Here is an 81976-nt window from a genome sequence, read left to right on the forward strand (position 1 = left end):
CGGCCTCGCTGCTGGCGGTGGGCCTGCTACACTCGCGCGACGCCCGGCGGGCGCTGTACCGCGAACGCGCCCCGGTCCTGCTCGCCGCGGTGACGGGGCGGCCCCGGGTGCCGCCGCCCCTGCCCGCCCCGCCCTGGGAGGTGGTGTGCCTGCGGGGTCCCTCCCCCGCCCGGCTGCTGGACCACGCGGCGGACGCGCTGACCGACGTGCTCGGCGACACCGACGCCGCGCGGAACGGCGGCCTGTGCGCCCTGGAGGACGTGCTGGTGGCCGTCCTGCCCGACAGCGGGAGCGCGCCCCGCCTGGGCAGGCGCCTGTTCGCGGCGCTGTCCGCCCCGGACGGGGGCCCGGTCGCGGCCGGGGCCTGCACCGCCCGGGGGCCCGACGACCTGTCCTCGGCCGTGGACCGGGCGCGCCAGGCCGCGACGCAGGGGTACCGGCACGTGGACGAGACCGACGCCTGGGCGCTGCTGCGCTCCGCGGTCCCGGCCGAGGGGCGCGCGCCTTCGACCAGGCCGTCCTGGGCAGGTTGCGCGCCCACGACGCCCGCAACGGCACGGAGCTGGCGCACACCCTGCGCCACTACCTGGACAACAGCGCCCAGGTGGAGGCGACCGCCCGGGACCTGGGGGTGCACCGCAACACCCTGCGCTCACGGCTGCGCGCGGCCGAGCGGGTCATGGGCCGCCGCCTGGACGAGCCCCGCACCCGCCTGGAGCTGTGGACCGCCCTGAGCCTGGAGCCGATGCGCTGCCGCGACGGCACCTGGCACACCTGAGGCGCCCCGCCCAGGGGGCCGGACGGGGACCGCGGGCAGGCGCACGCGGCCCCGGGGGCCGCCGGGGATCCGCCGCCCGCCGGGTCAGCGGCCCCCGGTGAGCACCGCCACCAGGTCGGCCGCGGTCGGGGAGGCGTCCAGCAGCGCTCCCACGTGCTCCCTGGTGCCCCGGCGCGGCTCCAGGGTCGGCACCCGCTGGAGCGAGTCGTAACCCGGCAGGTCGAAGATCACCGAGTCCCAGGAGGCGGCGGCCACCTCGTCGGCGTACTTGGCCAGGCAGCGCCCTCGGAAGTAGGCGCGCGTGTCCTCCGGCGGCTCGGTGACCGCCCGGTCCACCTGCGGCTCCTCCAGCAGGCGCTTCATCCGGCCGCGCGCCACCAGCCGGTTGTAGATGCCCTTGTCCGCCCGCACGTCGGAGTACTGGAGGTCCACCAGTTGCAGGCGCGGGTGCGACCACTCCAGGGAGTCCCGGGACCGGTAGCCCTCCAGCACCTTGAGCTTGGCCACCCAGTCCAGCTCGTCGGCCAGGCTCATCGGGTCGGCGCCCAGCCGGTTGAGCACCGACTCCCAGCGGTCCAGGACGTCGGCGGTGTCGGGGTCCACGTCGGTGCCGAAGCGGTCCTCCACGTACTTGCGGGCCTGGTCCAGGTACTCGCACTGGAGCTCCAGCGCGGTCATCCGCCGCCCGTCGCGCAGCCGCACCCGGTGGGTGAGGCCGGGGTCGTGCGAGACCTCCCGGAGGTCGGCCACCGGGGTCTCCAGGGACAGGTCCACGCTCAGGAACCCGTCCTCGATCATCGACAGCACCAGCGCCGTCGTCCCCAGCTTGAGGTAGGTGGAGACCTCGCTCATGTTGGCGTCGCCGATGATGACGTGCAGCCGCCGGTACTGGTCGGGGTCGGCGTGCGGCTCGTCCCTGGTGTTGATGATGGGGCGCTTGAGGGTGGTCTCCAGCCCCACCTCGACCTCGAAGAAGTCGGCGCGCTGGGAGATCTGGAACCCGCTGCCCTGCCCGTCGGAGCCGATGCCGACCTTGCCCGCCCCGCACACCACCTGGCGGGAGACGAAGAAGGGGATCAGGTGCCGGACGATGTCGCCGAACGGCGTCGACCGGTGCATCAGGTAGTTCTCGTGGCAGCCGTAGGAGGCGCCCTTGTTGTCGGTGTTGTTCTTGTACAGCTGGATCGGCTCGATGCCCGGGGTGGCCCCCGCCCGCGCGGCGGCGTCGGCCATCACCCGCTCCCCCGCCTTGTCCCACAGCACCGCGTCGCGCGGGTTGGTGACCTCGGGCGCCGAGTACTCGGGGTGGGCGTGGTCCACGTACAGGCGGGCACCGTTGGTGAGGATGACGTTGGCCAGGCCCAGGTCCTCGTCGGTGAGCTGCGTGGGATCGGCGACCTCACGTGCCAGGTCGAAGCCGCGCGCGTCGCGCAGCGGGTTCTCCTCCTCGAAGTCCCAGCGGGCACGCCGCGCCCGGGCCGCCGAGGCGGCCAGATAGGCGTTGACCACCTGGGTGGAGGTGACCATCGCGTTGGCCCCGGGGTTGCCTGGTACGGAGATCCCGTACTCGGTCTCGATACCCATAATCCGCCGCACACTCATGGTGAGAGGTTATCCACCGGGGCGCGGTCTTGAACGCTTCCGCGCCAATTGTGGCCCAAGTGCCGTGTTCGGCGGCGTTGCGCGGGACGGCGGCGCGCCGCCCCCTCGCGGGTCACGGCGCACGACGGCTTCCACGGCCCCCTGGAAGCACGGCGAAGAACGCCGGGGGCGCACGCCCCCTCCCCGAACGGCACCGGGGTCTGCGCGGGGCACGTCGCCTCGACCGGGCGGGCCGGGCGGCGGAACACGCCGAACCTCCCGAGAGGGCTTCGGAAGAGTTCACTCCGAACATAGATTGTCACTCCAAGCAATCACTCCACCACCCTCGGAGAGGCCGTGCCGTGGGACGGGGCCACGGACGACCGCGGAGGCGGACACCATGACCGGGAACGGGCAGACCGGGACCGCACCGGCCGCCGCCAAACTGAGCCTCCTGACCATGACCGCGATGGTCGTCGGTTCGATGGTGGGGGCCGGCGTCTTCTCGCTGCCCGCGAGGTTCGCCGGGGAGACCGGGGTCGTCGGCGCGCTGATCGCCTGGTCGATCGCCGGTACCGGCATGCTGATGCTCGCCTTCGTCTTCCAGATGCTGGCCGTGCGCCGCCCCGACCTGGACGCCGGCGTATACGCCTACGCCAAGGCGGGCTTCGGCGAGTACCTCGGCTTCTTCTCGGCGTTCGGCTACTGGGCCAGCGCCTGCGTCGGCAACGTGACCTACTGGGTGCTGATCATGTCGACGATCGGCGCCCTCGCACCACCCCTGGGCGACGGAGACACGGTCCTGGCGGTGGCACTGTCCTCGGTCGGCCTGTGGGCGTTCTTCCTCCTCGTACGACGGGGGATCAAGGAGGCCGCCTCGATCAACCGGATCGTGACGGTCGCCAAGATCGTCCCCATCCTCGTCTTCGTCCTCCTGGCGCTGTTCTACTTCGACCCGGGGGTCTTCGCGGAGAACCTCGGCGGCGCCGGCCACACCGGTTCACTGTTCGAACAGGTCCGAGGGACCATGCTGGTGACGGTGTTCGTGTTCCTGGGGGTCGAGGGCGCCAGCGTCTACTCCCGCCACGCCAGACGGCGCGAGGACGTGGGCCGCGCGACCGTCCTGGGCTTCCTCAGCGTCTTCGCCGTCTTCGCCTCGGTCACCGTCGTGTCGTACGGCATCATGCCGATGAGCGAGATCGCCGAGCTGCGCCAGCCCTCGATGGGCGGTGTCCTGGAGCGCGCGGTCGGCCCCTGGGGTGTGGCGTTCGTCAGCGTCGGCCTGATCGTCTCGGTGCTCGGCGCCTACCTGGCCTGGACCCTGATGGCGGCCGAGGTGCTGTTCGTCGCGGCCAAGGACGACGACATGCCGCGCTTCCTACGCCGTTCCAGCGCTTCCGACGTCCCGGTTCCCGCCCTGCTGATGACCACGTCCCTGTCCCAGGTCGTCCTGGTCGTCACCCTGTTCTCCGACGACGCGTTCGACTTCGCCCTCAACCTGACCAGCTCGCTCACCCTGATCCCCTTCCTGCTCGCGGCGGTGTTCGCGGTCAGGGTCGCGGCGGGAGCCGACCCGGAGGCCGTCCGCGGAGGAGGTCCCGTCCGCCTGGGCCTGGTGATCGCGGTGCTCGCCACGGTCTACACGGCGTTCCTGCTGTACGCGGCCGGGCCGAAGTACCTGCTGGTGTCCCTCATCATCTACGCGCCGGCCACGCTGCTGTTCGTCAAGGCCCGGAGGGAGCAGCGCAGACGACTCTTCTCCCCGGGTGAACTCGCCGTGTGCGCCCTCTCCGTCGTCGGGGCCGCGGCCGGCGTGACCGCCCTGGCGGCCGGCTGGATCAGTCTGTGACCCGCGGCCGCGCCAGGTCACCGGAAACAACTCACCAGGGGGAGAACCACCATGGCCGACACCACCGCGACCGCGCCCGTGCACGGCGTCCACTCCGAGGTCGGCAGACTACGCAGGGTCCTGGTCTGCGCCCCCGGGCTCGCCCACCGCCGCCTCACCCCGACCAACGCCGACGACCTGCTCTTCGACGACGTGATGTGGGTGGACAGCGCCCAGCGCCACCACGCCGGGTTCACGGACGTGTTGCGCTCCCGGGGCGTCGAGGTCGTCGAACTGCACGACCTCCTCGCCGAGACCATGGCGGTACCGGGCGCCCGCTCCTGGCTCCTGGACCACAAGATCACCGCCAACCAGGTCGGCACCGGACTGATGGACGACACGCGCGCGTTCCTGGAGACGCTCGCCCCCCGGCGCCTCGCCGAGTTCCTGATCGGCGGCCTGGCCTCCACCGACCTGCCGGAGGAGTTCCGGTCCGGCTACCTCGCGCTCGCCCGCGAGTCGACGGGGGCCCGCGAGTACCTCATGCCTCCCCTGCCGAACACCCTCTACACACGGGACACGACCTGTTGGCTGTACGGCGGGGTGACGCTCAACCCGCTGTACTGGCCCGCCCGCCACGACGAGACCCTGCTCATGCGGACCGTCTACCGGTTCCACCCCGACTTCGCCGGGGACACCGTGTGGTGGGGAGAGGCCGAACAGGACTGGGGCAGGGCGACCCTGGAGGGCGGCGACGTCATGCCGGTCGGCAACGGAGTCGTGCTCATGGGCATGAGCGAGCGCACCTCACGGCAGGCGATCACCCAGGTGGCGGCGGCGCTGTTCGAGAACGGCGCGGCTGAGCGGGTGATCGTCGCGGGCATGCCCAAGCTGAGGTCCGCGATGCACCTCGACACCGTCCTGACCTTCGTCGACCGCGACGCCGTCACCCTCTATCCGCGCATCATGGACGCCGTCCACACGCTGTCCCTGTGGCCGAGCGACCGCGCCCCGGGCATCGAGGTCGCCGACGAGGGGGGCCGCGCGTTCACGGACGTGGTCGCCGAGGCTCTGGGCCTGCGGGAGCTGCGGGTCATCGAGACCGGCGGCGACGCCTACGCCTCGGAGCGTCAGCAGTGGGACAGCGCCAACAACGCCGTCGCCCTGGAGCCGGGCGTGGTCGTCACCTACGACCGCAACACGCAGACCAACGCCCTGCTGCGCCGGGCCGGTGTCGAGGTCATTCCCATCGTCGGCGCCGAACTGGGCCGTGGGCGCGGTGGCGGGCACTGCATGACCTGCCCCCTCGTGCGCGACCCCGTGGACCTGTGAGCCGCCTTCGGCTCCACGGCCGTGGAGCCGTGGGGCACCGGCTCTCCCCGGTGTACCCGGACGGGTGGGACGCCGCCGGGGAGCCGGTCGGCACCGGTTCGCCCTCACCGCGCGGGAGCACCTTCCCGGCCCGTGGAACGGAGGGCCGGGGGGCCGCGCCGCCCCCGGCGTCCGCTCACCTGGTGTGCCCGGACCTCCTGGCCCTTCCCGCACCCCACCCGGCCAGGACGACGCCGAGGACCGCCATCGCCGCATAGCAGGCGAGCCACACCGCGAAGCCTCCGGGCACCTGGTGGAGGATCCCTGCCTCACCGTGGTCGACCAGCAGCCGGATCCCTCCCTGCGCCCCCAGGACCAGCATCACCAGGCCCGCGACCAGGCACGCCACATACGCCATCGTTGTTCCTCCCTCCGGCCCGCGCGGAGTCGGAACCGGGGCATCCCACGCGCGTCTCTTTATGGTTCGATCGAACCATAACACGGTTTTGGTACGATCGCACCACAAAAACGCGCCCGCTGTGGCCGCGACCCCGAGGAGACCCGCCATGCCCCGACAGGTGGACCACGACCTGCGCCGCCGACAGATCGCCCAGGCGGTGTGGCGCCTGGCCACCCGGGGCGGACTCGAACACGTCACGCTGCGCCAGGTCGCCACCGAGGCCGAGGTCTCCCCCCGGCTGTTGCAGTACTACTTCGGCACCCGCGACCGCTTGCTGCTGGGCGCGCTGGAGATCCTCAACGCCGAAGCCGAACAGCGGGCCGGGCAACGCCTGGCCGAGCTGGGCGAGGCCCCCGGTATGCGCGCGCTCGTGCGCGGGGTGCTGTGGGAGCTGCTCCCCCTGGACGAGGAGCGCCGCAACCGGCACCTGGTGTACGCCGCCTACTTCATCCCCTTCGTCACCGACCCCGCCCTGACGGCCGCGGCCCGCGACGCGCCCCGCGCCCTGGAGGGCCTCGTGGCCGGTCTGCTCGACCGGGGCCGACAGACCGGTGAGGTACCGCCGGAGGTCGACGCCGAGGCCGAGAGCGCCTTCCTGGTGGCCGGCGCCACGGGCCTACAGACCAGCGTCCTGCTCGGTCGGCACAGCCCCGAGCAGGCCGTGGAGCTGATCGAGCACCGACTCGACGGCGTGTTCGCGCCCGCACCCGACTGAACAGCACCCACGGGGACCGGAGACAACCGGCACGGGAAGGGGCCGACCGGAAAGTCCGGTCGGCCCCTCAAGGCGCTCTCAGAGTGGGTTGTTACAGGTACTGGCCGGTGTTGGGCACCGTGTCGATGCTCCGACCGGAGTCCGCGCCCTTCTTGCCCGTCACCAGGGTCCGGATGTAGACGATGCGCTCGCCCTTCTTTCCGGAGATGCGCGCCCAGTCGTCGGGGTTGGTGGTGTTGGGCAGGTCCTCGTTCTCGCTGAACTCGTCGACGCAGGCCTGCATCAGGTGCGAGACCCGGATGCCCTTGGACTGCTGGTCGATGAAGTCCTTGATGGCCATCTTCTTGGCCCGGGAGACGATGTTCTCGATCATCGCGCCGGAGTTGAAGTCCTTGAAGTACAGGACCTCCTTGTCACCGTTGGCGTAGGTGACCTCCAGGAAGCGGTTCTCCTCGCCCTCGGTGTACATGCGCTCCACGACCCGCTGGATCATGGCGTCCACCGTGGCCCTGGCCGAGCCGCCGTGCTCGACGAGGTCCTCGTCGTGCAGCGGCAGGTCCGTGGTGATGTACTTGCCGAAGATGTCGCGGGCCGCCTCGGCGTCGGGCCGCTCGATCTTGATCTTGACGTCCAGGCGGCCGGGCCGCAGGATCGCCGGGTCGATCATGTCCTCGCGGTTGGAGGCGCCGATGACGATGACGTTCTCCAGGCCCTCCACACCGTCGATCTCGCTCAGGAGCTGGGGCACGATCGTGTTCTCCACGTCGGAGGACACACCCGAGCCGCGGGTGCGGAAGATCGAGTCCATCTCGTCGAAGAAGACGATGACCGGGGTGCCCTCGGAGGCCTTCTCCCGTGCGCGCTGGAAGACCAGGCGGATGTGCCGCTCGGTCTCGCCCACGTACTTGTTGAGCAGCTCGGGGCCCTTGATGTTGAGGAAGAAGCTCTTGCCGACGTCGCGGCCGGTGCGCTCGGCGACCTGCTTGGCCAGCGAGTTGGCGACCGCCTTGGCGATGAGCGTCTTACCGCATCCGGGAGGGCCGTAGAGCAGCACGCCCTTGGGCGGGCGCAGCTGGTGCTCGTAGAAGAGCTCCTTGTACAGGTAGGGCAGCTCGACCGCGTCGCGGATCATCTCGATCTGCCCGGAGAGGCCGCCGATGTCGGTGTAGGAGATGTCGGGGACCTCTTCGAGGATGAGCTCCTCGACCTCGGACTTGGGGATGCGCTCGTAGACGTACCCCGACCGCGGCTCCAGCAGCAGCGAGTCGCCGGGGCGGATCGCCTCGTCGCGCAGCGGCTCGGCCAGGCGGACGATCCGTTCCTCGTCGTGGTGGGAGATCACCAGGGCGCGCTCGCCGTCCTCGAGGATCTCCTTGAGCATGACGACCTCGCCGACGGTCTCGAAGGACTCCACCTCGACGACGTTGAAGGCCTCGTTGAGCATGACCTCCTGGCCGGGGCGCAGGTTGTCCAGATCGACCGAGGGGCTGACGTTGACCCGCATCTTGCGGCCGTTGGTGAAGATCTCGACCGTTTCGTCCTCGCGTGAACCGAGGTAGACGCCGAAGCCCGACGGCGGCTGGGCCAGCCGGTCGACCTCCTCCTTGAGCGCCACGATCTGCTCGCGCGCCTCCTTCAAAGTGGAGACGAGCCGTTCGTTCTGGCCGTTGGCAGCGGCGAGACTGGCCTGTGCCTCCCTCAGCCGCTCCTCCAGCAGGCGTACATGCCGGGGCGAATCGGCGAGCTTGCGCCGAACCACGCTGAGTTCCTTTTCCATGTAGGAGACCTGGGCCGTGAGTTCTTCGACTTCACGGTCCCGGTCGCTCTGACGCTCGTCGTCGCGCTCAGCCACGTCCGCCACCTCCCTATGAGGAACTACATCGGAGCCTACCTACCCTCGCCCTATTCCTAACCTCCCAGGGCCGGAGAGTGTCGTAGGCCTCATTTCCAGGTCTTGCGTCATCACAGGTCAGAGTGCTACCGGATGACCCGACGTAATGAGAACGTAACCTCTGGGTCCGGGCGCGGGCAAGGAATCCGCCCCTCCTGGCGATCCCTCCCCACCCACGTCAGCGGGCCCTCCCCGGACACGCCGAAGCCCGCCCGGACGGGTCCCCGTGGGGACCGCGCCGAAGACGCACGGTGAGGAGATCAGGGGCGGCGTGCGGCGTGTGCGGGCGGGCTCGGGCGAGGGTCCGTGAATCAGTCGCGGGCGTCGTCCCCCGGAGCCTGCGGGCCGGAGGCGTCGACCGCCCCGCCGGTGTCCCCGTCACCGCGGGGCGCCTCGGGGACCGCCGCGTCGGTGGCCAGCGCCCTGACCTCCTCGGCCGGGGTGCCCTGCGCTTCGGCCGCGCGCCGGTCCTGCTCGCGCGCGGCGGTGAAGTCCTTGCCGTAGGCGCCCTTGGCCGGACGGCGGCGGCGCTCGGGGGCCTCGGCCCCGTCGGCCAGGCGGCGCGCGACCACCAGGAAGCCGGTGTGCCCGATCATGCGGTGGTCCGGACGAACAGCCAGGCCCTCCACGTGCCAGGTGCGCAGCATGGTCTCCCACGAGCGCGGCTCGTAGAAGCGCGGGTCCTCGCGCAGCTGCTCCACCACGCGCGACAGCTGGGTGGTGGTGGCGACGTAGCAGCACACCAGACCACCCGGGATGAGGGCGCCGGCGACCGCGTCCAGGCACTCCCAGGGCGCGAGCATGTCCAGGAAGACGCGGTCGACGTCGGTCTCGTCCAGCTCCTCCACCAGGTCGCCGACGGTGAGCTTCCAGGCCGGGTGCGGGCCGCCGTGGAACCTCTCCACGTTCTTGCGGGCGATCTCGGCGAAGTCGGCGCGGCGCTCGTAGGAGTGCACCATGCCGCCCTCACCGACCGCGCGCAGCAGCCAGTTGGACATGGCCCCCGAGCCCGCCCCGGCCTCCACCACGCGCGCGCCGGGGAAGATGTCAGCCTCCACGAGCACCTGGGCGGCGTCCTTGGGGTAGACGATGGTGGCGCCCCGCTTCATCGACAGGGTGTAGTCGATCAGCAGGGGGCGCAGCGCCACGTAGGCCGTGCCGGTGTTGGAGCGCACCACACTGCCCTCGGGCTGTCCGATGAGGTCGTCGTGGTCGACCTTGCCCTTGTGGGAGTGGAAGGCGGCGCCCTCTCGCAGAGTGATGGTGTGCATGCGACCCTTGGGGTCGGTCAACTGCACGGTGTCGCCGTCGGTGAAGGGGCCGCGGCGGCCATGGATACCGGTCAACGTCGCTCTCGTCTTCCCACGTCGCTATTGGTTGGCAGGGCGATCGCCCAGGGTATCGGCCCCCCGGTACCGCGGCGAACGGGCGCGGTGCGCCCGCACGTGCGAAAATCCCGCCCCCAGGGCAGTATTCAGCCTGACGGGCCCCTGACCGCGCCCGACCATCCACGAGGACCACGGGAGAAGACAACCCATGTCACAGCTGACCACGGGGCTGGGAATCGACATCGGCGGCAGCGGGATCAAGGGCGCGCCGGTCGACCTGACCACAGGCGAGTTCCTCAAGGAGCGGACGAAGGTCCTCACCCCCGACCGCTCCGACCCCGAGGCGGTGGTCGAGATCGTGCACGGGATCGCCGAGCACTTCCCCGAGGCCGCGGGGATGCCCCTGGGCGTGACCTTCCCGGGCGTGGTGCAGGGGGGCGTGGTGCGCACCGCGGCCAACCTGGACAAGAGCTGGATCGACACCGACGCGCGGGCGCTGTTCGCCGAGGCCACCGGCCGACCGGTGCGCGTGCTCAACGACGCCGACGCCGCCGCCGTGGCGGAGACCCGCTACGGCGCCGCCAAGGGCGTGCCGGGGGTGGTGCTGCTGACCACCCTGGGCACGGGGATCGGCACCGCCCTGGTGGTGGACGGGCGCCTGGTGCCCAACACCGAGTTCGGACACCTGGAGATCGACGGCCACGACGCCGAGACGCGGGCCTCCTCGGGTGCCAAGGAGCGCGAGGAGCTGTCCTACCGCGAGTGGGCGACCGAGCGGCTGCACCGCTACTACCGCGTCGTGGAGGACCTGCTGTGGCCGGACCTGATCGTGGTCGGCGGCGGGGTCAGCCGCAAGGCGGACAAGTTCCTGCCGCTGCTGGACATCCGCACGCCCGTCGTGGCCGCCTCGCTGCTCAACACGGCCGGGATCGTCGGCGCCGCCCTGGCCGCCGCCGAGTCCGAGGAGACCGGGCCCGAGGCTGTCTGAGGCGACCCGGGCGAGCGCTCCTAGGGGTGCGGCCGCAGCCCCCTGACCACCTTGTCCACGTCCGCTCTGGGCCCGTACACGGCCACACCCACCAGGTCCAGGTCCGCGGCGGCCACCCCGCGCACGGCGGCCCGGTTGTCGTCGTCGTTGCCGGTGGCGAACAGCTGCTCGGTGTACAGCGCGGTGGCCAGGCCCCGGGAGCGGGCGCGCTCCAGTGTGCGGGCCAGGGTGCGCGCGTCCGCCCCGTAGACCAGCACGGGTTCGCGGAACATCGCGAGGTAGGTGTTGCCCGAGGCGTCCTCGTAGGGCTTGCCGACGGAGTCGGGGCGCGCGTGCGCGACGCCGCTGCTGAGGAAGGCCGTCACGTTGAGCTTCTGCCAGGGGGCCAGGTCCTCGCGAACGGCCACGGCGATCTTGGTGTCGAAACGCATGGGTGTGAGGATGGCGCGGACGCGGCCCCGCCGTCTTGGACGCTGGTGCGCACGGGTACCGCCGGTTCTGGCGTCGTGGCCTCTCCGGGCGGTCGACCGGACGCCGGTGCGCGCGGGTACCGCCGGGAGCCGCGGGCGTCCGACAATGGAGGCGTGAGAGGGGACTGGGCCAGGTACTGGCGTTCGCCCGAGCGACCGCTGGAGGCGATGCACGCGCACTTCGAGCGGCACGCCTACCACCGGCACAGCCACGACGCGTACTCGTTCGGGGTGACGGAGTCGGGCGTGCAGGCGTTCAACTGCCGGGGCGGCGCGCACGCGAGCGTGTCCGGGATGGTGCTGGCGTTCAACCCGGACGACCCGCACGACGGGCACGCCGGGGCCGAGCCGGGGTTCACCTACCGGATCGTGCACATCGGGCCGGAACTGGTGCGGGAGGTACTCGCCGACGCCGCCGAGTGCCGGACCGGGCTGCCGCTGTTCGCCGACCCGGTGGTGGGGGACCCCCGGCTGGCCCGGGCGCTGCTGGGGCTGCACTCGGCGCTGTGGCGGGGAAGCCCCCGCTTGGCCGTGGACGAGGCCCTGCGCGGCGCGGTGGTGGCGATGACGGACCGCGGAGCGGTCGGGCGGCCGGCGGTGGCGCGGGTGTCGGACCCGGACGCGGCGCGTGTGGCGGCCCGGGTGGAGGCGGTGCTGCGCGAGCGGTTCACCGAGGACGTGGGAGCCGGGGAGCTGGCCGCGGCGGCGGGACGGAGCCGGTTCGCGGTCTACCGGGCCTTTCGCGCGGTGCGGGGGATGGCGCCCAGCGAGTACCAGCGGCAGCTGCGGCTGCGGCGGGCCCGGGACCTGATCGCGGCGGGGGCACCGCTGTCGGAGGCCTCCGCGCGGTCGGGTTTCGCCGACCAGAGCCACCTGACGCGGTGGTTCGGCCGCTCCTACGGCATCACGCCGGGGGCGTTCCGCGCGGCGGACCGCTCGTGCTCAGCCCTCGCTGACGGACATGGACAGGGCGACCACGATCCGCCGCGCGGCGGCGGCGGTGTGCGCGACCGGTGAGATGGGCACGCCCGCCAGTGCCGTGGGCAGCCCGTCCTGGAGCGGCCAGCGCATCCACCACCACAGGCCCCCGCGGTGGGGCCGCAGCAGGGCGCGCTGGGGCCGGGTGCTGGGACCGGCGTCCACCGCCCCGCACAACCCGTCCTCACGGACCTCCACCCCGCGTGAGCGCAGCTCGGCGGCCAGCCCGCGCAGGGCGAGCTCCGTCAGCTCCACGCGGTTCACCGGCTCGGCCGTGCCCGGGTCACGCCTCAGGCTCGGACTCCCCGTCGGCGGGGTCTCAACGGTCAACGGGACTCCCCTCCCTTCCCAGACACCTCTGGGACCAACGACTCTTGCACTCTGCCGTATCCGGAGGCGAAACGGCCGGTCCTATGCGGATCACGCATACGGACTTCTTTCTTACACATAGCCACCGGCTGCGCCCCGAGTCCCTAACCTAAGCTCATGCCCCAACCAGACGGCGTTCTTCCACCGGACCTGTGGACACGTCCCCGCATGGCGGGTGCCCTGGCCACCTGTGACATGGCGACGGTCATCGAGGGCGTGCGCGCGGCGCACGGCTGGTCCCAGGGTGACCTCGCCCGCGCGATCGACTACTCCCAGAGCTGGGTCTCGCGCGTGGTCAACGGCCAGCAGTCGCTGACCATCAGCCAGGTACACGACCTCGCCCGACGCCTGGGCATCCCGCTGCACCTGCTGCGCTTCGGCGGCGCCGCACCCCAGGCCCGTCCCGCCGAGAAGGGGGTGGACACCACGAGGCGCCGCGACTTCGGACGCGCGGTGGCCGCGGGAGCCCTACTCACCGCCACCACCGTCACCACAGGCGCCACGGGCGCCACGGGCGCCACCAGTGCGGCTCCGGCCCCGGTGGCGCCAGGCCCGTGCCCCGGCACCGTCAACGAGACGACCGCGCCCTCGCTGCGCGCCATCACCGGCGGCCAGCGCCGCATGGACGCCACCTCCCCCTCCCGCCACCTGCTGCCCAGCGCTGTGGCGCACGTGCATCTGGCCGAGCAGATGCGTGGGCACTCGCACGGGACACCGTTCCACGGCGAGCTGAGCGCCGCGGCCAGCGAGGCCTCCGGCTTCGCCGCCTGGCTGCACGCGGACCGGGGCGACATGGGATCGGCCAGGGCGCACTACCGCACCGCGGTCATGCGCGCTCGCCAGGCGGACATGCGCCTGCTCGACGTGTACATGCTGGGCTCCCTGGCGGCCTTCGAGACCGACACCGCCGAGGACCACCACCTGGGCCTGGGGCTGGTCCAGGAGGCCGAACACGTCCTGGGCCCCGCCGCCCACCCCACCGCGCGCGCCTGGCTCGCCTGCGTGGGTGCGCTCGCGCACGCCGGGAACGGGGACGGCGCGGCCGCCGCGCGCGCCCTGGGCCAGGCGGAGCGGGAGGTGGCCCGCTCCGCCAACACCGACCCGCCCTGGCCGTGGGTGTTCGCCTTCGACGAGGCCAAGGTCGCCGGCTACCGCGCCCGGGTGGGCGTGCGGCTGCGCCAGCCGAACGACGCCCGCCGGGCCTTCGCCGAGGCGTTCGCGCCCAACAGCGCCAACCCCAAGCAGTCCGCGGTCCTCCAGGTGGAACTGGCCTCGGCGCACGCCGAGGCGGGGGACGTGGACGAGGCCTTCCGCCTGGTCCACGAGGCACTGACCACGGGCGTCCGCTACGAGTCCGAGCGGGTCATCGGCCGGGTCCGGGCCTTTCGCCGCCAGCACTCGGGAACGCGGGCGCGCTGCGTGGCCGACCTGGACGACCGGCTTCTGTCCCTGGTGAGCGGCATCACCGCTTGAGGGTAGAAAAGCCGCGAAGCGATCATCAGGGAGGTTTCGTGATCCACATCGGAGTCACCGGTCACCGCGACCTGGCCCCCGACGTGCGACGCACCGTCACCGCGCTGCTCACCGCCCACCTGGAACCCTACGGCTGCGAGATGGTGGGCCTGTCCTGCCTGGCCGACGGCGCCGACGCCGTCTTCGCCGAGGCCGTCGTCGCGGCCGGAGCCCCGCTGGAGGCGGTCATTCCCGCATCCGGCTACCGCGAGGCGCTGCCCGAGGAACACCACCCCGTCTACGACCGCCTCCTGCGACAGGCCGTCCTCGTGCACACACTGCCCTACACCGAGTCCACGCCCGAGGCCCACCTGGAGGCCGGAAGGCTGCTCGTACGGCGCTGCGACCAGCTGGTGGCCGTCTGGGACGGCCAGCCCGCGCGCGGCCCCGGCGGCACCGCCGACGTGGTGGCCTACGCGCGCTCGCTCTTTCGCCCGGTCTCGGTGCTGTGGCCCGAGGGCGCCCGCCGCTGACCCCGGCGGCACCCGCCACCCACGCCGCACACCTTCCAACCGTGCCGCGAAGGAGAAGGTTGGCACCCGCGCACACCGCCCAGCGTTCCCGGTCCGGCGTCCGCCACCCGTGCGGCGCGCCCCCACCGCGAAGGAGAGAGCGGCCCCACCGGCACCGTCGGCCTCAGCCGGTTCAGCGTCCGCCCGAGACCACCGCGTTGACGTCCGCGGCCCTGAGCACCCCGCGCACCCCACCGCCCTCATCCACCACCACATACTCCGGCAGTGGATGACCCGTCAGCGCCCGCAGCAACTCCTCACCCTCCAGCCCCACCGGCACCAGAGAATGCTCGGTCACCGCCCGGGACACGCTCGACACCGGCACCCACGCACGGCGCTCCGGCTCGATCGCCCCGGCCGCCGCCGGGTGCACCACCGCCGAGGGAGCGCCCCGGGCGTCGGTCACCACGACCTCCACCGCCTCCGCCTCCCGGGCCCGGCGCTCGGCCTCGGCCAGCGGCGTGTCGGCCAGCACCGTCACCGAGGACCGGGCCAGATCGCGGGCACGCAGACGCGGGATGCGCTCGCGCACCCGGGCGGCGCGCAGCGCGTCGGAGGCGCCCATCCACATGAAACCGCCCAGGACGAAGCCCCACACCACGCTCCACGGGCTGAGCCGTCCGCCCGCCCACCACGTGATCAGGAACGGCAGCGCCACCACCAGCAGGGCCAGCACCCGGCCGCCCCAGGCGGCGGCCACACTCCCCGCGAAGGGCCTGCCCGTCACCTTCCACACCCCGGCGCGCAGCAGCCGCCCACCGTCCAGCGGAAGACCCGGCAGCAGGTTGAACGCGCCCACCAGAAGGTTGGCGATCCACAGCTGGAACAGCAGCTCACCCACCACGGTGCGCGGCTCGGTGAACAGGTACAGGCCGAACCCGCCCGCCGCCAGCAGCAGGGAGAACAGCGGCCCGGCGAACGCGATCCAGAACTCCCGGCCCGGTGTGGGCGCCTCGCGCTCGATCTCGGAGACCCCGCCCAGCACGTACAGCACGATGCGCCGGACCGGCAGGCCGTACATGCGCGCGACCACCGCGTGCGCCAGCTCGTGCACCAGCACGGAGGCGTAGAGCAGGACGGCGAAGACGAAGGCCAGCAGGTAGGCGGTGGGCCCCAGCGCCAGGCGGCCCTGGACGACACCGCCGTAGACCAGGGTGATCAGCGCCGCGACGATCAGCCAGGAGGAGGTCACGTACACGGGGATGCCGAAGGGGCGGCCGATCAGTAACCCCGGTCTGGCGGAACGGTCGCGGGGCTTGGGCGCGGATGGGTCACTACCGGTCGTCACACCCCCAGACTACGGCTCGCCCGCCGTGGCCGGACGGCGCCCACGACCCGGCCCCGCCGCTCCGGACCGCCCGGTTGTCCACAGGCCCGCTCCGCCCGTGGCGCGCCGCCGGGACGCCGGTGTTTCCTGGATACAGGGGGCCCACAGGGCCGGTCGGCACCGTGCTGCCCGGATTCGGGTCCGCCGCCCGCACCCGCTTCTCCACGGACCGCTTTCCACAGGCCGCCTTCCTCACCTCGCACCCTGTCGCGACCTTCTCATAGGCTCAAACCATGACCACCGCGCTCCTTCCGTCCGCCCTCTCCCCCTCCCGGGCCTCCGACTTCCTCCAGTGCCCGCTGCTGTTCCGCTTCCGCACCATCGACCGCCTGCCCGAGGCGCCCAGCGCGGCGGCCCTGCGCGGCACCCTCGTCCACGCCTGCCTGGAGCGCCTGTACGAGCTGCCCGCCGAGTCGCGCAACCCGCGCAACGCCGTCGGCCTCGTCGACCCCCAGTGGAAGAAGCTGCGCGAGAAGAAGCCCGAGCTGGACGAGCTGTTCGCCGACGACGCCGAGCGCGACACCTGGCTGGAGTCCGCCCGCGACCTGGTCCGCCGCTACTTCGACCTGGAGAACCCCACCGCCCTGGAGCCCCGCGACCGCGAGATGCGCATGGACGTGTCCCTGCCCACCGGCCTGCGGCTGCGCGGCTACGTGGACCGCATCGACGTCACCCCCTCCGGCCAGATCCGGATCGTGGACTACAAGACCGGCAAGTCGCCCGCCCCCCGCTTCGAGGACAAGGCCCGGTTCCAGATCTTCTTCTACGCGGTGATGATCTGGCGCGACCTCGGCGTCGTCCCCACCCGCCTCCAGCTCGTCTACCTGGGCGGCGACGGCGCGGTGCGCTGGTACGACCCCACCGAGGACGAACTGCGGGCCGCGGAGTCCGAGATCGCCGACATCTGGGCGCGGATCGAGGCGGCCGGACGCGCAGGGGTGTGGGAGCCCAAGAAGAGCAAACTCTGCGACTGGTGCGAGCACCAGGCGCTGTGCCCGGCGTTCGGCGGCACCCCGCCGCCCCTGCCCGCACCGGCGGACCGCCTACGCGGGTGACCCCGACCGCCCCGTCCCCCGGCTTCGGATCCGGCCGCCACCGGGATACGGCACAATTCCCCCTGTGCCCGTCTCAGTACTGCTGGTCGACGACCAGCCCCTCGTCCGCGCCGGTTTCCGCATGATCCTGGAGTCCGCCCCGCACCTCTCCGTGGTGGGGGAGGCCTCCGACGGCCGTGAGGCGGTCCGCTCGACCCGCAGCCTGCTGCCCGACGTGGTCCTCATGGACGTGCGCATGCCCGGCATGGGCGGGATCGAGGCCACCCGGCAGATCGTGTCGTGGGCGCGGCCCCTGGGCCACCGGGTGCGGGTCCTGGCACTGACCACCTTCGACCTGGACGAGTACGCCGTCGAGGTGCTGCGCGCGGGCGCCTCCGGGTTCCTGCTCAAGGACGCCCCGCCCGCCGAACTCGTGTCGGCCGTCGAGATGGTCGCGGACGGGGCGGCGGCCATCTCCCCCACGGTGCTCAACCGCCTGCTCGACCGCTTCGCCCCGCTCCTGCCCTCCGCCTCCCCCGGCACCGCACCCGCCGGGAACACCCTGACCACCCGCGAACACGAGGTCCTGCGCCTGCTCGCGCGCGGGTGGTCCAACGCCGAGATCGCCGCCCACCTGGTGCTGGGCGAGACGACCGTCAAGTCCCACGTCGGCAACATCCTCACCAAGCTGGAACTGCGCGACCGGGTCCAGGCCGTGGTCTACGCCTACGAGCACGGGCTGGTCCGGCCCGGTGAAAGCGACGGCGGCTCCGGCTGACGCCTCCGGCCCGCGCGCCGAGGAAACCGGGCCACCAGGTCCGCGGTCCCCTGCCCGCGGCACGCATACCAGGCCACCCGGTTCGCGGTCCCGCCCCCGCCGGCACGCGAACCCGGCGCGCGGCGTGAGGCCCGGGCCCGCCGGGGCCGCGGCCCGATCCGGCGCGACCCCCGACCTCCCGCACACGGGCCCCGGGCACGGCGCCGAAGACCCCGGCGCGTCGCTGTCGACGGGCCCCCGGCCTTGAAAGGATGATCCGGTGATCGAACTCACCGGCCACGAACCCCGTTCCGGGCGAACCCCACCCTCCGGGACCGCGTCCCCTCATGGGTTGTCCACAGCGCGCCGGTCACCACGGGTACAGGCGGGGAGGAGACGGAGACAGGGATGCCAAGCAAGCGGGAGCGCCCCGTGCCCCCGAGCGAGGACCGCCTGCTCAGCAGGATGCGGGACTGGCGGGAGGCGCACGAGCGGGAGCTGACCCCGGACGGCTTCGACGAGACCGAGGACGTCAACCTCCCCGACGCCCGAGCCATCGACCTGGTGCTGCGGGTGGGCGAGCTGATGCTCGCCAGCGGAGAGGGCACCGAGGCCGTCAGCGAGGCGATGCTCAGCCTCTCGGTCGCCTTCGACCTGCCCCGCTCGGAGGTCTCGGTCACCTTCACCACCATCACCCTGTCCACCCACCCCGGGGGCGAGCACCCCCCGATCACCGGCGAACGGGTGGTGCGCCGCCGCACCCTGGACTACTTCCGCGTCAACGAACTGCACACCCTGGTGCAGCAGTGCGCGCTCGGCCTGCTCGAACTGGAGGACGCCACCGCCCGGCTGACCCAGATCAGGCGCGCCCGCATGCCCTACCCCAACTGGCTCATCGCGATCGGGTTCGGCCTCATCGCCTCCAGCGCGAGCCTCATGGTGGGCGGCGGCCTGATCGTGGCGACCGCGGCCTTCCTGGCCACCGTCATGGGCGACCGCACGTCGGTGTTCCTGGCCAAGCGGGGCGTCGCGGAGTTCTACCAGATGGCGGGGGCCGCGGTGGTGGCCGCCACGATCGGCGTGGCGCTGCTGTGGGCCAGCACCACGCTGAACCTCGGCCTCCAGGCCGGGGCGATCATCACCGGCAACATCATGGCCCTGCTGCCCGGCCGCCCGCTGGTCTCCAGCCTCCAGGACGGCATCAGCGGCACCTACGTGTCGGCGGCGGCACGCCTGCTGGAGACCTTCTTCATCCTGGGCGCGATCGTGTCCGGCGTGGGCGCGGTCGCCTACACCGCGCAGCGCCTGGGCGTGAACATCGACCTGGAGGACCTCCCCTCCGCGGGCACCTCGATGGAGATCCCCGTGCTGATCGGCGCGGCGGGAATCGCGGTGGCCTTCGCGATCTCGCTCGCCGTGCCGCCCCGGATGCTGCCGATGATCGGCGTGCTCGGCGTGATGATCTGGGTGATCTACGCGAGCATGCGCGACCTGCTGTTCGTGCCCGCGGTGGTGGGCACGGTCGCGGGCGCGGTCGCGGTGGGCGTGGTGGGCCACTGGCTGGCGCGGCGCACGCGCAGACCGGTGCTGCCGTACCTGGTCCCGTCGATCGCCCCGCTGCTGCCGGGCAGCATCCTGTACCGGGGCCTGATCGAGATCACGCAGGGCGACCCCTCCGCCGGGCTGCTCAGCCTCGCGGAGGCGGTCACCGTGGGCCTGGCTCTGGGCGCGGGGGTCAACCTCGGCGGTGAGCTGGTCAGGGCCTTCCAGCACGGCGGACTGGCCGGTGCGGGGATGCGCAGCCGCCCGGCGGCACGCCGGACACGCGGCGGGTACTGAGTTCCTTGTGGCCGGGGCCGGACAGAACAGAACCATTGCTGGCCTGGGGGTATCTCACCCCCTGAGAGCGGACGGCAGCAGCAGGGCAAACACATCCGGACCAAACCGCAACAAGCATGTGATGTGAACCACTACTCTTGGCGTCAGCTCAACGACGAGCACCTCTGGACCGAAAGGCCTGTCCCATGTGCAGCCACGAACCTGCCTGCCCGTCCTTCGAGGACACCGACCGTGAGGCGGCCCGGGTCGTCTCCAGCCACCCCGAACAGGGCTGGAGCCTGCTCTGCAACGGCGTCGTCCTTTTCGACGACACCGGTGAGCTGCTCCCCGACGGGGTGGTCGTCGCCCCGCACCGGCCCCGCGTCGCCGCCTGACGCCCGGCCACACCCACGCACCGCGGCCGCGAGACCGACGCGTCCCGCCCGTCGAGGGATACACGACCCCGGGCGGTGACGTGTCCCCTGGCGGCCCCTGGTGACCGCGCGAGCAACCGGGGCCCGCCCCGGCCCTCACTCCCGCACCGAGTCGGGCCACCCCTCCGGCAGCACGTCCTGGCCGCCCATCGCCTCACTCAGCCGACGCCGGAAGTCGGCGTGCACACCGGGCCCCCACACCAGCTCGCTCGGTGTGCGCAGCGCCTGCTCCATGGCCGACCGCAGCGCGGCCGGGCGCGCCTCCCCCTCCGCCACCGGCAGCGCCAACAGGGCGTGCATCTGGGTGACCACGGCGAACAGCTCCCCCGCCAGCGCGGGAGCGCTCGCGGTCGCCGCCGCCTCCTCCAGGTAGGGGTCCCACCACGGCTCCCCTGCCCCGCCGTCCCCTTCCTCCCCAGGCCCGGCGAAGGCCCGGCGCAGCCGCCGACGCACCTCCCCCGCGGTGTCCGGGTCCCGGTCGCCCAGGCCCAGCCGCCAGACCCGCTCGGCCGCGGCGGGGTCTCCGCGCAGGGCCAGCAGCCCCGCGAGGAGTTCCACGGCGGCGGCGAAGGTGCCCGGCGCGGCCCCCGCCCCCGCCTCCCCCGCGTCATCGGAAGCCTCGTCCGGGTCCACGACCGCGCCGACGTCGGCGATGGCGTGCTCCAGGTGGGCGGCGGCGCGCAGCAGGCGCAGACCGGGATCGTCCGCGACCGACAGACCGCGTTCGACCGCGGCCGCTGCGGCGCCCGGCAGCCCCCGCCCCAACAGGCGTTCGGCCAGGTCGCGGGAGGCGTCCACGACGGTGGTGGCGTGCAGGCGACCGAGCGAACCGGGATCGGACGGCAGTGCCAGCGCCGCCTCCCAGTGCTCCTCGGCCCCACCGGTGTCGCCGCGCCCCTCGGCGGAGCGGGCCAGCCCGTAGTGCGCCACGGCCGTGTAGTCGGCCCCGCCCAGGTCGAGCAGGCGGCGCCAGACGCGGTCGGCCTCGGCGTGGTCGCCGTCCTGTTCGAGGGAGAGCGCGAGGTGGTAGGCGGCGCGCGGGGCGTACCGCGAGTCGCCGGTGGCCAGGGCGCGGCGGGCGGCCTCGCGGGCGGCGGCCAGGTCGCCCCGCTGGTCCTCGACCACGGCCAGGCCGAGCAGGGCGCGGGCCTGCACCCGCGGGTGGGGATTGGCGGCCACCGCCTGCTGGTAGAGCTTGGCGGCGCGCTTGAGGTGGCCGCTACCGGCGAGGTCCTGGGCCTGGTCGCACAGTTCGGCGGCGCCCTGCCCGGTCGGCGCCTCGGCCTCGTCGGTGTCCCGGGGGTCGGTGGCCGGGGGCGGGTCGGCGGGGCCAGAGCGCGCGGAGGGTCCGGACGTCGTGGTCATGTCTCCGCTTTCCATGGGGGTGGCGGGGTGGCGGTCCGCGTGGTGGGAACGCGATCCGTGTCGCCGCAACTCTAACGCCTGCGGTGGCCGGGGACCGGAGGTCCGCGCCGGAGCCCCGAAGCCGTGGAGGCTGCCCGGTTCTTCCCCTCTCCCGGTGAGCATGGAGAACAGACCGCACTTTTACGACGTAGATCTACACGCGGGACAAGGAAGGGGCGCCGGTCCCAGGACCGGCGCCCCTCACCGCGGCCTCGGCCGCCCTACAGCTCGAAGGCCTCCGGCGGCGGGCAGGAGCAGACCAGGTTGCGGTCCCCGTAGGCCTGGTCGATCCGGCCGACCGGCGGCCAGTACTTGTCCGTGCGCAGCGACGCCAGCGGGTAGGCCGCCTCGGCGCGCGTGTAGCCATGCGACCACTCGTCGGCGGTCACCGCCTCCGCGGTGTGCGGGGCGTTGCGCAGCGGGTTGTCCGCCGCGTCCCACTCCCCCGAGGCCACCTTGTCGATCTCGCCGCGGATCGCGACCATCGCCTCCACGAAGCGGTCCAGCTCGGCGAGGTTCTCGCTCTCGGTCGGCTCCACCATCAGGGTGCCGTTGACCGGGAACGACATCGTCGGCGCGTGGAAGCCGTAGTCCATGAGCCGCTTGGCGAGGTCCTCGTTGCTGATGCCGCTGGCCTTCTGGAGCGGGCGGATGTCCACGACGCACTCGTGCGCCACCAGGCCGCCCGCACCGGTGTAGAGCACCGGGAAGTACGGCTCCAGCCGCCTGGCCAGGTAGTTCGCCGACAGCACCGCGACCTCGGTGGCCGAGCGCAGCCCCTCCTCGCCCATCATGCGCACGTAGGCCCAGGAGATGGGCAGGATGCCCGCCGAACCGAACGGGGCCGCCGAGACCGGGCCCACGCCCGTGTGCGGGCCCGCCTCGGGCTGGCCGGGGTGGTTGGGCAGGAAACCGGCCAGGTGTGAGCGGACCGCGACCGGGCCCACGCCCGGACCGCCGCCGCCGTGCGGGATGCAGAAGGTCTTGTGCAGGTTGAGGTGGCTGACGTCGGCCCCGAACTCGCCCGGTTTGGCCCAGCCCAGCAGCGCGTTGAGATTGGCGCCGTCCACGTACACCTGGCCGCCCGCCTCGTGGACCAGGCGGCACACCTCGGTGACGGTGTCCTCGTACACGCCGTGCGTGGACGGGTAGGTGATCATGATGGCGGCCAGGTCGTCGGCGTGCTTGCCGGTCTTGGCGCGCAGGTCCTCCAGGTCGACGTTGCCGTTGTCGTCACAGGCCACCACTGCCACGCGCATACCGGCCATCACGGCGCTGGCGGCGTTGGTGCCGTGCGCGGAGCTGGGGATCAGGCACACGTCGCGGTGGGCCTCGCCGCGCGAGCGGTGGTAGCCGCGGATGGCCAGCAGCCCGGCGAACTCGCCCTGGGACCCGGCGTTGGGCTGGAGGGACACCGCGTCGTAACCGGTGACCTCGGCCAGCCAGGCCTCCAGCTGGCGGATCAGGGCCACGCTCCCGGCGGCCTGGTCCAGCGGAGCCAGCGGGTGCAGCCCGGCGAACTCGGGCCAGGTGACGGGCTCCATCTCCGCGGTGGCGTTGAGCTTCATGGTGCACGAGCCCAGCGGGATCATCGTGCGGTCCAGGGCCAGGTCGCGGTCGGAGAGGCGGCGCATGTAGCGCAGCAGCGAGGTCTCGCTGCGGTGGGTGCCGAACACCGGGTGGGTGAGGTAGTCCACCTGTCGGGCCAGCTCGACGGGCAGGCGGTCGGCGTCCTCGTCCACGCTCAGGCGCACGCGCGAGGAGCCGCGCTCGGCCTCGCCGAAGGCGGCCAGCACCTTCTCCAGGTCGACCTCGGTGGTGGTCTCGTCCACGCTCACGCCGACCGTGTACTCGTCGGCGGTGAGCAGGTTGTACCCGGCCTCCAGCGCGGACTCCACGACGCGGGCGGCGCTGGGCACGCGCACGCGCAGGGTGTCGAAGTAGGAGTGGTGCAGGACCTCGAAGCCGCGCTCGGCGAGGGCGTCGGCCAGGGCCGCGGTGCGGGTGTGCACCTGGCGGGCGATCGCGCGCAGGCCGTCGGGGCCGTGGTAGACGGCGTACATCCCGGCCATGACGGCGAGCAGGACCTGCGCGGTGCAGATGTTGCTGGTGGCCTTCTCGCGGCGGATGTGCTGCTCGCGGGTCTGGAGCGCCAGGCGGTAGGCGGGCTTGCCCGCGTTGTCCACCGAGACGCCGACCAGGCGGCCGGGAAGCTGGCGGCGCAGCTTCTCGCCCACGGCCATGTAACCGGCGTGCGGGCCGCCGAAGCCGAGTGGGACGCCGAAGCGCTGGGTGGAGCCGACGGCGATGTCGGCGCCCAGGTCGCCGGGGCTGCGCAGCAGGGTCAGGGCGAGGATGTCGGCGGCCACCACCGCGAGGGCGCCTCGTTCGTGGGCCTGGGCGATGACCTGGCCCGGGTCGCGCACGGCGCCGCTGGAGGCGGGGTACTGCACCAGGACGCCGAAGGCGTCGCCCTCGGGCAGGCCCTGGGCCAGGTCGGCGACCACGACCTCGATGCCGAGGGGTTCGGCGCGGGTGCGCAGCACGTGCAGGGTCTGGGGGAAGACGTCGGCGTCGACGACGAAGACGTCGGCCTTGCTCTTGGAGGCCCGGCGGGTCAGGGTCATGGCCTCGGCGGCGGCGGTGGCCTCGTCGAGCAGGGAGGAGCCCGAGACGGGCAGGCCGGTCAGGTCGGAGACCATGGTCTGGAAGTTGAGCAGGGCCTCCAGGCGGCCCTGGGAGATCTCGGGCTGGTAGGGCGTGTAGGCCGTGTACCAGGCGGGGTTCTCCATGATGTTGCGCAGGATGACCGGCGGGGTGAGGGTGCCGTAGTACCCCTGGCCGATCAGCGAGGTGCGCACCTGGTTGCGGGCGGCCAGGTCGCGCAGTTCGGCCAGGGCCTCGGCCTCGCCCAGCGCCGGGGGCAGGTCCAGCGGCGCGCTGCGTCCGGGGCCGGTGAGGATGGACTCGGGCACGGCGTCGGCCATGAGTTCGGCGGTGGAGCCGTAGCCGACCGCCTTGAGCATCTCCTGGACCTCGGCGGGCGTGGGGCCGATGTGGCGGTCGGCGAACACCCGGGCGGGCGCGCCCGGGGTGTGCACGGGCTGGTCTGGCACGGAGACCTCCTGGTGACAGGGCCGAGTCGGGTCGGCGGTGTTCCTCACGGTCTCCCCCTCTGTCACCGGGCACGGCGGTGCCCAGGCTTCAGAGCGGCCTCCTCCACGCGGTCCATGGTGCCTGAGAGGTTACTGGGGAGTATTGCCCCGTCGGCGCCCCGTTGCGGGGTCTCTCTCGCGCGGTGTCGACAGCCAGCTGACGATCTGTACGTGTGTACAAGCAGGGTGAATGTCGGTTTTCATCCCTGTTGTGACTACGACCGTACTCGATCGTCGCCCCGGGCAGCGCTTCCGGGCAGGCGTTTCGCCCAGATCACACCGCGAGCCTGGAGGTTCCTCCAGGCGGCTGCGCCAGCGCACGGGAACGGAACCGTGTCCGCCTCCGTCGCGGCCTCGGGCGGCAGCGGCCCCGGGGTGCCCGTCCAGCGGAACCGACCGCGGTCAGGGGGTGGTCGACACCCCGGGGCGGCAGGCGGCACGCTCATGGGCCGACCGAAGACGTTGCTGGCGTGGCGCAAGTGGCCCTGAACTGCGATGATCTTGTACTTGTAGCGTGTCTCGGCCGCCCAACCCCGCTACAAGTACAAGATCACGACGGAGAGAACGGGTCAGCGCACGAGAAGGCGCAGCCACACGGCGGTGTCCGGGGGCAGCCGGTCGCCCTCCAGTGGCCCGCTGGCCACCAGCACCTCCACGTGGGCGGGCAGCTCCGCGGCCTCCGATCCCAGGTTGACCACACACGCCACGTCCGGCTTCCGCACGAACGCCAGCACCTCCGGCCCCGACTCCAGCCACCGCATCCCGGAACCGCCCCCGGCAGGAGGCGAGCCCAGGGCGGGCTCGGCCCGGCGCACGGTCAGCGCCCGGCGGTACAGGTTGAGCATGCTGGCGGGGTCCGCCGCCTGGGCCCGGGCGGTGTGCGCGGCCCACCCGTCGGGCTGGGGCAGCCAGGGCCGCGCGCCGTCCTCGGGGCCGAACCCGAACGGCGCCCGCTCCCCGGACCACGGCAGCGGTACCCGGCACCCGTCCCGGCCCCGGTCCGCGCCGCCCGACCGGGCGAACACCGGGTCGTCGATCCACTCCTCGGGCACGTCCACCTCGCCCAGGCCCAGCTCCTCGCCCTGGTACACGTACACCCCGCCCGGCAGCGCCATGGCCAGCAGCGCCGCCGCCCGCGCACGCCGGGTGCCCAGCTCCGGGTCGCTGGGCGCCCCGTACTGGCGGTCGGCGAAGGAGAACCCGGTGTCGGCCCTGCCGTAGCGCGTGACGTGCCGGGTGACGTCGTGGTTGGACAGCACCCACGTGGCAGGGGCTCCCACCGGGGCGTGCGCGGCCAGGGTGCGGTCGATGACCCCGCGCAGCGCCGCGGGCTCCCACGGGCAGCTCAGGAAGTCGAAGTTGAAGGCGCTGTGCAGCTCGTCCGGGCGCAGGTAGCGGGCGAACCGCTCGGGGTCGGGCAGCCACATCTCCCCCACGAACACCCGGTCGGGGCCGTAGGACTCGGCGATCGCGCGCCAGCGGCGGTAGATCTCGTGCACCCCGTCGCGGTCGGAGAAGGCCCGCTCGTCGGGCGCCCCACCCTCCTCGGGCTCGCGCGCGTCGGGCAGGTCCGGATCCTTGACCAGCCCGTCGGCCACGTCCACGCGGAACCCGTCCACGCCCCGGTCGAACCAGAACCGCAGCACGTCGTCGAACTCCGCGCGCACCCGGGGGTGCTCCCAGTTCAGGTCGGGCTGCTCGGCCGAGTACAGGTGCAGGTACCACTCCCCCGGCTCGCCGTCCGCCTCGGTCACCCGGGTCCAGGCCGGTCCGCCGAACCGGGAGCGCCAGTTGTTGGGCGGCAGGGAGCCGTCCGCGCCCCGGCCGGGCCGGAACCAGAACATCTCCCGCTCGGGCGTCCCCGGCCCCGCGGCCAGCGCCGCGCGGAACCACGCGTGCTCGCTGGAGCAGTGGTTGGGCACGATGTCGATGATCACCCGGATGCCGCGCGCGTGCGCGGCCTCCACCAGCCGCTTCGCCTGGTCGAGGCCGCCGTAGACCGGCGCGACGTCGGTGTAGTCGCTCACGTCGTACCCGCCGTCGGCCAGCGGCGAGGGGTACCAGGGGCTCATCCACAGGGCGTCCACCCCCAGCGCGGCCAGGTGGTCGATCTCCCGCAGGACTCCGGCCAGGTCGCCGATCCCGTCGCCGTCGCCGTCGGCGAAGCTGCGCGGGTAGACCTGGTAGATGGCGGCTCCGCGCCACCAGGCCGGGTCCGCGGACGAGGCGGGGTCCTGCGCGGGCAGGTGGAGGGTGTGGGCCACGGTGCTGCGTCCTTTCGAGGGGGTCGGCGGGGACGGGTCAGCCCTTGAGGGCTCCGGCGGACAGACCGGCGATGATCTGGCGCTGGAAGAGCAGGAACAGGGCGACCACGGGCAGGCTGGAGATCACCATTCCGGCGATGAGGGTGTTGAGCGGCATGTCGGTGGAGATCCGGGCCAGGTAGACGGTGATGGTCTGCACCTGCGGGTCCTGGAGCACCACCAGCGGCCAGACGAAGTCCTTCCACGCGGCCACGACCGCCAGGATCGAGACCACGGCCAGGATCGGCCTCGACAGCGGCAGCACGATCCGCAGCATCACCTGCACGGGTCCGGCACCGTCGAGCCGGGCCGCCTCCAGCAGGTCGGCGGGGATCTGGTCGAAGAACCTCTTGAGCACGAAGACGTTGAAGGCGTTGGCGCCCAGCGGCAGCCAGATCGCCCACGGGGTGTTGAGCAGGTTCAACCCGAGCAGGGGCACGTCGGCCACGGTCAGGTAGGTGGGGATGAGCAGCGCGGCGGCGGGCAGCATGAGGGTGGCCAGCATCATGCCCAGAAGCGCACGGCCCAGGACGGGGCGGAGCTTGGAGAGCGAGTAGGCGGCGGGGACGGCCACACCGAGCTGGAACAGCCAGGCGCCGCCCACCACCACGAACGTGTTCCACATGAAGTGGCCCAGGTCGAGGATGCCCCAGGCCTCGGTGTAGGTGGAGAAGCGCCACTCCCGGGGCAGCAGGGTGGGCGGGGTGCGCACGAGCTCGGCGGGCGGTTTGAGGGCGCCGGTGACCGCCAGGAGCATCGGGCCCAGGAACACGACGGTGGCCGAGGCGACCACGGTGACCAGGACGAGCCGGTAGGTCAGGCGCCCGCGCGTCCCGGCCAGCGTCAGCGGAGAGACGAGCGTGCGTTCGGCAGGGCGCGGCGGGTTCGGGCGGCGGCGCGCGCGGGGCGGCGCAGGGCGTGTGGGGGTCATGGCTTCCTCGCAGGGGGACGCGGTCAGCGGGGTCGGGTCGCCCACAGGTACAGGGCGGAGAAGAGGGCCAGGACCACGAAGAGCATCAGGCTCAGGGCGCTGGCCGCGCCGAAGTCGCCGAAGGTGAAGGCGTAGCGGTAGATGAGCAGCAGGACCGTGGTGGTGGCGCCCTCGGGGCCGCCGCCGGTGAGGATGTAGGGCTCCACGAACACCTGCATGGTCGCCACGACCTGCATCAGCAGCATGACGAGGATGACGAAGCGCATGTGCGGGACGGTCACCGTCCGCACCCGCTGGAGCAGGCCCGCGCCGTCGAGCTCTGCCGCCTCGTACAGCTCGCCGGGGATGCCCTGGAGCCCGGCCAGGTAGATCAGGGTGGCGGTGCCCAGGTTCGCCCAGGTGGAGACGATGACCAGCGAGAGCAGTGCGGTGTCGGCGGAGTTGAGCCACTGGAGGCCGGGCAGCCCGACCGCCCGCAGCGCGCCGTTGACCAGGCCGGGACCGGGGTCGTAGAACCACTTCCACAGCAGGGCCGAGACGATCGGCGGCAGCATGACCGGCAGGTAGACCGCCAGGCGCAGGTAACCGCGCGCGTGGCGCAGCTCGTTGAGCACCAGGGCCATGCCGAAGGGGAGGGCGAAGCCCAGCACCAGCGCCAGCAGGGTGAAGTAGCCGGTGTTGGCCCACGCGGTGGCGAACAGCGGGTCCCCGAACAGGGTGCGGAAGTTCTCCAGCCCCACCCAGTCGGGGGCGGCGACGAAGTTGACCCGTTGGAAGGCCAGCGCGACGCCGCGCGTGATGGGATACCAGGAGAAGAACACGAAGCAGACGAGGGCTCCGGACAGGAAGGCGTAGGCGACGGCGTTGGCGCCCAGGCGGCGCGCTCCCGCGCGCCCGGGGGCTCGGCGGCGGGCGGCCGGGCGCTCCCGCGTCCGCGCGGTCGCGGTCCGCAGGGCGAGGTCGGGCATGGGTGCCTCCGGTCGGCTGGGCGGCGGCCCGGGAGGCGGGCCGCCGCGGTGGGGAGTGGGGCTGGTCGTGGGCCCGGCCGGGGAGCTCGGACGAAGCACCCGGATGGGAGAGCTGGCCGGAACGCCCGGCCGCGGGGCGGGTCGGGACAGCCGACCGGAACGCCTGGCCGCGGTGCCCGGCCGCTGGCCGGCCCGGCTCGGGCTCAGCCGCCGAGGACCGCGTCGATCTCCTCCTCGGCCGTGGCCAGCAGCGCGTCGACGTCGGCGTCCTCGCGGGTCAGCACGGCCTGCATCACGGTGTCGAGGACGGCGTAGACCTGCTGGGCCTGCGGCGGCTCGACGAATCCGGGGACGTCGGGCTGGGCGTCGACGAAGGACTGGTAGTTCTCCAGGGGCACGTTGGCGTTGGCCTCCTTGAGCTCCAGCTGGGCCTCGCGGACGTCGCCCGTCCAGATGTCGGGCGTCGGGGCCATGGGCAGGCCGACCGGGGAGTCCAGGGCCAGGGCGTCGTCGACGGCGTCCTGGAAGCGGTCGGGGTTCAGGTACTTCCAGCTCAGCCAGGCCAGGCCCGCCTCGATCTGCTCCGGAGCGGCCTGCGGGTTGAACATGTACCCCTCGCCGCCGATCAGGGTGCCCCTCTGCTCGGGCATGGGGGCCAGCCCGTAGTCGGCGAAGTCGCCCTCGAAGTTGTCCACGACGGGCTTGAGGTTGTCGGGCGCCCCGACGTACATGCCGAGCGTCCCGGCGCCCATCATCCGCTGCAGGTCCTCGAACTCCAGCAGCTGGCGCTCGCCCATGGACCCGTCCTCCCAGCGCATGGCGTGGAGGGTCTCCAGCACGCGGCGGCCCTCGGCGTTGTCCACGGAGGCGGTCATGGAGTCGCGGTCCACCACCTCGGCGCCCAGGGAGTTCATCCAGGCGTTGAAGTGCCAGCCGCCCTGGTTGGCGGTGCTCAGCTCCCCGAAGCCGACGTAGTCCTCGTCCAGTGCGCTGACGGCCTCGGCCGCCTCGCGGACCTCCTCCCAGGTGGCGGGCGGGTCGTCGGGGTCGAGTCCGGCCTCCTCGAACAGGGTCCGGTTGTAGACCAGCCCCATGGAGTAGTTGGCGGTGGGCAGGCCGTACAGGCGTCCCTCCCCGTCCCGGAACACGTCGAGCAGCCCCGGCTGGAGCTGGTCCACGACGCCGAGCGCCTCGGCCTGCTCGGTGATGTCGGCGGCTTGACCGCGCTCGATCAGCGTCGCCGGGTCGGTGAAGTAGACGTAGAAGACGTCCTCCAGCTGGCCGCCCGCGAGCTTGGCCTGGAAGGTCTCGGGGTCCATGAAGCCCTCGCGGGGTTCGATGTCGATGTCGGGGTGCAGCTCCTCGAACTCGGCGACGTCGGCGTCGAAGATCTCCCGCTCGACCTGGAGGGCCGCCTCGGGCTGGCCGTTGACGACGAGGGTCACCCGGCCGGAGCCGCCGCCGTCATCCGGGGCGCAGCCGCTGACAGCGACCAGCAGCGCCGCGGCCGCGGCCGGGAGCGCGGTGCGGGTGCGGAATCCGCGGGTGCGCCCGGGGAGTACGGCACGTGTTGTGTCCATGGCCTGGTCGTTCCTCTCCGGCTCCTCCCCCGAGTGAAGCCACGTGATGGTGCCGGAACTATAGAACCGATCGACACAGAATCGCAAGAAACCAACTAAGTTACGCAAATCGACGACACAAGCCAGAAATGCAGGGATAATGAGGCCTGCATCACCTTCCGAAGTCGCCCCAACCCGCCTAACGAAGGCATAACGAAGGGGTGCGGCGAGGATCGCCGCACCCCTTTTCCTCCGCACCGCCGTCCGGTGGCCTGACCTCCCGGGGCGCCGGACACACCGCCGGGCGGCCCCTCAGCCTCCCGTTCGCGCCGTCTGGGGGGCCGGGCCCGCCGAGGCCCGCACCACCAGCTCCGGTTCGAACATCAGCTCCGCCCGGGAGACCGGGCCGCCGTCGATCCACCGCGCCAGCAGTTCCACCGCCGAACGGCCCATGGCCTCGATCGGCTGGCGCACCGTGGTCAGCGGCGGATCGGTGCAGGCCATCAGCGGCGAGTCGTCGTAGCCCACCACGGACACGTCCCCGGGCACCGACAGCCCGCGTCGGCGGGCGGCGCGCACCGCGCCCAGCGCCATGACGTCACTCGCGCACAGGATGCCCGTGACGCCCCTCTCCAGCAGCCGGTCCGCGGCGGCCCGCCCGTTCTCCATCGAGTACAGGGCGTGTTCCACCACGGGCTCGGCGCCCGTCCCGTCCGCGCACGCGCGCAGGGCGGCCCGCTTGCGCCGGGAGGGCACGTGGTCGGGCGGGCCCGCCACCATGCCGATGCGCTCGTGGCCCAGGGCGCGCAGGTGGCCGACCACCTGCTCGACGGCCACCGCGTCGTCGCAGGCCACCCGGGGGAAGTCCAGGGAGTCGATGGCGGCGTTGATGAGCACCGTGGGCAGGTTGCGCTCGTGCAGGTGCTCGTAGTGGGCGTGCGCGGCGTCCTCCTGGGCGTACAGGCCGCCCGCGAAGACGATGCCCGAGACCTGCTGGGCGAGCAGCAGGTCGACGTAGTCCTCCTCCGAGACCCCTCCGGCGGTGCGCGTGCACAGCACCGGCGCGAACCCGCGCTGGGCCAGCGCCGTCGCCATGACCTCGGCCAGCGCGGGGAATATCGGGTTCCGGAGCTCGGGCAGGACCAGGCCCACCAGGCGCGCGCGCTCCCCCCTCAGCTGGGTGGGGCGCTCGTACCCGAGGACGTCCAGGGCGGTCAGGACCGCCTCGCGTGTGCTGGAGGAGACGCCGGGCTTGCCGTTGAGGACCCGGCTGACCGTGGCCTCGCTCACCCCGACCTTCTCGGCGACCTCCGCGAGTCGACGTTTCATGCCACCAAGGTACGGCATCGGACGCAAGCCGTTTGCATGCGCTTGCGCTGGCTGCCATTCGTTTGCGGATGCCGGCCCCCGGGATGCGAGGCCGTGTGGGAGGGGACCGCCGAGCCGCGGGGCGGCGCGTGACGGGACAACCGGGGACCGGCCCACGGGGGCCGGACACGGGGGTCCGCCCGCCTCAGCCGGTGCGGCGTTCCCTGCGGCGCCTGGCCAGCTCGTCCACGGGCTGGGGCGCCGCGGCGGGCAGGTCGGCCCGTTCCTCGGCCGGAACCACGCCCAGGGCCTCCTCCAGCTCGCGCCAGACGTTGCCCAGCGCCAGGCCGAACATGCCCTGCCCGCGCTGCATGAGGTCCACGACCTCCTCCGGGGAGGTGCACTCGTAGACGCTGACGCCGTCGCTCATGAGGGTGATGCGGGCGAGGTCGGGGGCGGGGCGGCCGCGCAGGTGGTCGACCGCGGTGCGGATCTGTTGGAGGGAGATCCCGGTGTCCAGGAGCCGTTTGGCGACCTTGAGCAACAGGATGTCGGGGAGGCTGTACAGGGGGGCGTTGTGGGCTCCGGTGCGCACACTCGGCTCCACCAGGCCGGTCCTGGCCCAGTAGTCGAGCTGGCGGTAGCTGATCCCGGCGGCCGTACACGCCGCGGGGCCCCGATACCCGGCGTCCATAGGCAGCGCCACCACGTCCTCTTCGCACAGTAGGCCCTGCTGCCCCGCTAGCCGCAGCGCGGACCGCCTGTCATGGGGATCCCGCTTGCCGCTCGCTACCGCCACGCCGACCTCCGGCTTCTCGTCCCACGGCGGTCTCGACAGGGGATGTCCACTCAGGGAACGGGTGCGCCGTGGGTTCCACTGCACTGAAGGTAGGACGGCCGACCGGCAGCGTCAACGACACCGCGCGGCGCGTCGCCAAGTGCGCGCGGCACCGGTGTGCCGGGGCCTCCCCGGTGGCGCCCGACGCGCACCCGGGGGTTTCGGCCCTGATCATTACGACCACTTCCGTTACCCAATCTATCACCGGCCCCGCGGATGAAGTCGCAGGTCGGGGTGTGTCCTCCCGGGGCACGCCACCGCCGTGGCGCGGGACCCGCGCGCGGGCGCGGGCCCCGGGGAGAGTACACGTTCGCCGCCGGACTACTCCGCGCGCCTGCCGAAGTCCTCGGGCGAGATGTTGTCCAGGAACTCCCGGAACGCCTCGACCTGGTCCTCCTGCTCGTCCGGAATCGGCATCCCGGCCTCGTCGATCACGTCCTCGTGCGCGTAGATGGGTGTGCCCGTCCGTAACGCCAGGGCGATCGAGTCGGAGGGGCGCGCGCTCACCTCCACACCGTTGCTGAAGACCAGCTGGGCGTAGAAGATGCCGTCGCTGAGGCCGGTGATGTTCACCGTCTTGAGCCCGGTGTCCAGTGCGTCGAGGACGTCCCGGAACAGGTCGTGGGTGAGCGGTCTGGCCGGTGCGACGCCCTGTTGGGCCAGCGCGATCGCGGTGGCCTCCACGCCGCCGATCCAGATCGGCAGGTAGCGGTCGCCTTCGGCTTCCTTGAGCAGGACAATCGGCTGGTTCGAGGGCATCTCAACACGGACGCCGACGACCTCCATGTGCTTCACAGCGTCTCCGTCCCACGGGTCGTGATGCCGGATGGGCGCTCGTCCCTGCTCCCGCTGCGGGTCAGGACCCGAGGGCGAAATCGGCACCCTTCGTTACAAAGCTCTCCGGCGGCGGGGGGCCGCAAACCTCATCGGCCCACCCGCCGCTCCCTCGGCCGTCCCCGCGCCGGTCAGCGGCGCGGTTTGGTCAGCAGGACCATCCGGAACTTGCCGATCTGGATCTCGTCCCCTCCCCCGAGCTGCGCCTCGTCGACCGGCTCGCGGTTGACGTAGGTGCCGTTGAGGCTGCCCACGTCGCGGACCCCGAACCCGTCGCCGCGGCGGAAGAACTCCACGTGGCGTCGGGAGACGGTGACGTCGTCCAGGAAGATGTCGCTGTTGGGGTGGCGGCCGGCGGTGGTCACGTCACTGTCCAGCAGGAAACGGCTCCCGGCGTTGGGGCCGCGCCTGACCACCAGCAGCGCCGTGCCCGGCGGCAGAGCGTCGGGGTTGGCGGGGTCGTCGCCGCCCAGCTCGTCGCCGGACTCCTCCTCTTCCAGGGCCTGTATGCCCGAGAGGGAGATCGTGGACGTGACGTCTCCGCCGGAGTCCCTGCCAGTGCCGGGTCGGGGGCCCTGCTGTTCGGCTCTGCGGATCGGAGTTCCGCAGTGGGAGCAGAAACGGGCATCATCCGCAACGGCGTGACCGCACTGCGTGCAGTAAACGCTCGACATAGGTCGGCTCGGCCTCCTACCGCACGGGGCGGTGCTTGATTGGGCTGATCGGTGGCACGCACCGGGCGTCGGGCGGGCACGTGGCCCGCACACCGTCCGGTACGCGGTGAGGCGGCCCGCTGTCGCGGCAGCGGTGCGCCTCACGCGGTCGGTCGCTAGGTCTCATCCCCCGTGTCGCACTCCTTGTCACCACCGGCGGGGGTGTCCGCCGTTGCCGGGATACCCGGTCCGGTGGGCGACGCGGCGCTTCGGGGAACACTCGACTTTAAACCATATCCCTGTCCAGGAAGGGTTTTGCTCCTCCCCGGCCCGCCGCGGACGACCCGCCGCGAACGGATCGGTGAGCGGGGTGTCCGGCGACGGTGGCGGGCCGGGGCGGGACAACAGACCTGTCCTGGTGCTGATGCCGTGTCGGCGGGTTTGGTTCTCCACGGATCCCCCCGGATTCGCACCGGCTTCACCGAACCGCCACGACCTGTCTGTATGTCGATTTTAACCCGCGGGGTCACTCACGGTAGGGCCCGCGCCCGCGCACGGGGCGTGATGCCGCGGGCACGCGCCGCGCGGGCGCGGACGGTCGTCCGTCCGCGCCCGCGCGGCCCGCCTCAGCCCTCGGCCCGTTCCACGACGGCCGCCCACTCGTCCAGCAGGCGGTGCGCTGTGTCGGGGTTGGGACCTTCGGCCCAAAGATGGGTCACGGCCTCCGCGGTGTCGGGCAGGACCAGGGCCCAGCTTCCGTCCGGCTCGATCGCCCGGACGCCGTCGGTGGTGTCGAGTTCGCGGCCGCCAGCCGCCTCCACGACGGCGCGCATCACGCTCCCCTTGACCGCCCACGGGGTGGGCACCGAACGGCGCAGGAGGTGCGCCTGGGGGATCGTGCGGTCGATCTGGCTCAGCGAGCGGCGCGTCCGGGCCACCAGTGCCAGCAGCCGCACGAAGGCGGCGATGGCGTCGCTGGTGGGGCTGAACCGCGGCACGATGAACCCGCCCCGGCCGTCGCCCGCGAAGATGACGTCGTCCTGTGCCTGGACCGCCTTGGTGAGCTCGTCGGTGGCGGTGGCCGTCCAGTGGACCTTGACCCCGTGCGAGGCGGCCACGGTCTCGGCGACGCGGGTGGTGGTGACGGGCAGGGCCACCGTGCCGGTCCCGTACTCGGCGCAGACCAGCTCCAGGACGACCAGCAGGGCCCGGTCGCTGTGGACCAGGTCGCCGCTCTCGTCCACGATGGACAGCCGTTCGGCCACGGGGTCGAACCGCACACCGAAGTCGGCGCCCGAGCCCGCGACCAGCTCGCCCAGCCGCGCCAGGTCGCGGTTCTGCTTGGCGACGGTGTCGGTGGGCGAGGACTCGTCCAGCCGGTTGTTGACGGTGAGCACGTCCACGCCGATCCGGCCCAGAAGGGAGGGCAGGATGAGCGAGCCGCTGCCCCCGGCGCAGTCCACGACGACCTTGAGCTCCGCCTCGGCCACGCCGGAGGTGTCCACCTTGCGCAGCAGCTCGTGGGAGTAGCTCTCCACGTTGCGCGAAGGGAAGGTCAGCTCGCCGATCTCGCCGGGGAAGGCCCGGCGGTACTCGGCGCGGGAGAAGACCCGGTCGAGCTTGCGCTGGGCACCGGGCGACAGGTCGGCGCCGTCGCCGTCCAGGAACAGGATGTCGACCGACTCGGGGTCGCCCGGCGTGGTGCGCACCGTGATGCCGCCGCTGACACCGCTCTGGGAGGTGTGGAAGCGGGCCACGGGCAGCGGCACCACCTCCAGGTCGCGCACCTCGATGGCGGCCGCGGTGAGCGCGCTGATGATCGCGCGCTTGAGCGTGCGGGCGGCGCGCGAGACGTCACGCGAGGTGGTGACGATCGCGCCCTTCTTCAGGGTGGTGGCGTAGGCGTTGGCCAGGCGCACCGCCAGTTCCGGGGTGATCTCGACGTTGATCAGGCCGGACACGCCCCGGGGGCCGAACAGCGAGCGCTGCCCGCGCGACTCCCAGATGACGTTGGTGCTGACCACCGCACCGGCCTCGATCGTCTTGAACGGGTAGACCTTGACGTCGTTGTGGAGGTAGGCCTCGGACTCGACGACGCAGTCCTCGCCCACGACCGCGCCCTCCTCGATCCGGGCGGCGGCCATGACGTCGGTGTTCTTGCCGATGACGGCGCCGCGCAGGTTGGCGCCGCGGCCGATGAACACGTTGTCGTGCAGGACCGTGCGGTGGGCGAAGGCCTCCGAGCGCACGACGGTGTTGCTGCCGACCACGGTGAACTCGCGCAGCTCGGCGCCCGCCTCGACCTTGGCGTAGTCGCCGATGTAGAGCGGGCCCTTGAGGACGGCCTCGGGGTGGACCTCGGCGCCCTCGCCGACCCACACGCCCGGGGAGACCTCGAAGCCGTCGATGTCCACGTCCACCTTGCCCGAGAGCACGTCGGCCTGGGCGCTGAGGTAGCTCTCGTGGGTGCCCACGTCCTCCCAGTAGCCGTCGGCGACGTAGCCGTAGAGGGGCTCGCCCTCCGCCAGCAACTGGGGGAAGACGTCCCCGGACCAGTCGACGACCTCGCCCTCGGCGACGCGTTCGAGGACCTCCGGCTCCATGATGTAGATGCCGGTGTTGACGGTGTCGGAGAAGACCTGGCCCCAGGTGGGCTTCTCCAGGAAGCGTTGGACGCGCCCCTGCTCGTCGACGATGATGATGCCGAACTCCAGCGGGTTCTCCACCCGCTTGAGGCCGATGGTGACCTTGGCGCCGCTCTCGCGGTGGAAGCGGACCATGTCGGTCAGGTCGATGTCGGTGAGCGCGTCGCCGGAGATGACGATGAAGGGCTCGCCGCGCAGGTGCTCCTCGGCGTTCTTGACGCTGCCCGCCGTGCCGAGCGGCACCTCCTCGGCGACGTAGCTGAGCTTCATGCCCAGTTCCTCGCCGTCGCCGAAGTAGTTGCGGATGAGGGTGGCCAGGAACTGCACGGTGACCACGGTCTCGGTGAAGCCGTGCTTGCGCAGCAGGCGCAGCACGTGCTCCATGATGGGCTTGTTGACCACCGGGAGGAGTGGTTTGGGCTGGTTCGCCGTCATGGGGCGCAGGCGGGTTCCCTCGCCGCCCGCCATCACGACGGCCTTCATCGGAGGTGCGGTGACCTCCGGGGTGGTGTCTTCGGCCTGGCTCATCGTCGGTACCTCCGTACCGCTGGGCCGTCGGTGCGCACCGAGGGGGGATGGTGTTCGGAGCGCACGCCGTTGCGGGCGGCGGGACATGTTCTCATGCGGAGACGACACTCCCTTTCGATCCGACAGGACTCGTGGTGAGCCGGTCCGCGTGCGGATCAGGGGCCGGTCCGCCCCTGGTCCGGGCGGCTCGGTCGGTCCGCGCCCCCGGCGGCCGCGCCGGGGTCGCCGTCAGCGGTCGCCGGTGCGGCTGGACCGGGTCGGTCCTGGGCGTGACCGCGCACGGGGTCGCTGTCGCCCACGGCCCTGGGGCCGTCGGTGCGATCAGCGCTTTCGTCGCGGCGGGTCTGGGCCATCAGGCGCAGTCCCTGTACGGCGTAGAGCAGTCCGGCCCACCAGTACAGAGCAGTTCCCCAGAGTGCGAAGGCCCAACCTATAATTCTCGCCACATCTGCGGCGATCGTGGCGTAACCAGCGAGGAACAGCAGCGGGAACGAGTACAGCAGGCACAGCGTGGCGGCCTTGCCGGCGAAGTTGACCGGGAGGGGCCCGTAGCCGAAGTGGCGCAGGAGCGGCAGGGCGCCCAGGATGAGGACGTCGCGCAGCACGAGGATGCCCATGAGCCACCAGGGCACGATGCCGCGGATGACCAGGCCGAGCAGGGCGGCGAAGATGTAGAGCCGGTCCGCGAGGGGGTCGAGCACGGTGCCCAGGCGCGAGGCCTGGTTCCAGGCGCGGGCGATCTTGCCGTCGAGCCAGTCGCTGAGGCCCGCCAGGGCCAGCACGAGCAGGGCCCACCAGTCGGCCTGGGGCACCAGCACGAGCCACAGGAACAGGGGCACGCCCAGCAGCCGGAGCATGCTCAGTAGGTTGGGAACCGTCCAGACGCGGTCACTGACCGCCGGGCTGACCACATCGCCCCCCGCCGTGTGTCTGCCTTCTTGCGCGGATCGCCCCATGGCGCCAACGATAACGGGCGGGAGGGTCGTTTCCCGCCACCGTGGGTCCACCCGCCCTGGTCGGAGGACGGCCGCACCCCGATCGTACCGTGTACGCTTTCCGGTTTCCCCGGCCGGAACCCCCCGTTCCGGAGCCCCTACCACCGTCCAACGCGGGGCGGTCCGGCGGGGTTCCCCGCCCGCGGGCCCGGCCGCCGTTCCCCGTCTCCGGACCCTCAGCGGGCGGTGAGCAGGGAGGCCAGGCGGCGCAGGTGTTCGGGGCCGGTGGGCTCGGCGTCCTGGAGGGGGACCTCCACCGTCCCCAGTCGGGCGAAGCGCTCGCGGGTGGCGGCCAGGGCCTCGGCGGTGTCGGGCCCCGCGGCGTCCCCGTGCGGGATCTGGTTGACGACCACGGGGGCGAGCCGGAACCCGGCCCCGGTGAGCTGTTCGACGGCGCGGGCGGTCTCGGCCAGCACCATGCGGCGGGGCAGGGTCACCAGGCGCACCTCGGCGTCCCGGCGCAGGCGTTCGGCGGCGCGCTCCAGGCGGTGGCGGCGGGCGTGCAGGCGCTCGGTGAGGGGGTCGGCCTCCTCCTCCGAGCCGCCGACGATGTCGGCGAAGGCCTCGGCGCGGCGAGCCCGCTCGCGCTGGCGTGTCAGGCCCACCACCCAGGGGGTCAGGAGCGCGGGCAGGTTGAGCAGGCGCAGCAGGTGCCCGGTGGGGGCGCTGTCCACGACCAGGGCGTCCCAGCGCCGCCCCACCTCCTCCATGCGGTCCACGAGCAGGTCGGCCAGGGCGGACTCGGCCATGCCGGGGCTGGCCCCCGCCTGCTCCAGGTGGCGGCGCACCGCGGGCATCACCTCGGGCGGGACGGCCCGCTCGGCGTCCCTGACCACCTGGGCGATCCGGCGGCGCACGGCGGCGTCGGCGTCGGGTTCGGCGGCCCACAGGTTGGGGGCGACCGGGACGGGCTCGTCCTTGAGCGGCGTCTCCAGGGCGTCGCCGAGCGAGTGGGCGGGATCGGTGGACATCACCAGCACCCGGTGCCCGGCGTCGGCCAGGGCCAGCGCGTGCGCGGCGGCCAGGGTGGTCTTGCCGACCCCGCCCTTGCCGCCGACGAAGGTGATCGGCGCGGCGGGGACCGCGGCGGGTCCGGTCTCGGTCAACAGCAGCCTCCGGGTGCTCCGAAGTCCCTGCGGCCCATCCTCTGGTGCCACTCGTGCAGGTCGGCGACCATGTACGGGATGAGGTCGAGGGTCTCGTAGGCGACGGGGTTGTCCACCCCCAGGCTCTCCAGCATGAGCAGGGCCCGCAGGGTGTCCTGCTGGGTGCGGGCCTCGCGTCGGCGCGCGTGCCCCCAGCGCGCCTCGAAGACCTGCTGGTGGAAGTCCTCGAAGCGGCGCCAGGCGGCGACGGCGCGGCGCCAGGCTCCCGGCGGGGGCCCGGCGCCGGTGCCCGGTTCGCTCACGGGGTGCCGCCCCGGGCGCGGCGGTTACCTGCCCTCACCCTCGTCCCTCCCGGCGGTGGTCTCCTCGGTCGCGGCCTCGGCGACCGGCGGGCTCTTGCGCGCCTTGTTCAGGGCGATGGCGGCCTCGACCATCATCCACAGGGCCAGCAGCAGAATGACGCCGTCCAGCGGCGCGAGCAGGAAGGTCTGCATCGCGTCGCCCGAGACCGCGAAGTCGCGGAGCTGGATGACCAGCGCCCAGACGGTCATGACGGCCAGGAACACCAGCGGGATGAGGATCATGACCGGGTTGCGGTGGCGCTTGGTGACCCACACGGCGATGACCGACAGGGCCAGGCCCGCGGTGAGCTGGTTGGTGGTGCCGAACAGCAGCCACAGGGTGCCCACGGCGAAGTCGCCCGGGACCAGGGTCAGCGCGAGGGGGATGAGCACCGCGATGAGCGTGGCGACGGTGATGTTGCGGGCCAGGAAGGACATCGCCCGGTGCGGTGCGCTGCCGGAGGAGAAGCGCTCGGCGGTGATCGTGGCGATCTCCTGGATGATGTAGCGCTTGAGCCGGACCGCGGTGTCCAGGGTGGTGACGGCGAAGCTGACGATCACCAGGGCGCCGAAGACCAGGGCGGTGCTCTCGGGGACGCCGATGTTGGAGGCGAAGCCCGCCACGCCCTGGACGAACATGCCCTGCGGGTCGGCGGAGGCGGCCTCCCAGTCGACGTAGAGGGTGCCCCACTCGACGCCGGAGTTGGCGGAGTAGACCATGACGCCCGCGGTACAGGCCAGGATCGAGCACAGCGCCAGCGTTCCCTCGCCCAGGGAGCTCAGGTAGCCGACGTAGCGCGCGTCGGTCTCCTTGTCGATCTGCTTGGAGGTGGTCCCGGAGGCGACCAGGCTGTGGAAGCCCGAGACCGCGCCGCAGGCGATGGTGATGAACAGCAGCGGGAAGATCGGCGGGGAGCCCGCCGGGGTGTCGCGGAAGAGCGGCGCCGCGATCGTGTCCATGCCCACGGTCACGCCGACCATGATGACCAGCAGTGCCACGATCATCTGCTGCTGGTTGATGTAGTCGCGGGGCTGGAGCAGCAGCCACACCGGCAGGCGGGAGGCCACGAACGCGTAGGCGAACACGATCACGATCCACAGCAGGTTCTCGGTGATCCCCGTGGCCTCGGCGACCGGCGCGAGGCTGACGGGCAGGAGCTGGCCCAGCGGGATGCAGGCGTAGACCAGGAGCAGCGCGATGATCGACGGGAGCAGCGCGGCGGTGCGGCGGCGGTAGACCACCTGCCCCACGGCGATGGCCAGCGGGATGGTGACCAGGGTGGGCAGCACCGACTCGGGCGTGCCCACGAACAGCCCGGCGATGACGATGGCGAACACCGCGTTCACCAGGGTCACCAGGAAGAAGATGATCAGCAGGAACAGGATGCGCGCCCGGGACCCGATGACGTCGCCCGCCAGGGTGCCGATGCTGCGGCCCTTGCTGCGCAGCGAGACCACGATCGACCCGAAGTCGTGGGCGCCCGATCCGAAGATGGTGCCCAGGATCACCCACAGCAGTGCCGGTCCCCAGCCCCAGAACACGCCGATCGCCGGGCCGACGATGGGTGCGGCGCCCGCCACGGAGATGAAGTGGTGCGCGAGGACGATGTGCTTGTTGGTGGGGACGTAGTCCACGCCGTCCTGGAGCGTGTGCGCGGGCGTGGTGAAGGACGGGTCCAGGGCGTAGACCCGTTTGGCCAGGTAGGCCGAGTAGAAGCGGTACGCCAGCGCGAAGATCGCCAGGGTGCCGAGCAGTACTGCTACAGCGGGCATGGGGGTCTTCCTTCTTCCGGTGTCAGGACCGGGTGGGCGGGGTCTGTGTGTGCTCTGTCCAGGCGGTTCGGGTACAGTCCCGAGAAATTAACATGAGTCACACATCACAGAAAAGGAAGTATGTGGAAGATTTCGCCACGGCCTGGCGGCGTTCGGCCGTCGGCGAGCTGTCCTGGGTGACTCCGCGGGGGCTGCCGGTGAGCGTCCCGGTGGTGCCGCTGACGGACGGGGAGACGCCGTGCGCGGCCCTTCCGCTGGCCCGCCTGGACCTGGTGGACGCGCTCGGCACGCGCGCCGCGTTCAGCCTGACCGCACCCGCCCCGGGGACGGACACCGGTCTGGTGGGGGTCGGGCCGGTGGAGGTGCGGCTGGACCCGGGGGGCCGCCTGTTCGGCCGCGACCTGGTGGAGCAGGAGGCGGCCAAGCACCCGCCGACCCGTTTGCGCGCGGGGAGCCTGATGGCGCGCAAGGAGAACTGGTGGTGGATGGCGCGCGCCCTGGTGACCCTGACCGGGGTGGACCGGGTGGAGACGGTGCGCAGGCGCGACCGCGCGCAGGACGCCCTGCTGGTACGGGAGTGGAGCGCGGGGGCCGACACGGACGCGGGCACGGGCACGAACGCTGGCACGGGCACGGGAGCGCCAGTCACCGCTGCCGGATCGCGTGCGGACGCGGACGCGCGTGCACACGCTGACGTCGGCATGGGTGCGGACGCGGGAGCGGGCCCCGGCGCGGACGTGCGCGTGGACGTGGTCACCGCGCGGGACTGGTCGGCCGGTCCGGGCCGGAGCGTGGAACTGTGGTCGCGCGACGGCGGCGACCTGTCCGGCCGGGGCGGCCGGGCCCTGGTGATGGGGCACCAGGCCAGCCCCGACTTCGAGCGCTGGGAGCGCTGGACGCGCGCCGGAACGCTGTCGGGGCAGGTCCTGGCGGTCACCGAGGCCGACGGCGGCCCCGACGCGGACCCGCGGCCCTTCCGCCTGCTGGAGCGGCTGCGCAACCACCGCGAGGTGGAACACGCCTGCCGCGCGGGGATCCGGACCGTGGAGAGCCGCCTGGGGCTCTGACCAACGCCCCCGCGGTGGCCCGGAGCACGGCGGGTTTCCGACGCGGAGCCGCCGCGCCGCACGCGCCCCCGCCGCCCCGGGTGTGGCCTCCGCCGGCCCGAGCGCCACTGCTCCGGCCACGGTCCCACCGGGCCGCACGCGGATCCGCGGTGGCGGGCTCACAACTCCAGGATGCGCTCGGCCTCCCTCCGGCCCGAGAGCAGGGCACCGTGCACGGTGGCCGTGTGCTCGGTCTCGGTCGCCTCTCCCCCGAAGAACAGCCGTTCGCCGACCGGCTCGCCCAGCGCCACCCGGTCCTCGTCCCCCGATCCCACGGCGGTGAAGGAGAAGCTGCCCCGGGCGAACGGGTCGTCCATCCAGTGGGTGAGGTGGTGGCCGACGGGTTCGGGCACCTTGCGGAACAGGCCGCGCAGCGAGTCCATCGCGTGCCCGACCACGTCGGCCTCGTCCTTCTCCTCCAGGAACCGGGCCGCGTTGCCGCCGTTGCGGCAGACCAGGATCGGCGCGCCCATGACCCGCTGACCCGCGTACCAGTGGAACCACGTCCCCTCCTCGGTCCCCAGGTGCACGAGGACCTCGGCGTCGCCCCAGAAGACGTCCTCGAAGCGCAGGAACAGCTTCTCCAGGCGGCCGCTGCCCAGGCGTTCGACGGCGCCGCTCTTGTCCTCGGGCAGCGCCGGGTCGAAGCCGACCCCCCCGGCCTTGAGCACGCCCAGGGGCAGGGTCACCAGGACCCGGTCGGCGGTCAGGGTCTCCTCCCCGCCGGACGTGTCCACGCGCACGCCCGCGCCGTCCTCGTCGTGGAAGACCGACAGCACCACGTGCTCCAGGCGCACGTCCAGCCCTCGTGCCAGGTGGTCGGTGACCTGGGCCATGCCGTCCGGGAAGACGACGTCGTCGCCGCTGAACTCGTGCAGGGCCGCCACCGCGGTGAAGGCGACCTCGTCGGCGTCGGCGCCGTGGTCGCCCTCCACGAGGCGGTGCACGATCTCGTTGGCGTCGCGGGCCCTGCCCCGCACCAGGTTGGCGTCGTAGAGGGCCTGTTTGATGCCCTCCTCCATCGACTCCTGCGGCGTGGCGCCGACGTTGTCCCAGTACATGTGCTCGTGCAGGAGGTTGACGTCCTCCATGTTGCGGCGGTGGCGGTCGAAGAGCAGCCTGCGGCCCTTGGGGTCGTAGGCGGTCTCGGTGGAGCGGTTGAACACGGTGGTGCGGACGCCGATCTCGCGGACCAGCCGCCCGAGGGGGTTGTTCTCCTCACCGCGTATCCAGGAGGCGCCCACGTCGAGCGTGGCCGACGTGCCGTCCCACGCGCGCAGGGAGTGGATGCGCCCTCCCAGGCGGTCGCGGGCCTCCACGACGGTGACGCGCTCGCCCTCCTCCGCGAGCCGGTCGGCGGCGGCCAGCCCGGCGATGCCCGCGCCCACGACGATGGTGTGCCCGCGCCCGGGCCCGGCCTCGCGCCCGCGCGGCGGGGACGTCGTGGGCTCCTCCTCCGCTCCCCCGTCCCCGATGGTCTCCTCGCTGACGTCCCCCGGCTCAGTCATGTACCTCCCCCTCCGTGTCGGCGCACGACAGCGGTGCGCACGCGTCGTCCCCGGACCGTGTGTCCGGGGACGACTCCAGCCCCGTCCAGGCCCGTCCGGGCGGCCGGGTCAGGCGTTGGCGGGCGGCTCCCCCTCGTCGTCCTCCAACTCGACCCGCTCGCGGCGGCGCTGGCCCTGGACGTGCTCGTCACGGGTCACGTCGCGCTTGCGGACGTGGACCTCCTCGACGGGGACCTGCTCCTTGGAGACGACCGGGCGCTCCTCGTAGAGCGTGAAAGTCTCCTCGTCCTCGCTCATCTCCCGGGGCTCGCGCACCGCGGAGGGGTCGTCCACCGGACGCCGCTCGACCTGGAGCTCGTCGTGGTGCAGCGGGACCGTCTCGTCGAACTGCTCGGTCTCCACGTACTTGTGCATGCGGGCGTGTCCGGCCTCGCGCCGCTCCACCCCGATGTCCACGCGCTCCTCCGAGCGCGTCATCGAGATGTCGTCGCGCTCGTCCGCCATGGCGGCGTCCCGGTCGCGCGTGGCGGCGTCACCGGCCATGCCCCCCGCCATGCCTCCGGCGGCTCCTCCGGCCATGTCCTCCCGGCCGGTGGTCTGCGGTCCGGGGCCCCGGCCCATCGCGGTCTCCTCACCCCGCATCGGGGGGCCGCCGTGCTGCGCGTAGTACTGGCGGACCGTCTGCTCCTCCTCGGGAGAGATGTGCCGGTCGGCGTCGACGTGCGGGGCGTCCTTGACGACGGACTTCTCGTAGGGGACCCGGATGTCCTCCTCCACGGGCTGGGAGCCCTGGAGCGGGACGAGGGTCTCGTGCCTGCCGAACAGACCGGTGTGCACGGACACCCAGCTCGGCTGGTCGGTGTTGTCGTCGAGGTAGACCTGGTTGATCTTGCCGACGTTCTGGCCCTCCCGATCGAGGACGTGGTGCCCGATCAGGTCTGCGGGTGTGCGATCGCGTGCCACGATGTCCCCCTAGTGGTTCGCGTGGTCGAGGGGCGGGTGCCCCAACGCTGTCCGCCCACCTCCTACCCGCCATGAGCTGCGCGGACTAACGGCTCACCCAAGCCGCTAACGAGTCCGGGGAGAGTGTTGGCCGTCCCCTTGCCCGGGGCGGCCGGGAATTGACGCACACGTGAGGTTGGGCCCCTCGGGGTCAAGCGTTTTTGGTGTGGGCGGTGGCCTCGGCTGGGACCGTTCCGGAGCGACGGGCTGTGGAGGGCGCGTGCGCGCCGGGGGCGCCCGGGTCGGGGGCGCCTTCCGCGGGGACGTCGGTGCGGGAGCGGCCCGTGTCGGGGGCCTCCGGGTCGCGGAGGCCGGGCACGGGACCGGCCAGGTACGCCTCCAGGACGGGTTGCGGGGGAAGCCGGTCCGCCAGCGCCCAGGCGAGCATGCGGTGCAGGCCGTCCAGGTGGGTCACCGCGTCGGTGCGTTCGAGCCGCTCGTAGAAGGGGTGGTCGAGGGCGCGCGAGCTCAGGAACAGCGGCGCGTGGGCCGCCTCGGTGTGCCAGTCCAGCTTGTTCCAGCACACCGGGTTGGTGGTGGGGTACTCCCGGCGCCAGGCGGTGAGCGTGCTCAGGGCCTCGGCGACGGTCGCCCCGTCCGGGGGGACCAGTTCGCGTTCCCCGTACTCGCCCGTGTGCCAGGGCAGGAGCACGGACAGGACGTCCGCGCGGTCCAGGGCGACCCGGTGCCACGTCCCGCCGAGCTGGCGGGTGGCCAGGGTCAGGGCGCTCTCGGCGTACCCGTTGGTGGCACGGGAGACCTCGTCCTCCGACGGGTGGGTGGCGCGGAAGCGCCGGAGGACGGCGTCGGGGGTGACGGGTTCGAGGATCTGCACGGGTTCGGTCCTCAGGTCGGCCCGCCGGGGAACGGGTGGCGGTCGCGGGGGTTCGGCGGTCGCCGGGGTCACGGGTCCCGGGGATGACCGCGGTCCGGCGGTCGTGAGGGTCGCCGCGGCCCACGTCCGTGGCGGCTACTGCTGCCCGGAGGATAGACGGCGAGAGCGCACCGGGAAAAGGGACCGCACACCGCGTCGGCACTCTTGGTGTTGGTGCGGGCGCACAGGGCTGGGATGCGGGGGTCCCGCCGTTCCCACCACCGCTCTTCGGTCCGCGCCTGCCCCCGGACCGCGCGCGGCGGGTCCGGGACGGGGCCGGAGGCGGAAGCTGGAGCGGGGCGACGGGAGGGCATGCCGCACGGTGCCGGGTAGGGAGCGACGCCGGGGCCCCAGGGGGTCGGGCCCCGGCGTCACGCGTGGTCAGGACGTGTTCCGGCCCTGGTCAGGCCGTGGTCAGCAGGTCTGGTCGCTGCTGTTCTGGAAGGTGACGTTGCGGACGGTCAGGTTCACCGAGCACGGGTTCTCCACGAGCGAGGTGTTGGCCAGGGTCAGGTTCTGGAACGTGATGTTCGAGGTGTTGGCGAACTCCGAGCGGGCCGCGATCCGGACGCTGCCCGGACCGGCGATCGTGCCCCCGGAGAAGGTGACGTTGTGGCAGTTCTCGACCAGCACCGCGTTGTTGCCGGTCTGGGCGATGTCCACGCGGTCGATGACCGCGCCGCCGCTCTCGGAGACGCAGAAGACCCCGCGGCCGCCGCCGCGGGCGCGGACCTCGCCGACCCGGATGTTGGTCGGGTAGCCGCCGTCGAGGCGCCCGTTGCGGTTGGCCATGCGAAAGGCCGCGTAACCGGTCCCGGTCCCCGCCCCCTCCGCGTCCACCAGGCCGACCGTGGCGTTGACGGTGTCGTTGAGCAGCAGGCCGGAGTAGGCGGTGTCGCGCGCCGTGACGGTGCCGATGGTCAGCCCGTCGACGCCGTAGGTCTCCACACCGTGGTTGCCGGTACCGGACACGTACACGTCGTCGATGCTGATGTCGCGTGCCTCGCGGACGGCGTCGTTGTCACGGCTGTCGATGCGCATGCCCAGTCCTCCGGACAGGCGCAGGTCGATCTGGCCGAAGTGCACGTTCTGGGACGTGCGGACGTAGACGCCGAAGTACGGGGAGCCGGTGACCGCCAGGTGCGGCACGGAGACGTTCTCGGCGTGCCTGACGCGCACGGCGGCGTTGCTCCCGGTCGCAGATCCGCTGACGTGGATCGTGCCGCACACCTCCAGCGAGGTGTGGCTGGGCAGGTCGAGCGAGGTGTTGGCGGGCATGGAGCCGGAGCCGCGCACGACGACGCTCTCCTGTGAGGTGCGGCCGGAACTGAGGCTGCCCACGGCCGCGCGCATGGCCGCGAGCATGTCGCCGCCGGTGTAGACGGTGCTGCCGCCGTTGCGGGCGGTCCAGGTGGATCCGTTCTGGACGGCCTCGGCGTCGTAGGAACCGCTGCCGCAGTCCCCGTTTCCCCCGCCGCCGTCACCGTCCACGCGGACCAGGTCCCAGACCTGGTTGGCGCCGCCGAGGGAGTCGTACTGCGACAGGCGGTCGCCCGGGGTGGTGCTCCACTCCCAGACCTCCAGGGCCCTGCCGCTGAGGCGGTTGATCAGCTGGACGCCGCCGCCGGTGTCGACCGGGCGCCACTGCTGGTTGGCGTTGCCGAGGTCGGTGAACTGGCGGATCTCGGCACCGTTGGCGGTGGAGTGCTCCCAGACGTCGATCGCCTTGCCGCTGTTGCGGTTGACGATGCGGTAGTAGCCGTCACCTGCGGAGACGAAGCGGAACTGCTGCCAGGACTCACCGAGGTCGTGCCACTGGATGATCTGGGCTCCGTCCGCGGTCGAGGCGTTCTCGACGTCGGCGACCAGGCCGCTGTGCTGGTTGCGCAGGACGTAGTAGGCGCCGGTGTCGATGTCGGCGGCCTGGGCGGGGGCGGTGGCGGCGATGGAGAGGCCGCTCGTGCAGAGCACGACGGCCAGGGCGGAGTACAGGAACCTCCGCAGGCGCGACAGGCGCGAGAGGGGTCTGCGGGAGGGTGGGGAGGACGGCGGCGCGGTCCGGAACGCGCCGGAGGAACTGGGGCGTGGGGGGTTGATGGGCACTGCTGCTCCTCTGTGCGAACTCCGGACGGCGGTGTCCGGAAGGAGTGAGGGGTGGGGAGCGCTCCCATGCAACAGGAAGTTAACACGAAAAACGTTTTTACGGTAGCCGCGTGACTACGGTCTGAAAGGGACGGGGTCCCGGAAAGGGACGGGGTTCCGGGAGTGGAGCAGCGGGACCGGCTGTGGCATCATCCCGGCATGACCATCAGCAGACGGGCCCGTGCCGCGTAGACGGCCGGGAAGCATCCGTGCCCGCGTTCCCCCGAGGAGAAGGCACCGGATGGGTGAACCGTTCGCACTGCCGGGGCTGTCCGGAGCGGCGAACGCCGAGGTCGCCCGATTGGAGCTTCAGCGTCCGGAGCTGTACCCGGGGCGCGTCCGCGAGGCCTTCGACTTCTGGGAGCGGTTCGTGCGCAACCCGTACCGGCGGCTGTGGGACCACGGGCAGGAGGAGGGGTGCGGCGCGCCGAGCTGTCGTAACCACCTCTGGGAAACGCGGGACCTGCTGGACGCGGTGGCGTACCGGATGACCCCGCACCGAGCCCGGGAACTGCGCGCTCTTCTCCGCGAACTGGATGACCTGTACTGAGAGCGCCCGCCAGCGGGTGCTGGGTGTGGACGGGCCGGAAACGTTGTTGGTGTGACGCAAGGGTCTTGACCTGCGATGATCTTGTACTTATAGCGAGGTTGGGACGTCCACTCTCGCTATAAGTACAAGATCACGGGGAAGAGGGACGCGGTCGCTGGGCGAGGGTGCGCGCATTGAACACATCGGCGGACGCCCTGAGGCCGCGAGGAAGCCGGGTACCACGAAGCCCCGGAAGCAGTGGTGCTTCCGGGGCTCGGCGTTGTGGGGGTACGTGAGGGGCGGGCGCCCTCAGCGAGGCTCCTCCCCGCTCTGCGGCGCTGACGGACGGGCGTGCGCGAGGGCCGAGGGCGTGCCGCGGCCGACGATCGCCGGGGCCTCGCGGACCAGCGCGTCGTCGGTGATCGCCTCGACCATGAACAGCGCGAAGTCGGTGCGCCGGGTGATGTTGCTGGCCAGCACCGGATCCCCGATGTGCCTGCTCCACACCGGCAGCCCCTGACTCTCCCCCTCCTCCAGGTCGCTGCCGCGTACGACCGTCCACCGGGTGTCGCTGTGGAAGATCCTGCGGCACGCCTCCACCTGGTCGTCGATGTCGACGGCGCGGACCAGCCGTGCCAGCACGGTCATGATCCGGACGGTGGCGAGGAACCGGCGCGAGTACACGTCCCGGCCGTCGCGGGTGATGTGCCAGCCGCAGGAGAACACCAACCGTGCGCCCTTCGGCGCCAGGTCGAGCACTGCCTGGGCGGTGCCCGAGGAGTAGCCGTGGACTCCCCACGGGACCAGGACCGTGAGCACCGCGTCGCATCCGGCGACCGCGCGGGCGACGACCTCCCGGTCGTCCGTCTGTCCCGGGACCACGGTGATGCGGTCCCCGAAGTCCGCCAGCTTCTCCACGCTCCGGGCCCGGCACACGGCCACGACCTCGTAGTCGCGGTCCAGGGCGTGCTGGACCATGTACCGCCCGAGCTTGCCCGAGGCCCCGATGACGCAAACCCGCAACCGGCGCCCGCCCTCCGGTCTCCCCTGTCCCGTGCCCATACCCGTCCCCTTCCGATCGTCCGGCGAACGTCCCGGGGAACCGGCACGGCCGCGAACCTCTCCCTTACACCCGTAAGGCTGTACTTGAAAGCTAGCCTTACACCAGTAAGGCCGTCAAGGAGAGACGGCGGAGCACCGACACAGTTCACGGAGATTCCACGTGGCACCGAGTCCCGAACGGCAACGCCCCTCCCTGAGCCGGGAGCGCATCTTCCAGGCGGCCGCGAGCGTGGCCGACGAGCGCGGTGTGGCCTCGGTGAGCATGCGCAAGGTAGCCGAGCACCTGGGAGTGGAGGCGATGTCGCTGTACCACCACGTGGCCAACAAGGACGAGATCCTGGACGGGGTCGTCGACCTGGTCTTCGGCGAGATCGAACTACCGGACGGAGCGGTCGGCTGGAGGGCCGCCATGCGCCTGCGCGCGCTCTCGGCCAGGGCGGTGCTCTCGCGCCACACGTGGGCGCTGGGACTGATGGACTCCCGCCGCAACCCCGGTCCGGCCACGCTGCGCCACCACGACTGGGTGATCGGGTGCCTGCGGGGGGCGGGGTTCTCCATCGCGATGGCGGCCCAGGCGTTCTCGACCCTGGACAGCTACGTCTACGGGTTCGTCCTCCAGGAGGCGAGCCTGCCGTTTCGGACGTCCGAGGAGCTGGAGGACGTGGCAGGGACGATCCGCCAGGGAATGCCCGCCGACCGCTACCCCCATCTGACCGAGATGATGACCGACCACGCCCCGCGGCCGGGCTACGCCTACGCCGACGAGTTCGCACTCGGTCTGGACCTGATCCTCGAAGGCCTGGCGGGAGCCCTCGCGGCCTCCGCCTCACCGTGACCACCCACCACGTCCGAAGGCGAACGCGGCCTCCGGCACACACGTGAGCCGCGAGGGCCGGGGTCCCCGGGTTCCGGGACCAGGCGGGGTGAAGGCAGGGAACGGAGGGCCGGGGCGCGGGGTGTGACGCTGACAGCGGACGACCGGACCCGACCTCAGAAGCCTGGTCTCAGAAGGCCGAGGCGCTCGCCCGCCGCGGCGGGCGCCTCACCGCTCCGCGTGTCACCGCTCCACGTGGGCAGCGAGGTTGGCCAGGGAGGAGGCGAGGGCCTCCTCGTGGACGGCGTGGTCGATGCCCCGGGGTACGTCGGCGGCCTCGACGGTGACCAGGGTGCCCTCCGGGTCCGCCGTGAGGGTCCAGGTCATCGTCATGGTCCCGGCGAAGTCGGGGTCCGGGGACTCGAAGTCGATCCGCTGCACGACCCGCTCCCCGGGCACCAGCTCGGCGAAGGCGACCTCGGTGACGTCCTCCGTCTGCGAGGTCTTGCCGTGCCCCGCCTCCGGGTCGAGGTAGGTCAGCACCATGCGGTACCCGCCCCCGGGCCACGGCTCGAAGCGGTCGACCCGGCCGGTCATGCCCTCCGGCGGCAGCCAGGCCGCGAGGGCGTCCGGTTCGGTCATCGCCGCGTAGACCGCCGCCGCGGAGGCGCGGACGGTCCTGCTGCCCCGGTCGGTGCGCGGTGACCTCGATGTCATGGTCGCCCTCCTCGAACACTGCCCTTGGTACACGGGCAACCTAGCCGACACCGCCGACAGACTCTCCCGAGCAGCCCCTTCCACGGTGATCTTGCTCCTGGTGTCACTGTCGGCGCCGACAGTGACACCAGGAGCAAGATCACCGCGAACGGACACGGCACCGGCAGCGCTCAGAGGGGACGACGGCCCTGGACCGAGTAGATCGCGCAGGAACAGGCCCGGAAGGAAGGGTCGGCCAGGAGCGCGCGCACCTCGGCGAGCCGTTCGTCGGTCATCCCCTCGTCCACGAAGGCGTCGCGCAGGTGGCGCGTGTGGTGCGCGATCAGGTGCACGCCGGGCGATCCGGCCTCCCACAGCTCCAGCCGGGGCCGGGGGTCGACGTCGACCAGACCCGCGCGGCGCATCGCCTCGGCGGCGTTGCGGCCCCAGGCCGGGTCAGCCCCGGCGCGGATCATCAGCCGGGTCTTGGCCTCCTGGAACTCCTCGTAGAGCTTCTGGGACTCGGCGTCGGGCATGAGCAGCGCCGGGCCGTAGGTGATGTCGAACTCGTCGAGCTGGAGCACGCCGCCGGGCTTGAGGGCGCGCACCAGGCGGTCCAGGACCGCGATCCGCTCCGGGATGTGCAGCAGCACCAGTCGTGAGTGGATGAGGTCGAAGGCGGTCTCGGGCAGCGGGTCGCGGACCACGTCGTGCCGGACGACCTCCAGGCCCCCGGTGGCGGGGATGCGCTCGGGCTTGATGTCGGTGGCCAGCACGCTCCCGCCCGGGGCGACCCGGTCGGCCAGCCAGAGTGCGACGCTGCCGCCCCCCGCGCCCACCTCCAGGCAGTTCCACCCCGGCCCGACACCGGTCTGTTCCAGGCGCTCGGTGGTCATCGGGTCGTAGGCGGCGGCCAGGAAGCGGTGCTGGTCGAAGGCGTGCTCGCTGTGGTTGTCGAAGACGTAACGCTGGTCCTCGGCGGCGGTGTCGGTCACCGGCTCCTCCTTCGGTGTCGAATCGGTCGGTCGGATCGTCGGGGCCGGCCGGGTCGGTCCGGCCGGTCGGCTCGGCGGGCGGCGCTCGGCGACGGCCTCGGCCGCGACGCGGGTCAGGGTGGCCGTGCACACCTTCCCGGTCGGGCCGAGCGGCAGTTCGGGCAGCACGACCACGTGTTCGGGAAGCGCACGGGTGTCCAGGCCGCGTTCGTCGCGCAGGAAGGCGAGCAACTCCTGCGGGGAGGGCGCGGCGGCTCCCCCTGCGGGGGACACGCAGGCGCACATGCGCTCGCCCAGGTCGGGATCGGGGACGGGGACGCAGTGGGCCTCGGCGAGGGCGGGGTGTGCGCCGAGTTCGCGTTCCACCTCGGCCGGAAAGATGTTGACGCCGCCCCGGATCACGGTCCGGCGCAGGCGGTCCACCACCCGCAGCGCGCCGTCGGGGTCCAGTCGGCCCAGGTCGCCGGTGCGCACCCACCCGCCCGGGGCCCGCCGTTCGGCGTCCAGGCCGGGCGCGGCGACGTGGCACAGCGGTGTCATCGGGCCCAGGGCCCAGATCTCGCCGGTCTCCCCCTCCGGAACCGGGAGCCCCCGCGGATCGCGGACGCTCACCTCGGCCACGTCGGGGGCGGGATGCCCGGCCAGGCCGGGCTCCCACGCCTCGGGGCGGCGGCCGGTGTGGCAGTTGACCCCGTCTGTGGAGCCGTAGACGTTGACCACGGGCCGTTCGAAGCGGGCGGCGCAGGCGTCGCGGACCTCCTGGTGCAGCGGGGCGCCGCTGGCCACCACCGCGCGCAGGGACGAGGTGTCGGCCCGCTCGGGCAGCGCGGCGATCCGCCGCAGCATGGTGGGCACCCCGATCAGGTGGGTGGGGCGGTGCCGCTCGATCGCGCGCAGCGCGGCGGCCGGGTCGAAGCGGGGCAGGACCACCAGTGTCGCGCCGAGCCGGGCCAGGGTCACCGGCACCCCGCAGGAGCCGAAGGAGGAGGCCAGCGAGACCAGGACCAGGTTGCGCATGGAACCGGGTCCGGTGTGCAGCGCCGCCACGTAGTTGCCCCGGCCTCCCGCCATGGCGTTGTGGCTGTAGGCGACCATGCCGGGTTCGCCCTCCGAGCCGGAGGAGACCAGGATCCGGGCCGGGGACTCGGGGTCGGGCCGCGCGGGACGCCAGTCCCGGACCGTCCCGGCGTCGGGCCGGTCCAGGCTGCGCGTCCCGGGGCGGGCCGGGCCGAACGACCACACCCGGCGCAGGCGTGGCAGGTCCGTGCGGCGGATCCGTGCGGCCCGCTCCGGGGTGGTGACGAGGTCGGCGGCCCGGGAGCGGGCCAGCAGGCTGCGCACGTCGGCCGGGGAGCGGCCGTCGGGGACGGGCAGCGCGACCGCGCCGACGGCGGCGACGGCGAGTTCGGCCACGACGGCCTCGCGTCCGTTGGGCAGCAGGACGCCGACGACGTCCCGCTCCCCCGTTCCCCCGGCGGCCAGCGCGGCGGCGGCGCGGCGCACGGCGGCGTCCAGCCCGGCGTAGTCGAGCGTGCCGCGGTCGTCGATGACGGCGTCGCGTCCGGGATGCGCGAGCGCGTGCTCGTGGAAGAGGGTGTACAGGTCCCGGCCCGGGCACCAGCCGCGCGCGGTCCACCGGGCGCGCAGGTCGGCCGGGACGAGGTCGCACAGCTCCAGTCCGTTGGACGAGGTCCAGGTCATCGGTTCTCCGCAGGCGTGTGGGCGGCCACTGCGCCGTCCGGAGACGTTGACGGTGTGGCGCGTGGGGTCTCTTCGCCGGTGATCTTGCTGCTGGTGCCACTGTGGGCGCCGACAGTGACGCTGGGAGCAAGATCATCCCGGACGGGCGCGGCGCTCGGGGCGTCGGCGGCGGGCGCGAAACCCCACGGTGCCCGGACGCAGGACGCGCCGCCGACCGTGTCGAAGGCCGCCGCGAACGCCGGTGCGGCGGCCATCGCCGCCAGGTCCTCCACGGGGGCGGGACCGCCCCGCTCCCCGGACGCGGTGCCGCCTCGTCGCCCGGGTGTGGGGCCGCCCCACCGCTCGGGCCCCGTGCCGCTCCGTTCCCCGTGCTCGGTGCCGCGTCCGGCGCGGCGCAGCAGCCGGGCCGCGTCCGACAGGGCGGTCCGGGCCCGGACCCCGGCGCCGGTGCGGACGCGCAGCAGTAGCGCGGCCAACACCCCCTCGGCGGCGAGGATCCCGCCGAGCACGTCGGTGAGGGTGAGCAGGGACGGCGCGGGCTCCTGGCCGGGCCCGGCCAGGAGGTCGGCCACCCCGCCGTGCGCCTGGACCAGGTAGTCGGTGGCCAGCGCGCCGGGTTCGGGGGCCCGGCCGCCCCACCCGTCGGCGTGCACGTGGACCAGGCCGGGGGCGAGGTCGGCGAGGTCGTCGGGGCCCAGACCGAACCCCTCGGCGCGGCCGGGCGGCCAGTTGTAGAGCAGGACGTCGGCCGTGGCGGCCAGGTCCCGGGCGCTCCGGCGCCCTGCGGCGGTCTTGAGGTCGATCTCGACCGCGCCCTTGCCCCGGTTCAGGGCCAGGAACCGGGCGGAGCAGCCCCCCGCCATCGGCGCCACCCCGCGCATGGGGTCGCCGCCCGGGGGTTCGACCCGCACCACCTCGGCGCCGAGCATGGCGAGCAGCAGTCCGGCGAGCGGGCCCTGCACGCGGTTGGTGGCCTCCACCACACGCAGTCCGGCCAGGGGCGCGGTGGTGTCGGGACCGAGCGGTGCCAGGGCGGGAACCGGGACGCCGGTGTCACCCTGCACCCGCAGCCGCCACTCCGAGGCCGGGGCGGGTTCCTCGGCGGCCCGGACGTCGCGGATGAGGGCGATGCTCATGCCCGCGTGCCGGGCGGCCAGGCGGATCCGGGCGAGGTCCACGGCCGCGATCGCGGCGGGCAGTTCGGGCGGCAGCGGGCACACCGCGGTGGCGAAGCGCCGCTGGAAGGGCGGCCACCCGGCGGCGATCTCGGCCGGGACGGCACCCAGGTCGGTCCAGAACCGCAGCCAGACCTCGGCGTCCAGGGTCTCGATCTCGAAGCGCGCTCCGTCGGCGGAGCGGAACGGCGGGACGGTTCCGGGCAGGGACGCGCGCGCATCGGGGCCGGGGACCTCCCGGCCGAACGGCCCCGTACCGCCCGACGCGGCCCCCCGCTCCTGCGCGGTGGCCGCGGCGACGTAGGGTCCCGCCGCGAGCAGGGCGGCCTGGGCCGCGGAGACCGACGCGGACAGTGCCGGACCGCCGCGCGCCAGGGCCAGCGCGCAGGCCGCCACCGCCTGCGCGGCCAGCACCCCCGCGCACACCGACGCGTAGTCCACGCCCAGGAACCGGGGCGCCCCGCGGGCCCGGCCGTGCAGGTGCGCCAGTCCGCAGGCGGCCTGGACGTCGCGCTCCCCCGCCATGGGGGCCGCGACCGGCCCGGACCAGCCGACGGCGCAGCCGACCGGTACCGGCAGCACCCGGGCTCCCTCTCCGCCCGGGTCCTCCCCCCACCGGTTCTCTCCGCCGGAGCCGTCCCCGGCCAGGCCTGCCCCGCCGAGGCCGTTCCCGCCCGGACCCCGCCCGCCGGGGACGGCCACCAGGCCGATCCACCCGGCCGGTGCCTGCGGGGGCGGGGGCCCGCCGGTCCGGGAGACCGCGCAGCCGAGCGCCTCCAGGCGCGCCGCCGCGATCCGCAGCGCGGCCGAGTCGCCCACCGCCCGCGCGGCGGCCCCGGCCAGCGGAAGCACGGCCGCGTCCACCGGTGTCACGTCCACTTCCCCGTCCCGCAGGTGTCGGGGCGCAGGCCCAGGCGGTCGCGCAGCACGGAGCGGCGGACCTTGCCGGTGCCGGTACGCGGCAGCTCGTCCCAGGTCACCGCCACCGGGTCGGCGAGTTCGGGCAGGTCGGCGACGGCGCCGCGCCAGGCCACGATGTCCAGTCCCCCGCTCTCGGTGGCCACCACCGGCACCGGGGGCCCGTCCGGAACGCTCAGGACGACGCACTCCAGCACCTCGGGCAGGCGGTCGTCCACGACGTCCTCCACCTCCAGGCAGCCGCCCTCGCGCAGGGCGTCCACCTCGCGGTCCACCAGCCGCAGTGCGCCGGTACGGCTCAGGACGCCGATGTCGCCGGTGTTCCACCACTCGCCCACCAGCTTGGACCGCCACCGGCCCTCCTCGCCGACGTAGCCCAGGCACAGGGCCTCGGTGCGGCAGAAGATCAGGCCGGGCGTCCCGGCCGGGACGGGGCGCATGGTGCGCGGGTCGACCGCGCGCAGTCTGGTGCGGGTGGGGACGGGACGGCCCAGGTCGCGGGTGGTCGGGTGGCGCTCGTCCTCCGCGGCCAGCGCCCGCCGGGTGAGGAACCGGAAGGTCAGCGGCCCGGTCTCACTCTGGCCCCAGCCCTGCATCCAGACCGGGCGCCGGTGGCCGGTGGCGCCCAGGAAGGCGCGCACGGTGGGCGGGTGCACGGCGTCGAAGGTGCTGACGTAGAGCCGCACCCGGTCGAACGGGGCGCCCTCCCGCCCGGCCCGGCCCTGCCAGCGCGCGAAGACCGCGGGGGCGGCCTCCAGGGTGGTGGGGCGGTGCCGCTCCAGCAGCGGCCCGGCCTCGGCCCAGTCGGCTCCGGTGACGACGGACAGCGCGCCCGGGGACAGCCACAGCACGCTGGCCGTCCAGGCGAGCGCGCGCCCGTGCGCGAAGGAGTACGCGCCGGTCACCGTGTCGTCGGGGCGGCTGCCCAGCACGGGCCAGCGGTGCGCCTCGAACCCGGCCAGGCGGCGCATGATCGTGCGGGTGGAGTGCGGGACCAGTTTGGGCACGCCCGTGGTGCCGGAGGTGTGCATGATCGCCAGGGGCGCGTCCAGGTGCGGCCTGCGCGGCGGCGGGGCGTCGGTGCCGCGCACGTCGTCGAGGTGCAGGACGCTCCCGGCCGGGCCCCACCCCCCGACCGGGACCCTGTCCCCGACCGGGCCACCGCCACCGCCACCGACCGGGCCCTCGGCTCCCGCCGAGGCGTCGACGACCAGGGTGCGGGCCGCGTGCACGGCGGGGTCGGCCCCCGCGTCCCGGGACGCCGCCAGCAGGGCGGCGTCGGTGACCAGCAGCGCCGGGTCCAGCCGCTTGAGCAGGACCTCCAGCGCGTCCGGCTCCAGGTGCGCCGACAGCGAGGCGGGCACCGCGCCCAGCCGGGCCGCAGCGCAGTTCAGCAGTACGTAGTCCCAGTGGTTGCGCTTGGCGATCGCGACGCGGTCACCGGGCCGCACACCGGCTGCGGCGAGCCATCCGGCCGCCTCGCGCACCAGTTCGGCCACCCGGGGCACGTCCAGCTCGGTGCCCAGGCCGGGGGCGATGTCCAGCGGCCTGCTCAGGTGCACGGCGGTCGCGGAGCCGCGCGCGGCCAGGTCGTCGAAGAGGGTGCCCAGGTGGAGGGGTTTGGTGAACAGCGTCATCTGTGTCGCTCCTCGCTGGAGGTGGGAACGGGGGTCTGGGCCGTCGAGGCGAGGAAGGCCAGGACCCGCGCGGCGGCCGTGGCCGCGGAGGAGACCGCGCCCTCGCTGCACGGGCGCAGCGAGATCCAGTCCCCGGCGTAGTCCACGGCGGCGGGCGGGCGGACGGCGAAGGCGGCGCGCCCGCGCAGCGCAGGCGGCCCCGCGGCGGGCAGACCGTGGCGGAAGCGGTGCACGCGGACGGCCTCGACGTGCCGGGACAGGCCGGGCAGCAGGTGTTCGGCGCGGGCGGTGAGCCGCTCCGCCACCAGTGCGTCGGAGGCGTCGAGGAGTTCGGCGGCGCCGCGCGGCGAGGCGACCAGCGAGACCAGGCCCCGTCCGGCCGGAACCCGGCCCGGGTGCTTGTTGTGGTCGGCGGTGACCACGTTGAGCAGCGGGTCCTCCAGCGCGGGCACCAGGGTGGCGAAGCCGCCGCGCGCCCCGGCCGGTTCCATCGGGCGGTCCAGGACCAGGGAGACGCGGAGCATGGGCGCGTACTCGCAGGCCTCCAGGTAGGCGCGCTCGACGCCGGACGCGCCGGGGTGGAGTCCGGCCGCGACCGGGGCGGGCACGGCCAGCACGGCCGCGCGGGCGGTGACCGCGCCCGCCGGGGAGTCCAGCCTGACCCCGTCGGGGCCCGCGGACACACCGGTCACGGGGTGGCCGGTGACCACGTCGAGCCGGTCGGCCAGGACCCGTGTGAGGGTGTCCATGCCGTCGCGGTAGGTGCGCCAGCGGGCGCTGCTGCCCGCGGAGACCAGGTGCGCGGCGAAGGGCGCGGCGGCCGTGTGCTCGGGGTCCCAGCCGAAGAACCCGGCGGCCAGGGCGCCGAGCAGCCGGTAGCGCAGCTCGGGGTGGTAGGGGCGGAGCAGTTCGGCCAGGGTGCGCGCGCCCAGCGGGGAGCGCTCGGGGTGTTCGGGGTCCAGTCCGAGGCGGGCGAGCCGGGTCTGGAGGCGCAGCAGGTCGGCCCGCGCGCGCGGGGACAGCCCGGCGCCGGTGAGCAGGCCCAGGGGGCGGCCCACGTGCGGCCGGGCCCGACCCTCGCGCCAGGACGCCAGGGCGCCGCGGATGCGGGGCACCGCGCCGCGGTCGGCGTCCAGGCCGACCTCGCGGATCAGCCGCCAGGTGGCCGGGTAGGCCCTGGCCGGGGGCAGCATCTCGGCGCCGGTGTCGATGAGGCAGCCGTGCTCGCGCAGGGTGCGCATCCGCCCGCCCACGGCCTCGTCGGCCTCCAGGACGCGTACCGAGCGCCCCGCGCGGGCCAGTGCGTGGGCGGTGGCCAGTCCGGCGGGGCCCGCTCCGACCACGGCGACGTCGAGCCCCTCGCTCATACGGCGGCTCCCAGGAGCACGGGGGCCAGCAGGTGGGCAGCGATGAGCAGGACCACGGTGACCCGGTGGGTGTGGATGGCCAGGCGGCGCGCGCGCAGGATGTCGCCCTGGACGAACCCGATGAGCAGCTGGGCCACCCGCATCAGGAAGACGGGGGCCAAGGCGAGCGGGAACCACCACGGGGAGATCCCGGCCAGGGTGGAGCCGGTGATGAGCGCGCTCTCGGCCGCGGTCGCCGCGATGATGAAGGCGGCGTTGAGGCGCCTGGGCACCAGCGCGGCCACGGTGATCCGTCCGGCGGCGCGGTCGCCCGCGGCGTCGTTGGTGTTGGAGTACAGGCCGAAGAGCATCGGGCCGAAGCCGAACAGCAGGGCCTGGACCACGAGGAAGCCGTTCAGCTCCCCGGTGAGCAGTCCGTAGGGCACCAGGACCCAGCCCACGCCCAGGCCGATGAGGAAGACCTCCTGGAAGCCCCGGTAGCTGATCTTGAGGCCCCAGGAGTACTGGACCGAGGCGACCACGCACAGGGCGGCCAGGCCGACCGCCCAGGCGGGCTGGTGCGGGGCGACCAGCACGACCAGGCCCCAGAGCAGTGCGCTCGCCGCGGTCGCCGCCCAGGCGAAGCGCAGCGCCTGCGGTTCGGTGAGCGTCCCGGCGACGAGGGGTTTGCGGGCCAGTCGGCGGCGGGCCGCGTCCGAGCCGTAGTTGGCCGCGTCGCTGCCGTCCCGGTAGCCGGTGACGTCGTCGAAGGCGACCATGGCGGCCACCACGGCCACCTCGGCGAGCAGGATGAGCAGGAGCAGCCCCAGCGTGCCCGGCTCCCAGCGCAGTGCGGGCGCCAGCATGGCCAGTACCAGGGGCAGGCCGATGTAGTAGTCGTAGATGTCGAGCTTGGCCAGCCGCGCGTAGGCGGCCAGCGTGCCCCGGGGCGGCGCGGCTGCGGGCGCCGGTCCGGCGGCGGGGGGCGAGGCGGTGTGGTCGGTCATCTGGTTCTCCGGGAACGGTCGGCGAACGCGCACACGGTGTCGGCGATGTGCTCCACCTGGGCGTCGTCCAGGTGCGGGTACAGCGGCAGGGAGATGTTGCGCCGGGCCGCCGACTCCGCGTTGGGCCAGCGGGCACCGGCCCGGGCGTGCGGGGCGAACGCGGGCTGGGCGGGCAGGACGCGCGGGTAGTACACGTGGGTGTCGATCCCGTGCGCGGCCAGGTGGGTGCGCAGTTCGTCGCGCCGCTCGGTCAGGAGCGTGTAGACGTAGTGGCAGCGCCCGTCGCCGCCCGTGGGCGGCGCCGTGATCCCGGCTCCGGCCAGCTGCGCGAACCGGGTGGAGTAGTAGGTGGAGATCTCGGCCCGGCGTGCGAGCCGGGCCTCCAGCCCGTTCAGCCGGTGCAGCTGGAACCCCGCCATCACCTCGTCGAAGCGGCTGTTGTGGCCGATCCGGTGGTGCAGGAAGCGGTGCGTGCCGTCCTGGCCGTGGTTGCGCAGCATCCGCACACGTACGGCGAGTTCGGCGTCGCCGGTGACCACCACGCCGCCCTCGCCGGGCATGCCGAAGGTCTTGACCTGGACGAAGGAGTAGACCCCGGCGTCGCCCCACAGTCCGGCGGGGCGGCCGCCGAGGGTTCCGCCCTGGGCCAGCGCGGAGTCCTCGACCAGGCGCAGCCCGTACTGGTCGGCCAGCTCACGGAACCGGGGCATGGCGGCCATCATCGAGAACACGTGCGCGGGCATGAGCGCCCTGGTGCGCGCGGTGAGGGCGGTCTCGGCGGCGTCCGGGTCCAGGGTCAGGGAGACCGGGTCGACGTCGGCGAAGACCGGGCGCGCGCCGCGTTCGATGACGGTGCTGGCCAGCGGCGCGCAGCCGAAGGCCGGTACCACCACCTCGTCTCCGGGGCCGACCTCCATGGCGGCCAGGACCAGGGTGAGCGCGGAGGTGCCGCTGGAGCAGGCGACGACGTCGGCGGCGGCGAGGCGGTCGCGCAGCTGGCGTTCGAGGCGGGCGGTGCGCTCGCCGAGGATGAACTTCTGCGCGCTGCCGGTGCCGGTCGCGTGGACGGCCTCCAGCAGGACGTCGCGGTCGCCGTCGAACAGGTCGGGGGCGAAGAAGGGGATGCGCTGCGCGGTCGCCGTGGTCATCCGTGCCTCCGAACGCAGAAGTCCTCGATCTCCTCGCAGACCCGGTCCGCCTGGGCGTCGGTCAGGTCGGGGTAGAGCGGGAGGGCCACCGCCGCCTCGCAGGCCGCCTCGGCGTGCGGGAAGTCGCCCGGCGCGTGTCCCAGGCGGACGAAGCAGGGCTGGAGGTGCAGCGGTATCGGGTAGTAGGTCTCGGTGCCGATCCCGGCCTCGGCCAGGTGGGCGACCAGGGCGTCGCGGTCCCGGGCCTCGACGAGGTGGACGTAGACGACCCGGTTGCCGCCGGGGTGGGGCGTGACGGCGCCGGGCACGGCGCGTATCCCGGGCAGGTCGCGCAGGCGGGCGTCGTAGCGCGCGGACAGCTCGGCCCGGCGGGCGATGTCGGCGTCGAGCCGGGAGAGCTTGGCCAGCAGCACGGCGGCCTGGATGTCGTCCATCTTGCTGTTGCAGCCCGAGACGACCGTCGGGTTGGCGATGCCGGGGAAGTCGTCCAGGGTGCGCCCGGAGCGGCCGTGGTGGCGCAGCGCCCGCGCGGTCTCGGCGACGGCGTCGTCGTCGGTGAGCAGCGCGCCCGCGTCGCCGATGGCGCCGAGGGTCTTGGAGGGGAAGAAGGACAGCACGCCGCCGGTGCCGAGCAGTCCGGCGTGCACGCCGTGCAGCCGCATGCCGATGGCCTCGGCGCTGTCCTCCAGCACGGTCAGGCCGCGGCGCCGGGCGACCTCGCGCACGCCCTCCATGTCGGCCAGGCGGTCGAACAGGTGGACCGGCATGACCATCCGGGTGCGGTGGGTGGCCACCGCGTCCACCGAGGCCGGGTCGATGCCGTACCCGTGTTCCTCGATGTCGGCGAAGACCGGGACGCCTCCGGCGAGCACGACGGAGCTGGCGGTGGCGACGAAGGAGTAGGCGGGGACGATCACCTCGTCGCCGGGGCGCAGTCCGGCGGCGCGCAGCAGGATGACCAGGGCGTCGGTTCCGGAGTTGACGCCGACCACGTGCCGGGCTCCGGTCCAGCGGGCCAGCGCGTCCTCGAATTCGGCGACCATGGCCCCGTGCGAGAACTTTCCCCGGTCCATGACCCGGAGGCAGTTGTCACGGATGTTCGGCCACAGCTCTCCGAAGCTCTGGGACTGGTCGAAAAAAGGTACGGGAAATCGCGTTCTCCCCGGGGGCGCCGCTTCGGGGGGCGCGAGCGTTCTCTTCACTTCTCCACGTTTCTACGCTGCGGGAGGGGGCGGGGACGGCCGCCGGCCGCGGCGGTCGGCCACGGCCGGAGCGGGGGGTTCAGCTTCCGAGGAGGGGGATGTCGTTGCGACCGAGGTGGTAGTCGCGGACCGCGTCGACCAGCTCGGAGGCGGAGAGCGTGCCGCTGCCGTCGGTGTCCAGCTCGTCGAAGACCCGGGCGGAGTCCTGCGCGCTGACGCCGACGGCGTCGAGCCACTCGCGCATCTCGCTCCGGCTGATCTCGCCGTCACCGTCGGTGTCGAGCACGTCCATGGTGGCCTGGAGTGTGGGCCTGGCGACCTCGGCGAAGCCGTCCTCGCCGCTGATCATGTCCCGCGTGGCGACCTCGACGAACTGGTCGCGGGTCATCCGCTCGGTGCCCGCGCTCCGGGCCAGGCGGTCGAACATGGTCAGGTAGGCCTGCTTGAGTGCTTCACCCTGGGGGGTGCCCTCGGCGCCCAGCCGAGAGATGATGCCGTCGGCCTCGGCCGCGAGGTCCGAGCGCTCGATCACCCCGTTGCCGTTGACGTCCCAGAGGCGGAAACGCTCCTCAAGGCGGCTGGTGGTCTTGGTGACGGTCGTCATGGGTTTCCCTCACTTCGCCATGGAACAACAGATGCACGACGTCATACCTGTATTCGAAAAGGGCACCCGAACCCGGGCCCCGGACGCCCCACACACACCGAGGAGAGTCTTTCCCGAACCTCTCGAAGAAGAGAACGCGGGAGAAATGGGGCACTTCACTTTTCCGCGTTCTCGCACCGCGGAGGGGAGTGGCTCGGGGGGTGGTCCCCGGCCGCGGCGGTCGGCCGCGGCCGGGACGGGGGGCTCAGCTCCCGAGGAGGGGGATGTCGTTGCGGCCGAGGTGGTAGTCGCGGACCGCGTCGACCAGCTCGGTGATGGACAGCTTGCCGCTTCCGTCGACGTCGAGCTCGGAGAAGGCCCGGTCGGCCTCGGCGCCCTGGAGCCCGATGGCGGCGAACCACTTCTGCATCTCGGGCGGGCTGATCTCACCGTCACCGTCGACGTCGAGCACGTTGACGATGGCCTGGATGGTCGGCTGGACGACCGTGGCGAAACCGGCGTCGCCCTTGCTGATGATCTCCTGCTCAGCGGCCTGCACGAACTGCTCCTGGCTCATGCGCTGGGTGCCGGCGACGGAGGACAGGTGGTCGAACATGGCCAGGTAGGCGGCCTTGAGCTCGTTGCCCTGGGCGGTGCCCTCGGCTCCCAGGCTCGAGACGATACCGTTCGCCTCGGCCTCGAAGTCCGAGCGCTCGATGGCGCCGTTGCCGTTGGCGTCCCAGAGACGGAAACGCTCTTCGAGGCGGCTGTTGGCCTTGGTTGCGGTCGTCATTGATTTTCCCTCTCGCTCCATATGGAAAAACAGACGTACGATGCTCTCTTCGAGCAGAGGAAAGGACCCTCCGACCGAGTCCGGCCGAACCCTCCCCACACACAGAATATTAGCGCGAAAGCGAGCACCACAAAAGCGGTTCAGGAGAATATGGAGATGCTATTGATTTTTTATATCGGACATTTTTCTGCAAATGCCAGATTCTTCGGAAACCGATTCGGTGACCGGGTCCGCGGTGACCGGCGGCCCCTGGCGGAACACCAGCGCCTCCCCCGCGGCCAGCCCCAGGTCCCGCCCGGTCGGCAGCGGGTCGGTGCGGATGAGCACGTTGTAGTGGTTGGGCAGGTGGCAGCCGTCGAAGCCGAGCACCGTCCCCACCCGGCGCGGGCCGATCCACACCTCGTCGCCCCGGTCCACCACCCCGGCGCCGGTGATCTCGGCGAACCCGAGGAAGCCCACCCGGTCGATCCGGGCCCCCGGGGCGGTCTCGGTGTGGTCGGTCGCGACCAGCTCGTGCACCTCCCCCGCGCGCACGCACCGGCTGGCATGGGGTTCGAGCCGCATGCCCCGCTCTCTCCTGCGGTGCACCAGGACCTTGACCAGCGTCGCGGTGACGTCCCGTTTGGGGCCGTCCTCACGGGGGTTCATCGGGCTCCCTCCCCCGCCGGCTCCGCGGCCCGCTCCAGGCGGTAGGCGTCCCCGACCAGCCGCAGCGCGGACGGCCCGCCCGGGTCCTCGACCACACCGCCGCGCACCCGCCGCTCGAACTCGGCGAGCACGCCCACGTACTCGTGCCACAGGGAGTCCTTGAACCCGGGGTGGCCCTCCAGCATGTCCGCCGTGAGCACCGCCCCGTCGGCGGTGCGCGCCTCGACGTCCTTGCGCTCGCCGGGGTGGGACCAGTCGAGCAGGACGCGGGCGCGCGCCCCCGCGGCGCGCAGCACGACCTCGGCCCGGCGGTCGGTGCCCGCGGCGTCGCGCGCGACGTGCGCCGACACCGCTTCGGCCGGGCCGAGCAGCCACTCCACCAGGTCGAAGGCGTTGGGTCCGTTGTCGGCGACGCATCCGCCGCCGCAGCGGGCCGGGTCCAGGTACCAGGTGTCGGTCCCGGCGTGCTCCTCGATCCGCTCCAGGTAGCGCACGGTCAGCTCCTCCACCCGCCGCCCGGCCAGGTCCCGGCGCAGCCGCGCGAGCGCGGAGTTGTACCGGCGGTGGAAGGCGGTGAACAGCACCGCGCCCCGGTCCCGGGCGAGCCCGGCCAGCGCCTCCCCCTGGACGGCGTCCAGTGCGAGCGGCTTCTCCACGCACACGGCCGCCCCGCGCCGCAGCGCGTCGGCGCAGATCGGGGCGTGGGCGTCGTTGGGCGCGGTGACCACCAGCGCCTCCAGCCCGGCCTCGTCGAGCATCCGGACGTGGTCGGTGTAGCCCCGCGCCCCGACCGGGTGGGCGGCGAGCACGCCGGGGTCGCGGTCGCACACCGCGACCAGGTCCAGGCCGGGCGCGGTGCGCAGGGCCTCCAGGTAGAAGCGGGAGATCACGCCGAGGCCGACCAGCCCGGTGCGCAGCGGGGCGCTCATCGCGTCTCCTCCCGCATCGCCTCGAAGGGCAGGCCGGTCCGGTCGGCCAGCTCCGCCAGTTCGGAGTACAGCTCCGCCTCCAGCGGCACGCCAGCCAGGCGCAGCTCGCGCGCCCGGTGGTACTCGTGCCAGCCGGGGTAGCGCACCGGTGCGTCCGGGTCGGTGGGCGGGCAGGCCAACAGCGCGCCGAACAGTTCCCGCGCGTCGTCGTCGGCCCCCTCCCGCAGGGCGTCGGGTGCGATCGCGGCGACGAAGAAGCCGATGTCGTCGTCGCGTCCGCTCGGGCCGCCGTCCCCGTCGAGGGCGTCGGGGTGCGGGCCCGTCCCCGCCCCCGGGACCAGCGCGGAGAGCACCTCGACCATGAGGCCGAGGCCGAAGCCCTTGTAGCGTCCCGCGTCGCCGCCCAGCCACATCAGGTGCGCGCGCCCGGCGTCGAAGGCGGCGGGGTCGGTGACGGGCGCCCCGGTGTCGTCGCACAGCAGGCCCTCGGGCAGGGTGAGGCCCTCCCGGGCCGCCTGGCGGACCCGGCCGGTGGGCGCGGCCGTGGTGCTCATGTCGAGCAGGAACGGGGGGTGCCCGCCCGCCGGGGCGGCGACGCTGAGCGGGTTGGTGCCCAGCATCGCGACCGCGCCGCCGGGCGGGCGGGCGATGCGCTGGCGTCCGCAGTTGCTGGCCACCAGGCCCACCATGCCGCGCTCTGCCGCGCGCAGCGCGTGGTACCCGGCGCAGCCCAGGTGGGTGGCGCCGCGCACGGACACCAGTGCGATGCCGTGGCGCGCGGCGCGCTCGGCGGCCAGGTCCATGGCCTCGCTCGCCGCCCACAGGCCCAGGGCGCGCCGGGAGTCCCAGAGCACGGCGGCGCCGAGGTCGGCGAGCACGCGGGGCTCGGCGGCGGGGTCGGCCCTGCCCTCGTCGAGGAGCGGCAGGTAGAGGCGGGTCAGGTTGGCCAGGCCGTGCGAGCGCGGTCCGGCGAGGTCGCCGTGGCACAGCGCTCGCGCCGCCTCGGCCGCCCGGCCGGGGGGCAGGCCGCGGTCGGCGAACACCCCGGCGGCGAACGCGACCAGGTCGTCGTGGCGTACCCGAACGGTCCCGTGTCGCGGCGGGGCCGGGGTGGGGGCCGCGGTGTTCACCGGGCCTCCCGGGGGTGCGGAGGGGTGTGGTGTGCGCGCATGTCCTCGTCGCCTTCCTCTTCGGTCTCGTGTGGGGATGGGGCTCAGGCCCGGCGCGGGGTCTGGTCGGTGAAGGCGGCCAGGACGCGGGCCACGGCGTCGGCGAACCCGTCGAGTTCGTCGGCGCGCGCGAACTCGCCGTCGGCGTGCGCGTTGTTGGCGGCCAGGTCGCCGGGGCCCAGCACCACGGTGCTGGCTCCGGCGACCCCGGACATCCAGATCGCGTCGCAGGTGAAGGCCGGTTCGTCCGCGGGCCACGGGGCGATTCCGGCGCGGCGCAGCAGGGCGTGCCCCCAGGGGTCGCGGTCGTCCAGCGCGGGCAGGCCGCGTTTGCTCCACTCCAGGCGGGTGAGGGCGCGCGCGTCGGCGGCGGTGCGGGCGAACAGCGCGGTGTCGGCGAAGTCCTTGGCGAAGGCGTCCAGTCCGCCGTCGAGAGCGTCGGTCAGGGCGCGTTCCAGGACGCGCCCGGCGGCGGCGTCGCCGTAGGCGAGGTTGAGCAGCAGCGACCCGCTGCCGTAGACCCTGTTGTGCAGGGTGCCGGTGTGCAGTCCGGCCAGGCACACCGCGCCGGAGCGGGCGTGCGCGTCCAGGGCGCGGCCCAGGTGCTGGGCCAGGTATCCCAGTAGGACGGAGGCGTTGTGCCCGGTGTGCGGGCGGTCGTCGATCGCGTCGTCCCCGCGGACCGAGACCCGGGCGGTCATCGCCGCCGTGCTGCGCGGCAGGAACCGCGTCCGGGTGGGCTCGCAGAAGACGTTGAGGCGGCCGGTGTGGCCGCGTTCGACCAGCGGCCGGGTGCCGAGGGTGCCCATGGCGCCGCCCTCCTCCCCGGCCACGGCCTGGACGAGCACCGCGACGTCGCGGCCGAGGGCCGGGTCGCGCTCGCGGGCGGCGCGCACCCCGGCCAGCAGAGCCACCGCCGGGCCCTTGGCGTCGATGGCGCCGCGCCCGTGGAAGCGTTCGCCGTCGAAGCCGACCGGCTGCTGTCCGGCGACCGTGTCCAGGTGCACGTTGAACATCACGGTGCGCTCGGCGGGCAGATCGGGGCCCAGCCGCAGCACGAGGCTGGGCTGGCAGTCGAGGAAGCCGGGGCGGGCCAGGGCCTCGCGGACCGGGGCCGGCACGTCCGGGCGGTCCATGTCGGCGGGGTCGGCCGGGGCGTGGCGCACGACGCCGAACCCGACTCCGGCGGCGGCGCGGGCGTAGAGGAGCTGGGCCTCGCGCAGGAGCGGCGGGGGCCCGTCGGGGCCGGTCTCCAGCGGGCCCGCGGTGGGCAGTTCGAGCAGCCGCAGCAGCAGGTCGCGGTCGGCGGGGGTGAGCGCGGCGGTCATCGGACCCCCTCGGTGCGGCGGCGGGCCTCAGCGGTACGAACGGCCCCAGCCTGGTGGTCCGCGTCCACGGCACGGTGGGAGCCATCCCCGGCACGGTGGACGTCGTCCTCGGTACGACGAGCCGCGCCCCCGGGGCGTCGGATCCGCTCCCCGGTGTGCCAGGTGCGGGCCACGAGGTCCTCCAGGGCATGCCCGTAGGCGACGAAGGCGGACCGGTCGCCGCGGCCGGGGTCGGCGCCCGAGACCCGCAGGTGCGGTCGCAGGTGCAGGTGGGGTTCGATGGACAGCGTTCCGGCGTAGCCGTGCGCGGCCAGCAGCCGCAGGCACTCGGCGGTTCCGGCCTCACCGTGCCCGGGCAGGACGTAGTCGACCCCGCCGTCGGGTGCGGTGACGGCGTCCTTGACGTGGACGTGCGCCACGTGGTCGAGGAGGTCGCGCAGCATCTCCGGGGCGCGGTAGCCGTGGGCGACGCCGTTGCCGGTGTCGAACAGCAGTCGTAGGGCCGGGCTGTCCACCTCGGCCAGCAGATCCAGGGCGCGGTCGGCGCGGTCCCCGGCCCAGCCCGCGCAGTTCTCGTGCACCAGCACCAGGCCCGCGTCCTCGGCGCGGCGGGCCAGTTCGCGCACGCGTGCGCGGACGCGCCGCCCCCACTCGGCCCCGGGGAGCCCGTCCCGGGGGTAGGACATGATCCGGACCAGCCGGGTGTCCAGCGCCGCGCAGCGCCGGGCCAGGACGTCCAGTTCGGCCAGGTCGGGGGCGAAGTCCCCGGTGGCGGGCCTGGACCAGTCGGCGATGCGGGAGGCGACGGCGACCACGTCGGTCCCGGCCTCGCGGATCCGTCCGGCGGCGCGGTCGAAGGTCCGCTCGTCCAGGGCGGCCACCGCGGTCCCGTCGACGGTGCGCAGTTCCAGGCGGTTCCAGCCGAGTTCGGCGAGGGCGGCGAGCTGCCCGTCGAGGTCGGGCGCGGCCTCGTCGCCGATGCCGGCGAGCGGCGGAGGGGTGTGTTCAGGCGCCGACGGCACTGTCCACCTCCTGCCTGCGGCCGTCGGCCGCGCACAGCGCCTTGGCCTCGGTGAGCAGCCGAACCGCCTCGACCTGGACCGGGAGCGTGCCGGGGCCGCGGAAGGAGCGGGCGTAGCGGGCGTAGGCGGCGCGGAGGAAGGCGGGGAGGGCGTCGTCGGTGAAGACCGAGTGGGAGGCCCGGTGCCCGGTGGCGTCCACCGACAGCTGGGCGGTGTGGTCGGCCGCGCTGCACGGATAGTGGCCGGTGAGCACGGCGCGGTCGAACTCCAGCGCGATGCGGCGCTCGCGGAGGGGGGAGGTCAGGTCCGAGTCGATCCGGCTGCGCACCCCGCCGTGGTGCGCCAGGTCGAGGCGGGCGCGGCCCAGTCCGGGCAGCCGGGCCTGGTCGGTGACCATGTCCTCCAGGGAGGCCGCGGCGACGTCCGCTCCCCCGGCCAGGCTGATCACCACGGCCAGCGCGTGCGGGACCTCCACGTCGAAGGCGGTGGGGTGGCCCGGCGCCTCGGAGGTTCGGGTGAAGCGGGGCTTGTTCTGCAGGACCGTGATGGAGCGCAGGTCACCGAAGACGCGGCCCCGCACCGCGGCGCGCAGCCGCCGCGTGAGCGCGCTGTCCAGCCACTGGGTGGTGACGGTCAGGTCCAGGTCCCAGCGCCGCCGCAGCCGGGCGACGGCGGCCAGGTCCACCAGGTCCAGGGCCAGCGGCTTCTCCACGACGACCATGCGGTAGCCGAGGCGGGCCAGGTGCTCCAGCGGACCGGAGCGCAGGTGCGGCGGCGTGCACAGGTGGACCACGGTGCGCGGGGGCGGCGCGCAGCGGGCCGCCTCCTCCAGGGAGTCGGCCGTGAGGACCCCCTCAACCGGAGGCCGGAACGGGTCGAACCCCATCACCGCCCCCGGGGCGAACAGGGCGGGGGCCTGGGCCCGCGCCTTGGCCAGCGACGGCAGGTGCAGCCCTTCTCCCGATCTGCCCAGGCCGACGATGAGGGTGTGCAGCATAACGTACGGGCACCTTTCCCTTCCTCTTTCACTGCGGTGCGCTGCCAAATCCTGGAACGCAGCGGCCACACGTTTCCCCACCACACTCGGACATCGCACCGAAATCGTCAAAGGAGAGAACACGTTCCTGGGTCCGAAAACTCGGAAACGGACATGTTGCCACCCGTACGGCAAGAAGGAAATGCGTCCTTTCATGGCGTTTTCTCCTCTACGGCCGCAGCACCTTCGGAGCGCCGCACGGCCGCCGTGCGGTCCCGCGGCCACCGGGCGGCGGCCGCGGGACCGGTCGGGGTCAGGCCACCGAGAAGCTGAACAGCCCGCTGGGCGGAGCGTGCCAGCCGTGGTCCGGCGCGACCAGGACCGACGGCCCGAAGCAGTGCGTGCCGGCGTGCATACGCACGTCCGCATCGGTGAGGTTGACCAGGACGTGCGCGGTCTCGGGAAGCCGCTGGCAGGTGCCCGACGGGGGTTCGGGGTAGCGCCGCAACTCCTCGAACTCGGTCGTGAAGACGACGACCTCACCGGTCGCGGCGTAGGCCGGAGCGGCGCCCGCCACGGTCCCGCCCACCGCGAACGCGAGTGCCGCCGCGGCGGACACGAGAGCCCTCATTCCGATTGCCTCCCTTTTCGTTCCACACTTTTTCCGAAGGTTCGGCCCGCACATATCACCGATACGGCGAAGCCGCCCCGGACATCCTGACCCGCCGCCACCACAAAGACCAGTCCCGGTTTGTTTCCACAGAGGTTTTCGGGCAGCCACTACCCGGAGCCGGAACAGGGGGGAAAGCGCCAGGGGAAGGAAAATGCAGAAAAGCATTCTTTCCACCCCTTCGCCAAGATATGCGCAGATCGCGCGTTAGGCGGCGTTATCGCCGGAAAGGTGCGCGCCCTGGGAGGGAGAGGGTCCGAAACGGACGGGTTTCCCCGGGTGCGCAGGAACCGCGAGGGGCTGGACCGCCCCCTGCCGTGGTGCGTTCCGCGTGGAACCGGCAGCCCGGGCGCCTCCGCCCGCGGCGCCGCCCCGGGGTGTTCGCACCGGGCGCCGCGAGCCGCGCACCCGCCGGGGGAGGAGAAGTCCCGGTTTCCTGCGCGCACAAAAAAGCCCGCCCCGGGGGGCGGGCCGTGTCCGGAAGCGGTCCGGAGGCGCTCAGACCTTGCGGTACTTCGGCACCCAGGCGCCGTCCTGGACCTCGTAGTCGCCGAAGAGCGCCGGGGCCTCCTCCTGGAGGGCCCGGCCGATGAGGTGGAACAGCAGGCGGATCTCCTCCTCCGCTCCGGGGGCGGTGCGCGCCTCCAGGGTGTGGCGCAGGGTGCGCACGTTGGCGGTCCACACCAGGCCGGTGGCCACGCCCTCGGGGGCGAAGCGGCGCATGAAGGAGGTCTTGTGCTTCTTCTCCGCGAACTTGACGCCCTCGTCGTCCAGGCCGAAGTGGTCGGCCATCCAGAGCTGGAACTCCTCCATCTGGCGGAGCATCGCGGTGGCGCGCTCCATCAGCTCGGGGTCGTCCTCGGCCCAGTCCGGGAACCAGAACGGCAGGTCGGACAGGCGCACGAAGCGCAGGGACTCCTGGGAGACGGCCACGCCCGGGCGGTGGCGGATGAGCTCGTGGGTGAGCACGCGCGAGACGTTGTGCAGGACGAAGCTGAAGCTGATGTGCTCCAGGACGGAACCGTGCATACTGGCCAGGATGTTGCCGAGGTAGGCGTCCTGGTCGGTGCGCACCCGTGTCACGTTGGGGTTCAGGCCCGGCTCCCAGGAGCGGTAGCACAGCCGCCCGGCGAACTCGGCGAGGTTCTGGGGGTCGTTGAGGTGGGCGTCGAGCTCACCGCGGTCGAACCGCTCCAGCCACGCCTCCCCGCCGACCTCCTTGAGGTAGTCGGCGATGGCGTCGTAGTCCACCTGCGGACGCGCCACCAGACGGACCTGCGGCTCGACCCTCTTCACAGCATGCCTCCCGTTCGTGTTCCCGACTCCCCGAACGCACGCCTGAGCACCGCGACCGACGGGCGGCGCGGGGCGGGAGGCGTGACGGGGGCGGGGGCTGACCAGCCCTCCCCGAGGGTACACGGGGTCGGCGGGGGTCGGCCGGGGACAGCGTGCGGGCCGGGTGCCGCGCCGGGTCCCCCCGGCGCGGCACCCGGCCCGCGATCGGTGCTGTGCGTGCCTCCTGGTCGTGCTGTCCGCTACGCGGAGGAGGGACAACCCGCTAGAAGCCGTAGAAGTAGCCGGGGGCCACGAAGAGCCCGACGACGATGGCGATGATGCCCCACAGGAGCTGCCCGCGCAGCACCCCGAGAACACCGGCGATGATGAGAATGACTCCGAGGATTGTCAGCAGAATACCCATACACAACCACTGTCCCGTAACAGGTTGATCAAACTTTTTGGTTGGATGTGATTCGGGAAAGGCGTCTTGACACAGGTAGACGCTGCGCACCGGACACCGCCGCACTCCTCGAGACACCCGCGTGACCCTCCGCACACACCCTCCGCGCGGGGGTCCGCGGCCCCGGGGACGGTCCCCGGGGCGACGCCACGGGCCTCAGCCGCGGGCCAGGCGCAGGGCCCGCGCCACGATGCCCTCACCGACCGTCGCGGTGAGGATCGACTCGGGGTGGAACTGGACCCCGTACCACCGCGCGGCCGGGTCCTCGACGGCCATGACGACGGGCTCCTCTCCCGCACCGCCCTCCAGTACCGCGGTGACCTCGAAGTGCTTGACCAGCTCGGGGAGGGTGTAGGTGGAGTGGTAACGGGCGGCCGGGAAGGCGTCCTCCTCACCCAGGCCGGTGAGGAGCCGACCGCCGGAGACCCGCACGCGGCCGGGCTTGCCGTGCACCGGCTCGTCCAGGGTGCGCAACTCTCCCCCGGCGTGCTCCACCATCCCCTGGAGTCCCAGGCACACCCCGAACACCGGCAGGCTGCGGGCGGCGAGCGCGTCCAGCAGGGCCGACATCCCGAAGTCGGCGGGCAGGCCGGGTCCGGGCGAGAGCACGACCAGGTCGGGGGCGAGCCGGTCGAGCAGGGAGGGGTCGAACCCGTAGCGGACCGTGGTCACCTCGGCCCCGTGGCGGCGCACGTAGTCGGCGAGGGTGTTGACGAAGGAGTCCTCGTGGTCGACGAGCAGCACCCGCATGCCCTCTCCCGGGAGCGCGGCGGGCTCGGCGGCGGTCGCACTGCCCGTCTCGGCCGGAGCGTCCTCCCGCTCGCCCAGGGCCAGGGTCTCCAGCAGGGCGCGCGCCTTGAGGAAGGTCTCGCGCTCCTCGGCCTCGGGGTCGGAGTCGTAGAGCAGGGTGGCGCCCACGCGCACGGCGGCCACGCCGTCGCGGATGTGCGCGGTGCGCAGGGTGAGGCCGGTGTTCATGGAGCCGTCGAAGTTGAGCACGCCGACGGCGCCGCCGTACCAGCGGCGGGGGCTGGTCTCGTTCTGCTCGATGAACCGCATCGCCCAGGTCTTGGGCGCGCCGGTGACGGTGACCGCCCACATGTGGGTGAGGAAGGCGTCCAGGGCGTCGAAGTCGCGGCGCAGGGTGCCCTCGATGTGGTCGACGGTGTGGATGAGGCGCGAGTACATCTCGATCTGGCGGCGGCCGATCACGCGGACGCTGCCCGGCTCGCACACGCGCGACTTGTCGTTGCGGTCCACGTCCGTGCACATGGTGAGCTCGGACTTCTCCTTGACCGAGGAGAGCAGTTCCTGGATGTTCTCGGCGTCGCCCAGGGCGTCCTCGCCGCGGCGGATGGTGCCCGAGATGGGGCAGGTCTCCACGCGCTGGCCGGTGCCGGGCTCGCCGGTGACGCGGACGAACATCTCCGGGGAGGCGCCGACCAGGTACTCGCTCTCTCCGAGGTTGAAGAAGAACTCGTAGGGGGCGGGGTTGCGCTCGCGCAGCAGCTCGTAGAAGCGGGCGGGCGAGGAGCAACGGGCGTAGGTGCGGTGCCCCGGGACGACCTCGAACAGGTCGCCGCGGCGGAACTTCTCCTTGGCCTTGGCCACGACGTGCGCGTAGGAGCCGGGCCGGGGACCCTCGGGCACCTCGGCGGCGACCACGGGCGGGGTGGGCTCGGTCTCGCGCGGCAGGCCGCGCGTGGTGGCCTCGGCGCGGTCGCCGTCGGCCGGGACGGTGAAGTCGTAGGTGTAGCGCACGCAGGTCTCGCGCTTGCGGTCGCGGACGATGACGGCGTCGGGCAGGTGCAGGACCAGGTCGCGGTCGTCGGGGTCGCGGTCGATGTGGCGCTCGACGGGCTCGAACTGGAAGGCCAGGTCGTAGCCGAAGGCGCCGTACAGGCCCAGGTTGGCGTCCTCGGGGCTGCGCAGGGCGGCCATGACGGCGCGCAGCGCGGTGAAGACGCTGGGGCGGCGGCTGCGCTCCTCCTCGGAGAAGAACTCCTCCGGGTCGGGTTCGGGGACGGTGACGGCGACGCTGCCGTGTTCGAGGTCGGCCAGGGTGCTGTCGGGGTCGGGGAGGCCGACGGAGTACAGGGCCGCGGCCAGGACGGGCAGCAGCACGCGGCCGCGGGCGTTGAGGGCGGTGGCGGCGACGCGGCGCCCGCGCGTGGTGATCTCCAGGCACGGGTCGACGTAACCCAGGTGCCAGCGGTCGTAGCGGCCCGGGTACTCCATGCCGGAGGAGAGCACGCCGCCGCGGCGCCGCTCGACCGACCGGACGAGCTCGGTGAGGATCTCGGGATCGCAGGGGGTGGCGCTGCGGTGGACGGTGACGCCGCCCTCGGTGAGGTACGTGCTGGTCTGTGCGTCGCTGGGGTTCACGGCCGGTCCTTTTGGCTGCGCGGTCGGATGGGCCGCACCGTCCGGGGCCGTGAGAACACGAAACGACCGCCGGTCCGGGGCGGTCGCTGCATGGGTATGCGAACTCGGAGCACCGCCTAGGGGCGGCGCCACCACTGGGCCTGGGTGGTCGTCTGTCGCATGGACACGAGTGTAGCGGGTGCGGTGCGCGTCGGGGAGCCCGACGCGGAGGTTTTCCGGCCCGGTCGCGACGCGGACGGCACACGGGGGTGACCCGGAGTACGGGGGAGGACCGTGCGGCGGCGTGGAGAAGGGAGGGGTGCGAAAGCGCTCTCGCGGAGGCGCGCGGCGCTGTGCTAGGGTACGGAATCCATTGTCGCTTTCTGGATTCACTCACAAAAGACCCAACATACGGAGCATAGCAAGCCGATGGAGTTCTGTCAAGCCGGAGCCGACGAGGGCACCTCGTCGGCCCTGACCGTGGAACAGGCCAGGATCAGCGCGATGTACGAGCGCCTGGACGCCCTGCGCGCCCACACCTCCGAGCAGCTCGCCTCCGCCCACCTCCAGGAACGCGGAGGGTACGCGGCCCTCGTGGAGCGCGAGACCCGCTCCTACGAGCAGGCGCGCCGCCGCGCCCAGCTGGGGGCGGTCGAGGAGGGCCTGTGCTTCGGCCGCGTCGACCTCTCCCACGGAGGCGACGGGCCCGAGACCCGGTACGTGGGACGGATCGGCCTGCGCGACGCCGGGTACGAGACCATCCTGGTGGACTGGCGGGCCCCGGCCGCCCGCCCCTTCTACGCCGCCACCCCCGGCGACCCGCACGGGGTCACCCGCCGCCGCCACCTGCGGGTGCGCCGCCGCCGGGTGCTCGGGCTCGACGACGAGGTGTTCGACCCCGACGGGCTGACCGACACCGACCGCCGCCAGCTGGTCGGGGAGGCCGCGCTCCTGGCGTCGCTGCACCGGGGCCGGACCGGGCGGATGGGCGACATCGTCGCCACCATCCAGGCCGAGCAGGACCGCGTCATCCGCGCCCGGCTGGCCGGGGTGCTCGTGGTCCAGGGCGGGCCCGGCACCGGCAAGACCGTGGCGGCGCTGCACCGCGCCGCCTACCTGCTCTACACCCACCGCGCCGTGCTGGAGCGGCGCGGGGTGCTGGTGGTGGGGCCCAACCCGGCGTTCCTGCGCTACGTGGGCGACGTGCTGCCCTCCCTGGGGGAGACCGACGCGGTGATGCGCACGGTCGGGGAGCTGTTCCCTGGGGTGGCGGCCTCCCGCCGCGACGCGCACGGCACGGCGGCGGTGAAGGGCTGCCTGGCGATGGCCGACCTGGTGCACGCGGCCGTGGCCGACCGCCAGCGCACGCCGCTGGAGGCGTTCGGCGGCGCGGACCTGGTCGTGGAGACCGACGCGGGCGCGCTCACCGTGCCGGGGGCGCTGTGCGAGCGCGTGCTGCGGACCGCGCGGGGACTGCGCCTGCCGCACAACACCGCGCGCGTGTACGTGGTCAGGTCCCTGCTCACGGAGCTGGCCCGGGCCGAGTCGCGGCTGCTCGGGCGACCCGCGGACGAGGAGGACCTGGAGTTCGCGGGCGCACGGCTGTGGTCGGAGGACCAGGTGCGGGAGGCGCTGGACGCCCTGTGGCCGCACCTGACCCCGCAGCGGCTGCTGCGGGAGCTGTTCGCCGATCCCGAGGCGCTGGAGCGGGTGGGGGCGCGGGCCGGGTTCGGCGGGGACGCGTGCGCGCTCCTGGGGCGCTCCGCCGGGGAGCCGTGGAGCGTGGAGGACGTGCCGCTGCTGGACGAGGCCGCGGAACTGCTCGGGGAGGACGGCGGCGCCGCTCGGGCGCGGAAACGCCGTGAGGGCGCCGAGCGGGCCGAGGAGGAGCGCTACGCGCAGGGGGTGCTGGAGTTCACGGGCCTGTTGGAGGACCGGATGATGGACGCGGCCGCGCTGGCGGAGCGCCACCGGGACGCCGGGGCCGCGCGCACCACCGCGGACCGGGCGGGCGCGGACCGGGAGTGGGCGTACGGGCACGTGATCGTGGACGAGGCCCAGGAGCTGTCGCCGATGGCCTGGCGCACGGTGATGCGGCGCGTGCCGACCCGGTCGTTGACCGTGGTGGGGGACGTGGCGCAGACCGGCAGCGCGTCGGGGACGCGTTCGTGGCTGGAGGCGCTGGAACCCTACGCACCCGGCAAGGTGCACGTGGAGCGGCTGCGGGTGAACTACCGGACGCCGGAGCCGATCATGATGGTGGCCGCCGACGTGCTGCGGGTGGCCGCTCCGGGCGAGGAGGTCCCCGAGTCGGTGCGCGAGGAGGGCGACCCGCCGCGCGCGGTGCGGCTGGCGTCGCTGGCGGCGGACCTGTCCGCGCTGGTGGCGGAGGAGGCGGCCGCGATCGGTGAGGGCCGGATCGCGGTGATCACCGCGGACCGGCACGCCGACGCGGTGGCGGCGGCGCTGCCGGGGGCCGCGCGTCCGGGGACGGCGGCCTCCGGGCGGGCCCGCGACTCCCTGGAGGAGGCGGTGGTGGTGCTGACCGCGACCGAGTCCAAGGGGCTGGAGTTCGACGCGGTGGTGGTCGTGGAACCGGAGGCGGTGCTGGCGCAGCCGCGCGGCGGCAACGACCTGTACGTGGCGGTCACCCGGGCCACGCGGCGGCTGGCGGTGGCGCACACCGGGGAGCTGCCGCGGGTGCTGGAGCGCCTGGCGGGGGCCGCCGAGGGGTGAGGCCGGCGGGCCGGGTTCCGCTGCCGGAGGGGCCACCGCTCAGAGGGGCCACCAGGAGGCGCCGGTGATCGCGGCGCCCAGCAGTCCGAACAGGTCCACAGTGCCCAGGCCGAAGCGGGCGCCCGCCTCCAGCCCGGTGGCCAGGAAGGCCGCGAGGAGGACCAGGACCAGGACGCGGGAGGGCCAGCGGCGGGGGCGGGGCCCCTCGGGGACGCCCTCCTCCCCGTCCGCCCGGTCCAGCCAGGACCGGTCCAGGCGGGCGACCTCGCGGCGCAGGTCCTGGACCTCCGCGTGGTAGTGGTCGCGCTCCTCGCGGACCCGCTGGAGTTCGGCGCGTTCGGCGCGGACGGCGGCGCGGGCGTCGACCACGTCGGCCCGGGCGCCCTCGGGTCCGTGCCGGTAGTGCCAGCGCTCCAGCCGGGACAGGGGGAGGTCGACGTACTGGGTGGGCCAGTTGTCCTCGGAGGCCTCGTCGTCGGGGAAGTGCTCCGGGTCGGGTTCGGTCTCGGCCGCGTAGTCGAGCGGCGCCCGCCGTGAGAGGTCGGCCTCCGCGTCGGGGACCACCGGCAGGGGCGGCGCGTCGGCGGGGGCACGGTCCTCGGGGCCGTCCGTGAGGCCGGGGCCCGGGGCCGGGTCGGGGTCCGCGGCCCTTCGGTCCGACGCGGGCCCCTGCGTTCCGGGGGAGGCGGCGATGGTCCACTCGTCCGCGGGGGCGTGTGGCTGCTGGTGTTGGAGGGATTCGGGGGGCGGTGCGGACTCGCGGGCGAGGCTTGCCGTCCCGCCCGTTCCGAAGGTGTCCTGGGCCGGGGCCGGTGACGCCTCCGCGTCCCTGTCCCCCGAAGCTCCGCCCGCGAACTCGGACACGGGCGCGGCTTCCTCCCGTGGCGCTCCGTCCCGGGAGTCGGGCGCGCATCCGGTCTCGCCTTCCGGCGCTCCGTACGCGGGCGCGGACACGGACGCGGCTTCCTCCCGTGGCGCTTCGCCCCGGGAGTCGGTCTCGTCCGTCTCCGGAACGGCACGTCTGCCGCGGCCGAGGAACCGGAAGGACTCCCGGCCGCTTCGGAAGGCCCGCGGTCCGCCCTCCCCGGGCGGCTCCGCCTCCGGCTCGTGCGGCATCGGCGCGTCAGCGGCCCGGAGGCCGCTCCGTTCCGCGTCCTCGGTCCCGAAGGCGTGCTCGCGGTGTTCGAGGGCGCGGGCGGAATCCCGTTCGTCGCTGGTGTCCGGGACCAGACGCGGCCTACGGTGGGGCTCGGGCGCCCCGAAGATGCCCGACCGCGTGGAAGGGCTCTCCGGGATCGCGGACGTCCGCGCCCGCGCGGGTGCGATGCGCGGTTCCGGGCGCCGCGGGGCGTCACCGGTGCCGTCGGTTTCCGGTTCCTCCGTCAGGCGTTCGGCCACGGGCTCGGGCCAGAGCGCCTCGTTGTCCCCGTCCGCCTCGCTTCCCCCGTGCGTCCGGCCCTCTCGGCGCGTCCCGTCGTCCCCGGGTGTCCCCTCAGCCTCACCCGCAGCGGGGTCCACGCGGCCGCCCCCGCGCCGCCGTCCGCCGCTCCCCGTCCCGGCGGTGGAGGACTCCACGCCCTCCTCGGTGATCCCCTTCAGGGAGCGCTGGCCGCCGGGCACGCCCGGGACGGCGCCGCCCGGGGCCACGTCCGCCTCCAGTCCCGGGCGGCCCACGGGAACGCGGGACCCGGAGAGCGGCAACGGACCGGTCTCCTCCTCCCCCGGGGCCTCGGCCTCGGGCAGGTCGGGCAGGAGCGCCCCACCGTCCGGGCCGTCCTGGTCCGGCAGCCGTTCGGGGACGGGGACGTCGTCGAACCGCCGGGGCCGCGGGGCGAGCCAGTCGCGCAGCAGCGCACGCCGGTCGGCGAAGGTCGGGGCCTCGGGGACGCCGCGCTCGGCCAGGTGGCGGGCGAGCGCGTCCCCGCCCTCCTCCCGCAGGACGGACACGAGCCCCTCGGCGACCGCGCGGTAGTCGGGGGCCGGGGGCTCCAGGAAGGGCCCGGACGCGTCGGCGACCGGCGGGCCGAAGGCCAGGTGCTGGCCGTCGGCGGTGCCCAGTACCGGGTCGTAGGTGGAGAACGACCAGCTCCACCCGGCCGCGGGAATGGCGCGGGGAGGGGTGAGCACGTCGTGCAGCACCCGGTGCACGCCCCACAGGAAGCGCAGTTGCACCGCCTGCCACAGGTCGGCCCGCTCGGGCGCCAGGGCGATGTGGATCGGCGCGTCGGGCCGGTACAGGGCGGCGGCCACCGCGCCCACCAGGAGGGGTTCGTCCTCGACGGTGGTCTCGGCGGCGCGACGGTCGCGGGTGCGCACGGCCCCGGGTGCGGCGGTGCGCTCCCAGGGTTCGGGCGTGGGCAGGGTGTCCATGGTCGCCCAGCCCGGCGCCGGGGGACGGCGCGGGGCCGGGCGGGTGTGGGGGTTCTCGTGCAGGGAGAGCAACCGCGGCAGGGTCAGTCCGTGCGCGGGCCCCACGATCGCCCAGGCGTGCGCGGACCGGACGTCGCCGGGCCAGCGGTAGACCAGCGCGGCCTGCCCGTCGGGGTAGGTGCGCGCCCAGAGGGTCTCGGGGTACTCCCCCGGGTCGGTGTCGGGCAGCGCGGAGCGGTAGTCGGCGGTGAGCGCGGGGACGAGGCGGTCGCGCCAGGAACGCAGGACGGGCTGCTCGGCCTCGGGGAGGGAGGAGGCGGCCGGTCCGGGGCCGAACCGGCCGAGGAGGGTGGGTTCGGCCCAGGCGAAGTGGATCTGGTGGTACGTGCTTTCGGGCAAGTCGCCCCTCCCCCGGGTTCGCGGACCGAGGCGGCGCGGCCGCTCCGCCGCCACTAGGGAAGGTATCCGGTCAAAGGATGGTGAAAACCGCGCATGCATACATATGAGGTGTTACACGTGGTTTGTCCGGGACTGGTGACCGGGGCCGGTCACCCGCGCCGCCCTTCCGAGCGTGCGCGCGGGCGGGCGTAGCCGGTTGTCCACAGGGGGGAGAGACAGACTGGTGCCACCCGCTGGAGACGGCCTAACCTCGGTTCGGGGGCGCTGCGCCCCGCCTGCGGGCACCGTATGTGCCCCCGAATCCAGTGTGACCGGCTGCCCTCTCTCCCACCAGGTCGCGTCTTCGCCCTGTGGACAACGCCGCACCGTGCGCGGCCCCGCCCCGGCCGGCCACCGGCTACCCCGCCTCGGCCATGCGCCTCCACTGCTCGTCGCTGAGCACCAGGTCGGTGGCCTCGATCGCCTCGTCCAGCTGTTCCAGGGAGCTCACCCCCACCAGCGGCACCACCTTCGGGTCGCCGCCCATCAGCCAGGCGAGCACGACCTGGTTGCGGGTGGCGTCGGTCTCCCGGGCGACCTCGTCCAGGACGGCCAGACGTGCGGGGGTCCCCGGGTGGTCGTAGGCCCGATCCAGCTCGGCGGCCTTCTCCGGACGGGTGTAGGCGCCCCACAGCAGGGAGGTGTAGGCGACCAGCGTGTGCTCGCGGCCCTCGGCCGCCTCGGCGCGTACGAAGTCCAGGAGTTCGGGCGTGGCGTGCATGTGGCCCGCAGAGCGCAGCGGCAGGTCGAGGCGGGGCTGGAGGTAGCTGTACCGGTACTGGAGCACGCGGGGGCGCGGCCAGCCCCGGGCCTCGGTGACGGCGCGGGCCCTCTCCAGCTTCCAGGTGCGGTGGTTGCTCAGCCCCAGGTGGGAGACGGAGCCCTCGCCGACCAGCTCGGCGAAGGCCTCCAGGGTCTCGGAGAGCGGGGTCTTCGGGTCCTCGTTGTGGGCGTAGAGCACGTCCAGGCGGTCCACGCCCAGACGCTCGCGGCTGCGCTCGGCGGCCGTCGCCACGGCCCGAGCCGACAGGCCCTCCTTGGTCTCCGCGCCGGTGCCGGGCACGGTGGGCTGCGCCCCGAGCTTGGTGGCGATGACCACCTCGTCGGTGACGCCGCGCTCGCGCCGCCACCGCCCCAGGAAGGTCTCGCTCTCGTGCCCCTCGAAGCCCTCCACCCAGAACTGGTAGCAGTCGGCGGTGTCCACGAAGGTGCCCCCGGCCGCCACGAAGCGGTCGAGCAGCGCGGCGGAGGTGGCGTCGTCGGTCTCGCTGCCGAACTTCATCGCCCCCAGGCACAGGGCGCTGACGCGGCGGTCGCCGATGGTGGTGTAGCGCATCAGGAGGTCTCCTTGAGGGGTTCGGGGGTGTGCGCGGCGAGCACGCCGCGGTAGTAGTCGATCTTGTGCTGGATCACCTTCTGGCACCGGCGCATCTCCTCCATGCGCTCGTCCAGCCGCTCCTGGTGGCCCTGGAGCAGGTCTAGGCGGTCGGGAACGGTGTGATCGCCCTCGCGGATGAGCTCGGCGAACTCGCGCAGGCGGACGATGGGCATGTCGGTCTCGCGCAGGCACCGGATCATGTCGAGCATCTCGACGTCGTCGGTCCGATAGCGACGGTGCCCGCTGGGAGCCCGCTCCACCCGGCGGAGCAGCCCCGCCTTCTCGTAGTAGCGCAGGGTGTCCAGGGTGAGGTCGAAGCGTTCGGCGACCTGGCCCGGCGTGTAATAGTTCCCCATAGAGAGAGCATGGAACCTGGAGCACGCTCCAGGTCAAGGGGGTCGGCGGAAAAACCGTCTAGTGTGCTGATTGGTTATTTGGTTTAGGGTTGTAGGGGTGAATCGACCTGGCCCCAAACTCGAACCGGTAGAGCTGTCCGAGGACGAACACGCTGAGCTCCTACGCTGGCTCAGACGCCGCAAG

65 protein-coding genes, 1 pseudogene and 1 riboswitch (1 of these 67 running past the window's edge) are annotated in these 81976 nt (G+C 73.3%); of the genes and pseudogenes, 16 read left to right on the forward strand and 50 right to left on the reverse strand.

The features are described from left to right. Positions 1 to 778, forward strand: a pseudogene (locus tag FYW99_RS25465) (PucR family transcriptional regulator) (it extends 736 nt beyond the left edge of the window). Between the two features lie 84 nt (positions 779 to 862). On the opposite strand, the gene dop reads toward FYW99_RS25465, so the two are convergent. Then, entirely contained in the window at positions 863 to 2380 is a 1518-nt protein-coding gene (gene dop, locus FYW99_RS25470; RefSeq protein ID WP_150254570.1) for a depupylase/deamidase Dop, read from the reverse strand. A gap of 379 nt (positions 2381 to 2759) precedes the next feature. On the opposite strand from dop, the gene FYW99_RS25475 reads away from it, so the two are divergent. Further along, positions 2760 to 4208 carry a basic amino acid/polyamine antiporter gene (locus FYW99_RS25475; RefSeq protein WP_150254571.1) on the forward strand — a complete coding sequence of 483 codons (1449 nt, stop codon included), beginning with the start codon at positions 2760 to 2762 and terminating at the stop codon, positions 4206 to 4208. Positions 4209 to 4259: 51 nt separating this feature from the next. Beyond that, positions 4260 to 5519, forward strand: coding sequence for an arginine deiminase (locus FYW99_RS25480; protein WP_150254572.1), 1260 nt, complete (start codon positions 4260 to 4262; stop codon positions 5517 to 5519). Between the two features lie 175 nt (positions 5520 to 5694). Here FYW99_RS25480 and FYW99_RS25485 read toward each other — a convergent pair whose 3' ends face one another. Next, positions 5695 to 5916: a hypothetical protein gene (locus FYW99_RS25485; RefSeq protein ID WP_150254573.1), complete on the reverse strand. Its 222-nt coding sequence runs from the start codon at positions 5914 to 5916 to the stop codon at positions 5695 to 5697. 148 nt (positions 5917 to 6064) lie between these two features. Between FYW99_RS25485 and FYW99_RS25490 the strand changes: the two genes are divergently transcribed. Beyond that, entirely contained in the window at positions 6065 to 6673 is a 609-nt protein-coding gene (locus tag FYW99_RS25490) for a TetR/AcrR family transcriptional regulator (RefSeq protein WP_150254574.1), read from the forward strand. 91 nt (positions 6674 to 6764) lie between these two features. On the opposite strand, the gene arc is transcribed toward FYW99_RS25490, so the two are convergent. Together arc and FYW99_RS25500 are read right to left on the reverse strand one after the other, a co-directional pair. Further along, on the reverse strand, positions 6765 to 8534 hold the full coding sequence (gene arc, locus FYW99_RS25495) for a proteasome ATPase (protein ID WP_150254575.1): 1770 nt from the start codon (positions 8532 to 8534) through the stop codon (positions 6765 to 6767). Positions 8535 to 8875: 341 nt separating this feature from the next. Continuing rightward, positions 8876 to 9910, reverse strand: a complete 1035-nt coding sequence (locus FYW99_RS25500; protein ID WP_150254576.1) for a tRNA (adenine-N1)-methyltransferase — start codon at positions 9908 to 9910, stop codon at positions 8876 to 8878. Positions 9911 to 10100: 190 nt separating this feature from the next. Between FYW99_RS25500 and ppgK the strand changes: the two genes are divergently transcribed. Beyond that, positions 10101 to 10880 (forward strand): polyphosphate--glucose phosphotransferase, encoded by a 780-nt coding sequence (gene ppgK, locus FYW99_RS25505; protein WP_150254577.1) that lies wholly within the window; start codon positions 10101 to 10103, stop codon positions 10878 to 10880. A gap of 20 nt (positions 10881 to 10900) precedes the next feature. Here ppgK and FYW99_RS25510 read toward each other — a convergent pair whose 3' ends face one another. Beyond that, complete coding sequence (locus FYW99_RS25510) at positions 10901 to 11311, reverse strand: DUF2000 domain-containing protein (protein ID WP_150254578.1); 411 nt, start codon at positions 11309 to 11311, stop codon at positions 10901 to 10903. Positions 11312 to 11464: 153 nt separating this feature from the next. On the opposite strand from FYW99_RS25510, the gene FYW99_RS25515 reads away from it, so the two are divergent. Further along, entirely contained in the window at positions 11465 to 12367 is a 903-nt protein-coding gene (locus tag FYW99_RS25515; protein ID WP_223839565.1) for an AraC family transcriptional regulator, read from the forward strand. On the opposite strand, the gene FYW99_RS25520 is transcribed toward FYW99_RS25515, so the two are convergent. Next, on the reverse strand, positions 12293 to 12658 hold the full coding sequence (locus tag FYW99_RS25520; RefSeq protein WP_150254579.1) for a hypothetical protein: 366 nt from the start codon (positions 12656 to 12658) through the stop codon (positions 12293 to 12295). The genes FYW99_RS25515 and FYW99_RS25520 overlap by 75 nt on opposite strands. 207 nt (positions 12659 to 12865) lie before the next feature. Between FYW99_RS25520 and FYW99_RS25525 the strand changes: the two genes are divergently transcribed. Both FYW99_RS25525 and FYW99_RS25530 read left to right on the forward strand, forming a co-directional pair. Beyond that, positions 12866 to 14170: a helix-turn-helix domain-containing protein gene (locus FYW99_RS25525; RefSeq protein ID WP_150254623.1), complete on the forward strand. Its 1305-nt coding sequence runs from the start codon at positions 12866 to 12868 to the stop codon at positions 14168 to 14170. Positions 14171 to 14208: 38 nt separating this feature from the next. Further along, a complete protein-coding gene (locus tag FYW99_RS25530) occupies positions 14209 to 14682 on the forward strand; it encodes a hypothetical protein (protein ID WP_150254580.1) in 474 nt (157 codons plus the stop codon). Positions 14683 to 14854: 172 nt separating this feature from the next. Here FYW99_RS25530 and FYW99_RS25535 read toward each other — a convergent pair whose 3' ends face one another. Continuing rightward, positions 14855 to 15919 carry a site-2 protease family protein gene (locus tag FYW99_RS25535; RefSeq protein WP_150254624.1) on the reverse strand — a complete coding sequence of 355 codons (1065 nt, stop codon included), beginning with the start codon at positions 15917 to 15919 and terminating at the stop codon, positions 14855 to 14857. A gap of 362 nt (positions 15920 to 16281) precedes the next feature. Between FYW99_RS25535 and FYW99_RS25540 the strand changes: the two genes are divergently transcribed. The 4 genes from FYW99_RS25540 to FYW99_RS25555 all read left to right on the forward strand — a co-directional run bounded on the left by FYW99_RS25540 (position 16282) and on the right by FYW99_RS25555 (position 20052). Further along, entirely contained in the window at positions 16282 to 17103 is an 822-nt protein-coding gene (locus tag FYW99_RS25540) for a RecB family exonuclease (protein WP_150254581.1), read from the forward strand. A 64-nt stretch (positions 17104 to 17167) separates the two neighbouring features. Further along, a complete protein-coding gene (locus FYW99_RS25545) occupies positions 17168 to 17860 on the forward strand; it encodes a response regulator (protein WP_150254582.1) in 693 nt (230 codons plus the stop codon). Between the two features lie 387 nt (positions 17861 to 18247). Then, positions 18248 to 19678, forward strand: coding sequence for a threonine/serine exporter family protein (locus FYW99_RS25550; protein ID WP_223839567.1), 1431 nt, complete (start codon positions 18248 to 18250; stop codon positions 19676 to 19678). A gap of 185 nt (positions 19679 to 19863) precedes the next feature. Further along, entirely contained in the window at positions 19864 to 20052 is a 189-nt protein-coding gene (locus FYW99_RS25555; protein ID WP_017564807.1) for a DUF5999 family protein, read from the forward strand. Between the two features lie 135 nt (positions 20053 to 20187). Here the strand turns inward: FYW99_RS25555 and FYW99_RS25560 are convergent, their stop codons facing one another. The 15 genes from FYW99_RS25560 to FYW99_RS25630 all read right to left on the reverse strand — a co-directional run bounded on the left by FYW99_RS25560 (position 20188) and on the right by FYW99_RS25630 (position 41432). Beyond that, complete coding sequence (locus FYW99_RS25560; protein WP_150254583.1) at positions 20188 to 21456, reverse strand: tetratricopeptide repeat protein; 1269 nt, start codon at positions 21454 to 21456, stop codon at positions 20188 to 20190. A 260-nt stretch (positions 21457 to 21716) separates the two neighbouring features. Continuing rightward, positions 21717 to 24611 (reverse strand): aminomethyl-transferring glycine dehydrogenase, encoded by a 2895-nt coding sequence (gene gcvP / locus FYW99_RS25565; protein WP_150254584.1) that lies wholly within the window; start codon positions 24609 to 24611, stop codon positions 21717 to 21719. A gap of 98 nt (positions 24612 to 24709) precedes the next feature. Beyond that, positions 24710 to 24799: riboswitch (glycine riboswitch) on the reverse strand. 420 nt (positions 24800 to 25219) lie between these two features. Beyond that, the gene (locus FYW99_RS25570; RefSeq protein WP_150254585.1) at positions 25220 to 26914 is read right to left on the reverse strand and encodes a glycoside hydrolase family 13 protein; all 1695 of its coding nucleotides are present in this window, start codon (positions 26912 to 26914) and stop codon (positions 25220 to 25222) included. A 37-nt stretch (positions 26915 to 26951) separates the two neighbouring features. Then, on the reverse strand, positions 26952 to 27884 hold the full coding sequence (locus FYW99_RS25575) for a carbohydrate ABC transporter permease (protein ID WP_150254586.1): 933 nt from the start codon (positions 27882 to 27884) through the stop codon (positions 26952 to 26954). 23 nt (positions 27885 to 27907) lie between these two features. After that, a complete protein-coding gene (locus tag FYW99_RS25580) occupies positions 27908 to 28852 on the reverse strand; it encodes a carbohydrate ABC transporter permease (RefSeq protein WP_223839569.1) in 945 nt (314 codons plus the stop codon). A gap of 203 nt (positions 28853 to 29055) precedes the next feature. After that, entirely contained in the window at positions 29056 to 30432 is a 1377-nt protein-coding gene (locus FYW99_RS25585; RefSeq protein WP_150254587.1) for an ABC transporter substrate-binding protein, read from the reverse strand. 291 nt (positions 30433 to 30723) lie between these two features. After that, positions 30724 to 31740, reverse strand: coding sequence for a LacI family DNA-binding transcriptional regulator (locus tag FYW99_RS25590; protein ID WP_150254588.1), 1017 nt, complete (start codon positions 31738 to 31740; stop codon positions 30724 to 30726). A gap of 184 nt (positions 31741 to 31924) precedes the next feature. Beyond that, positions 31925 to 32413 (reverse strand): MerR family transcriptional regulator, encoded by a 489-nt coding sequence (locus FYW99_RS25595; protein WP_150254627.1) that lies wholly within the window; start codon positions 32411 to 32413, stop codon positions 31925 to 31927. 465 nt (positions 32414 to 32878) lie between these two features. Beyond that, positions 32879 to 33352: a bifunctional nuclease family protein gene (locus FYW99_RS25600; RefSeq protein ID WP_017564797.1), complete on the reverse strand. Its 474-nt coding sequence runs from the start codon at positions 33350 to 33352 to the stop codon at positions 32879 to 32881. Between the two features lie 170 nt (positions 33353 to 33522). Further along, a complete protein-coding gene (locus tag FYW99_RS25605) occupies positions 33523 to 34065 on the reverse strand; it encodes an FHA domain-containing protein (RefSeq protein WP_013152508.1) in 543 nt (180 codons plus the stop codon). A gap of 605 nt (positions 34066 to 34670) precedes the next feature. After that, positions 34671 to 37172 carry a mannose-1-phosphate guanyltransferase gene (locus FYW99_RS25610; RefSeq protein ID WP_150254628.1) on the reverse strand — a complete coding sequence of 834 codons (2502 nt, stop codon included), beginning with the start codon at positions 37170 to 37172 and terminating at the stop codon, positions 34671 to 34673. A 200-nt stretch (positions 37173 to 37372) separates the two neighbouring features. Next, on the reverse strand, positions 37373 to 38128 hold the full coding sequence (locus FYW99_RS25615; protein ID WP_150254629.1) for a CDP-alcohol phosphatidyltransferase family protein: 756 nt from the start codon (positions 38126 to 38128) through the stop codon (positions 37373 to 37375). A 260-nt stretch (positions 38129 to 38388) separates the two neighbouring features. Beyond that, a complete protein-coding gene (locus FYW99_RS25620) occupies positions 38389 to 39318 on the reverse strand; it encodes an ArsA family ATPase (RefSeq protein ID WP_150254589.1) in 930 nt (309 codons plus the stop codon). Further along, positions 39315 to 39620 carry a cory-CC-star protein gene (locus tag FYW99_RS25625; protein WP_017564793.1) on the reverse strand — a complete coding sequence of 102 codons (306 nt, stop codon included), beginning with the start codon at positions 39618 to 39620 and terminating at the stop codon, positions 39315 to 39317. The genes FYW99_RS25620 and FYW99_RS25625 overlap by 4 nt, the downstream gene beginning before the upstream one ends. A 24-nt stretch (positions 39621 to 39644) precedes the next feature. Continuing rightward, entirely contained in the window at positions 39645 to 41432 is a 1788-nt protein-coding gene (locus FYW99_RS25630) for a carbon starvation CstA family protein (protein WP_150254590.1), read from the reverse strand. Positions 41433 to 41554: 122 nt separating this feature from the next. Between FYW99_RS25630 and FYW99_RS31955 the strand changes: the two genes are divergently transcribed. Continuing rightward, positions 41555 to 42499: a hypothetical protein gene (locus tag FYW99_RS31955; protein WP_190394808.1), complete on the forward strand. Its 945-nt coding sequence runs from the start codon at positions 41555 to 41557 to the stop codon at positions 42497 to 42499. Positions 42500 to 42657: 158 nt separating this feature from the next. On the opposite strand, the gene FYW99_RS25640 is transcribed toward FYW99_RS31955, so the two are convergent. The 4 genes from FYW99_RS25640 to FYW99_RS25655 form a co-directional block, all read right to left on the reverse strand. After that, a complete protein-coding gene (locus FYW99_RS25640) occupies positions 42658 to 44046 on the reverse strand; it encodes a flavin monoamine oxidase family protein (RefSeq protein WP_150254591.1) in 1389 nt (462 codons plus the stop codon). A 108-nt stretch (positions 44047 to 44154) separates the two neighbouring features. Then, the gene (locus FYW99_RS25645) at positions 44155 to 45009 is read right to left on the reverse strand and encodes a PRC and DUF2382 domain-containing protein (RefSeq protein ID WP_150254592.1); all 855 of its coding nucleotides are present in this window, start codon (positions 45007 to 45009) and stop codon (positions 44155 to 44157) included. A gap of 190 nt (positions 45010 to 45199) precedes the next feature. Further along, a complete protein-coding gene (locus FYW99_RS25650) occupies positions 45200 to 45883 on the reverse strand; it encodes a DUF6309 family protein (protein WP_150254593.1) in 684 nt (227 codons plus the stop codon). Between the two features lie 453 nt (positions 45884 to 46336). Continuing rightward, entirely contained in the window at positions 46337 to 48025 is a 1689-nt protein-coding gene (locus tag FYW99_RS25655) for an RICIN domain-containing protein (protein ID WP_150254594.1), read from the reverse strand. Positions 48026 to 48305: 280 nt separating this feature from the next. On the opposite strand from FYW99_RS25655, the gene FYW99_RS25660 reads away from it, so the two are divergent. After that, positions 48306 to 48614 carry a hypothetical protein gene (locus tag FYW99_RS25660; protein ID WP_150254595.1) on the forward strand — a complete coding sequence of 103 codons (309 nt, stop codon included), beginning with the start codon at positions 48306 to 48308 and terminating at the stop codon, positions 48612 to 48614. Between the two features lie 288 nt (positions 48615 to 48902). On the opposite strand, the gene FYW99_RS25665 is transcribed toward FYW99_RS25660, so the two are convergent. Continuing rightward, complete coding sequence (locus FYW99_RS25665) at positions 48903 to 49655, reverse strand: NAD(P)-dependent oxidoreductase (RefSeq protein ID WP_150254596.1); 753 nt, start codon at positions 49653 to 49655, stop codon at positions 48903 to 48905. Between the two features lie 160 nt (positions 49656 to 49815). Between FYW99_RS25665 and FYW99_RS25670 the strand changes: the two genes are divergently transcribed. Next, a complete protein-coding gene (locus FYW99_RS25670; RefSeq protein ID WP_150254597.1) occupies positions 49816 to 50490 on the forward strand; it encodes a TetR/AcrR family transcriptional regulator in 675 nt (224 codons plus the stop codon). A gap of 222 nt (positions 50491 to 50712) precedes the next feature. On the opposite strand, the gene FYW99_RS25675 is transcribed toward FYW99_RS25670, so the two are convergent. The 20 genes from FYW99_RS25675 to FYW99_RS25765 all read right to left on the reverse strand — a co-directional run bounded on the left by FYW99_RS25675 (position 50713) and on the right by FYW99_RS25765 (position 74535). Next, positions 50713 to 51186 carry an SRPBCC domain-containing protein gene (locus FYW99_RS25675; RefSeq protein WP_150254598.1) on the reverse strand — a complete coding sequence of 158 codons (474 nt, stop codon included), beginning with the start codon at positions 51184 to 51186 and terminating at the stop codon, positions 50713 to 50715. Positions 51187 to 51356: 170 nt separating this feature from the next. Next, on the reverse strand, positions 51357 to 53861 hold the full coding sequence (locus tag FYW99_RS25680) for an AMP-binding protein (RefSeq protein ID WP_150254599.1): 2505 nt from the start codon (positions 53859 to 53861) through the stop codon (positions 51357 to 51359). Next, positions 53858 to 55909: a CoA transferase gene (locus FYW99_RS25685; RefSeq protein ID WP_223839571.1), complete on the reverse strand. Its 2052-nt coding sequence runs from the start codon at positions 55907 to 55909 to the stop codon at positions 53858 to 53860. Before FYW99_RS25685 ends, FYW99_RS25680 begins: the two co-directional genes overlap by 4 nt. After that, complete coding sequence (locus FYW99_RS25690; RefSeq protein WP_150254600.1) at positions 55906 to 57591, reverse strand: class I adenylate-forming enzyme family protein; 1686 nt, start codon at positions 57589 to 57591, stop codon at positions 55906 to 55908. The genes FYW99_RS25685 and FYW99_RS25690 overlap by 4 nt, the downstream gene beginning before the upstream one ends. Beyond that, positions 57588 to 58958, reverse strand: a complete 1371-nt coding sequence (locus FYW99_RS25695; protein ID WP_150254601.1) for a protoporphyrinogen/coproporphyrinogen oxidase — start codon at positions 58956 to 58958, stop codon at positions 57588 to 57590. The genes FYW99_RS25690 and FYW99_RS25695 overlap by 4 nt, the downstream gene beginning before the upstream one ends. Next, positions 58955 to 59944 carry a UbiA family prenyltransferase gene (locus FYW99_RS25700; RefSeq protein WP_150254602.1) on the reverse strand — a complete coding sequence of 330 codons (990 nt, stop codon included), beginning with the start codon at positions 59942 to 59944 and terminating at the stop codon, positions 58955 to 58957. The genes FYW99_RS25695 and FYW99_RS25700 overlap by 4 nt, the downstream gene beginning before the upstream one ends. After that, on the reverse strand, positions 59941 to 61092 hold the full coding sequence (locus FYW99_RS25705; protein WP_150254603.1) for a DegT/DnrJ/EryC1/StrS family aminotransferase: 1152 nt from the start codon (positions 61090 to 61092) through the stop codon (positions 59941 to 59943). Before FYW99_RS25705 ends, FYW99_RS25700 begins: the two co-directional genes overlap by 4 nt. After that, complete coding sequence (locus tag FYW99_RS25710; RefSeq protein WP_150254604.1) at positions 61089 to 62294, reverse strand: DegT/DnrJ/EryC1/StrS family aminotransferase; 1206 nt, start codon at positions 62292 to 62294, stop codon at positions 61089 to 61091. Before FYW99_RS25710 ends, FYW99_RS25705 begins: the two co-directional genes overlap by 4 nt. Before the next feature lie 79 nt (positions 62295 to 62373). Next, a complete protein-coding gene (locus tag FYW99_RS25715; RefSeq protein WP_150254605.1) occupies positions 62374 to 62898 on the reverse strand; it encodes an EF-hand domain-containing protein in 525 nt (174 codons plus the stop codon). 244 nt (positions 62899 to 63142) lie between these two features. Continuing rightward, a complete protein-coding gene (locus FYW99_RS25720) occupies positions 63143 to 63670 on the reverse strand; it encodes an EF-hand domain-containing protein (RefSeq protein ID WP_150254606.1) in 528 nt (175 codons plus the stop codon). Between the two features lie 159 nt (positions 63671 to 63829). Continuing rightward, positions 63830 to 64318: a DUF6917 domain-containing protein gene (locus tag FYW99_RS25725; RefSeq protein ID WP_150254607.1), complete on the reverse strand. Its 489-nt coding sequence runs from the start codon at positions 64316 to 64318 to the stop codon at positions 63830 to 63832. Further along, on the reverse strand, positions 64315 to 65247 hold the full coding sequence (locus FYW99_RS25730; RefSeq protein ID WP_150254608.1) for a Gfo/Idh/MocA family protein: 933 nt from the start codon (positions 65245 to 65247) through the stop codon (positions 64315 to 64317). The genes FYW99_RS25725 and FYW99_RS25730 overlap by 4 nt, the downstream gene beginning before the upstream one ends. Further along, entirely contained in the window at positions 65244 to 66377 is a 1134-nt protein-coding gene (locus FYW99_RS25735; protein WP_150254609.1) for an Ldh family oxidoreductase, read from the reverse strand. The genes FYW99_RS25730 and FYW99_RS25735 overlap by 4 nt, the downstream gene beginning before the upstream one ends. Before the next feature lie 83 nt (positions 66378 to 66460). Next, positions 66461 to 67744, reverse strand: coding sequence for a M20/M25/M40 family metallo-hydrolase (locus FYW99_RS25740; protein ID WP_150254610.1), 1284 nt, complete (start codon positions 67742 to 67744; stop codon positions 66461 to 66463). Further along, positions 67741 to 68766 (reverse strand): sugar phosphate isomerase/epimerase family protein, encoded by a 1026-nt coding sequence (locus FYW99_RS25745; protein WP_150254611.1) that lies wholly within the window; start codon positions 68764 to 68766, stop codon positions 67741 to 67743. The genes FYW99_RS25740 and FYW99_RS25745 overlap by 4 nt, the downstream gene beginning before the upstream one ends. Beyond that, positions 68750 to 69763 (reverse strand): Gfo/Idh/MocA family oxidoreductase, encoded by a 1014-nt coding sequence (locus tag FYW99_RS25750; protein WP_150254612.1) that lies wholly within the window; start codon positions 69761 to 69763, stop codon positions 68750 to 68752. Before FYW99_RS25750 ends, FYW99_RS25745 begins: the two co-directional genes overlap by 17 nt. A gap of 292 nt (positions 69764 to 70055) precedes the next feature. Further along, complete coding sequence (locus tag FYW99_RS25755) at positions 70056 to 70373, reverse strand: hypothetical protein (protein WP_190394809.1); 318 nt, start codon at positions 70371 to 70373, stop codon at positions 70056 to 70058. A gap of 537 nt (positions 70374 to 70910) precedes the next feature. Continuing rightward, the gene (gene thyX, locus FYW99_RS25760; RefSeq protein ID WP_150254613.1) at positions 70911 to 71708 is read right to left on the reverse strand and encodes an FAD-dependent thymidylate synthase; all 798 of its coding nucleotides are present in this window, start codon (positions 71706 to 71708) and stop codon (positions 70911 to 70913) included. Between the two features lie 262 nt (positions 71709 to 71970). After that, entirely contained in the window at positions 71971 to 72111 is a 141-nt protein-coding gene (locus tag FYW99_RS31960) for a GPGG-motif small membrane protein (RefSeq protein ID WP_168444040.1), read from the reverse strand. A gap of 195 nt (positions 72112 to 72306) precedes the next feature. Next, positions 72307 to 74535, reverse strand: a complete 2229-nt coding sequence (locus FYW99_RS25765) for an anthranilate synthase component I (protein WP_150254614.1) — start codon at positions 74533 to 74535, stop codon at positions 72307 to 72309. A gap of 408 nt (positions 74536 to 74943) precedes the next feature. Between FYW99_RS25765 and FYW99_RS25770 the strand changes: the two genes are divergently transcribed. Next, a complete protein-coding gene (locus FYW99_RS25770) occupies positions 74944 to 77250 on the forward strand; it encodes a HelD family protein (protein WP_150254615.1) in 2307 nt (768 codons plus the stop codon). A gap of 39 nt (positions 77251 to 77289) precedes the next feature. Here the strand turns inward: FYW99_RS25770 and FYW99_RS25775 are convergent, their stop codons facing one another. From FYW99_RS25775 to FYW99_RS25785, 3 genes are all read right to left on the reverse strand, one after another. After that, the gene (locus FYW99_RS25775) at positions 77290 to 80019 is read right to left on the reverse strand and encodes a hypothetical protein (RefSeq protein WP_150254616.1); all 2730 of its coding nucleotides are present in this window, start codon (positions 80017 to 80019) and stop codon (positions 77290 to 77292) included. Positions 80020 to 80416: 397 nt separating this feature from the next. Continuing rightward, complete coding sequence (locus FYW99_RS25780) at positions 80417 to 81394, reverse strand: aldo/keto reductase (RefSeq protein WP_150254617.1); 978 nt, start codon at positions 81392 to 81394, stop codon at positions 80417 to 80419. Beyond that, positions 81394 to 81792: a MerR family transcriptional regulator gene (locus FYW99_RS25785; RefSeq protein ID WP_150254618.1), complete on the reverse strand. Its 399-nt coding sequence runs from the start codon at positions 81790 to 81792 to the stop codon at positions 81394 to 81396. The genes FYW99_RS25780 and FYW99_RS25785 overlap by 1 nt, the downstream gene beginning before the upstream one ends. Between the last annotated feature and the right edge of the window lie 184 nt (positions 81793 to 81976).

This window comes from Nocardiopsis deserti, assembly GCF_008638355.1.
Classification (GTDB): domain Bacteria; phylum Actinomycetota; class Actinomycetes; order Streptosporangiales; family Streptosporangiaceae; genus Nocardiopsis; species Nocardiopsis alborubida.

Bases quoted from the DNA above. Each gene is read 5' to 3' on its own strand.
- dop (WP_150254570.1), bottom strand. From the start codon at position 2,380: ATGAGTGTGCGGCGGATTATGGGTATCGAGACCGAGTACGGGATCTCC.
- FYW99_RS25475 (WP_150254571.1), top strand. From the start codon at position 2,760: ATGACCGGGAACGGGCAGACCGGGACCGCACCGGCCGCCGCCAAACTG.
- FYW99_RS25480 (WP_150254572.1), top strand. From the start codon at position 4,260: ATGGCCGACACCACCGCGACCGCGCCCGTGCACGGCGTCCACTCCGAG.
- FYW99_RS25485 (WP_150254573.1), bottom strand. From the start codon at position 5,916: ATGGCGTATGTGGCGTGCCTGGTCGCGGGCCTGGTGATGCTGGTCCTG.
- FYW99_RS25490 (WP_150254574.1), top strand. From the start codon at position 6,065: ATGCCCCGACAGGTGGACCACGACCTGCGCCGCCGACAGATCGCCCAG.
- ppgK (WP_150254577.1), top strand. From the start codon at position 10,101: ATGTCACAGCTGACCACGGGGCTGGGAATCGACATCGGCGGCAGCGGG.
- FYW99_RS25510 (WP_150254578.1), bottom strand. From the start codon at position 11,311: ATGCGTTTCGACACCAAGATCGCCGTGGCCGTTCGCGAGGACCTGGCC.
- FYW99_RS25525 (WP_150254623.1), top strand. From the start codon at position 12,866: ATGGCGGGTGCCCTGGCCACCTGTGACATGGCGACGGTCATCGAGGGC.
- FYW99_RS25540 (WP_150254581.1), top strand. From the start codon at position 16,282: ATGACCACCGCGCTCCTTCCGTCCGCCCTCTCCCCCTCCCGGGCCTCC.
- FYW99_RS25550 (WP_223839567.1), top strand. From the start codon at position 18,248: ATGCCAAGCAAGCGGGAGCGCCCCGTGCCCCCGAGCGAGGACCGCCTG.
- FYW99_RS25555 (WP_017564807.1), top strand. From the start codon at position 19,864: ATGTGCAGCCACGAACCTGCCTGCCCGTCCTTCGAGGACACCGACCGT.
- FYW99_RS25560 (WP_150254583.1), bottom strand. From the start codon at position 21,456: ATGACCACGACGTCCGGACCCTCCGCGCGCTCTGGCCCCGCCGACCCG.
- FYW99_RS25575 (WP_150254586.1), bottom strand. From the start codon at position 27,884: ATGACCCCCACACGCCCTGCGCCGCCCCGCGCGCGCCGCCGCCCGAAC.
- FYW99_RS25580 (WP_223839569.1), bottom strand. From the start codon at position 28,852: ATGCCCGACCTCGCCCTGCGGACCGCGACCGCGCGGACGCGGGAGCGC.
- FYW99_RS25585 (WP_150254587.1), bottom strand. From the start codon at position 30,432: ATGGACACAACACGTGCCGTACTCCCCGGGCGCACCCGCGGATTCCGC.
- FYW99_RS25590 (WP_150254588.1), bottom strand. From the start codon at position 31,740: ATGAAACGTCGACTCGCGGAGGTCGCCGAGAAGGTCGGGGTGAGCGAG.
- FYW99_RS25595 (WP_150254627.1), bottom strand. From the start codon at position 32,413: ATGGACGCCGGGTATCGGGGCCCCGCGGCGTGTACGGCCGCCGGGATC.
- FYW99_RS25605 (WP_013152508.1), bottom strand. From the start codon at position 34,065: ATGTCGAGCGTTTACTGCACGCAGTGCGGTCACGCCGTTGCGGATGAT.
- FYW99_RS25610 (WP_150254628.1), bottom strand. From the start codon at position 37,172: ATGAAGGCCGTCGTGATGGCGGGCGGCGAGGGAACCCGCCTGCGCCCC.
- FYW99_RS25630 (WP_150254590.1), bottom strand. From the start codon at position 41,432: ATGCCCGCTGTAGCAGTACTGCTCGGCACCCTGGCGATCTTCGCGCTG.
- FYW99_RS25640 (WP_150254591.1), bottom strand. From the start codon at position 44,046: ATGACTGAGCCGGGGGACGTCAGCGAGGAGACCATCGGGGACGGGGGA.
- FYW99_RS25660 (WP_150254595.1), top strand. From the start codon at position 48,306: ATGGGTGAACCGTTCGCACTGCCGGGGCTGTCCGGAGCGGCGAACGCC.
- FYW99_RS25665 (WP_150254596.1), bottom strand. From the start codon at position 49,655: ATGGGCACGGGACAGGGGAGACCGGAGGGCGGGCGCCGGTTGCGGGTT.
- FYW99_RS25675 (WP_150254598.1), bottom strand. From the start codon at position 51,186: ATGACATCGAGGTCACCGCGCACCGACCGGGGCAGCAGGACCGTCCGC.
- FYW99_RS25680 (WP_150254599.1), bottom strand. From the start codon at position 53,861: ATGACCTGGACCTCGTCCAACGGACTGGAGCTGTGCGACCTCGTCCCG.
- FYW99_RS25690 (WP_150254600.1), bottom strand. From the start codon at position 57,591: ATGACGCTGTTCACCAAACCCCTCCACCTGGGCACCCTCTTCGACGAC.
- FYW99_RS25695 (WP_150254601.1), bottom strand. From the start codon at position 58,958: ATGAGCGAGGGGCTCGACGTCGCCGTGGTCGGAGCGGGCCCCGCCGGA.
- FYW99_RS25700 (WP_150254602.1), bottom strand. From the start codon at position 59,944: ATGACCGACCACACCGCCTCGCCCCCCGCCGCCGGACCGGCGCCCGCA.
- FYW99_RS25705 (WP_150254603.1), bottom strand. From the start codon at position 61,092: ATGACCACGGCGACCGCGCAGCGCATCCCCTTCTTCGCCCCCGACCTG.
- FYW99_RS25715 (WP_150254605.1), bottom strand. From the start codon at position 62,898: ATGACGACCGTCACCAAGACCACCAGCCGCCTTGAGGAGCGTTTCCGC.
- FYW99_RS25720 (WP_150254606.1), bottom strand. From the start codon at position 63,670: ATGACGACCGCAACCAAGGCCAACAGCCGCCTCGAAGAGCGTTTCCGT.
- FYW99_RS25725 (WP_150254607.1), bottom strand. From the start codon at position 64,318: ATGAACCCCCGTGAGGACGGCCCCAAACGGGACGTCACCGCGACGCTG.
- FYW99_RS25730 (WP_150254608.1), bottom strand. From the start codon at position 65,247: ATGAGCGCCCCGCTGCGCACCGGGCTGGTCGGCCTCGGCGTGATCTCC.
- FYW99_RS25740 (WP_150254610.1), bottom strand. From the start codon at position 67,744: ATGACCGCCGCGCTCACCCCCGCCGACCGCGACCTGCTGCTGCGGCTG.
- FYW99_RS25750 (WP_150254612.1), bottom strand. From the start codon at position 69,763: ATGCTGCACACCCTCATCGTCGGCCTGGGCAGATCGGGAGAAGGGCTG.
- FYW99_RS25755 (WP_190394809.1), bottom strand. From the start codon at position 70,373: ATGAGGGCTCTCGTGTCCGCCGCGGCGGCACTCGCGTTCGCGGTGGGC.
- FYW99_RS31960 (WP_168444040.1), bottom strand. From the start codon at position 72,111: ATGGGTATTCTGCTGACAATCCTCGGAGTCATTCTCATCATCGCCGGT.
- FYW99_RS25770 (WP_150254615.1), top strand. From the start codon at position 74,944: ATGGAGTTCTGTCAAGCCGGAGCCGACGAGGGCACCTCGTCGGCCCTG.
- FYW99_RS25780 (WP_150254617.1), bottom strand. From the start codon at position 81,394: ATGCGCTACACCACCATCGGCGACCGCCGCGTCAGCGCCCTGTGCCTG.
- FYW99_RS25785 (WP_150254618.1), bottom strand. From the start codon at position 81,792: ATGGGGAACTATTACACGCCGGGCCAGGTCGCCGAACGCTTCGACCTC.